Annotated in this window: 114 protein-coding genes (2 of these 114 cut by a window edge); 51 read left to right on the forward strand and 63 right to left on the reverse strand. The window is 64.9% G+C overall.

All coding sequences use genetic code 11. The annotated features are described in order from the left end of the window. Both AAFG16_RS05505 and AAFG16_RS05510 read right to left on the reverse strand, forming a co-directional pair. Window positions 1–476: the 5' portion of a pirin family protein gene (locus AAFG16_RS05505; RefSeq protein WP_283083866.1), read on the reverse strand. The gene continues 223 nt to the left of window position 1, outside the view; the window shows 476 of its 699 coding nt (coding positions 1–476); it begins with the start codon at window positions 474–476; the stop codon falls past the left edge of the window. Window positions 477–511: 35 nt separating this feature from the next. Further along, window positions 512–1,264 (reverse strand): SDR family oxidoreductase, encoded by a 753-nt coding sequence (locus tag AAFG16_RS05510; protein WP_342737889.1) that lies wholly within the window; start codon window positions 1,262–1,264, stop codon window positions 512–514. Window positions 1,265–1,382: 118 nt separating this feature from the next. On the opposite strand from AAFG16_RS05510, the gene AAFG16_RS05515 reads away from it, so the two are divergent. Then, entirely contained in the window at window positions 1,383–2,318 is a 936-nt protein-coding gene (locus tag AAFG16_RS05515; protein ID WP_283083868.1) for a LysR family transcriptional regulator, read from the forward strand. A gap of 266 nt (window positions 2,319–2,584) precedes the next feature. On the opposite strand, the gene AAFG16_RS05520 is transcribed toward AAFG16_RS05515, so the two are convergent. Continuing rightward, a complete protein-coding gene (locus tag AAFG16_RS05520; protein ID WP_283083869.1) occupies window positions 2,585–2,842 on the reverse strand; it encodes a hypothetical protein in 258 nt (85 codons plus the stop codon). 147 nt (window positions 2,843–2,989) lie between these two features. Between AAFG16_RS05520 and AAFG16_RS05525 the strand changes: the two genes are divergently transcribed. Further along, complete coding sequence (locus tag AAFG16_RS05525) at window positions 2,990–3,976, forward strand: tripartite tricarboxylate transporter substrate binding protein (protein WP_342737892.1); 987 nt, start codon at window positions 2,990–2,992, stop codon at window positions 3,974–3,976. A 95-nt stretch (window positions 3,977–4,071) separates the two neighbouring features. Beyond that, window positions 4,072–4,428 (forward strand): hypothetical protein, encoded by a 357-nt coding sequence (locus AAFG16_RS05530; protein WP_283083871.1) that lies wholly within the window; start codon window positions 4,072–4,074, stop codon window positions 4,426–4,428. 171 nt (window positions 4,429–4,599) lie between these two features. Here the strand turns inward: AAFG16_RS05530 and AAFG16_RS05535 are convergent, their stop codons facing one another. From AAFG16_RS05535 to AAFG16_RS05560, 6 genes are all read right to left on the reverse strand, one after another. Further along, window positions 4,600–5,430, reverse strand: a complete 831-nt coding sequence (locus AAFG16_RS05535) for an adenylate/guanylate cyclase domain-containing protein (RefSeq protein ID WP_342737894.1) — start codon at window positions 5,428–5,430, stop codon at window positions 4,600–4,602. A gap of 283 nt (window positions 5,431–5,713) precedes the next feature. Then, the gene (locus tag AAFG16_RS05540; protein ID WP_283083873.1) at window positions 5,714–6,793 is read right to left on the reverse strand and encodes a nitronate monooxygenase; all 1,080 of its coding nucleotides are present in this window, start codon (window positions 6,791–6,793) and stop codon (window positions 5,714–5,716) included. A 10-nt stretch (window positions 6,794–6,803) separates the two neighbouring features. Further along, the gene (locus tag AAFG16_RS05545; protein ID WP_283083874.1) at window positions 6,804–7,517 is read right to left on the reverse strand and encodes an SDR family oxidoreductase; all 714 of its coding nucleotides are present in this window, start codon (window positions 7,515–7,517) and stop codon (window positions 6,804–6,806) included. A gap of 136 nt (window positions 7,518–7,653) precedes the next feature. Beyond that, on the reverse strand, window positions 7,654–8,595 hold the full coding sequence (locus AAFG16_RS05550) for an AraC family transcriptional regulator (protein WP_342737897.1): 942 nt from the start codon (window positions 8,593–8,595) through the stop codon (window positions 7,654–7,656). A 153-nt stretch (window positions 8,596–8,748) separates the two neighbouring features. Next, window positions 8,749–9,216 carry a YbaK/EbsC family protein gene (locus AAFG16_RS05555; protein ID WP_283083876.1) on the reverse strand — a complete coding sequence of 156 codons (468 nt, stop codon included), beginning with the start codon at window positions 9,214–9,216 and terminating at the stop codon, window positions 8,749–8,751. 38 nt (window positions 9,217–9,254) lie between these two features. Further along, the gene (locus AAFG16_RS05560; RefSeq protein ID WP_342737899.1) at window positions 9,255–9,986 is read right to left on the reverse strand and encodes a haloacid dehalogenase type II; all 732 of its coding nucleotides are present in this window, start codon (window positions 9,984–9,986) and stop codon (window positions 9,255–9,257) included. A 419-nt stretch (window positions 9,987–10,405) separates the two neighbouring features. Here AAFG16_RS05560 and AAFG16_RS05565 point away from each other — a divergent pair, with 419 nt between their 5' ends. Then, on the forward strand, window positions 10,406–11,488 hold the full coding sequence (locus AAFG16_RS05565) for a transglycosylase SLT domain-containing protein (RefSeq protein WP_342737901.1): 1,083 nt from the start codon (window positions 10,406–10,408) through the stop codon (window positions 11,486–11,488). A 298-nt stretch (window positions 11,489–11,786) separates the two neighbouring features. Here AAFG16_RS05565 and AAFG16_RS05570 read toward each other — a convergent pair whose 3' ends face one another. Then, on the reverse strand, window positions 11,787–12,158 hold the full coding sequence (locus AAFG16_RS05570; protein ID WP_342740854.1) for a helix-turn-helix domain-containing protein: 372 nt from the start codon (window positions 12,156–12,158) through the stop codon (window positions 11,787–11,789). 161 nt (window positions 12,159–12,319) lie between these two features. Between AAFG16_RS05570 and AAFG16_RS05575 the strand changes: the two genes are divergently transcribed. Then, window positions 12,320–13,054: an SDR family oxidoreductase gene (locus AAFG16_RS05575; RefSeq protein ID WP_342737903.1), complete on the forward strand. Its 735-nt coding sequence runs from the start codon at window positions 12,320–12,322 to the stop codon at window positions 13,052–13,054. Window positions 13,055–13,261: 207 nt separating this feature from the next. On the opposite strand, the gene AAFG16_RS05580 is transcribed toward AAFG16_RS05575, so the two are convergent. Next, window positions 13,262–14,146, reverse strand: a complete 885-nt coding sequence (locus tag AAFG16_RS05580; protein ID WP_027563122.1) for an amidohydrolase family protein — start codon at window positions 14,144–14,146, stop codon at window positions 13,262–13,264. Between the two features lie 342 nt (window positions 14,147–14,488). On the opposite strand from AAFG16_RS05580, the gene ykgO reads away from it, so the two are divergent. From ykgO to AAFG16_RS05595, 3 genes are all read left to right on the forward strand, one after another. Further along, window positions 14,489–14,614 (forward strand): type B 50S ribosomal protein L36, encoded by a 126-nt coding sequence (gene ykgO / locus AAFG16_RS05585; RefSeq protein ID WP_006611362.1) that lies wholly within the window; start codon window positions 14,489–14,491, stop codon window positions 14,612–14,614. A gap of 120 nt (window positions 14,615–14,734) precedes the next feature. Continuing rightward, complete coding sequence (locus tag AAFG16_RS05590) at window positions 14,735–15,376, forward strand: tetratricopeptide repeat protein (protein WP_283083881.1); 642 nt, start codon at window positions 14,735–14,737, stop codon at window positions 15,374–15,376. 157 nt (window positions 15,377–15,533) lie between these two features. Continuing rightward, window positions 15,534–15,794, forward strand: coding sequence for a hypothetical protein (locus tag AAFG16_RS05595; protein WP_342737906.1), 261 nt, complete (start codon window positions 15,534–15,536; stop codon window positions 15,792–15,794). 12 nt (window positions 15,795–15,806) lie between these two features. Here AAFG16_RS05595 and AAFG16_RS05600 read toward each other — a convergent pair whose 3' ends face one another. Continuing rightward, window positions 15,807–15,989: a hypothetical protein gene (locus tag AAFG16_RS05600; protein WP_027563119.1), complete on the reverse strand. Its 183-nt coding sequence runs from the start codon at window positions 15,987–15,989 to the stop codon at window positions 15,807–15,809. A 330-nt stretch (window positions 15,990–16,319) separates the two neighbouring features. Here AAFG16_RS05600 and AAFG16_RS05605 point away from each other — a divergent pair, with 330 nt between their 5' ends. Continuing rightward, the gene (locus AAFG16_RS05605; RefSeq protein WP_342737909.1) at window positions 16,320–17,276 is read left to right on the forward strand and encodes an alpha/beta hydrolase; all 957 of its coding nucleotides are present in this window, start codon (window positions 16,320–16,322) and stop codon (window positions 17,274–17,276) included. Window positions 17,277–17,385: 109 nt separating this feature from the next. Here AAFG16_RS05605 and cycA read toward each other — a convergent pair whose 3' ends face one another. Beyond that, complete coding sequence (cycA, locus tag AAFG16_RS05610) at window positions 17,386–17,781, reverse strand: cytochrome c-550 CycA (RefSeq protein WP_283083884.1); 396 nt, start codon at window positions 17,779–17,781, stop codon at window positions 17,386–17,388. 280 nt (window positions 17,782–18,061) lie between these two features. Between cycA and AAFG16_RS05615 the strand changes: the two genes are divergently transcribed. After that, a complete protein-coding gene (locus AAFG16_RS05615; RefSeq protein ID WP_342737925.1) occupies window positions 18,062–19,555 on the forward strand; it encodes an FAD-linked oxidase C-terminal domain-containing protein in 1,494 nt (497 codons plus the stop codon). Between the two features lie 50 nt (window positions 19,556–19,605). Here AAFG16_RS05615 and AAFG16_RS05620 read toward each other — a convergent pair whose 3' ends face one another. Beyond that, window positions 19,606–19,941 (reverse strand): antibiotic biosynthesis monooxygenase family protein, encoded by a 336-nt coding sequence (locus AAFG16_RS05620; protein ID WP_342737927.1) that lies wholly within the window; start codon window positions 19,939–19,941, stop codon window positions 19,606–19,608. A gap of 231 nt (window positions 19,942–20,172) precedes the next feature. Here AAFG16_RS05620 and AAFG16_RS05625 point away from each other — a divergent pair, with 231 nt between their 5' ends. The 4 genes from AAFG16_RS05625 (at window position 20,173) to AAFG16_RS05640 (ending at window position 24,687) form a co-directional block, all read left to right on the forward strand. Then, window positions 20,173–21,411 carry an FAD-binding protein gene (locus tag AAFG16_RS05625; RefSeq protein WP_342737929.1) on the forward strand — a complete coding sequence of 413 codons (1,239 nt, stop codon included), beginning with the start codon at window positions 20,173–20,175 and terminating at the stop codon, window positions 21,409–21,411. Continuing rightward, window positions 21,408–22,730: a glycolate oxidase subunit GlcF gene (glcF, locus tag AAFG16_RS05630; protein ID WP_342737931.1), complete on the forward strand. Its 1,323-nt coding sequence runs from the start codon at window positions 21,408–21,410 to the stop codon at window positions 22,728–22,730. Before AAFG16_RS05625 ends, glcF begins: the two co-directional genes overlap by 4 nt. 85 nt (window positions 22,731–22,815) lie before the next feature. Next, window positions 22,816–23,190, forward strand: a complete 375-nt coding sequence (locus AAFG16_RS05635) for a histone (RefSeq protein WP_342737933.1) — start codon at window positions 22,816–22,818, stop codon at window positions 23,188–23,190. A gap of 465 nt (window positions 23,191–23,655) precedes the next feature. Next, the gene (locus AAFG16_RS05640) at window positions 23,656–24,687 is read left to right on the forward strand and encodes a TorF family putative porin (RefSeq protein WP_283083890.1); all 1,032 of its coding nucleotides are present in this window, start codon (window positions 23,656–23,658) and stop codon (window positions 24,685–24,687) included. Between the two features lie 265 nt (window positions 24,688–24,952). Here AAFG16_RS05640 and AAFG16_RS05645 read toward each other — a convergent pair whose 3' ends face one another. Next, window positions 24,953–26,704 carry an ABC transporter ATP-binding protein/permease gene (locus AAFG16_RS05645; RefSeq protein ID WP_342737935.1) on the reverse strand — a complete coding sequence of 584 codons (1,752 nt, stop codon included), beginning with the start codon at window positions 26,702–26,704 and terminating at the stop codon, window positions 24,953–24,955. A gap of 318 nt (window positions 26,705–27,022) precedes the next feature. On the opposite strand from AAFG16_RS05645, the gene AAFG16_RS05650 reads away from it, so the two are divergent. Beyond that, the gene (locus AAFG16_RS05650; RefSeq protein ID WP_283083892.1) at window positions 27,023–28,687 is read left to right on the forward strand and encodes an L-lactate permease; all 1,665 of its coding nucleotides are present in this window, start codon (window positions 27,023–27,025) and stop codon (window positions 28,685–28,687) included. Window positions 28,688–28,825: 138 nt separating this feature from the next. After that, the gene (locus AAFG16_RS05655) at window positions 28,826–29,224 is read left to right on the forward strand and encodes an META domain-containing protein (RefSeq protein WP_283083893.1); all 399 of its coding nucleotides are present in this window, start codon (window positions 28,826–28,828) and stop codon (window positions 29,222–29,224) included. A gap of 144 nt (window positions 29,225–29,368) precedes the next feature. Here AAFG16_RS05655 and AAFG16_RS05660 read toward each other — a convergent pair whose 3' ends face one another. The 3 genes from AAFG16_RS05660 to AAFG16_RS05670 all read right to left on the reverse strand — a co-directional run bounded on the left by AAFG16_RS05660 (window position 29,369) and on the right by AAFG16_RS05670 (window position 32,771). Next, window positions 29,369–30,580 carry a hypothetical protein gene (locus AAFG16_RS05660; protein WP_342737938.1) on the reverse strand — a complete coding sequence of 404 codons (1,212 nt, stop codon included), beginning with the start codon at window positions 30,578–30,580 and terminating at the stop codon, window positions 29,369–29,371. 145 nt (window positions 30,581–30,725) lie between these two features. After that, window positions 30,726–32,357 (reverse strand): chaperonin GroEL, encoded by a 1,632-nt coding sequence (gene groL, locus AAFG16_RS05665; RefSeq protein ID WP_283083895.1) that lies wholly within the window; start codon window positions 32,355–32,357, stop codon window positions 30,726–30,728. A 117-nt stretch (window positions 32,358–32,474) separates the two neighbouring features. Next, the gene (locus AAFG16_RS05670; protein ID WP_027546050.1) at window positions 32,475–32,771 is read right to left on the reverse strand and encodes a co-chaperone GroES; all 297 of its coding nucleotides are present in this window, start codon (window positions 32,769–32,771) and stop codon (window positions 32,475–32,477) included. A 313-nt stretch (window positions 32,772–33,084) separates the two neighbouring features. Here AAFG16_RS05670 and AAFG16_RS05675 point away from each other — a divergent pair, with 313 nt between their 5' ends. Beyond that, window positions 33,085–33,606, forward strand: coding sequence for a hypothetical protein (locus tag AAFG16_RS05675; RefSeq protein ID WP_283083896.1), 522 nt, complete (start codon window positions 33,085–33,087; stop codon window positions 33,604–33,606). 193 nt (window positions 33,607–33,799) lie between these two features. Here the strand turns inward: AAFG16_RS05675 and AAFG16_RS05680 are convergent, their stop codons facing one another. Further along, window positions 33,800–34,585 carry a protein phosphatase CheZ gene (locus AAFG16_RS05680; protein ID WP_283083897.1) on the reverse strand — a complete coding sequence of 262 codons (786 nt, stop codon included), beginning with the start codon at window positions 34,583–34,585 and terminating at the stop codon, window positions 33,800–33,802. A gap of 316 nt (window positions 34,586–34,901) precedes the next feature. Between AAFG16_RS05680 and AAFG16_RS05685 the strand changes: the two genes are divergently transcribed. Further along, window positions 34,902–35,714, forward strand: coding sequence for a L,D-transpeptidase (locus tag AAFG16_RS05685; RefSeq protein ID WP_283083898.1), 813 nt, complete (start codon window positions 34,902–34,904; stop codon window positions 35,712–35,714). 271 nt (window positions 35,715–35,985) lie between these two features. On the opposite strand, the gene AAFG16_RS05690 is transcribed toward AAFG16_RS05685, so the two are convergent. The 5 genes from AAFG16_RS05690 to AAFG16_RS05710 all read right to left on the reverse strand — a co-directional run bounded on the left by AAFG16_RS05690 (window position 35,986) and on the right by AAFG16_RS05710 (window position 41,038). After that, complete coding sequence (locus AAFG16_RS05690) at window positions 35,986–36,813, reverse strand: DUF2076 domain-containing protein (protein WP_342737943.1); 828 nt, start codon at window positions 36,811–36,813, stop codon at window positions 35,986–35,988. Between the two features lie 125 nt (window positions 36,814–36,938). Then, window positions 36,939–37,784 carry a ChbG/HpnK family deacetylase gene (locus AAFG16_RS05695; RefSeq protein ID WP_342737945.1) on the reverse strand — a complete coding sequence of 282 codons (846 nt, stop codon included), beginning with the start codon at window positions 37,782–37,784 and terminating at the stop codon, window positions 36,939–36,941. Further along, window positions 37,781–38,818: a glycosyltransferase family 2 protein gene (locus AAFG16_RS05700; protein WP_342737947.1), complete on the reverse strand. Its 1,038-nt coding sequence runs from the start codon at window positions 38,816–38,818 to the stop codon at window positions 37,781–37,783. Before AAFG16_RS05700 ends, AAFG16_RS05695 begins: the two co-directional genes overlap by 4 nt. An 87-nt stretch (window positions 38,819–38,905) precedes the next feature. Further along, window positions 38,906–39,883 carry an ATP phosphoribosyltransferase gene (hisG, locus tag AAFG16_RS05705; RefSeq protein ID WP_342737949.1) on the reverse strand — a complete coding sequence of 326 codons (978 nt, stop codon included), beginning with the start codon at window positions 39,881–39,883 and terminating at the stop codon, window positions 38,906–38,908. 3 nt (window positions 39,884–39,886) lie between these two features. After that, window positions 39,887–41,038 (reverse strand): ATP phosphoribosyltransferase regulatory subunit, encoded by a 1,152-nt coding sequence (locus tag AAFG16_RS05710; protein ID WP_342737950.1) that lies wholly within the window; start codon window positions 41,036–41,038, stop codon window positions 39,887–39,889. 564 nt (window positions 41,039–41,602) lie between these two features. Between AAFG16_RS05710 and AAFG16_RS05715 the strand changes: the two genes are divergently transcribed. Together AAFG16_RS05715 and AAFG16_RS05720 are read left to right on the forward strand one after the other, a co-directional pair. Further along, window positions 41,603–42,109 carry a hypothetical protein gene (locus AAFG16_RS05715; RefSeq protein ID WP_342737952.1) on the forward strand — a complete coding sequence of 169 codons (507 nt, stop codon included), beginning with the start codon at window positions 41,603–41,605 and terminating at the stop codon, window positions 42,107–42,109. Window positions 42,110–42,119: 10 nt separating this feature from the next. Then, window positions 42,120–43,127 carry a helix-turn-helix domain-containing protein gene (locus AAFG16_RS05720; RefSeq protein ID WP_342737954.1) on the forward strand — a complete coding sequence of 336 codons (1,008 nt, stop codon included), beginning with the start codon at window positions 42,120–42,122 and terminating at the stop codon, window positions 43,125–43,127. A 41-nt stretch (window positions 43,128–43,168) separates the two neighbouring features. On the opposite strand, the gene AAFG16_RS05725 is transcribed toward AAFG16_RS05720, so the two are convergent. Beyond that, entirely contained in the window at window positions 43,169–43,927 is a 759-nt protein-coding gene (locus AAFG16_RS05725; RefSeq protein WP_342737956.1) for a 16S rRNA (uracil(1498)-N(3))-methyltransferase, read from the reverse strand. A 211-nt stretch (window positions 43,928–44,138) separates the two neighbouring features. Here AAFG16_RS05725 and AAFG16_RS05730 point away from each other — a divergent pair, with 211 nt between their 5' ends. Further along, entirely contained in the window at window positions 44,139–44,801 is a 663-nt protein-coding gene (locus AAFG16_RS05730; RefSeq protein ID WP_283086814.1) for a hypothetical protein, read from the forward strand. Beyond that, complete coding sequence (gene ubiA, locus AAFG16_RS05735; protein ID WP_342737958.1) at window positions 44,798–45,730, forward strand: 4-hydroxybenzoate octaprenyltransferase; 933 nt, start codon at window positions 44,798–44,800, stop codon at window positions 45,728–45,730. Before AAFG16_RS05730 ends, ubiA begins: the two co-directional genes overlap by 4 nt. Window positions 45,731–45,843: 113 nt before the next feature. Here ubiA and AAFG16_RS05740 read toward each other — a convergent pair whose 3' ends face one another. Continuing rightward, the gene (locus AAFG16_RS05740) at window positions 45,844–46,362 is read right to left on the reverse strand and encodes a DUF6101 family protein (RefSeq protein WP_283083907.1); all 519 of its coding nucleotides are present in this window, start codon (window positions 46,360–46,362) and stop codon (window positions 45,844–45,846) included. A 279-nt stretch (window positions 46,363–46,641) separates the two neighbouring features. Between AAFG16_RS05740 and AAFG16_RS05745 the strand changes: the two genes are divergently transcribed. The 6 genes from AAFG16_RS05745 to lpxK all read left to right on the forward strand — a co-directional run bounded on the left by AAFG16_RS05745 (window position 46,642) and on the right by lpxK (window position 52,185). Next, window positions 46,642–48,057: a TldD/PmbA family protein gene (locus AAFG16_RS05745; protein WP_342737960.1), complete on the forward strand. Its 1,416-nt coding sequence runs from the start codon at window positions 46,642–46,644 to the stop codon at window positions 48,055–48,057. Then, complete coding sequence (locus AAFG16_RS05750) at window positions 48,044–48,859, forward strand: 3'(2'),5'-bisphosphate nucleotidase CysQ (RefSeq protein WP_342737962.1); 816 nt, start codon at window positions 48,044–48,046, stop codon at window positions 48,857–48,859. The genes AAFG16_RS05745 and AAFG16_RS05750 overlap by 14 nt, the downstream gene beginning before the upstream one ends. 61 nt (window positions 48,860–48,920) lie before the next feature. Next, entirely contained in the window at window positions 48,921–49,169 is a 249-nt protein-coding gene (locus AAFG16_RS05755) for a DUF4170 domain-containing protein (protein ID WP_283083910.1), read from the forward strand. Next, window positions 49,166–49,879, forward strand: a complete 714-nt coding sequence (locus AAFG16_RS05760; RefSeq protein ID WP_283083911.1) for a lysophospholipid acyltransferase family protein — start codon at window positions 49,166–49,168, stop codon at window positions 49,877–49,879. Before AAFG16_RS05755 ends, AAFG16_RS05760 begins: the two co-directional genes overlap by 4 nt. Beyond that, window positions 49,842–51,176: a 3-deoxy-D-manno-octulosonic acid transferase gene (locus AAFG16_RS05765; RefSeq protein ID WP_342737964.1), complete on the forward strand. Its 1,335-nt coding sequence runs from the start codon at window positions 49,842–49,844 to the stop codon at window positions 51,174–51,176. Before AAFG16_RS05760 ends, AAFG16_RS05765 begins: the two co-directional genes overlap by 38 nt. After that, window positions 51,169–52,185, forward strand: coding sequence for a tetraacyldisaccharide 4'-kinase (gene lpxK / locus AAFG16_RS05770; protein ID WP_342737966.1), 1,017 nt, complete (start codon window positions 51,169–51,171; stop codon window positions 52,183–52,185). The genes AAFG16_RS05765 and lpxK overlap by 8 nt, the downstream gene beginning before the upstream one ends. Before the next feature lie 338 nt (window positions 52,186–52,523). Here the strand turns inward: lpxK and AAFG16_RS05775 are convergent, their stop codons facing one another. After that, the gene (locus AAFG16_RS05775) at window positions 52,524–52,751 is read right to left on the reverse strand and encodes a hypothetical protein (protein WP_342737968.1); all 228 of its coding nucleotides are present in this window, start codon (window positions 52,749–52,751) and stop codon (window positions 52,524–52,526) included. Between the two features lie 464 nt (window positions 52,752–53,215). Here AAFG16_RS05775 and AAFG16_RS05780 point away from each other — a divergent pair, with 464 nt between their 5' ends. After that, the gene (locus AAFG16_RS05780; protein ID WP_342737970.1) at window positions 53,216–53,524 is read left to right on the forward strand and encodes a hypothetical protein; all 309 of its coding nucleotides are present in this window, start codon (window positions 53,216–53,218) and stop codon (window positions 53,522–53,524) included. Between the two features lie 169 nt (window positions 53,525–53,693). Here AAFG16_RS05780 and AAFG16_RS05785 read toward each other — a convergent pair whose 3' ends face one another. Next, the gene (locus tag AAFG16_RS05785) at window positions 53,694–53,918 is read right to left on the reverse strand and encodes a DUF2093 domain-containing protein (protein WP_027563082.1); all 225 of its coding nucleotides are present in this window, start codon (window positions 53,916–53,918) and stop codon (window positions 53,694–53,696) included. 176 nt (window positions 53,919–54,094) lie between these two features. Here AAFG16_RS05785 and AAFG16_RS05790 point away from each other — a divergent pair, with 176 nt between their 5' ends. Both AAFG16_RS05790 and AAFG16_RS05795 read left to right on the forward strand, forming a co-directional pair. After that, a complete protein-coding gene (locus tag AAFG16_RS05790; protein WP_283083915.1) occupies window positions 54,095–54,919 on the forward strand; it encodes a dienelactone hydrolase family protein in 825 nt (274 codons plus the stop codon). A gap of 163 nt (window positions 54,920–55,082) precedes the next feature. Next, entirely contained in the window at window positions 55,083–55,232 is a 150-nt protein-coding gene (locus AAFG16_RS05795; RefSeq protein WP_167336549.1) for a hypothetical protein, read from the forward strand. 303 nt (window positions 55,233–55,535) lie between these two features. Here the strand turns inward: AAFG16_RS05795 and xseA are convergent, their stop codons facing one another. Continuing rightward, a complete protein-coding gene (gene xseA / locus AAFG16_RS05800) occupies window positions 55,536–57,158 on the reverse strand; it encodes an exodeoxyribonuclease VII large subunit (RefSeq protein WP_342740855.1) in 1,623 nt (540 codons plus the stop codon). 136 nt (window positions 57,159–57,294) lie between these two features. On the opposite strand from xseA, the gene AAFG16_RS05805 reads away from it, so the two are divergent. Genes AAFG16_RS05805 through AAFG16_RS05815 form a run of 3 tightly spaced genes read left to right on the forward strand, consistent with a single transcriptional unit; the run spans window position 57,295 to window position 59,159 of the window. Then, window positions 57,295–58,305, forward strand: coding sequence for an alpha/beta hydrolase (locus AAFG16_RS05805; protein ID WP_342737973.1), 1,011 nt, complete (start codon window positions 57,295–57,297; stop codon window positions 58,303–58,305). Further along, window positions 58,302–58,856 carry a hypothetical protein gene (locus AAFG16_RS05810; protein WP_342737975.1) on the forward strand — a complete coding sequence of 185 codons (555 nt, stop codon included), beginning with the start codon at window positions 58,302–58,304 and terminating at the stop codon, window positions 58,854–58,856. Before AAFG16_RS05805 ends, AAFG16_RS05810 begins: the two co-directional genes overlap by 4 nt. A 3-nt stretch (window positions 58,857–58,859) precedes the next feature. Continuing rightward, a complete protein-coding gene (locus AAFG16_RS05815; RefSeq protein ID WP_211414241.1) occupies window positions 58,860–59,159 on the forward strand; it encodes a transcriptional regulator in 300 nt (99 codons plus the stop codon). A gap of 17 nt (window positions 59,160–59,176) precedes the next feature. Here the strand turns inward: AAFG16_RS05815 and AAFG16_RS05820 are convergent, their stop codons facing one another. Together AAFG16_RS05820 and AAFG16_RS05825 are read right to left on the reverse strand one after the other, a co-directional pair. After that, a complete protein-coding gene (locus AAFG16_RS05820; RefSeq protein WP_342737979.1) occupies window positions 59,177–60,979 on the reverse strand; it encodes an RNA-directed DNA polymerase in 1,803 nt (600 codons plus the stop codon). 132 nt (window positions 60,980–61,111) lie between these two features. Continuing rightward, entirely contained in the window at window positions 61,112–61,372 is a 261-nt protein-coding gene (locus AAFG16_RS05825) for a hypothetical protein (RefSeq protein WP_342737981.1), read from the reverse strand. Here AAFG16_RS05825 and purD point away from each other — a divergent pair. Further along, window positions 61,365–62,648: a phosphoribosylamine--glycine ligase gene (gene purD, locus AAFG16_RS05830; protein WP_283083922.1), complete on the forward strand. Its 1,284-nt coding sequence runs from the start codon at window positions 61,365–61,367 to the stop codon at window positions 62,646–62,648. The two genes, AAFG16_RS05825 and purD, sit on opposite strands and share 8 nt — an antisense overlap. A gap of 155 nt (window positions 62,649–62,803) precedes the next feature. Continuing rightward, on the forward strand, window positions 62,804–63,709 hold the full coding sequence (locus tag AAFG16_RS05835; protein ID WP_342737983.1) for an alpha/beta hydrolase: 906 nt from the start codon (window positions 62,804–62,806) through the stop codon (window positions 63,707–63,709). Here AAFG16_RS05835 and AAFG16_RS05840 read toward each other — a convergent pair. Beyond that, window positions 63,706–64,164, reverse strand: a complete 459-nt coding sequence (locus AAFG16_RS05840) for a nucleoside deaminase (protein ID WP_283083924.1) — start codon at window positions 64,162–64,164, stop codon at window positions 63,706–63,708. The two genes, AAFG16_RS05835 and AAFG16_RS05840, sit on opposite strands and share 4 nt — an antisense overlap. Window positions 64,165–64,284: 120 nt before the next feature. On the opposite strand from AAFG16_RS05840, the gene AAFG16_RS05845 reads away from it, so the two are divergent. Both AAFG16_RS05845 and rsmD read left to right on the forward strand, forming a co-directional pair. Then, window positions 64,285–66,279 (forward strand): pseudouridine synthase, encoded by a 1,995-nt coding sequence (locus AAFG16_RS05845; protein WP_283083925.1) that lies wholly within the window; start codon window positions 64,285–64,287, stop codon window positions 66,277–66,279. Window position 66,280: 1 nt separating this feature from the next. After that, window positions 66,281–66,835 carry a 16S rRNA (guanine(966)-N(2))-methyltransferase RsmD gene (gene rsmD / locus AAFG16_RS05850; RefSeq protein WP_283083926.1) on the forward strand — a complete coding sequence of 185 codons (555 nt, stop codon included), beginning with the start codon at window positions 66,281–66,283 and terminating at the stop codon, window positions 66,833–66,835. 120 nt (window positions 66,836–66,955) lie between these two features. Here rsmD and mutL read toward each other — a convergent pair whose 3' ends face one another. Continuing rightward, on the reverse strand, window positions 66,956–68,770 hold the full coding sequence (gene mutL, locus AAFG16_RS05855) for a DNA mismatch repair endonuclease MutL (RefSeq protein WP_283083927.1): 1,815 nt from the start codon (window positions 68,768–68,770) through the stop codon (window positions 66,956–66,958). Between the two features lie 252 nt (window positions 68,771–69,022). Here mutL and AAFG16_RS05860 point away from each other — a divergent pair, with 252 nt between their 5' ends. Further along, window positions 69,023–69,340, forward strand: a complete 318-nt coding sequence (locus AAFG16_RS05860) for a ribbon-helix-helix domain-containing protein (protein WP_283083928.1) — start codon at window positions 69,023–69,025, stop codon at window positions 69,338–69,340. 104 nt (window positions 69,341–69,444) lie between these two features. Here AAFG16_RS05860 and AAFG16_RS05865 read toward each other — a convergent pair whose 3' ends face one another. Genes AAFG16_RS05865 through AAFG16_RS05880 form a run of 4 tightly spaced genes read right to left on the reverse strand, consistent with a single transcriptional unit; the run spans window position 69,445 to window position 72,415 of the window. Further along, window positions 69,445–71,013 (reverse strand): GMC family oxidoreductase, encoded by a 1,569-nt coding sequence (locus AAFG16_RS05865; RefSeq protein ID WP_283083929.1) that lies wholly within the window; start codon window positions 71,011–71,013, stop codon window positions 69,445–69,447. Window positions 71,014–71,042: 29 nt separating this feature from the next. Beyond that, complete coding sequence (locus AAFG16_RS05870) at window positions 71,043–71,591, reverse strand: gluconate 2-dehydrogenase subunit 3 family protein (protein WP_283083930.1); 549 nt, start codon at window positions 71,589–71,591, stop codon at window positions 71,043–71,045. A 41-nt stretch (window positions 71,592–71,632) separates the two neighbouring features. Further along, complete coding sequence (locus AAFG16_RS05875) at window positions 71,633–72,028, reverse strand: VOC family protein (RefSeq protein ID WP_283083931.1); 396 nt, start codon at window positions 72,026–72,028, stop codon at window positions 71,633–71,635. Then, window positions 72,029–72,415 (reverse strand): c-type cytochrome, encoded by a 387-nt coding sequence (locus AAFG16_RS05880; protein WP_342740856.1) that lies wholly within the window; start codon window positions 72,413–72,415, stop codon window positions 72,029–72,031. A 189-nt stretch (window positions 72,416–72,604) separates the two neighbouring features. Between AAFG16_RS05880 and AAFG16_RS05885 the strand changes: the two genes are divergently transcribed. Continuing rightward, window positions 72,605–73,015 (forward strand): hypothetical protein, encoded by a 411-nt coding sequence (locus AAFG16_RS05885; protein ID WP_342737988.1) that lies wholly within the window; start codon window positions 72,605–72,607, stop codon window positions 73,013–73,015. A 63-nt stretch (window positions 73,016–73,078) separates the two neighbouring features. Here the strand turns inward: AAFG16_RS05885 and arfB are convergent, their stop codons facing one another. From arfB to AAFG16_RS05920, 7 genes are all read right to left on the reverse strand, one after another. Beyond that, entirely contained in the window at window positions 73,079–73,495 is a 417-nt protein-coding gene (gene arfB / locus AAFG16_RS05890) for an alternative ribosome rescue aminoacyl-tRNA hydrolase ArfB (RefSeq protein ID WP_283083933.1), read from the reverse strand. A 118-nt stretch (window positions 73,496–73,613) separates the two neighbouring features. After that, entirely contained in the window at window positions 73,614–74,969 is a 1,356-nt protein-coding gene (locus tag AAFG16_RS05895) for a pitrilysin family protein (protein WP_342737990.1), read from the reverse strand. Further along, complete coding sequence (locus AAFG16_RS05900) at window positions 74,966–76,354, reverse strand: pitrilysin family protein (RefSeq protein WP_342740857.1); 1,389 nt, start codon at window positions 76,352–76,354, stop codon at window positions 74,966–74,968. The genes AAFG16_RS05895 and AAFG16_RS05900 overlap by 4 nt, the downstream gene beginning before the upstream one ends. Window positions 76,355–76,559: 205 nt before the next feature. After that, on the reverse strand, window positions 76,560–77,285 hold the full coding sequence (locus AAFG16_RS05905) for a hypothetical protein (protein ID WP_283083935.1): 726 nt from the start codon (window positions 77,283–77,285) through the stop codon (window positions 76,560–76,562). A gap of 96 nt (window positions 77,286–77,381) precedes the next feature. Continuing rightward, window positions 77,382–77,876, reverse strand: a complete 495-nt coding sequence (gene lspA / locus AAFG16_RS05910) for a signal peptidase II (RefSeq protein ID WP_283083936.1) — start codon at window positions 77,874–77,876, stop codon at window positions 77,382–77,384. A gap of 10 nt (window positions 77,877–77,886) precedes the next feature. Next, window positions 77,887–80,895 (reverse strand): isoleucine--tRNA ligase, encoded by a 3,009-nt coding sequence (gene ileS, locus AAFG16_RS05915; protein WP_342737992.1) that lies wholly within the window; start codon window positions 80,893–80,895, stop codon window positions 77,887–77,889. Between the two features lie 203 nt (window positions 80,896–81,098). Continuing rightward, a complete protein-coding gene (locus tag AAFG16_RS05920) occupies window positions 81,099–82,070 on the reverse strand; it encodes a bifunctional riboflavin kinase/FAD synthetase (protein ID WP_342737994.1) in 972 nt (323 codons plus the stop codon). Between the two features lie 230 nt (window positions 82,071–82,300). Here AAFG16_RS05920 and AAFG16_RS05925 point away from each other — a divergent pair, with 230 nt between their 5' ends. After that, window positions 82,301–82,696 (forward strand): response regulator, encoded by a 396-nt coding sequence (locus AAFG16_RS05925; RefSeq protein WP_027551917.1) that lies wholly within the window; start codon window positions 82,301–82,303, stop codon window positions 82,694–82,696. Window positions 82,697–82,912: 216 nt separating this feature from the next. Here the strand turns inward: AAFG16_RS05925 and AAFG16_RS05930 are convergent, their stop codons facing one another. The 3 genes from AAFG16_RS05930 to AAFG16_RS05940 all read right to left on the reverse strand — a co-directional run bounded on the left by AAFG16_RS05930 (window position 82,913) and on the right by AAFG16_RS05940 (window position 86,987). Further along, on the reverse strand, window positions 82,913–83,767 hold the full coding sequence (locus AAFG16_RS05930; RefSeq protein WP_342738001.1) for a TIGR01459 family HAD-type hydrolase: 855 nt from the start codon (window positions 83,765–83,767) through the stop codon (window positions 82,913–82,915). 15 nt (window positions 83,768–83,782) lie between these two features. After that, entirely contained in the window at window positions 83,783–85,279 is a 1,497-nt protein-coding gene (locus AAFG16_RS05935; RefSeq protein ID WP_342738003.1) for an EAL domain-containing protein, read from the reverse strand. Window positions 85,280–85,424: 145 nt separating this feature from the next. After that, complete coding sequence (locus tag AAFG16_RS05940) at window positions 85,425–86,987, reverse strand: winged helix-turn-helix domain-containing protein (protein WP_283083941.1); 1,563 nt, start codon at window positions 86,985–86,987, stop codon at window positions 85,425–85,427. Between the two features lie 124 nt (window positions 86,988–87,111). Between AAFG16_RS05940 and AAFG16_RS05945 the strand changes: the two genes are divergently transcribed. After that, window positions 87,112–87,945, forward strand: a complete 834-nt coding sequence (locus tag AAFG16_RS05945) for a class I SAM-dependent methyltransferase (protein WP_283083942.1) — start codon at window positions 87,112–87,114, stop codon at window positions 87,943–87,945. A gap of 50 nt (window positions 87,946–87,995) precedes the next feature. Here AAFG16_RS05945 and AAFG16_RS05950 read toward each other — a convergent pair whose 3' ends face one another. The 7 genes from AAFG16_RS05950 to uvrC all read right to left on the reverse strand — a co-directional run bounded on the left by AAFG16_RS05950 (window position 87,996) and on the right by uvrC (window position 94,273). After that, a complete protein-coding gene (locus AAFG16_RS05950; protein ID WP_342738005.1) occupies window positions 87,996–89,126 on the reverse strand; it encodes a YihY/virulence factor BrkB family protein in 1,131 nt (376 codons plus the stop codon). Window position 89,127: 1 nt separating this feature from the next. After that, window positions 89,128–89,712: a phage holin family protein gene (locus tag AAFG16_RS05955; protein ID WP_342738007.1), complete on the reverse strand. Its 585-nt coding sequence runs from the start codon at window positions 89,710–89,712 to the stop codon at window positions 89,128–89,130. Window positions 89,713–89,801: 89 nt separating this feature from the next. Next, window positions 89,802–90,782 carry a 50S ribosomal protein L3 N(5)-glutamine methyltransferase gene (gene prmB, locus AAFG16_RS05960; RefSeq protein ID WP_342738009.1) on the reverse strand — a complete coding sequence of 327 codons (981 nt, stop codon included), beginning with the start codon at window positions 90,780–90,782 and terminating at the stop codon, window positions 89,802–89,804. Further along, complete coding sequence (locus AAFG16_RS05965) at window positions 90,782–91,249, reverse strand: molybdenum cofactor biosynthesis protein MoaE (protein ID WP_342738011.1); 468 nt, start codon at window positions 91,247–91,249, stop codon at window positions 90,782–90,784. The genes prmB and AAFG16_RS05965 overlap by 1 nt, the downstream gene beginning before the upstream one ends. 4 nt (window positions 91,250–91,253) lie before the next feature. Then, on the reverse strand, window positions 91,254–91,505 hold the full coding sequence (gene moaD, locus AAFG16_RS05970) for a molybdopterin converting factor subunit 1 (protein ID WP_007614873.1): 252 nt from the start codon (window positions 91,503–91,505) through the stop codon (window positions 91,254–91,256). Then, the gene (pgsA, locus tag AAFG16_RS05975) at window positions 91,502–92,119 is read right to left on the reverse strand and encodes a CDP-diacylglycerol--glycerol-3-phosphate 3-phosphatidyltransferase (RefSeq protein ID WP_200498028.1); all 618 of its coding nucleotides are present in this window, start codon (window positions 92,117–92,119) and stop codon (window positions 91,502–91,504) included. Before pgsA ends, moaD begins: the two co-directional genes overlap by 4 nt. 93 nt (window positions 92,120–92,212) lie before the next feature. Beyond that, window positions 92,213–94,273 carry an excinuclease ABC subunit UvrC gene (uvrC, locus tag AAFG16_RS05980; protein ID WP_342738016.1) on the reverse strand — a complete coding sequence of 687 codons (2,061 nt, stop codon included), beginning with the start codon at window positions 94,271–94,273 and terminating at the stop codon, window positions 92,213–92,215. Between the two features lie 245 nt (window positions 94,274–94,518). On the opposite strand from uvrC, the gene AAFG16_RS05985 reads away from it, so the two are divergent. Then, window positions 94,519–95,142, forward strand: coding sequence for an outer membrane protein (locus AAFG16_RS05985; RefSeq protein WP_342738018.1), 624 nt, complete (start codon window positions 94,519–94,521; stop codon window positions 95,140–95,142). A gap of 72 nt (window positions 95,143–95,214) precedes the next feature. On the opposite strand, the gene AAFG16_RS05990 is transcribed toward AAFG16_RS05985, so the two are convergent. From AAFG16_RS05990 to AAFG16_RS06005, 4 genes are all read right to left on the reverse strand, one after another. Continuing rightward, entirely contained in the window at window positions 95,215–95,430 is a 216-nt protein-coding gene (locus tag AAFG16_RS05990) for a cold-shock protein (protein ID WP_008544396.1), read from the reverse strand. 252 nt (window positions 95,431–95,682) lie between these two features. Continuing rightward, window positions 95,683–96,543: a 23S rRNA (adenine(2030)-N(6))-methyltransferase RlmJ gene (rlmJ, locus tag AAFG16_RS05995; RefSeq protein ID WP_342738020.1), complete on the reverse strand. Its 861-nt coding sequence runs from the start codon at window positions 96,541–96,543 to the stop codon at window positions 95,683–95,685. A gap of 135 nt (window positions 96,544–96,678) precedes the next feature. Then, window positions 96,679–97,371, reverse strand: a complete 693-nt coding sequence (locus AAFG16_RS06000) for a ribonuclease T2 (RefSeq protein ID WP_283083951.1) — start codon at window positions 97,369–97,371, stop codon at window positions 96,679–96,681. Between the two features lie 118 nt (window positions 97,372–97,489). Beyond that, on the reverse strand, window positions 97,490–97,951 hold the full coding sequence (locus AAFG16_RS06005) for a hypothetical protein (protein ID WP_283083952.1): 462 nt from the start codon (window positions 97,949–97,951) through the stop codon (window positions 97,490–97,492). A gap of 182 nt (window positions 97,952–98,133) precedes the next feature. On the opposite strand from AAFG16_RS06005, the gene AAFG16_RS06010 reads away from it, so the two are divergent. The 3 genes from AAFG16_RS06010 to AAFG16_RS06020 are packed head-to-tail and all read left to right on the forward strand — an operon-like array spanning window position 98,134 to window position 99,725. Continuing rightward, complete coding sequence (locus tag AAFG16_RS06010) at window positions 98,134–98,427, forward strand: hypothetical protein (RefSeq protein ID WP_283083953.1); 294 nt, start codon at window positions 98,134–98,136, stop codon at window positions 98,425–98,427. Window positions 98,428–98,468: 41 nt separating this feature from the next. After that, complete coding sequence (locus tag AAFG16_RS06015; RefSeq protein ID WP_342738025.1) at window positions 98,469–98,999, forward strand: DUF3617 family protein; 531 nt, start codon at window positions 98,469–98,471, stop codon at window positions 98,997–98,999. Between the two features lie 9 nt (window positions 99,000–99,008). Further along, window positions 99,009–99,725 (forward strand): haloacid dehalogenase type II, encoded by a 717-nt coding sequence (locus AAFG16_RS06020; RefSeq protein ID WP_342738027.1) that lies wholly within the window; start codon window positions 99,009–99,011, stop codon window positions 99,723–99,725. 103 nt (window positions 99,726–99,828) lie between these two features. Here AAFG16_RS06020 and AAFG16_RS06025 read toward each other — a convergent pair whose 3' ends face one another. From AAFG16_RS06025 to AAFG16_RS06035, 3 genes are read right to left on the reverse strand one after another with little or no spacing between them, the layout of a single operon-like run. Beyond that, complete coding sequence (locus tag AAFG16_RS06025) at window positions 99,829–101,217, reverse strand: ATP-binding protein (protein WP_283083956.1); 1,389 nt, start codon at window positions 101,215–101,217, stop codon at window positions 99,829–99,831. A gap of 18 nt (window positions 101,218–101,235) precedes the next feature. Continuing rightward, on the reverse strand, window positions 101,236–101,967 hold the full coding sequence (locus AAFG16_RS06030) for a response regulator transcription factor (protein ID WP_342738029.1): 732 nt from the start codon (window positions 101,965–101,967) through the stop codon (window positions 101,236–101,238). Then, window positions 101,964–102,506: a MarR family transcriptional regulator gene (locus AAFG16_RS06035; RefSeq protein ID WP_283083958.1), complete on the reverse strand. Its 543-nt coding sequence runs from the start codon at window positions 102,504–102,506 to the stop codon at window positions 101,964–101,966. The genes AAFG16_RS06030 and AAFG16_RS06035 overlap by 4 nt, the downstream gene beginning before the upstream one ends. Before the next feature lie 339 nt (window positions 102,507–102,845). On the opposite strand from AAFG16_RS06035, the gene AAFG16_RS06040 reads away from it, so the two are divergent. From AAFG16_RS06040 to AAFG16_RS06060, 5 genes are all read left to right on the forward strand, one after another. Further along, complete coding sequence (locus AAFG16_RS06040; protein WP_283083959.1) at window positions 102,846–103,928, forward strand: branched-chain amino acid aminotransferase; 1,083 nt, start codon at window positions 102,846–102,848, stop codon at window positions 103,926–103,928. A gap of 254 nt (window positions 103,929–104,182) precedes the next feature. Further along, window positions 104,183–104,707, forward strand: a complete 525-nt coding sequence (locus tag AAFG16_RS06045) for a DUF2314 domain-containing protein (protein ID WP_283083960.1) — start codon at window positions 104,183–104,185, stop codon at window positions 104,705–104,707. A gap of 210 nt (window positions 104,708–104,917) precedes the next feature. Beyond that, window positions 104,918–106,438 carry a histidine--tRNA ligase gene (hisS, locus tag AAFG16_RS06050; protein ID WP_342738032.1) on the forward strand — a complete coding sequence of 507 codons (1,521 nt, stop codon included), beginning with the start codon at window positions 104,918–104,920 and terminating at the stop codon, window positions 106,436–106,438. A gap of 115 nt (window positions 106,439–106,553) precedes the next feature. Beyond that, window positions 106,554–106,757 (forward strand): tautomerase family protein, encoded by a 204-nt coding sequence (locus AAFG16_RS06055; protein WP_008144861.1) that lies wholly within the window; start codon window positions 106,554–106,556, stop codon window positions 106,755–106,757. Between the two features lie 113 nt (window positions 106,758–106,870). Then, complete coding sequence (locus AAFG16_RS06060; RefSeq protein WP_342738034.1) at window positions 106,871–107,263, forward strand: hotdog domain-containing protein; 393 nt, start codon at window positions 106,871–106,873, stop codon at window positions 107,261–107,263. 124 nt (window positions 107,264–107,387) lie between these two features. On the opposite strand, the gene proC is transcribed toward AAFG16_RS06060, so the two are convergent. Continuing rightward, complete coding sequence (gene proC / locus AAFG16_RS06065; protein WP_342738036.1) at window positions 107,388–108,212, reverse strand: pyrroline-5-carboxylate reductase; 825 nt, start codon at window positions 108,210–108,212, stop codon at window positions 107,388–107,390. A 205-nt stretch (window positions 108,213–108,417) separates the two neighbouring features. Beyond that, window positions 108,418–108,612, reverse strand: partial view of a YbjN domain-containing protein gene (locus AAFG16_RS06070; RefSeq protein WP_283083964.1) — the final stretch only. It continues 306 nt past the right edge of the window; only the last 195 of its 501 coding nucleotides appear in the window; its start codon lies off the right edge, out of view; its stop codon occupies window positions 108,418–108,420.

Here is a 108,612-nt window from a genome sequence, read left to right on the forward strand (position 1 = left end):
ATCGGCAGCGCATCCGTGTCGCCTTCGATGCCGCTCGCGATGGTGACGAGCTTGCCGGAGCGATTCGCCTTCGGGAACGGCTTCGAGCCCCAGGTCGGCTGTCCCCCGCGCGCCGTCGGCTCGATCCAGATCTGGAAGATCCGGGTTTGCGTCGGCTCCAGATTGTACTCGGAGTGGCGGATGCCGCTGCCGGCGCTCATCACCTGCACGTCGCCGGCTTCAGTCCGCCCTTCGTTGCCGAGGTTGTCCTGATGGGTGATCGCGCCCTCGCGCACATAGGTGATGATCTCCATGTTGGCGTGAGGATGAGCCGGGAAGCCCGTGTTCGGCGCGATCTCGTCGTCGTTCCACACCCGTAAAGAGCCGTGACCCATGTTGTTCGGGTCGTAATGGCTGGCGAAGGAGAAATGATGCTTGGCCTTGAGCCAGCCGTGGTCGGCGCCGCCGAGCTTGTCGAAAGGTCTGAGTTCGATCATTTGCGTAGTCCTTGGTTTGAACGGGCGGGCGTTGATCAGGCGTTGAAACCGCCATCGACGTTGAGCACGGTGCCGGTGACGAAAGAGGCTTGCGGGCTTGCGAGGAACACGACGCCGGCGGCGACCTCCTCGGGGCGGCCGAAGCGCCGCAGCGCGTGCTGCTTGCGCTGGGTCTCGGCGAACTCGCCGCCGTCCTTCGGATTCATGTCGGTGTCGATCGAGCCGGGCTGCACCACGTTCACGGTGATGCCGCGCGGGCCGAGGTCGCGTGCCGCGCCCTTGGTGTAACCGACCACGGCCGCCTTGGTGGCGACGTAGTCGGCAAGGCCAGGGAACGAGGCGCGGTCGGCGAGCATCGATCCGACCGTCACGATGCGGCCGCCTTCACCCATCAATTGCGAGGCAGCGCGGATCGCCGCGATCACGCCGTGCACGTTGATGCCATCCTGGCGGGCGAACGCTTCGGTGTCGGCCTTGGCATCGTCGATCGCACCACCGGCAGCGACGCCGGCATTGTTGACGAGGATGTCGAGATGGCCGAACTCCTTGGCGACATCATTGACGAGCTGTGTCACGTCCTTGGCGGAAGCCTGGTCCGCCCTGAAGGCGCGGGCCTTCACGCCCTTGGCCTTCAATTCGGCGACGACCGCTTCAGCCTTGTCGGGCGAGGCGACATAGCTGATGGCGACATCCGCGCCTTCATCGGCTAGAGCGCGGGCCGAGGCCGCGCCGATCCCGCGCGAGCCGCCGGTGACGAGGGCAACCTTGCCTGAGAGCTTCTTGGTCATTGGATTTCTCCAGTTCCTGAATGTCTGATGACCCTTGGATAAGCCTCCGCCTGTGGTATAGAAATAGAAACTGTTGAAACGCATTGTTTCCTGAAATATCCCTGACGGACCGACGCCCATGGCAAAACTCCCCGATTTCGAGGCGCTCGCGATTTTCGCAAAAGTCGTGGAATTACGGTCGTTTGCGGGGGCGGCGAGCGAACTCACGATGTCCAAGGCGACGGTGTCCAAAGCGGTCACCCGGCTGGAGGAGCGGCTCGGCGCCCGCCTCTTCAACCGCACCTCGCGCCGGCTCGCGCTGACCGATGCCGGCCACAAGCTCGCCGACCGCGCCACGCGCCTGCTTGCCGACGGCGAGGCGGCCGAGAACGAGGCGCTGGCGCAATCGGTGGCGCCGCGCGGCCTGGTGCGGCTCGCGGTGCCCATGACGTTCGGCATCAAGGCGGTGGCGCCGCTGCTGCCGGAATTCTTCGAGACCTATCCGGAAGTCTCGGTCGATCTGCACTTGAGTGATGCGACCGTTGATCTCATCGGCGAGGGTTTTGACATGGCGGTGCGGATCGCGCGGCTGCCGGATTCTTCGCTGATTGCGCGGCGGCTCTTCACCATGCCGCGCTTCACCGTGGCCGCGCCGTCTTATCTCAGGAAGCATGGCCGGCCGACGCATCCGATGCATCTCGCCGAGCACAAATGCTTCAGCTACGCCTATCTCTCCACGCCCAATGTCTGGCACTACACCAATTCGGCCGGCGAGCAGGCGAGCGTGCGTCCGGGCGGCCCCCTCAGGGTCAACAATGGCGAAGCCGTGATGCCCTCGCTGCTCGCCGGCCTCGGCATCGCGGAGCTGCCGGAGTTCATCGTCGGCGACGCCATCTCCTCCGGCGCCCTCGAAGTCATCCTGAAGGACTGGAAGCAGGCCGAAGGCGCCGTGCACCTCGTGACCCCGCCCGGCGGCCCGCGCCCCGCGCGCGTCGAGGCGCTCGCAGATTTCCTCGCGGCGAAGCTCCCGGGCACCTGCAAGCGGCAGCCGAGGAAGGGCGGCAAAGCCGGATAGATTGGTGGGCACGGCGCTTTGCGCCTTTGCCCACCCTACGAGTCTATCGTCCGCGCAAGCTATCGTAGGGTGGGCAAAGCAAAGCGTGCCCACGTCTTTGCCTGAGGGATCGCAAGTGTGTCGATATCGACGCGCTCAGGGCAGGCCGTTCTTCTTCGGCGTTGTGCCGCAGGGATATGCGCGACATCGCGGGGCAATTCGGTGAGTGATGGTGGGCAAGGCGCTTTGCGCCTTTGCCCACCCTACGACACCTCGCTTCGGCCTGACTACGGCACCTTCACGCCGTCGATCGCGATGATGCGCAAGTTCGGCTTCAGCGTCTCGTCCAGCTGCGTCTTCAACTCGTGCACGCGCGGGTCGGTCGAACGCGCCGCGCACACCGCGTATTGATGGACCGATTGCGCCAAAGCGCGCCGCGCTTCCGGCGTTCGCGTCAGGTCGGGCTTCGAAAGCCGCAGGACGATCGCTGCGAGATTCACCAGCATCTCGTCCAGGGCGACGTCGATGGTAGCAAGATTACGCATGACCCACTCCTGGAAGGGCAACCGCCGCTCCAGGGATGCGTTCCGGGCCGGGCTGAACATGGTGAATGCCTGGTAAACGTCTTGTTCTTGCCGATCGCCACGCTAGGCTGGGGCCGAAACAAGAAAAGTCCAGGGAGGGGAGTTGCCATGGATCGACGCGATATCCTGCGCGCGGTTGCCGCATTGCCGTTGTTGCGAGCTGCATGGCCGGGGCCGGCCTTCGCGCAAGCCTATCCGGCGCGCAACATCACCCTGATCGTGCCGTTTCCGGCCGGCGGGCAGGCCGATCTTGCGGCGCGTCCCGTCGCGATGGCGCTGGAGCGGATCCTCGGCAAGCCCGTGATCGTCGACAACCGTGCCGGCGGTGGCGGCGGATCGGTCGGCAACGCCGCGGCGGCGCGCGCCGAGCCCGACGGCCACACGCTGCTGATGACGCTGTCCTCGCTCGCGGTGCTGCCCGAAGCCGACCGGCTGTTCGAACGGCCGGTCGCCTACGAAGTCTCGCAGTTCATGCCGATCGCGCGCGTGCTCGCCGATCCCACGCTGCTCGCGGTGCCGGCCTCGGCGCCATGGAAGACGGCGCAGGAGTTCGTCGAGGATGCAAAGAGACGGCCCGGTCAGATCACCTACGGCTCCTCCGGTCCCTACGGCACGCTGCATGTGGCGATGGAGATGTTCGCCGGCAGCGCCGATATCAAATTGCTGCACGTGCCGTTCCGCGGCGCGGGGCCGGCGCTGACCGCGCTGCTGAGCGGCACGGTGCAGGCCATCGCCGCGGCACCCGGCACGCTGAAGCCGCAGGTCGACGACGGCAAGCTGCGCGTGCTCGGCAATTGCGGCGCCCAGCGCATCGCGAGCTTTCCTGACGTGCCGACGTTCCAGGAGCTCGGCTACAAGGACGTCGAGATGTACATCTGGGCCGGCTTGTTCGCACAGAGCACGCTGCCCGCGCCGATCGCGACCCGCTTGCGCGAGGCGATGGCGCAGGTGATGTCGAGCCCCGACGTGCTCAAATCGTTCGAGGCTTCGGGCAGTCTCGTCGCCTATCAGGACGCGCCGGCCTTCTCCGAATTCGTCGCGGCCGACAGCACGCGCCTGATCGCGGCGGTGAAGAAGATCGGCAAGGTGGAGTAGGTTCCAGCCGCACTTTCACATTTTTTTGTTGGTTCAGAACCTGACCGCGTCTCATTGATTGAGGACAAATTGAGAGAAGCGAGAAGGATCTGGATATGCGAACAGAGCGGATTGCGCTGGGTGTGGCGCTCGCGATCGGCGGCATCGTCGCGCAGGGCGCCGCCTTCGCGCAGGAATATCGCGGCACCATGGAACAGCAGATGGCCTGCACGCCGGATGTGTGGCGGCTGTGCAGCGACCAGATTCCGGACGTGAACCGCATCGTGGCCTGCCTGCAACAGAACTCGCCGCAACTCTCCAGTGGCTGCCGCGCGGTGTTCCGGTCCAACAACCAGGTGCAGCCGCAGCAGCAGGTGCCGCGTGGTCGTGCCGCGCCGTCGCCGCGCTATAACAATGCGCCGCCGCCACCTCAGCAGGTGCAGCCGCGGCCCTACGACGATGACGACGATTAGCGCTGCCTAAAGCATGATCCGGAAAAGCGCGCAGCGGTTTTCCGAAAAGATCATGCGCAAACCACAAGCCAAAGCGCGATGAAGATTTCATCCTGATCTCATCGTGCTTTTGCGCATGATCGGAAAACCAGGCAGCAGTCGGCGCGAAAGATTGCGATCGTGCCGCCTGGTTCAGCGCTCTGGCTTGCTGTCCGATTGAGGTCGATGTCCAAGCGCCGTCCGCAAGGCCACGGCAAAGAGAATGGCTGCGACTGGCCAATGGAACCAGATCTTATGGCCAGTGAAGAGATTGATCAGAATCAGGAAGACCGACACCGTGAGTGCCGCTGCAACCGGCCGGGGCAGCTTTCTGAGCCAATCCGTGACGACATTCGTCGACGATGGTGGCGCGCGCCTGTCTTCCATTCGCGGAGCACGCGCTCTCTCCGAGGGCGTTGCGTTTCCCTTGATCGGGAAGCTCCCTTGCCCGGCGGTCCCGCCGCCAAGGGTCAGCCGATAGCTGGTCATGGGAGCAATGTTCTTCATGGGGCGCTGGCCGAGACAGTCGAAGCCAACGGATAATTTGTTGTGCACCTGATCGTAGACGGAGCTCGAGATCACGACGCCGCCGGGGTCAGCGAGTTCTTGCAGCCGCGATGCGATATTGACCCCGTCGCCATAGATGTCGGAACCATCGACCATCACGTCGCCGAGGTTGATGCCGATGCGAAACTGCATCGGGTTCGCCTGAGGCGCGTCCGAACCTTGACTGGAAATTTCCTGCTGAATCTCGACCGCGCATTGAACGGCCTCGACGACGCTGGCGAACTCGGCGATCACGGCATCGCCCCAGGTATTCACGATGCGGCCGTCATGACGCTCGACCAGTCGCGCAATGGCGGTGCGGTAGCGGCGGAGCGTCTCCAACGTTCCGGTCTCGTTCGCTTCCATGAGACGAGAATAGCCGTACACGTCAGCGCACAGCACGGTTGTCAGTCGTCGTTTCACCTTGTCGTCGGTCATCCTCAGTATGGTAGCCTTCCTGACGGACAAATGCATCAGGCATCGCATCCGGAGCCGCCTATCCCGAAACCGTCATAATCGTGCAACGTGGCACTCAGCCAAGGCCTAAAGCATGATCCGGAAAAGTGCGAAGCGGTTTTCCGGAAAGATCGTGCGCAAACAACAACCTAAAGCGCGATGACGATTCATCCGAATCTCATCGCGCTTTAGACACGAGCTTGGTCTGGGTCCGCCGTCGCCTCGATGGACGGTGCGAAACGTTTCGGCCCTCCGGCGGCGCCCATCAGCCGCCCCCAAACCTGGTGGCTTCCCGCACCAGGATGTCGATCAGCATTTTGGCAGGCATTTCCCGCACAAGCGCGGCTGCCTGCCCTGACCAGAGTGGCATGAAGTCGGCGCTCCCATTCGGCTCCGCCGCAGCACGCAGCGGCGGCAGCTCGCCCATCGGCAGTGGAAAGTCCGGTGCCGCGTCCGACCAGGGACCGATCTCGGCGGCAAGGCGATTGACAAGAACTCTCGCCGGTCGTCCGGAGAACACGTTTGTCACGACAGTCCGGTTTGCCCGCGCATTCCGCAGCGCCTCGCGATGGAGCGGGGGTGTCGCCGTCTCGGTACAAAGCAGAAATGCAGTCCCGATCTGCGCGCCGGCGGCTCCGAGCGCGAACGCCGCCGCGATCCCTCGCCCATCCGCGATTCCGCCTGCAGCGATCACGGGCACGCCGACGGCGTCGGCCACCTGGGGCACCAGGGCAAATGTACCGGCCTGCGAGGCGATCGCGCGCTTGCGATCGGAATCGAGGAATATGCCGCGATGCCCTCCGGCATCATATCCCTGCGCGATGATCGCATCAGCGCCATGCTTTTCGAGCCAGCATGCTTCGTCGACCGTCGTCGCGGATGAAATCACCTTGCAGCCTGCGGCCTTGACCCGATCGACCAGCCTGGGCTCGGGCAAGCCGAAATGAAAGCTCACCACCTCCGGCCTGACATCCTCGACCACGGCGCACGCCGCCTCGCCGAAGGGAGCGAGATCGAGGCGCGGTGTCACCGTTGCAGGGTCGATGCCGAGTTCGCGATAATAGGACGCAAGCTTCTCGTGCCAGGCTCGCTCGCGAGCGGCGTCCGCTTTCGCCGGATCGTGGCAGAAGAAATTGAGGTTGATCGGTTTCGTCGTCAGTCGTCGGAGCTCCGCGACATTCTTCAAAACGAGTTCCGGGGCCATGATCGCGCAACCGATCGAGCCGAGGCCGCCGGCATTGGACACCGCGGCCGCAAGTTCGACCGTGCAAAATCCGGCCATCGGCGCCAGCACGATGGGATGGTCGATCCCAAATAGTTCAACGACACGTCGGTCGGACCACATTGCACACCTCCTACCAGCGACCAGCGGACGCGCCGCCGTCGACATGCATGACCTCGCCGGTGACAAAGGCCGCTCGCTCCAGATACATCACGGCATCGACGACCTCCCGTGTTTCGCCCATGCGGCCCATTGGCTGCAGGCTCGCGAGGAAGCCAAGCGCTTCCGGCGCGTGCATCGGGGTCGCGATCGCACCCGGAGAAACGGCGTTCACGCGGATATTCCGGCTTGCGTACTCGATCGCGAGCGAGCGGGTGATCGCGTTGAGCCCGCCTTTGGTCAGTGCCGCGAGCGCCGCTGCCAGCGAGGCCATCGGCTGCTCGGCGATCGTGGCCGTGATGTTGACGATGTGACCCGAGCCCGCGAGCAGCATCCTCGCCGCCGCCCGCTGCGTCAGGTGGAAGAAGCCCGCGAGATTGACCCCGACCATCGTGGCAAAGTCGGCTTCGGAATACTCCGTAAAGGGTTTTGCAATGAAAAGGCCGGCGTTGTTGATGAGCGTATCGATCCGTCCGAAGCGTTCGATGGCCAGTCCCACGATGCGATCGGCGGTTCTTGCGCTGGTTATGTCGCCCTCGACCGCAAGAGTCGACGGATCTTCGCTCTTTGCAATCGAACGGGAGGTGGCAACGACGTGATAGCCGATGTCGCGATAGGCCCCGAGCAACGCCGCGCCAATGCCTCGCGATGCCCCGGTGATGACGGCAACTTTCCGTTCGGATGTCATATTCGCTCCTTCACGCAATCAGTGTGCGGATGAGCGAACAGTTACCTTGATCGAGGTCGCGCGCCTGTGCATCGCCTGCTCAGCTATTGTCATTTCCTGCTGTCGGCGGCAGCAGATCATTACATCCGTAACGAAGTCAGGCCAGCAGGCTGCGCCGATATTGCGCCGGCGTCTGGCCGGTGGCGCGCCGGAATGCACGGGTGAAATTGGCCTGACACGAAAACCTGAGCGTGAGCGCGATGTCGACCAGGGCCCGGTCGGCGTCGCAGAGCAGATCCTTGGCGCGTTCGAGGCGCCTTGCACTGACATGCCGATGCGGCGATTCGCCGAAGGCGGTCTTGAACGCGCGCGAGAAATGAAATTCGCTCAGGCAGGCAACCGAGGCCAGCCGCGCCACCGTCAGATCGCTTTCCAGATTGGCTTCGATATAGTCAAGCACGCGCGCCAGTCTGCGCCGGTCGAGCCCCTCCCTTGAAGCGGGGTTGGCCAGGTCGGACGGCGACGCACCGGCATGGTTCTGGATCAATCTTGCCACCAGACTCAACGCCAGGGTTTCGGCGAGCAGCCTGCCCGCGGAAGTCTCGTGTTCCAGTTCGGACATGATGGCGTAGGCGATCTCGGCAAGCAGCGGATCGTGGAAACCACCCTCGCGATGGAGTGACCTGATCGCCGTCGTGTTGAACCCGTCCCCAAAATGGTCCGACGAGAACCGACTGGGAGGAAGGTAGAGATGCAGTATCGCTGGCACCGGCTCGGACATGTCGATCAGGCCTTCCTGCACGCCGGCCGGACGCAGCCAGATCGTTCCGCGTTCGGACACGGTCGAATCGATGACCCCGTCCAGCCGTCGCGTGATGACGGACCGACTGCCGCGGACATCGATGCAGACCTCGGCATCCGGCTGCGGGTTGTTCCAGGTGACCGTACCGCTGTGGCTGCGAAGCTCCGCCGCGAGATTCGACCAACCCCGCGTGGCCGATGAGGCCAGCAGCCCGGCGACGCCGTATTTGTTGAAGCTGCGTTTGCCCGGCGGCGTCGGCTGAGGTGCCAATTCCTGATTTCCACCAGATGAATTCACGCGGATGCTACCCTGGAAACATGCCCTGCCAGCTCGATGGCATTGATGTGGTCGGCCGCGAGGCGGACCGCAATTCCCGCCGGCACCCCATCACGCATCTGCGATCAAGGCGGCGTGAGCCGCCAGGTTCCGCCGTCGCGCGTCGACGCCTCCCTAAGGCCTGACCTCGCAAACGTCGATCCACTCGGCGCCGACGAGCTCCGCCATGCGGTCCGGCGCGATGCGCACGGCGCTGTGGGTCGAGCCGGCGGCCGGCACCACGACATCGAACGCCTTCAGCGAGACGTCGCAATAGACCGGCAGCGGTGATTTCAGCCCGAACGGGCAGACGCCGCCGACCTCATGGCCGGTGATGTCGGCGACCTCTTCCAGCCCCAGCATCTTCGGCTTGCCGCCGAACTGCGTCTTGACCTTCTTGTTGTCCATCCGTGAGGTGCCGGCCGCGACGATCAGGATCACGCGTTCGCCGACGCGCAAGGACAGCGTCTTGGCGATCATACCCGGCTCGACACCATAGGCCTCGGCGGCCAGCGTCACGGTCGCGGAGCTGATCGGGGATTCGATGACGGAGATGTCGGGGGCTTTGTCGGCGAAGAAGGCGCGAACGGATTCCAGGCTCATTCCAGTCTCACGGGCGGAGGGTGATCTCTGGGCGATCCCTAGATGATCCCTGGCAGCTCGGAGAGCGCGCGGACGCGGTGGTCCGGTGCAAATCCAAGCTCGTCCATCTGGGTGCGGATCGCCTTGAACATCGTCAGCGGTGCCACGAGTTCGTTCTCGACGCAAGCCAGCGCCATCGTCTCGGGCGTGACGCGCTCGATCCAGGCGACGTTCAGTCCGAACGACTTTGCCCCGGCGACGTCCCAGGGATTGGAGGAGACGAACAGCACCTCGTTCGGGGCGGTGCCCAGCGCCTCACCGATCAGCTCATAGGCCTCAGGGCTCGGCTTGAAGACCTTCTTCGCATCGACACTGATGGTGGCATCGAGCAGGCGGTCGAGATTGGTGTTGCGCACCAGCGCGTTGAGCATGTCCGGACTGCCATTGGAGAGGATGGCGAGTTTTCGCGGCTTGAGCGCGGCGAGTGCTGCCGACGCATCCGGATAGAGATCGAGATGCAGGTAATTCTCGATCACGCGCTCGAATGCGTCGTTCTCGTAATCAAGCCCGAGCGCGCGCAGCGTATAGGCCAGCGAGTCGCGGGTGACGGCGGCAAAATCCTGGTAGCGCCGCATCAGCGAGCGCAGCCAGGAGTATTCAAGCTGCTTGATGCGCCAGACCTGCGTGATGATCTCGCCGTAGCCGGGAAACGCATCCTCGGTGATCTCCGCGACCGACTGGATGTCGTAGAGCGTTCCGTAAGCGTCGAACACGACGGCTTTGATGGTCATCGGCTGTCCTTCCCGGCAGTTGCGGTCACAAGAGGTCCGCTTGGGGGAGTGCGCATAATCGTGAGCCTACCAAAGCAGAACGGAAGTCTGCCACTGCAGGCGTGATCGGCAGCTAGCGCACCCCTGAGCAGACTCTGAGGACGCCGATACGGCGGAACCGCCATCACGATGATCGGTACTGTGGTGCGGATACGGCTTGCAGCTCAACTGACATGGCGTTCGCTTACAAAGCAAACAGACGGAAAGATCGGTTTCGAAGTTGGTCAGCATAGCTGTCCAGTGCGTCTTCGCCGCAACAGCCAGCGAGAAATGCGAGCCGTCCAGCCTCACGCCTTTGTTGTGGCGAATCCAAAAGATAAATCGATGCAGGATTGGGGCCGGGCTGAACACGATGTGTGGTTGGATCGATTGGGGGAACCGTGGCCGCGCGGCTGGCGACGTTGAAGATTTGGCAAGCAAGCTGTATCGCCGGCGCGCTGACAGCGACTTCGCTTGCCGCGCTTGGTCAACTTGCGGTACCGCGCCCAAGCACCGCAACGCCGAATGTAAGAGTGGCTGATGCATTCAGCGGCATCCCGCTGAATGTGACGACGGTCCTGACAAATGCCGGCGCCGCGTTTCCGGCCCCGGCCATCGAAACGAAATTTGATACAGGATTGTCGGCTAATGCGATTGTTGCGGCGGGATTCAGCGCCGCGGCGCGGGACTCGGTGCCGCCGTCCGATGTAACCACTTCTCCAGAGCCAAGGTTGCAGGTCGCCAGCCTTGAGGCAACGTCGCCCGAGAACTCGGCAAAGCTACAGCAGGACGGTCCGCCCGTTGCTTCGCCCAATCCGGCCGAAGGCAAACCGTCGTATCTCAAATACTACGTCTACTCGGAAATTCCGCCGCCGGAGAAACCCGCGAAGATCGCCTTGTCGGCGTTGCGCGACGTTCCGCTCGGAACGCCCGTCCAGGAGATCGAACGTGCGGCCGAAGCGTTCGGTGTCGATGTCAACTTCATGAAGGCGGTCGCCAAAATCGAATCCGATTTCAATCCCAGGCAACGCACCGGCTCCTATATCGGCCTGTTCCAGCTGAGCAAGTTTGAGTTCGGCAAATACGGATCGGGCGACATTCTCAATCCTCGCGACAATGCGATAAGTGCGGCCTACAAGTTTCTCAGCGAGGCTGCGCTATTCGAAATCATGACGCAGAAGAAGCCGACCCTTTCCGACCTCTACCTGATCCACCAGCAGGGCTGGGAAGGAGCCGCCCAACACATCAGCCGTCCGCAGCGGATTGCCTGGAAGTCGATGTGCGCAACCCGGGAGGGCTCGGAGAAGGGCGAGCGATGGTGCAAGCGCGCTATCTGGGGGAACACGCTGCCTGCGGTCAAACGCGAATGGAAGTCGGTCGATAGTCTCACCTCGGGTGCGTTCGTGGCGATGTGGCGGGACCGCGTCGACACGCTCTATGCCCGCTATCCTGTGCTAACTGCGGCGGCCGAACGCGCGAGATGAACAGCTGGCGACTGCCCACACGCACACCTCTGGGGCCACATTCGTTTCGTCGAGATGTTGTGTCGGCAGTCTAGTTTCCGTCGCCGGGCCAGTTTGCGCTCCGCTTCGCGACCGGGTGGTTGTTCGGCTCCGGCGGCCGGATTGACCCAACACCTCGACCAGTGCCGCTCCGCGGCCCGGACTCTTAGATTATTCACAGGCAATCACGCCCGCTTCTGGCCCGAGCCGGACTCAGCATGAGCTGCGCCAACGCGCTGCTGTCAGGGCGGAGCAGACCTCGGACGAAGAGCAGCGCGAGCTAGACGGTCGGTGGACGTCCTCGCCGCGTCCAGGTCGCCCGCTCGGCGAAGACCCGGCTGACCTCAGCCATGTGCTCCGTGCCCCACGTGCAGAGCGGCACCAGCGCCTCGGCCAGGCTGTGGCCCAGAGGCGTGAGACTGTAGTCCACCCGCGGCGGCACCTCCTTGTAGTCGGTCCGCTTCACGAGACCATCGGACTCCAGCTCCTTGAGCTGCTGGATCAGCATCTTGTCGCTGACGTCGCGCACGGATCGTCGAAGCTCGCCGTAGCGGGTCGGACCGCCCTGCGCGACGAAGTACAGGATCAGCGGCTTCCACTTGCCGGCGATGACCCGCAGGGTTGCGTCGAGGCCGCACGTGAAGCCGGGCAAGGTCGGCGTGCAACCCTGGACGGGTGATTGAGCCGGCGCGGGCGGCAAATTTTGCTTTGAATGATCTGACGACATTTTTTGGGTACTTACCAAAAGGTGCATACTTGTCGATAGGTGGGTAGGCCGCCAGCTCAGTGCAACCTCAATGAAGGGAGCACATCATGAGCAGACTACACGGCAAGACGGCAGTGGTGACCGGCGGCGGAACCGGCATCGGATTTGGAGCGGCGAAACGGTTCGTCGACGAAGGCGCGTTCGTCTATCTCTTCGGGCGGCGGCAGGAGCCGCTCGATGCCGCCGTTGCGCAGCTGGGGCCCTCGGCGCGCGCCGTCAGGGGCTCGGTGACCGATCTGTCCGATCTCGACAGGCTGTATGCGGCGGTGAAAGCCGAGCGGGGCGGGGTCGATATTCTGTTTGCCAATGCAGGGACGGGATCGTTCGCGCCGCTCGGCGAGATCACGGTCGAGCACTACGACCAGATCTTCGACGTCAACGTGAAGGGGCTGGTGTTCACGGTGCAGAAGGCCCTGCCGCTGATGACGAAGGGGGCGTCGATCATCCTCACCGGCTCGAGCACGGGGGTGATGGGGACGCCGCAGTTCAGCATCTACATTGCGACCAAGGCCGCGATCCGCAATCTGGCGCGCAGCTGGGCGCAGGACCTGCGCGGCACGGGCATCCGCGTCAATGTGCTGTCCCCGGGGCCGACCAAGACGGAGCTGGCGCTGGAGGTCGTAGGCGAGGAAGCGTTCGATGCGCTCGGAAACTCTACGCCGATCGGGCGTGTGGGCGATCCCTCCGAGACAGGGGCGGTGGCCGCTTTCCTCGCATCCTCGGACAGCAGCTTCATGACGGGCGGCGAGGTCTTCGTCGATGGTGGCCTGGCGCAGGTTTGAAGTCTCGTTCGCCTCTCCCGCTCATGTCCGCCGAAGCCTTTGGCGAAGGCGGATGCGGGAGAGGTCGGCGCGTCCCGGGCGATGCGAAGCATCGCCCGCGCGCCGGGTGAGGGCTTTCTCCTCTTGGTGATTGTGCCATTGCGGAAACACCCTCTCCCCGACCCTCTCCCGCAAGCGGGAGAGGGAGTGCGCCTCCGACGCTTTAGGCTAGATCCCCAGCAGCTTCCTTGCGTTCGCCTTCAACACCTTCGGCCGGATCTCGTCGCGGATCTCGATCTTGGCAAAATCCGACAGCCAGCGGTCCGGCGTGATCACCGGCCAGTCCGAGCCGAACAGCATCTTGTCCTGCAGGATCGAGTTGATGTAGCGCACCAGGATCGGCGGGAAATACTTCGGCGACCAGCCGGAGAGGTCGATGTAGACGTTCGGCTTGTGGGTCGCGACCGACAGCGCCTCTTCCTGCCAGGGGAAGGAAGGGTGCGCGAGGATGATCTTGAGGTCGGGGAAATCGGCCGCGACGTCGTCCATGTACATCGGGTTGGAATATTTCAGCCGCATGCCCATGCCGCCGGGCATGCCCGAACCGACGCCGGTCTGGCCGGTGTGGAACAGCGCGATCGCGCCGCCATTGTTGATCTCTTCGTAGAGCGGATAGGCCATGCGGTCGTTGGCGTAGAAGCCCTGCATGGTCGGGTGGAATTTGAAGCCGCGCACGCCGTATTCCTCGATCAGCTTGCGCGCCTCGCGCGCGCCGAGCTTGCCCTTGTGCGGGTCGATCGAGACGAAGGGGATGAGGACGTCGAGATGGTCGGAGGCGATCTCCAGCATCTCCTCGTTCTTGTAGCGGCGGAAGCCGGTCTCGCGCTCGGCATCGACCGGAAAGATCACCGCGGCGATGTTCTTGGAGCGGTAGTAGGCCGCGGTCTCCGGCACGGTCGGCGGATGCTTGTGCGGCGACTTGAAGTACTCCGCCATCTGCGCCTGGAAATCGTCATAGCCGTCGTCGGGATGGGTGCCGCAGGGCTCCTCGGCATGGGTGTGGATGTCGATGGCGACGACGTCGTCGATGTTTGGCAGCTTCAGCTTTGGCATTGGTGTCCTCCCGACGGGTTGTCAAATTGATTATATGATATAACGAATTTGGCAAGGCGTTGCCGGAGGCAAAAGCGCTGCCTGCAAAAGTCCTTGCTGTGCCTGGCCGCGAATGGACAAGATCGGGCCGATCCGGCCGTTTCTACTGTGCATGGGGTTGTTTTCAAGAATTTGCTGGCCCGGAACCGGGCAGTTAACATTGACATGACCTCCCGCCATGCCTTAAGAACCGCCCCGTCCCGGGCGGCTGGTCCGCCAGCGGGAAAAATCTCATTTTGCCACATTCGCGCGTGCCGAAACGGTAGTGCCGAACACGGCCTTTCGAACGTTCAGGATTCTGCCATGAAGGTCCGTAACTCCCTGAAGTCGCTGCGCGGTCGCCATCGCGCCAACCGCCTGGTCCGCCGCAAGGGCCGGGTCTATGTGATCAACAAGGTGCAGCGCCGCTTCAAGGCTCGGCAGGGCTGAGCTAAGCGGCTGATTGCCCTCGCGGTCGCCTTTCGCGCGCTCCCGCAAGACCACGGTCTCACACGAGTTTGACGCCGCCCCTGCTATGCAAGGGCGGCTTTGCGCGTTTAGACTTTGATCATGGCTGTGAGATTCCCTTTCGCGCGCACCCTGTGTCTAGCCCTCGTGCTGGGAACCGCCGGGCTGGCTCCCGCCCTGGCGCAGCAGGTCGAGCCGCCGCCCCCGCCCGGCAAGCAGAAGAAGCTCCCGGAGGCGCCTTCCAAGCTGCCGAAGGTCGATCGCAGCAAGAATCTCGATTTCCTGTTCGGCGCGCTGAAGGCTGCACCCGATGAGGTCAGCGCCAAGCATGTCGAGGCGCGGATCTGGGCGATCTGGATCCAGACCCCGAGCGACACCGCGGCGCTGCTGATGGCGCGGGCCAAGACCGCGGTCGAGGCCCAGAAGATCGACATCGCGATCAAGCTGCTGGACTCGGTCATCAAGCTCAGGCCCGACTATATCGAGGCCTGGAACCGGCGTGCCACGCTCTACTACATGCAGAACGATTATGGCCGCTCGCTCGCCGATATCCGTGAGGTGCTGATCCGCGAGCCCCGTCATTTTGGCGCGCTCGCAGGGCTCGGCATGATCATGCAGGAGGTCGGCGACGAGAAGCGCGCCCTCGAGGCCTACCGCAAGGCGCTTGCCGTGAATCCGCACCTCGAGAAGATCCCCGAGCAGGTCAAGGCGCTGACCGAGAAGGTCGAAGGCCGCGATATCTAGAGCACGGCTTTCCAGGAGGATCGTGCTCAAACAATACGGACAACTCGATCAGTTCTTGAGCCGGTGCGGCGGCGGTGGATTAACCACGATGAGACGCGCCGCGTTGCAAGGGGTACTGCCACGGCCGCAGGCTTACCTTCATGGCAGGAGCACAGCCATGAAGCGTTTGATCCTTGCAGTTACATTGCTGCTGGCGTCGGGGACGGTGAGTCTCGCCGACGGGTTGTTCTGGGTGGTCGGCAACCGCGCAACCGGCAAGTGCAACATCGTGACCAGCAATCCCGTGATCGACGGCGACATCTGGTTCGGCGATGGTCCCTACAAGTCCAGGGACGACGCCAAGCTTGCCCGCTCGACCATCCGTGCCTGCCCTGCCGTCACCCCTGACGAGGAAAAGGACGAGGACAGCACGAACTAGGCTGACTGCGTCCTAATGCAGGACGCTGCCGCCGCGCTCAGTCAGTCCGTGATCGGCTGCCGCGGCGTAGGCCCTTGCCAACTCCGCCTCGAGATGCTCGTTGATCAGGAGCAGCGCCCGCACGGCACCGCGCAGATCACCGTTGCAGCTCGCCACGATCTCGTCGATCGCAGTGTCGTTCGATCTGAAGCTCATCGAAAATTCTCCGGTTCAAACCAGGACATATCCTGCCGGCCGTTCCTCGCATCCCCTGAGGCTGCGAGGAGGATCGGCGCCCACCCGCGTCTAAATGGCGGAACCGACCATGGCGATTATATGGAAGCCGCGATGACGACTGCATGAAGCTGGTCCGAGGCTTGTGCGTCACGAGGGAATGGCGTTGATTTTACTCGGCTTTTTAGTTCGGCAATTATGCACATATCCACAGCCCCTCAATTGCGTTGGAAGCGCTGACGCTCTCCGGGCGAAACTAGCGCGTGCAAGACCCGTAATTACCCTGTGCCCTGGAACGTCCGGATTCTCCCCATGATCGTGATGTCAGTCGTGACGGCGCTGGTTCTGCTGGCGCTGGTCACGCAAGCCGGAATCCTGGCCGTGCAGCGCGCCTTTCCACCGCAGGGCCGGATGATCGAGGTCGAGGGCGCGACGCTCCACGCCGTCGACATCGGCCCCCGCGAGGCCGGTCTGCCGATCGTGATGCTGCACGGCGCGAGCTCCAATCTCGAAGCGATGCGGCGCCCGCTCGGCGACATGCTCGCGAGAGATCATCGCGTCATCCTGATCGACCGTCCCGGCCATGGCTGGAGCACACGCGCGCGGCGGCGGGATTCGACGCCGGAGATCCAGGCGCGGATGATCGACGAGGCGCTTGGCAAGCTCGGGATCGAACGCGCGGTGTTCGTCGTGCATTCCTGGAGCGGGGCGCTCGGCGCGCGGATCGCGCTCGATCATCCGTCCCGCGTCGCCGGCCTCGTGATGCTCGCGCCCGTCACCCATCCGTGGCGCGGCGGGGTCGGCCGCTACAACGAGATCATCGCAACGCCCGTGATCGGGCCGCTGCTCGCCTACACCATCACGCTGCCGCTCGGTTATTTTCTCGCCGAACCCGGCGCGCGCAACGTGTTCCTGCCGCAGATGATGCCGGATGGTTTCGTGCAGGACTCCGCAACGCCGCTGCTGCTGCGTCCGCGCGAGTTCATCGCCAATGCCTATGATCTGGTGACGCTGAAAGAGGCGGTGACGGCGCAAGCTCCGCGCTATGGCGAGATCAAGGTGCCGGTCACGATCATCGCGGGCGAGCCGGACAAGACGGTGAAAACCAGCATCCACGCGCGCCCGTTCGCCGCGACCGTGCCAAATGCGAAGCTGATCGTGCTGCCCGATCTCGGCCACATGGTGCAGAACGCCGTGCCGGATCTGGTGAAGACGGAGATCGAGGCGATGATCGGAAGAATAATTCCGGCGCAGGCGGTCGCCGACTAAAGCGCAGTCGAGCGAAGCGGATGCCGGTTCGCGTGAGAAAAACGCGTCAAAACAAGAGGCAAGAGCTTCGGTTCTGATTCAATCAGAACCGAAGCGGCCGCTTGCACGCTTACTGCTTGATCTTCCCGTCCTTGTCGAACTGCGAGACATAGGACCAGAGATTGTTGATCTCGTTCTCGTTCTTGATGCCGGCGAACGCCATCTTGGTGCCGGGGATCTTGGCCTTGGGGTCCTTGATGTATTCCTTGAAGGTGGCCTCGTCCCAGGTGATGCCGGAATTCTTGTTCGCGTCCGAATAACTGTAGTCCGGCGCGGTGCCGGACTTGCGGCCGTTGAGGCCGTTGAGCTCGGGGCCGACCTTGTTCTTGGCGCCTTCGCCGATCGCGTGGCAGGCCAGGCATTTGTTGAATGACGATTTGCCGGCCGCGACATCCTGCGCCATCGCGGCGGGTGCGGCGGCGGTCACGGTGAGGATCATCAGTGCGCCAAAAGTCAGTTTTGTCATCGGGTGCTCTTCGTCTCTTCCCTGGTGGGTTTGGCCTGTTCGGTCTCTTGCCTGGTCGGCAGTCGTCGAACCCACCGGTTGTGGCAGGCCCGCCCGGCTTGGACAAGCTTTGAAACCATGACAGGTTTCATGGCTGCCTACTTGTCCCAGAGCGAACTCGCAGGAGATCGCGGCTCCGACTTTCGGATGGCCTACCCAAACCCTCGCGGACGTGATTGATTTGGCGTGACAAATTGATCGTGCGGCGTGAGCCGGAAGGATTTGCCATAAGGGGTTTGATATGGCCATCATGATGCCTGCGAGCGACCAGGCGGTACTCGCGCGCCGCGCTGAGATCGTGGCTGCATTGCGCGCAATCGTGCCCGGCGAGGGCGTGATCGATACGCCTGCCGAGATGCGGGCCTATGAATCCGACGGGCTGACCGCCTACCGCCAGCCGCCGATGGTGGTGGTGCTACCGGATACGACCGAGCAGGTCTCGTTGATCCTGAAATATTGTGCCGGGCAGGGCATCAAGGTGGTGCCGCGCGGCTCGGGCACCTCGCTGTCAGGCGGCGCATTGCCGCTTGAGGACGGGGTGCTGCTGGGGCTCGGCAAGTTCAAGCGCATCCGCGAGATCGATTTCGACAACCGCGTGGTCGTCACCGAGCCCGGCGTCACTAATCTCGCGATCAGCCAGGCGGTCGCGCATGCCGGCTTCTATTACGCGCCCGATCCGTCCTCGCAGATCGCCTGTTCGATCGGCGGCAATGTCGCGGAGAATTCCGGCGGCGTGCACTGCCTGAAATACGGCATGACCACCAACAACGTGCTCGGCTGCGAGATCGTGCTGATGAGCGGCGAGATCCTGCGCATCGGCGGCAAGGGGTGCGAGAATTCCGGTTACGATCTGATGGGCGTCATCACCGGCTCCGAAGGCCTGCTCGGCGTCATCACTGAGATCACGGTGCGCATCCTGCAGAAGCCGGAGACGGCGCGCGCGCTGATGGTCGGCTTCGCGCAAGTCGAGGCGGCCGGCGAATGCGTCGCGCGCATCATCGGCGCCGGCATCATCCCCGGCGGCATGGAGATGATGGACAAGCCGGCGATCCACGCCGCGGAAGCCTTCGTCCATGCAGGCTATCCGCTCGATGTGGAGGCCCTCCTCATCATCGAGCTCGACGGTCCCAGGATCGAGGTCGACGAGCTGATCACGCGCGTCGAGGCCATTGCCAACGGTTGCGGCTCGACCACCTGCCAGATCTCGACCTCGGAGGCCGAGCGCAATTTGTTCTGGGCGGGTCGGAAAGCCGCGTTCCCCGCCGTGGGCCGCATCTCGCCGGACTATCTCTGCATGGACGGCACGATTCCGCGCGGCGCGCTGCCGAAGGCGCTGGCGCGCATTCGCGAGCTCGGTGAAAAGTACCAGCTCGGCTGCGCCAACGTGTTCCACGCCGGCGACGGCAATCTGCACCCGCTGATCCTCTACGATGCCAACAAGCCCGGCGAGATCGAGCGCGCCGAAGCCTTCGGCGCCGACATCCTGCGCGCCTGCGTCGAGTTCGGCGGCGTGCTCACAGGCGAGCACGGCGTCGGCATCGAGAAGCGCGACCTGATGCCGGACATGTTCACCGAGATCGACCTCAACCAGCAGCAGCGGCTGAAATGCGCCTTCGACGCGCAAGGCCTGCTCAACCCGGGAAAAGTGTTTCCGACCCTGCACCGCTGCGCCGAGCTCGGCCGCATGCATGTCCATGCGGGCAAGCTGGCCTTCCCGGACATTCCGCGGTTCTGAGCGATCGCGCGGAGGGAAGAGGCCCGTGAGCCCTTCCCTCCGCAAAACACTCACAGCAGCCCGTACTGCGCCCGCTCGCGCTTTGCCAGCAGCGGCAGCGCTTCGCCTGCGATGCAGGTCTTGAAATGGGCGCTCTCCTGGTGCGCCGTGAACGCGGCCTCGTCGCGGAACAGCTCGTAGAACAGGAACTGGGCCGGATTGTCCTTGCCGCGCGAGATCAGGAACAGCTTGACGCCGTCCTCGCGCTGCGCCTCGGGAAGGAAGCGGTCGAGGATCCCTGCGACCTTGTCGGCCTCGCCCGGCTTTGCCTCCCATTGCGCGACGACGAGCAGGCCGCCGCCATCGACGGCCTCGCTCAGGGATTTCTGCGTGGCATAGTGGTTCATGGCTCTCCTCCTTGCTGTTCGCCTTCAGTCTCGATTGCGACCGGTGTGAGCTTGTAGCGACGGCCCGAACCGGCTTGGTTCGCCGGTCATCGAAGTGTCGATGTCGTGAACGCTGCGGTTATGATCGCAGCGTTGCGGTGGGCCGCTGCAGGATCACGAGCGCGATGACAATGGTCGCCGGCGTCACGCCGCATTTGATTTTGACGGCGAATTTCGCTACCGCCTTTTCCCGTGGACACGCTCAGGGTCAGAGACGCCAAAGACGTCGAAGAGGTGGTGCGCGCGGCGATTGCCAATGAGCAGCCGCTCGAGATCATCGGTCATGGCAGCAAGCGCAGCATCGGCCACGCCATGGCGACCAATGCCGTGCTAGACGTCTCCGCGCTCAATGCCGTCACCTCCTACGAGCCGAACGAGCTGATCGTGACGCTCCAGGCCGGCGCGCCGCTGGCCGACGTGCTGTCGCTGATCGATGCCAAGAACCAGCAATTCGCCTTCGAGCCGATGAACACGGCGCCGCTGCTCGGCACGCCGGCGGTCGGGACCATCGGCGGGATGATCGCGGCGGGGCTCGCCGGCCCGCGCCGCATCAGGGCGGGCGGGGCGCGCGATCATCTGCTCGGGGCGCACGCCGTCTCCGGTTTCGGCGACAGCTTCAAGACCGGCGGCAAGGTGGTGAAGAACGTCACCGGCTACGACCTCTGCAAGCTGCTCGCGGGGTCCTGGGGCACGGTGTCGGTGATGACTGAAGTCACGCTGAAGGTGATGCCCAAGCCCGAGGCCGAGCGCACCCTGCTGCTGCGCGGGCTGGAGGATGCCGCCGCCAACAAGGCGATGACCGCGGCGCTCGGCTCGCCCTTCGACGTTTCAGCAGCCGCGCATCTGCCGAAATCGGCGTTCCGCGCCAAGACCGAGGGGCTCGGCGATATCGCCGGCCAGGGCGAGGCGCTGACCGTGCTGCGGCTCGAGGGCATCACGGCGTCCGCCGCCCACCGCGCCGGGTCCTTGCGCAACTTGCTGGCGCCGTTTGGAACCGCAACGCTGATCGAGGATGCGGCATCCGCCGCGCTGTGGGCCGCCATCCGCGACGTGCTGCCGTTCGCGGCCGGCGGCGCGCTCGGCGCCTGGCCGGTCTGGCGGATCGTCTGCCCGCCGGCATCGGGCGCGGCGCTCGGCACGCAATTGGCGCGCGAGACCGGCGGCGACGTGATCTATGACTGGGGCGGCGGCCTGATCTGGGCCGCGCTGCCGCCGAAGGGGGACGCGCATGCGCCGATCGTGCGCCAGCGCGCGGATGCTTTTGGTGGACACGCCACGCTGATCCGGGCGGCCGAGGACGTCAGGCGCGATGTCGACGTGTTCCATCCGCAGGCGCCTGGCGTTGCTGCGCTGAGCGAGCGGGTGCGCGCCAGTTTCGATCCGAAGGCCATCTTGAACCGGGGACGCCTGAGGCGGGGCGTTGCGGCATGAAGACCGAATTCTCATTGGCGCAGCTTGCCGACCCCGACATCGTGGAGGCCGACAAGATCCTGCGCGCCTGCGTCCATTGCGGCTTCTGCACCGCAACCTGCCCGACCTATGTGCTGCTCGGCGACGAGCTCGATAGCCCGCGCGGCCGCATCTACCTGATCAAGGAGATGCTGGAGAAGGATCAGGCGCCGACCGCCGAGGTGGTCAAGCATGTCGATCGCTGCCTGTCGTGCCTGGCCTGCATGACGACCTGTCCGTCGGGGGTGAACTACATGCACCTCGTCGACCAGGCCCGGGTCAGGATCGAGCAGCGCTATGAGCGCCCCCTGGCCGAGCGGCTGCTGCGCCAGGTGCTGGCCTTCGTGCTGCCGGACCCGCAGCGCTTCCGTATCAGCATGTGGCTGGCGCGGCTGGCCCGCCCGCTCGCCGTATTCCTGCCGACGCCGCGGCCCTCGGCGACACCCGGCCTGATCCAGCGCCTCAAGGCGATGCTGGCGCTGGCGCCGGACCGGCTGCCTGCGCCGGGGCCTGCCGCCGGCAGCGTGTTCGCAGCCCGCGGCAAGAAGCGTGGCCGCGTCGCGCTGCTCCAGGGCTGTGCCCAGCAGGTGCTGGCGCCACGCATCAACCAGGCCGCCATCAGCCTGCTCACCCGCCACGGCATCGAGGTCGTGCTGGTCCGGGACGAGCAGTGCTGCGGTGCGCTGACCCATCATCTCGGCAACGACCACGATGCGTTGGCGCGGGCCCGCGCCAACGTCACGGCGTGGCAAAAGGAAGCGGCCGGGGAGGGGCTCGACGCCATCCTGGTGACGACCTCCGGCTGCGGCACCGTGATCAAGGACTACGGCTATCTGCTGCGCGAGGACACGGCGTTCGCCGCCGATGCGGCCAAGGTGTCCGCGCTCGCCAAGGACATCACCGAATACATCGCCGGCCTCGGATTGGAATCGACTGCACGGCATGACGACATCGTCGTCGCTTATCACTCCGCATGTTCGTTGCAGCACGGGCAGAAAATCACGGGCCTTCCGAAAGAATTGCTTTCCAAGAATGGATTCGTGGTGAAAGATGTCCCGGAGAGCCATTTGTGTTGCGGCTCGGCGGGGACCTACAACATTCTCCAGCCCGAGCTTGCGGGCAGGTTGCGCGATCGCAAGGTCGCCAACATCGCAAGCGTCAAGCCGGACATGATTGCCGCGGGCAATATCGGCTGCATGGTGCAGATTGCCAGTGGCACGTCAGTTCCGGTCGTACACACGATTGAGCTTCTCGATTGGGCTACGGGCGGGTCGCGGCCGGCATTGAACGCGCGAGTTTGAGCTTTCAAGGGCTGGGCTTTCGTCCGCAGGTGACGGCAGAACGACGCCCGATCGACCATTGTTCGGCGGCAACAGGAGGACCACGATGGCGAAAGCGAAGAAGAAGAAAAGCAAGAAGGCCAAAAAGGCCAAGAAGGTTGTAGCGGCGAAGAAGACCGCGAGGAAAGCAGCCAAGAAGTCCGCGAAGAAGTCTGCCAAGAAAGCCAAGAAGTCGGCCAAGAAAGCTGCGAAGAAGGCCGCGCCGAAGAAGGCTGCGAAGTCGGCCAAGAAGGCTGTGAAGCAGGCTGCGCCGAAGAAGGCTGCGAAGAAAGCAGCACCGAAGAAAGCGAAGGCAGCTCCCGCGCCGAAGCCGTCAGCGCCGGTGGCGGCGCCGGCTCCGGCTCCCGAGCCCGCCGCCGAGACGAGCTGGGCGATGCCTTCGTCTTCTGCGGAGCCGACGCCGGCCGACGGGCAAGGCTAGACCAGCGAGGCTGGCCTTGGACTGGGTCTTGGACTGGGTCTTGGGCCGGGTCCCAAGGTTCGGCGAAAGGTTGGGGCCACCCCAACGGCAACGAGCGACAACAGCAAAGGCCGCGGCGGTGACGCTGCGGCCTTTTTGCATCGTCCTAATGGTCGGGGAGCGTCGGTTGTTTCTCACGCCAGCCCGATTCGTGGCGAGGGCACCACTGCAGCTCGGCTCTCCGTATTAACCCGGGCCGCCCGGTGCACTTTGGAATGCAAATAATGTGATCGAGAAGACACACAGCCCGACAACCTTTCGTGGAATCGCCAAAACGCCCAAAAAGTCGGCAGATGCTCGTGTTTTTTGCTTCACGGTTTCCCCGCCCCAATCCAAATTGCCGCAGTTACGAATTTTTGAAGTCAGTCGTCTGCCCCGGGGGGCTTCCGGGGGACTGGCTGGTGAGAACTGGTGATGGGGATCGAAATGAAGAAAGTAGCTTTGTTGGCAACGGCGCTGGCAATGGTGACGGGTTCGGCTTTCGCGGCAGACATGCCGGTCAAGGCATTGAAGGCTCCGCCGCCGCCCGCCTTCGACCCCTGGGACATCGCCTTCGGCGGCGGTATCATGAGCGACTACATCTTCCGCGGCGTGACCCAGTCCAACCACCAGCCGTCGGTCGCCGCTTATTTCGAGCCGCGCTACAACGTCAACAAGGACCTCCAGCTCTACGTTGGTACGTCCGCGGAGAGCATCTCGTTCCCGAACCGCGCTGCGGCTGAGGTCGACATCTACGGCGGTATCCGCCCGACCTTCGGTATGTTCGCCTTCGACTTCGGTATCTGGGGTTACCTCTATCCGGGCGGAAGCTGCTTTGGCTCGCAAGGCACCCTCGCTCAGGGCAATTGCGGCAGCAGCCTCGACAACTCGGTGGGCCCGATCGGCCTGCCGATCAACGGCAATTTCGCCAAGAAGGACGCGAGCTTCTACGAAGTCTATGCCAAGCTGAACATCACCCTGAACGATCAGTGGGCGGTCGGCTTCAACGAATACTACTCGCCGAACTTCCTGAACCTCGGCGCCTGGGGCAACTACGCTTCGATCACGGGCAAGTGGACCGCGCCCAGCACGACCTTCGGTGCCAGCGGCGTCGGCATGTATGTGTCGGGTGAATTCGGCCGTCAGTGGCTCGGCACCTCCGACATCTTCTACGGCATCGCGGGTGACCCGCGGTATGCCAACGGCATCAAGGAGCCCAGCTACAACACCTGGAACATCGGTGTCGGCTTCACCTACAAGGTGTTCACGCTCGATCTGCGCTACTATGACACCGACCTGTCGAAGGGCAATTGCAACGCCTTCACCAGCGACTTCTCGGCCACCAACTCCAGCCCCGGCTTCGTCACCCCGATCAACGGCGGTGCAAACGCAACCACGGCGTTCGGCTCCAACTGGTGTAGCGCTGCTGGCGTCGCCAAGCTCTCGGTCGACCTGACGGCGATGAGCAACCTGAAGTAAGGTTCTTCCCGAGACGACCTTACGAGGGCGGCAGGGCAACCTGCCGCCCTTTTGCTTTGGGAGGGCTGCCGGAGTTCGCTCCGGATGACCTGTGCGGTCAGGTTCGTTGCCGCTACAACGTCATGGCCGGGCTTGTCCCGGCCATCCAAGTTGCAGCCCGAGGCAACAAAGACGTGGATGCCCGGGCCTTCGCCCCGGGCATGACGAGTCGGTGGAAGCGGCTATCCAAAAACGCGCGTCCCGAACTGGCGCCGGTGTGCCCACCTCAGCGCGCCGCGGTCGTCTCCGCCTGGGCCGCCTCGCCCAGGGTGTGGATATCGCCGTCTTGCACCATCATCACCTTGCGGGTGTGGAAGGCATCCAGCGTCGAGCGGTGGCCGATCGAGACGATGGTGGCCTGCGGCAGCTTGTCCGCGAGCAGCCGGTACAGCCGGGCCTCGGAGGGCTCGTCCAGGGATGCCGTGGCCTCGTCCAGGAACAGATAGTCCGGCGTATGCAGCAGCGCGCGGGCGAGCCCCAGCCGCTGCTGCTCGCCGAGCGACAGGATCCGGTTCCAGTGACCGTCCTCGTCGAGCCGTTTGGCCAGCCGCGGCATGCCGACCGCGTTGAGCGCCTCCGCGATCTTCTCGGGCGCGACCGTGCCGTGCTCGGACGGATAGATCACGGCGTCGCCGAGCGGGCCGATCGGAAAATACGGCCGCTGCGGCAGCATCATCAGCCTGGCCTTTTCGGGAATGGCGATGCTCCCGGTGCCGAATGGCCAGATGCCGGCGATCGCCCGGAACAACGTCGACTTGCCGGAGCCGGATGGCCCGCTCACCAGCACCCGCTCCGCCGGCTCGACCGTGAAGGCATCGGCGCTGACCAGCGGCTCGCCGTTCGGCAGATCCACCAGCAACTGCGCAAGGGTGATTGCCTTGCCACTCGAGCGCGCAACGCCGATGGTCGGCTCGCGCGCGGCGAGGGTGGCGGCGGAGCTGACCGACATCTCGAAGCCGTCGAGACGGGCGACGATGGCGCGCCATTCGGCGAGCGAGCGGTAGGCCGTGACGAAGAAGGACAGCGCATCCTGCACGCTGCCGAAAGCCGAGCCGGTCTGCATCATGTCGCCGAGCTGGATGCGTTTGGCGAAGTAGGCCGGAGCGACCACGACGTAGGGAAAGATCGTTGCCGCCTGGCCATAGCTCGCCGTGAAGGCGGTGAGGCGCTTGGTCCGGCTCATGATCGCGTACCAGTTGGCGATGACGAAGCCGAAGCGGTGCAGCAGATGTCCTCGCTCCGCGCCCTCACCCTTCAACAGCGCGATCTGCTCGGAATTTTCGCGCACGCGGATCAGGTTGAAGCGGAAGTCGGCCTCGAAGCGCTGCTGCTCGAAATTGAGGTTGATGAGCGGAGCGCCGATCCAGTGCGTCAGCCCCGTGCCCAGGACCGCGTAGACCAGCGCGCACCAGACCAGAAAACCCGGGATGACGATATCGGTGCCGTAGATGTGCAGGGGGGCCTTGTTGGACAGGCCCCAGAGGATGACGACGAACGATGCCAGCGTCACGATCGACGACAGCAGACCAAGGCCAAGGACGAGCGTTTGCTCGACGAAGTTCTTGACGTCCTCGGTGATACGCTGGTCCGGGTTGTCGGCCGGGTCGCCCTTGAGCTGCATCCGGTAATGCGTGGCGCCTTCGAGCCATTCGCCGAGATAGTGTTGCGTCAGCCATCGCCGCCAGCGGATCTGGAGCCACTGGTTCAGGTAAAGCTTGTAGACGGCCACTGCGACGTAGGTGAAGGCAAGGCCGATGAAGATCCAGACCTCCATGACGAACTCGTTGAGATCGTAGGCCTGGAGCGCGCTGTAGAACCGGTTCTGCCATTGATTGAGCAGCACGTTGATCGCCACCAGCGTCAGCTCCATCGCGATGACGACGCCGAGCAGGCCGCGGCCGGCCCATTTGTCTTCCGATCGGAAATACGGACCGGCGATTCGCCAGACGACCGCGAGCGTGGCGCTGATGTTCTTCACAGAGCAGGATCTCCTCGAGGGGGGTGTGCACAAGTGCCGGGAGTCAAATGGCTGCGGCCATGCGGAATTTGGGTGCGCTTAGACTAAAGTCGCAAGTTCTGCAATTTGCGTTGGCTTGTCGCGGCTCGCAACCTTAGCATGGGCTTCGACGGCGCGGGGTGGGGGCCTCCAGGATTTCGCGAGCTTGTGAGCGGACGGGAACCGCCACAATTTGCAAGGAATTCGCGTCCAGCTCGGGGGTTATCTTCCCAGCGTCAAGCAGGCTTGGCCGTCCACGCAAGGCCGCCTGCCACAACACATGCGTGGGGGAGGAAGACCATGTGGAATCAAATCTATGATCCGCTGCACAGCCCCGTGCTGTCGACGATCGCCGCGGCGGTGCCCGTCGTCACGCTGCTGGTCCTGATCGCGAGCGGCCGCGTCCAGGCGCATATCGCAGCCGTCATCGCCGTGATCGTGACCAACCTGATCACGATCTTCGTCTTCACCATGCCGGCGAACATGTCGATCCGCGCCTCGATCCTCGGCATCGTGACCGGCTTTTTTCCGATCGGCTGGATCGTCCTCAACGTCATCTTCCTCTACCAGGTGACGGTCTCTACCGGGCGCTTCGAGCTGCTCAAGCGCGCAGTTGGCGGCGTCACCGAGGACCGGCGGCTGCAATTGCTGCTGATCGCATTCTCGTTCGGCGCCTTCTTCGAGGGCGCCTCGGGATTCGGCACCCCGGTCGCGATCACCGGCGCCGTCCTGATCGGCCTCGGCTTCTCGCCGCTCGCCGCATCCGGCCTGTCGCTGATCGCCAACACCGCGCCGGTGGCTTACGGCGCGCTCGGCACGCCGATCCAGGGCCTTGCCTCGGTGACCGGGCTCGATCCCTACATCCTCGGCGCGATGGTCGGCCGTCAACTGCCGTTCTTCTCGCTGATCGTGCCGTTCTGGGTGGTCTGGGCGTTCGCGGGCTGGAAGGGCATGAAGGACGTCTGGCCGGCGATCCTGGTCACCGGCGTGTCGTTCGCGATCCCGCAATTCGTGATCTCGAACTTCATCAATCCCTGGATCGTCGACATCGGCGCATCGCTGATCTCGATGGGCGCGCTGATCCTGTTCCTGCGCGTATGGCAGCCGCGGCAGCTCTGGCTGTCGCCGGCCCTGCGCGGCCATGATGAATCGGCCGCCACCATGGCGACGGCCAAGCCGCTCGACAAGACGCCGTTGACGCAAAGCGAGCTGTTCAGCGCGCTGCTGCCGTGGATCATCGTCTGCGTCGTGATGCTGATCTGGGGCAACGGTGCCTTCAAGACCTGGGCGAACGGGATCTTCGTCTGGAACTATCCAGTTCCCGAGCTGCACCAGATGATCAACAAGATGCCGCCGGTCGCGCCGGCGCCGACCAAGGAAGCGGCGGTGTTCGGCTTCACCTACCTGTCCTTCACGGGTACGGGCATGTTGATCGCGGCGATCATCTCCGGCTTCCTGATGGGCGTCGGTCCGGGCCGGCTGCTCGTTGAATACGGCCGCACCATCCGGCTCTGCGCGATCTCGCTGATCACGATCTCGGCGATGCTCGCGATCGGTACCTTGACGCGGCTCTCAGGCGTCGACGCGACGCTGGGTCTCGCCTTTGCCGCAACCGGCGTGCTCTATCCCTTCTTCGGCACGCTGCTCGGCTGGTTGGGCGTGGCGCTGACGGGATCGGATACGTCGTCGAACATCCTGTTCGGCAACCTCCAGAAGATCACGTCGCAGCAGCTCGGCCTCTCGCCGATCCTGATGGCGGCGGCGAACTCGTCCGGCGGCGTGATGGGCAAGATGATCGACGCGCAGTCGATCGTCGTCGCCTCCACCGCCACCAACTGGTACGGCCATGAGGGCACGATCCTGCGCTTCGTGTTCTGGCACTCGATCGTGCTGGCCTGCCTCGTCGGCGTGCTGGTGACGTTGCAGGCCTATGTCTGGCCGTTCACGGCAATGGTCCTGAAGTAGCTGTCGGCGTCCTGCTTCAACGCCAATCCCCGCGAGGCTCGCCCTCGCGGGGATTTTTGCATCGTGCGCAGGCGAACCTTCTCAACGGCGCCGCCGTCTTATAGAAGGTGCCGCAAATCGGGTCGGTCGAGAGGTGTCATGGTTTCGTTCAAGCTGGTGGTGTGTGCGGCGGTTGCAATGCTCGCGACGTCCGGCCTTGCTCGCGCCGAGGAGGGCTTTCCGTTCGGCACCGAGATGACGCTGGAGGCGCTGCCGCAAGCAGGCTCGAAGCGGATTCCCAACATCGAGATCGGCGACAATGGCGAGGTCGTGCTGGAGCTCTGGTGCAAGGGCGGCAAGGGCCAGTTCTCGGTCGCCGGCAACACCGTGATCTTCGTGCCCGGCCAGATACAGGATCGGTCCTGCCCGCCGGCGAGAGCCCAGGCCGACGACGACCTCGTCGCAGCGCTCGGCAGCATCGAAACCTGGAAGCGCCAGGGCGACGTGCTGACCCTGATCGGCCCGAAGCCGCTGCGCTTTCGCGTGAACGGGAATTAGCTCTCTCGCGTCCCGGACAAGGCGTAGCGCGCAAGCGCTACGACGCAGAGCCGGGACCCAGTTTCTTATCCGCGACTTCGCTTGTGACTTCTGGGACCCGGCTCCGCAGCGCTTTCGCGCTGCGTCCGGGGCACGAGAGTCACGTCACTTCCACACCGACTTGTCCGCGTCCCACCGCTGGCCCTTCAGCTCCTTGGCGAGCGCCTCGATTGAGCCGTTGTCGTCGGGCTGATCGCCTTCCTCGTCGGCCGAAGCGTCATCCGAGAGATTGAGCTTGGCGGCGCTGCTCTCGTCGGCGGTGCTGGTCGCGGGGCTGCCGATCCACAGCATCAGCTTGTCGGTGGTGCCCGGCTTGTCGGGCGAGATCAGGCCTGCGACCTCGATCGTGTCGGTGAGCTCGAGCGCTGGGAAATCCTGGTTCGGCCGCTTGAAGACCAGCTTGAGCTTGCCGGTGGCCGGGTTGAAATTGTGCGACACCGGCTTGGCTGCAAGCGTCCTGCTCAGCACGCCGGCGACGGCCGAAGCGAGCTTGTCGCGGTTGACCTTGTCGCCCTCGCGCCAGTCGGCGGCGGGAATGCGGATGGTGCGATCCATCTCGGTCATCCCCGCGGTCCAGCCGGCCGCGGTGACGCCGGTCATTGCCTTGAACTTGCCGAGCAGCGCGGCTGCACGCTCCGGATCGACCGACATGTTGATGGTCTGCTCGCCGGCGCGCAGCGCGTCGCAGCCGACCGAAAGGCTTGCCAGCGTCACCTCGACGTCCTGGCCCTTCAGGCTCTTCAGGAACTCGGTCGCAGCATCCAGCTTGATCTTGACCGCGATCGCCTCCGGCGAGACGTCGGTGAAATCCTTCGGCTGCGGCGTGATGCCGTCGTCGGAGGTCTGGTTGTCCAGAAACTCCTTTTCGCTGAGATCGGAATTGTCCGGCGAGGTCACCTCGGTCACGGCCTGGCCAATCGAAATCTGGCCTCGGAATTCGAACGTGTCTCCGGTCGGCTTGCGCAGCAGCTTGACGCTGACCGGCGATTTCTCGCCGAGGCTCTGCGTCGTGCCCGTCAGGTTCTGGCCGGCGACCTGGAGATTGACGACGAAGCGGTCCTTGCGCTCCGAATTCTTCGCGATGGGATAGCAGACGTCGAGCACGGCCGCTGTGACGGTCTTGCCCTGGCGCGTTTCCTTCAGCACCACGTCGGCATTGCCGTCCATCAGCCCGTCGATCGAGGTGAAATAGCGCGTCTCGGTTCCGCCCGGCGCGGCGGCCTTCGGCGACAATTTCATCTGGGCGGATGCGACCTCGGGCGAGGCGGCGAGCAGAGCGGCCAAAATCATCGTCGGGCAAACCAGGAGAGCGCGCATCGCCGAAATCCTCGAAGGAACAGAATCGGCCGCCACCGTAATTGGTTTTGGCCGTCGGTTGAATTGCAAAGCGTCAGGGAGAGGATCGGCAAAAAAGAAGGCCGCCCGGAGGCGGCCTTCGTAGGCGCTGTAATGAAGGATGGGCTTAGAAGCCGCCCATGCCACCGCCGGCGGGCATCGCGGGCGCGGCTTCCTTCTTCGGCATCTCGGCGACCATGGCCTCGGTCGTCACCAGCAGGCCGGCCACGGAGGAGGCGTCCTGCAGCGCGGTGCGAACCACCTTGGCGGGATCGATGATGCCCTTCTCGATCATGTCGACATAGTCCTCGGTCTGGGCGTCGAAGCCGAAGGTCTCGGACTTGTTTTCCAGGATCTTGCCGACCACGATCGAGCCCTCAACGCCGGCATTCTCCGAGATCTGGCGGATCGGAGCTTCCAGCGCCTTCAGCACGATGTTGATGCCGGCCTGGACGTCGGCATTGGCGTTGGTGAGACGGCCGACTGCCTTCTTGGCGCGCAGCAGCGTGACGCCGCCGCCGGGGACGATGCCTTCCTGCACCGCGGCGCGGGTGGCGTTGAGCGCGTCCTCGACGCGGTCCTTCTTCTCCTTGACCTCGATCTCGGTGGCGCCGCCGACGCGGATCACCGCGACGCCGCCGGCGAGCTTGGCAAGGCGCTCCTGGAGCTTCTCACGGTCGTAGTCCGAGGTGGTCTCCTCGATCTGGGCCTTGATCTGGCCGACGCGGGCCTCGATGTCGGGCTTCTTGCCGGCGCCGTTGACGATCGTGGTGTTCTCCTTGTCGATCACCACCTTCTTGGCGCGGCCGAGCATCTTCACCGTGACGTTCTCGAGCTTCATGCCGAGATCTTCGGAGATCAACTGACCACCGGTCAGGATTGCGAGGTCTTCAAGCATGGCCTTGCGGCGATCACCGAAGCCCGGCGCCTTGACGGCGGCAACCTTGAGGCCGCCACGCAGGCGGTTGACGACCAGGGTCGCCAGCGCCTCGCCCTCGACGTCCTCGGCGATGATGACGAGCGGCTTGCCCGACTGCACCACGGCTTCGAGCACAGGCAGCATGGCCTGCAGGCCGGACAGCTTCTTCTCGTGCAGGAGGATGTAGGCGTCCTCGAGCTCGGCGGTCATCTTCTCGGGGTTGGTGACGAAGTACGGGCTGAGATAGCCGCGGTCGAACTTCATGCCCTCGACGATGTCGACTTCGGTGTCGAGCGACTTGTTTTCCTCGACGGTGATGACACCCTCGTTGCCGACCTTCTGCATCGCCTGGGCGATCATCTTGCCGATGGCGGCATCGCCGTTGGCCGAGATGGTGCCAACCTGGGCGACCTCGGAGGAGGCGGCGACGGGCTTCGCGCGCTTCTCGATGTCCTTGACCACGGCCAGGACGGCGCTGTCGATGCCGCGCTTGAGGTCCATCGGGTTCATGCCGGCGGCAACCGCCTTGGCGCCTTCGCGCACGATGGCCTGGGCCAGCACGGTCGCGGTGGTGGTGCCGTCGCCGGCGAGGTCGTTGGTCTTGGAGGCGACCTCACGCACCATCTGGGCGCCCATGTTCTCGAACTTGTCCTCGAGCTCGATCTCCTTGGCGACGGTGACGCCGTCCTTGGTGATGCGCGGCGCGCCGAAGCTCTTCTCGATGACGACGTTGCGGCCCTTCGGGCCGAGCGTCACCTTGACGGCGTTGGCGAGAATGTCGACGCCGCGCAGCATGCGATCGCGCGCGTCTCCGGAGAATTTGACGTCCTTGGCAGCCATGGTCTGCAGTCCCTCGTGTTGCGTGATGTGTCTTGGTTCGTGCTGTGCGGCGGAATGATGGATGCCCGGATCGCGCGATCCGGGCATGACATTCAGCGGCCGTTCAGGCGGATGGCCTTAGGCCAGCACGCCCATGATGTCCGACTCCTTCATGATCAGGAGCTCTTCGTTGTCGATCTTGACCTCGGTGCCCGACCACTTGCCGAACAGGACGCGGTCGCCCGCCTTGAGGTCGATCGGAATCAGCTTGCCGGTCTCGTCGCGGCCGCCGGGGCCGACGGCAACGACCTCGCCCTGGGACGGCTTTTCCTTGGCGGTGTCCGGAATGATGATGCCGCCCTTGGTCTTTTCCTCGGCGTCGATACGTTTGACCACGACACGGTCATGCAGCGGACGAAATTTGGATTTAGCCATGACGTTTCCCTTTGGAGGCTCGCTTCGGAAGTAGTGAATTCGGTGGGGCGGCGCTACCGTTCCTCCTCTTCCCGAGGATCGAACGGCGCGCTTAGCAATCGGGCTTTCCGAGTGCTAAGAGTGGCCCGGGAATATGGCTTGGCCGCGATCCTGTCAAGCAAAGGTGGTTAAGCGATTGGTGAGGCGGATATAGGATGGTGGCATTAGAAACTTGGTCGGGGCGCCCGCGTATTAAAGGACGTCATTGCCCCGGCGGCAGTTTTGCGCTTGGCTGCGGGAGGGGTGCGGCCATGGTCTTGTTCGGGGGAATGCCATGATCAAATCAGCTCGCGCGCGCACGGTCGCCAATCTGGCCGCTGCCTCTGGCCTGGCGTTGCTGCTTGGCGCCTGCGGCGGCGGCATGAGCCTGCCGTCGTTCTCGTCCTCCCAGCCGGCACCCGAGGCCGAGCCCGGCGCCGGTCCTGAAATGCCGGCGAGCATCCGTGCCGACGAAATCGTCGGCCGCTGGGGTCTCGCCTCGTTCCAGAACCCGGCCGACCGCGCCCGCACCGAGGCTGCGGCGAGGGCCCAGTGCAAGAACCCCTACGTGATCACCGCCGGCTCCTCCGGTGGCGTGATCATGCATCTGGCCGACCAGGCCACCCCGCAGGAGCTGCGGCTGAAGGGCTCGCCCAGCGGCAAGAACTATATCGGACCGGCCGGCCCGACCCCCGGCGAGCAGGACCGCGAGATCGTCTCGTTCGACGGCCGCGTCCTGATCACCCGCTTCATCGACAAGGACGCCGCCACCCGCTACGGCAACATGGTCTACGTCCGCTGCGCGCCACGGGCGTAGTCTCTCTTCCTCTTCGTCATGCCCCGCGAAAGCGGGGCATCCAGTACGCCGCGGCCTCTCGATTCAATCACTGCCGTCTCTGGAATACTGGATCGCCCGGTCTTCGCCGGGCGATGACAGCGGGGGGGACGCCGCCAAAAACAAAAACGCCGGCCCCTGGGCCGGCGTTTTGCTTTGTCCGTGTCTCGCGCGCTCAGTCGAACAGCGCGTCGATGTCGTCCTGCGAGGCGTGGCCGACGTCGCCGGCGAGCTTCGGGCCGTTGAGGAGCTTCTCGTCGTCGCTGCGCTGATCGACCGGCGCCGGCACATGGGCCTTGATCGCGTCGACGCCGCCCCAGATGTCCATCATCGCATTGATGTGCTGCTCGATGAACTTCATCGTGGTCATGACCTTGCTGATGCGCTGGCCGGTCAGGTCCTGGAAGTTGCAGGCTTCGAAGATCGAGATGACGCGTTCCTGGATGTCGTCGGCGAGGCGCTTCTGCTGGTCGGCCGAGTCCACCTTGGACATCGCGCTGGCGGCCTGGTCGATCGACTCGGCGGCTTCGAGGATCTGCTGGGTCGCCTGCTCGGTGCCGCCGACGACCGCGCCGAGCTCGCCATTGACCTTGGCCATCTCGCCGCCGTCGAAGCTCTTGCCGTGCAGCGTCGCGATTTCGCGCTTGGTGCGGTCGATGGCGTCGTGGATCAGGTCGAGCTCGACCTTCAGCTTCTCGCACTGCTCGATCTGCGCCCGGTAGGTCTCGAGCATGGTGCGGGCTTCGGACAGTTCGTGGGCCGTGGACGCGTCGATCGCCGCCATGGCCGCGCTGCCGGACAGCGGGGCAGCCACAACGCCCTTCGCCATCTGTGCGCGGATCGCGCGCAACTCCGCCATGATCTCGCTATGCATCGGGCCTGCCTCTTCGGTTACGTCAAGAATCGGCATCTCGCCACCGACGATATCTTCGACGCGAAAACGTTTGCGGTGAACAGCCATCAGGATACTCCCCCCACCTCACTCACGCGTCTTTGTAGGCAGAAGCGATTTAACACGAAGTTCACAGCCGGAACTGTGTTTGCAGACGCGCGCGACGGCGCGCAAAGACGCGATTAACCATGCGTGCGCGGCATTCATCGAAAATAAACGCTGATCGCCAAATTGCAGCCCCGCGTGCGACGTGGTGAATCGAAACGCCCTTTCCGTTTACCAAACAAAACGGCTTTTGCTCTTTATTGACCACGTCGAGGGGCGCGATCAGCCATCAGCTCTCCATGACGCAAATGATCTAGACGAAACAGTACAGAGTACGTCGATGTTCAAGAAAATGTCTGTCGCGCTGCTCGGCAGCGCTTGCTCCTTCATGGCCGGCGCGAACAGCGCGAGCGCCTTCGACAACACGGTGCCGAACGACCCTCCTGCGGTGCTGTACGCCCCGCAGGTGCCCCCCGCGCCGGTGCGCGTTGCCTCCAATTCGAACATGGGCGGCGGCTTCATCGAGTTCCTGTTCGGCGATGGTCCTGGCCGCGGCCCGGCCTACGCGCCGCAAGCGCCGGTCTATCAGCAGCAGCCCGGCTATTACGACCAGCGCCGCCTGCCGCCGATGGGCGAGCCGCAGATGCAGGGCGGATATCAGCAGGGCGCGCTCCAGCAGGAAGCGATCGATCCGCGGCAGCGTCCGTTCGATCCGAGATTCGAGAAACAGATCGTTGACTATAGCGGCAAGGAAAGTGCCGGCACGATCGTGGTCGATACGCCGAACAAGTTCCTCTACCTCGTCGAGGGCAACGGCAAGGCGATGCGCTACGGCATCGGCGTCGGCCGTCCCGGCTTCACCTGGTCGGGCGTCAAGTCGATCACGGCAAAACGCGAATGGCCGGACTGGACGCCGCCGGCGGAAATGATCGCGCGCCGTCCGGATCTGCCCCGGCACATGGAAGGCGGCCCGGAAAACCCGCTCGGCGCCCGCGCGATGTATCTCGGCTCGACGCTCTACCGCATCCACGGCTCCAACGAGCCCTGGACCATCGGCACCAACGTCTCCTCCGGCTGCATCCGCATGCGCAACGAGGACGTCATCGACCTCTACGGCCGCGTCAATGTCGGCACCAGGGTCGTGGTGATGTGATCTCTCTTCCCTCTCCCCTTGTGGGAGAGGGTGGCTTCGCTGAAAGCGAAGCCGGGTGAGGGGTTCTCTCCTCACGAGCGGTTTCGCGAGCGGAGAGAACCCCTCATCCGGCGCCATAGCCGATGCGAAGCATCGGCGTTCTTAAGAACGGCGGCCGAAGGCCGCCTACGCCACCTTCTCCCGCAAGGGGAGAAGGAAGAGTCTCGGAACAAGACGCGAGAAAAAGGGCCGCCCATAGGGCGGCCCTTTGCATAGAGATACGTGTTGAGCCTTACGCGTAATCGCTGCCGCCGTCGTCACCGCCGCCGAAATCGCTGTCGTCGGCCATGTCCATGTTGCCGTTGTCGTGATCGTCGTCGTAGTTCTGGTCGTTGTTGTTGTCGCGATCGTTCGAGGCCTGGTCGGAGAAGCCCTGGCGGGAGTCGCGGTTCGAGCCGATGTCGCCGAGGCCGGCATCGCGCGCGAGCGAGCCGCCGGACTGATCGCCACTACCACCCCACGGACCGCCACCACCGCGTTCCTCGATGATGGTGGTGTCGCCGAAGGCCTGCTGGTGCCCTCCGCCCATCATGCCGCGGATGCTGGAGAGCAGCAGTGAGCCGCCGACGACGCCGGCCGCGGCTGCCGCCGCCGTGCCGAGGAACGAGCCGCCGCCACCGCCGATCGGCGGTGCGCCATAGGCCGGACCCTGACCTTGTCCGTAAGCCTGACCATAAGGCGGCTGGCCGTAGCCCGGCTGGGTCTGGGGCATCGCCTGGCCGGTGTTCCAGACCGGCCGCTGCTCACGCGGCGGCACGTTCGGAACCGAGCCGCGAGACTGGCTTCCGCCGAACAGCGTGTCGCGCATGGTGTCCAGGAAGCCGCCGGACTGCTGCTGCTCGGGCGCATGGGCCGCTTCCAGCTCCTGGATGCGGTTATGGGCGCGCTTCAGCGCTTCGTCCTGCAACAGCGTGGTCTGCACCAGGGCGTAGACCGCGCCGGGGGCCTTGCGCAGACCGTCGGAGATCGCGGTGATCGCGTCGGGATCGCGCGGTGCATTTTCCAGTTTCGAAAGCCGGTCGAAAAGCTCGTCAACGAGCTGGCGTTCCTGCGGCGTCATGATCAGTCTCCCTCGCGCAAACCAAGCGCGAGCAAGATGTAGGGTTCCATTGTGGCCCCAACAGTGCCGGCCATATTAAATTTCGTTATGCGACAAGCTGACCCGTGGCTTGTTTTGGCCGGGGTTCATCCCAGCGTGACGCCGCTGTCCGCCAGCAGGCGCGCAAAGGCATCGCCGGCAAGATACGCGTGCTCGCGCTCGCGAACGTCGGTCATCGGATCGAGGCCGGTGAGGACGTCATCGACGAAGCCGGGATGGCACATCACGAGGCCGCCGTCGGGCAGGCCCTGAAGGAATTGCCCCATCAACGCGCCGAAATCGGCGGCGCGCGTGAAATCATAGGCGCCGGCAAAACCCGGATTGAAGCTGAGGCCGGCGCTGGCGGCGCGGCGGCGGAATTGCGCGCTGAGGATGTCGAGCACCATGGCCTTTGGCGATGCGAGGCGCTGGACAAGCGGCAGGTCGCGGCCGCCCTGGCGCACCCAGGCGTTCGGCGCGCCCTCGCTGACGGCATCGACAAAGCCGTCGCGCACTTGCGGAAAGAGTTGCACATGCTGGTGGCCGTCGACGAAGTCCGGCGCGCGGCCGAACGCTTCCACGAAGGCCATCAGCTGCGCCTTCACCTCGTTGCGAAAGAATTCGCGGTCGAGCCGGCGCGCAAGGCCAGCTCGCAGCAGCTTTGGAAATGGCATGAACATGTCGCCGTCGAGCGGGCGGAAATGCATGGTCAGCGGCCGGAACGGCGCCGACAGCGTCACGTGCAGTCCGATCGCGCAGCGCGGGCTCGCCTTCACCGAGGCCTGGAGCGCCTCGACCTCGCCGCGCTCGATCGCGGGACCGACCATCATCACCGAGGTTGCGTTGAGACGGCCGCGTTCGATCAGGTCGCGGATGGCGCGGTTGACGCCGGGGCTGATGCCGTAATCGTCGGCGCAGAGCCAGATCCGCCGCAGGCTCGCGGCCGCGCTCATTCGGCCGCGGTCCTCTTGGCGGCTTCATCGGCCTCGAAATGCTTTTCGCTATGCTCGGCGACGAAGTAGATCGGGCGCGCCTTCAGCTCGGAGAGGATCTTGCCGATATATTCGCCGACGATGCCGATCATGATCAGCTGCACGCCGCCGATCGTCATCAGGCCGACCACGAGCGAGGGATAGCCGGGGACCTGCTTGCCCGTCGTGAACACCTCCCAGAGGATCGAGAGGCCAAACAGAAAGGCGATGCCGGCGAGGATGACGCCGAGCAGGCTGGCGAAGCGCAGCGGCGCCACCGAGAACGAGGTCAGGCCCTCGATGGAGAGACCGAGCAGTCGCGCGGCGTTGAAGGTGGTGACGCCATGGGCACGCGGCGCCGGCTCGTAATCGACGCGGATCTGGCGGAAGCCGATCCAGCTGGCGAGGCCCTTGAAGAAGCGGTTGCGCTCCGGCAGCTGCCGCAGCGCCGTGACCGCGCGCGGCGAGAGCAGGCGGAAGTCGCCGGCGTCCTCCGGGATCTTCTGGCGTGCGCCCCAGTTGATCAGCGCGTAGAAGCCATGCACGGCGAGCCGGCGCAGGAAGGTCTCGTTGTCGCGATGCGCCTTGGCGGTATAGACGACGTCGTAGCCGTCATCGATCCAGTGCCGCACCAGCTGCTCGACGAGAGCAGGGGGGTGCTGGCCGTCGCCGTCCATGAACATCACGGCGCCGAGCCGGGCGTGGTCGAGGCCGGCCATCAGCGCCGCCTCCTTGCCGAAATTGCGCGACAGCGACACCACCTGGATGTCGATCGCATCGGCCGGCAGGCTGCGTGCGATCGACAGCGTCGCATCCGCGCTGCCGTCGTCGACATAGACGACCTCGCAGGACAGGCGATAGCGCTGCCGCAGGGTCCTGGAGAGATCGCAGATGCGCTGGTGCAGGGCGGAAAGGCCCGCCGCCTCGTTATAGACGGGGACGACAATCGACAGCCCTTTTGCAGCGGCATTCGCTGCGGTGGTCGTCAGGGCGGAAACATCAGAGCCCAGCGTCATCGATCAAGGTTCCAGAGGCGTTCAAGGTCATCGGAGCAGCATATGGTAGCTGCCGTTTGCTGTCGCTACGCTGAACGGACCTGGGGCTCACTGCCGCAGGAACGCCTCGAGCCTGGCGAACAGCGGGTTTTCCCGGTCGAACACATAGTCGAGCGAGACCACCGAGACGGTCTCGGCGCCATGCTCGCGCAGGAAGCTCGCGAGCGCATAGAGCTGGCCCGGCGGGCAGTGCAGCGTCAGCATACCTGACGAGGTCGGGCCGCCGAACGGGGCTTCGACGCCGAACCGACTGTGGGCCTCGCCGAGCAGGGCGTCGTCGCACTGGCGGAAGCGGGTCCGAACCTCGCGGTATTTGTTGGCCCGCGCTCTTGCGGCGATGTGATCGAGGATGACGCGCGCGGTCTCGCGCGCCTGCGGCGACCAGTCGGCGTCTTTCGACGCCACAAGATTGGCCTGGCTGCGCAGGATCATGCCGTCATCGAGAACCCGCAAGCCGTTGGCGGCAAGCGTCGCGCCGGTGGTGGTGATGTCCACGATCAGTTCGGCGCTGCCCGCCGCCGGCGCGCCTTCGGTCGCGCCCGCGCTTTCGACGATGCGGTAGTCGGTGATGCCGTGGTTCTGGAAGAAGGCGCGGGTGAGGTTGATGAACTTGGTCGCAACCCGCATCCGCATGTGATGCTGCTCGCGGAAGCCGGTGGTGACGTCGTCGAGGTCGGCCATGGTGCGCACGTCGATCCACGCCTGCGGCACCGCGACGACGACGTCGGCATAGCCGAAGCCAAGCCCTTCGATCAGCGACACGCGCTTGTCGGCGTCCGCGATGTTCTCGCGTACCAGGTCCTCGCCGGTGACGCCGAGATGCGCGAAGCCGCGCGACAGCTGTGCGGCGATCTCGCTGGCCGAGAGGTAGGCGACCTCGACATTGTCGAGGCCCGCAATGGTGCCGCGATAATCGCGGGCGCCGCCGGCCTTCGACAGCTTGAGCCCGGCGCGGGCGAAGAACGCCTCGGTGTTTTCCTGCAGGCGGCCCTTGGAGGGAACGGCCAGAACGAACGGCGCGCTCATGACTTAAGCTCCCACCTTGCGGCCGATCCGGCTCAGCGCATCGATCCAGACCGAGAACCCGACCGCGGGGATCGGCTCGGCCGATCCAAGCTGGGTCATCAGCCCGTCATAGCGGCCGCCGGCGACCAGCGGCTCGGCGCCGTTGCCGCGGTGATGCAGCTCGAATTCGAAGCCGGTGTAATAGTCGAGGCCGCGCCCGAACGCGGTCGAGAAGCGTGTCTGCTTCACGTCGATGCCGCGCGCCGCCATGAAGCCGACCCGACTCTCGAACTGGTCGATTGCGGCAGCCAGATCGAGCTTCGCATCAAGCGTGAGCGCGCGCAGCGCGGCGATGGCGTCGTCCGGATTGCCTGATATCGACAGGAAGCGCTTGAGCACGGCGATCGCCTCGCGCGGCAGCGCGCCGCCCTTCAGCGTGGATTGCTCCAGGAAACGGTCGGCGATCTCCGCCGTGGTGCGGCCGCCGACATTGGTGGTGCCGGCGATCGACATCAGATCGGTGACGAAGGCCAGCGCCGCCTTGCGGTCGGAGCCGGCGAGTGCGGCGAGCACGCCCTCATATTCGCTGCGGGTCGCGGTGGCCGCGGCCGCCAGCTTCTCCAGATCTTTCTCCAGACTGATCTTGCGGTTGAAATCCTTGACCAGGCGGCGGCGCCAGACCGGAAAAAGATTCAGCGCGTCGAGCAGCGCATTGAACAGCGCGACGTCGCCGGTGCGGATCTCGACGTCGCGGACGCCGAAGGCGCTGGTCGCTTCCAGCGCCAGCGCCAGCATCTCGGCATCGGCCGCGGCGCGGTCCTGGCGGCCGAATGATTCGATGCCGGCCTGGAGGAATTCGCTGGCCTGGCCGCTGCGGTAGCGGAACACCGGACCGAGATAGCTGAATCCGGCCGGCTGGCCGGCGCGGCTAGATGCGAGGTAGTCGCGGGCGACCGGAATGGTGAGGTCCGGGCGCAGGCAGAGCTCCTCGCCGGAGAGGTCCGTGGTCAGGTACAGGCTCTTGCGGATGTCCTCGCCGGACAGATCCAGGAACGGCTCGGCCGGTTGCAGGATCGCCGGCTCGGCCCTGACATAGCCGGCCTGCGCGAACGACAAGAGCAGCGTATCCGCCCAGGCGGCGGAGCCGGCAGCATTTGAGGTGGCAGTCGCGGTCATCTCAGGGTCCATCGTCCCGGTAGAACCGGGCAGGGCAAGGGGAGGCGAATTGGCGCAGCCCTTAGCATGGCCCGAAAGCGGTTTCGACCTCCAATGGATCAATCCCTTAACGGCTTTGGAGCGGGGAGGCCGCAATCTCGCGGAAAGTGCTTCAGGTATTTTAATACCTCGGAAGCGCGAGGTGTGGCTTTCACTTGGTTTGGCCAGGGACGTCTATGCACACGTCATCGGTGGAAGCGAAGCCAAGTACTGCTGCTTCGAGCGCAGCGTGATCTGCGAACTGCTCGGTCAGCTTGAGAATTCTGCGCCTTTTGGCCCGGGTCCCTTATGCCGAGAAACCCCTTGATGAGTCGGAGTTCCTCGCGCCGCCGCACCCGAGCGACAGTCTCATTGCTGGTCGCTGATTTCGTCCGCCGCAAGCGACTCCCTGCAGCAACCGCAGGGCTCGACGTCACATTGAGAACTTGAGCGCGGTGGGCAAGTCGTCGCATACTCATTTTGGGTATGACGGGTCAACCGTTTGCTGCCGCCTTCGTTTACAGTGTGAACATTGGTTTCCGATTCATGCGCAATGCTCCAGATGTTATCCGGGCGGTCTCGCGGCATACGTTGGCCTATATGCTGTTCTCGATCAGCGAGATGTTCCGGCATTACGACGAGTTCGATCCGCTGGACCTTCTGATCGTTCATGCAATTCTCAACGCGAACGTCATCAATGTGATGAACGACCCGTCGCTGGACGAGAGCTTCTCCAGCATTCATGCGGTCGAGCCTGATGCGATCAAGCAAGGTGTGTCGCGGGCGGCGCTCTCTCGCTTCCTCAGCCTGCCGCTCGAGACAGTTCGCCGTCGCGTGACAGGACTTAAGAGGCGAAAGATTCTCGCCGAGACCAAGGCCGGGCTCATCGTGACCGAGCAGAACGCTTTCAGGTTTGGAAACAATCACGAACTGCAGAAGACCAATATGTTGTTCCTGACCAAGCTGCTTCGCGATCTCAAGCGCGCCGGCATCAACGGGCCGGACGATCTGCGCGTCCGCAAGGGCGCTGCATCCACGAGGAAGGCGAAATAAGCGGTAGGATATGGATCGAAGCCGTCTCAACATCGCTCGCGACGGAGCGCAAAAAGTAGCGGCGAACGGGGTGCTGTCGTTCCAGGGGCTGCGGCCATCCTCAGCCCTCGAGCTTCAATCGTACGACTTCGATCATTTCGGCGAAACCGAGCGATATGCCGGCGCATCCAGCATGCCGTTGTCTGCCGGGACAAGTGCCATCATGCGCGCCAGGCTCAGCCTGCCAAACATGACCCTCTCGCTGGTGAGGACCTTCCCGCGGATCATTCGCGGTTATGACCTGGCCCATGCCGTCGCCGTGGTGGTTCCGATGGATCATGTGACCGCGACTCGGATCAACGGGCAGACGATTGGCAGCTCGATCGTGATTCTAAAGGGGGTGTCCGACTGCCTGGTCTATGAGCCCGCGGGGCGCCTGATAGGTGTTGCGTATTTCAGTCCGCCCGGGCGCGAATCTTGGGCACAACTAAGCGACGGCTATCACCTGCTGAATACGGCACCTTGCATGCTCGCCGCTCTGCGCGGCTTGATCTCCGCGACGCTTGAAACCGCAGCCTATGATCCAGATTTCCCGGACGAGCCAGCCTCGCGAGGCGTCGTCGAGCAATCGCTATTCGGCGCCATCGATGCCGCAATCCGGACCGGCGTGAACAGTGCGCCTGTCCCATCCTTGACGAATCGCTATCGGCGGATCGTCGTGGACATGGAAGAGTCGATCCGGCGCAATCTGATGATCTGGCCCAAGACCACCGAACTGGCAGAGCAGATGGGCGTGTCTGTGCGGACTCTCCAGAGTGCGACGCTGGCCATCTGCGGCATGAGCCCGAATCGCTACAGCCGGGTCTTGCGCCTTTGGTCGGTGCGCAAGCAGCTGCGTGTCGGCCCGGCAGCGCGCAGTGTGAAGTCCTGCGCGATTGCGCATGGTTTCTGGCATCTCAGCGAGTTCGCGGCGAGCTACAGGGCAGCATTCGGAGAACTGCCGTCCGAGACCCTGCACCGGTCGCTGCGAGGGGAATAGGCTGGCGGCCGCAACTCACTTCGACTTCAGCGCATCAGGTGCTAGTCCCCGCCGCCGCCCCAATCGCCCAGCACCGCCTGCACCAGCGCCAGCGCCGCCACGGCGGCGGTGTCCGCCCGCATGATCCGGGGGCCCAGGGCCAGCCGGAGGATCTTGGGCTGCCGCAGCAGCAATGCCCGCTCTTCCTCGGCAAAGCCGCCTTCGGGGCCGATCAGCACGTCGATCCCCTGGCCCGCGGCCTCCCGCGCGTTTTGCAGGCTCTGGACGGAATTTTGGACATCTGCCGCCTCGTCGCAAAAGATCAGCAGCCGGTCGGCGGGGCGCTGGCTCAGGTAGCGCTCCAGCGGCACCGGCTCGGCGACGGTGGCGATGCTGAGGATGCCGCATTGCTCGGCCGCCTCGACGACATTGGCGTGCATCCGCTCGGTATTGACCCGGGAGGCCTGGCTGAACCGGGTCAGGACCGGTTGCAGCGTCGCGGCCCCCATCTCGATGGCCTTCTGGACCATGTAGTCGAGCCGGGCATGCTTGAGCGGGGCGAAGACGTAAGCGAGGTCGGCCAGCCGGTCCTGGGGTCGGGTCTGCTGTAAGATCACCAGCCCATCCGGCCGCTTGCGGCCCTCGATGGCGGCCTGCCACTCGCCGTCGCGGCCGTTGAAGGCCAAAACCTCGGCCCCGGCGGCCAGCCGCAGCACATTGCCGAGGTAATTGCTCTGGTCGCGGTCGAGCGCGACCTTGGCGTCCTGGGCGAGGGGAGCGTCGACGAACAGGCGGGGGGCGCGGAAATCGTGGGAGGGCATGGTCCAAAGGTCCGATTTGCCGGCGTTCTTAACCGAAAGCAGCACTTTCGGGGGTAAATATCGCCAAATTGGTGCGTCCCGACGCCGCGCTCTTGCCCTATTCGACGGGTTGTTAAGGGCCGGCGGGAATCGTAAAAACGCGAGCACGCTGGTTGCGCTTCAATTGGGAAGACGCCGAACCCCGTAAGCTCCTGCCGGAGAGACTATCTTGATGATCCGTCATTTGATGGTTCCGATCACTGCCGCCATGGTCAGCCTGGGCGCCGCGGGCGCCTATGCGCAAAGCGCCTTCCCGGCGCCGCTGCCGAACCAGGCCGCCAGCAGCTCGGCCTTTCCGCCCGTGAATGGCTCGGCCCCGACCGCCTCTGTCGGCGCGGCACCGCAATCCTCGTTTCCCGTGAATGGCGCTGCGCCCGTCGGCGGCGCCGGCGCCTTCAGCGCCGCTCCGCCGACGCAGGCCGGTCCCGGCGAGGACTGCATGAAGGCCTTCATTCCTCTGCGCGAGGAGGCCGAGAAGCGCGGCAAGTTGATCAAGGCCGCGAGCGACCGTCACGCTCAGCCGGACGAGGCCTGCAAGCTGATTCGCAATTTCAGCCAGGCCGAAACGAAGATGATCAAGTACATCGAGACCAACGCGGCGAAGTGCGGAATCCCGCCGCAGGTCGGCGCGCAGATGAAGGATGGCCACAAGAACACCGAGGCCATGGCGACGAAGGTCTGTAACGTTGCGCAGCAGATGCAGAACCAGCCGCGCGGTCCGGCCGGCCCGTCGCTGAGCGAGGTGCTGGGGTCGGGCTCGGCGCCTGAAGCCAATGCCGGCAAGAAGGGCGGCAGCACCTTCGACACGCTCAACGGCAACGTCCTCACCCGATGAGCGACACATCCGCCCGTGTTGCCGATTCCACCGGCAACTGGGTCGATACGCTCGCGCCGCAATGGGCGCGGCCTTACTTGCGCCTGTCCCGCTTCGATCGTCCGATCGGCTCCTGGCTCTTGTTGATGCCGTGCTGGTGGTCGGCGGCGCTCGCGAGCGGCATGGCGCACGACATCCGCCGCCTGCCGCTCACCATTGTGCTGTTCTTCATTGGCGCCTTTGCGATGCGCGGGGCAGGCTGCGCCTGGAACGACATCACCGATCGCGACCTCGACGCCAGGGTCGAGCGCACCCGCTCGCGGCCGCTGCCCGCGGGACAAATCACCGTGAAGCAGGCGCTGGCCTTCCTGGTCGCGCTGGCGCTGGTCGGCCTCGTCGTGCTGCTCCAGTTCAACCGCTTTGCCGTCGTGACCGGCATCGCCTCGCTCGTGGTCGTCGCCGTCTATCCCTTCATGAAGCGCGTCACCTGGTGGCCGCAGGTCTTTCTCGGGCTCGCCTTCTCCTGGGGCGCGCTGATGGGCTTTGCCGTCACCTTCGGACGCATCGATGTCACCGCGCTGGTGCTCTATGCCGGGTCGATCGCCTGGGTGATCGGCTACGACACGATCTATGCGCATCAGGATGCCGAGGACGACGCGCTGATCGGCGTCAAATCCACTGCGCGACTGTTCGGCGCGCACACCCACCAGGCCTTGATCCTGTTCTACGGTCTCGCGGTGGTGCTGATCGGTGTCGCACTGGCATCAGGCGATGTGCGCTGGCCGGCATGGCTCGGGCTTATGGCCTTTGCGGCGCATCTCGCCTTTCAGATCGCGCGGCTGAATATCCACGATCCGGCGCTGTGCCTACGCCTGTTCAAGTCGAACCGCGATGCGGGCCTGCTGCTGTTCGCGGGATTGCTGGCCGACGCCGTCATGAGGGCGGCGTAGGTCTCGTAGGGTGGGCAAAGGCGCCCTTGCGCCGTGCCCACGATCTTTCTCAATTCGATGGAAGAGGTGGGCACGCTTTCGCTTTGCCCACCTACGGCACCTGTGATGGCCGTTCAATTCCGCGCGATGATCTCGCGTTCGCCGTGATGAACCGGCAGTTCGCGCGCGATACCGGTACGGCGACGCATCAAAAATTTCGGACGGCGGGTGCGGATCGCGTTGGCGCGGCGACGGCGGGCTGCGGGCTTGCGCGCGCCTTCGTCTAGCTGCGGCAGCGCGAAGAGCTCGCTCCAGATCGCCCAGGCCTCGTTGAGTTCTTCGCCATCGGCGCTGACCAGCAGCGGAACGGAGAGCGAGGGATCGCGATGCACGAGGACGAGCGCCTGCGCCTCGTCATTGCCGCGCAGCGCGACGCCCACGAAGTCGCTGACGCGCACGTTGATCGCCATCTGCATGCCGCGGACGGCACGGCGCAGCACGACTCGTTCGCGATGAAGCTCGATCTGCCTGGTGTGTCCGTCGGCGCGCGGATCGTGCGCATCGAAGCGGACCGGAAGGGAAAGAGGGTCGAGCCGCAAGGAGCGGCTCGACCCGGCGGGAGCGACCCCGCATGTTGCTGTTTGACGCCTCACGGCTTTCATTCTCCCCGCCGGGATTATGTTCCCGGTCGATGCGAGGACCTTAGCGCGGCCATTTCCGAAACCGCTTAAAAAGGCTGGTTAATCCAACCTCACCGCCGCGCATGATTGACAAGACCTTGGCGCGCATGATTGACGAGACGTTGCTTTGGCCGTGCGAATCTGAGCCTTTTGCAGGCTGAAAGTGCTTGAAGTCCGCACCATTTGGGCACATCTGGTGGTCAGGGCGCCGGTCGCCCCGAAACCTCCCGCGCCCCCAACAGGATTTCGTTTGTGAACCCTTCACCAAGCTCGACGCTTTCGCCCCAGGGCTCTTCACAAGGCTCTTCAAAAGCCAATCGCGATCTGTTCGACCAGTCCGCGCTGTCCGATCTCGCACAGCGGCTGGTGGAGGCGGCGAGGCGCGCCGGCGCGGATGCGGCCGATGCGGTCGCGGTGCGCGGCGTCTCGCAGGGCGTCGAGGTGCGCGACGGCCGCGTCGAGGAATCCGAGCGGTCCGAGGGCGACGATGTCGGGCTGCGCGTCCTTGTCGGCCAGCGCCAGGCGGTGGTCTCGACCAACGACGTCAGCGGCGACGCCGTGACCAAGCTCGCGGAACGCGCGGTCGCGATGGCGAAGGTCGCACCATCGGACAAATATGTCGGTCTCGCCGATCCCGCGCTGCTTGCGCGCGATTTCCCCGAGCTCGATCTGCTCGATCCCGATGTGCCCGCAACCTCGGAGCTCGAGCGCCGCGCGCTCGCGGCTGAAGCCGCTGCGCTCGCCGTGAAGGGCGTGACCAAGTCGGGCGGTGCCTCGGCCTCCGCAGGCATGGGCGGCATGGTGCTCGTCACCTCGACCGGCTTCCACGGCTCTTATTTGCGCTCCAGCCAGGGCATCTCGGCCACCGCCATATCAGGCGAAGGCACCGGCATGGAGCGCGACTACGACTTCACCTCGGCGCCGCATGCCTCGGATCTGTTGTCCCCGGAGGTCGTCGGCCGTTCCGCCGGCGAGCGCACGGTGGCGCGCTTCAATCCGCGCAAGGTCGAGACCTGCAAGGTGCCCGTCGTGTTCGACCCGCGCGTTGCGGGCTCGCTGGTCGGCCATCTCGTCGGCGCCATCAACGGCGCCTCGATCGCGCGCAAGACCAGCTTCCTGAAGGACAAGCTCGGCCAGCAGCTGTTCGCAAAGAACATCCGCATTGTCGACGATCCCCTGCGCAAGCGCGGCCTGCGCTCGCAGAGCTTCGATGCCGAAGGCGTCGCAGTGAAGCGGACCGCGCTGGTCGACGAGGGCGTGCTGACGACCTGGCTGCTCGACTGCGCCACCGCGCGCGAGCTCGGCCTTACCACCACCGGCCATGCCCATCGCGGCGTGTCATCCTCGCCCTCGCCGGGGCCGTACAATCTGCATCTCGAACCCGGCACGCCGAGCCCGGCCGAGCTGATCGCCGACATCAAGCAGGGCTTCTACGTCACCGATTTGATCGGCTCGGGCGTCAACGGCGTCACCGGCGATTACAGCCGCGGCGCCTCCGGCTTCTGGATCGAGAACGGCGAGATCACCTATCCCGTCAGCGAGGTCACGATCGCGGGCCACCTGTTCGAGATCTTCAAGTCGATGCAGCCGGCCAACAATCTGGAGTTCCGCTACGGTATCAATGCGCCGACGGTGCGCATCGAGGGTTTGACGCTTGGCGGACGTTGACGCGCACTCCCTCGAAACCATCCTGACGCGTGATGCGGCGCTGCTGAAAGACACGGTGCGGGAGGCGGGCAGCCTTGCGCATTCGATGTTCCGCACCGAGCTGAAGAAGTGGATCAAGGGCGCGTCCTCGCCGGTCTCGGAAGCCGACATCGCCGTCAACGACCTGCTTGAGGCGCGCCTGCGCTCAGCGACTCCCGGCTACGGCTGGCTGTCGGAGGAGAGTGCCGACGATTCCACGCGGCTGTCGCGGCGGCTGACCTGGGTGGTCGATCCCATCGACGGCACCCGCAACTATCTCAACGGCCATGACGAATGGTGCGTCAGCGTTGCGCTGGTCGAGGATGCCGCACCGGTGCTGGCCGCGGTGTACGCGCCGGCCAGCGACGAGTTCTTCTTCGCGGCCCGCGGCCAAGGCACCACGCTCAACGGCAAGACCGTTCGGGCAGCGGGCGGATCGGCGCTCGACTTCTCCCGCGTCGCCGGCCCGAAGCCGATGGTCGAGCGACTCAATACCGACGGCGGCGACATCAGGCTGCATCCGCGAATCGGCTCGCTCGCGCTACGCCTGTGCCGGGTCGCCGACGGCGCGCTGGATGCGGCTTTTGCGGGGGGCAACAGCCATGATTGGGACCTTGCGGCGGCCGATTTGATCGTGCAGGAAGCGGATGGTAGGATGAGCGACCTCTCCGGAGATCCCATCCTCTATAACCGCCGGGAAGTGGCGCACGGGGTGCTGGTGGCAGCGGGTCGCGATCGTCATGCGAGCATTGTCGCGCATTTTCGAAACCGCCCCTTAGCCTGAAGCGCTTTCGTCGTGCTTGTCGGTCACTGCTTTGCCGGGCAGCCCGTTAGGAACAGAACCCATGCCAGATAGTGCCCCGCAACAATTGCTGCATCTCGTCATCGGCGGAGAGCTCGTCGATCTCGAGCACAACACCTTCAAGAACCTGGACGACGTCGAGATCGTCGGCCTCTATCCGAACTACGCGACTGCCCACGCCGCCTGGCGGGCCAAGGCGCAGAGCACGGTCGACAATGCGCAGATGCGCTATTTCATCGTCCATCTCCACCGGCTGCTCGACCCTACCCAAGAATCGAAGCCGGCGCGTTGAAGAAACTGCTTCGCAATACGCTGCGAAGCAGCTGGTTTCAGCGTGCCGTCGGGATCCTGGCGGCCGAATATCTGCGCTTTGTCTGGCGGACCAACACGTTCACGTTCGAGCCGCCCGACGTCTATGACATCGTCGAGCCGCAGATCCCGGCGATCTTCGCGTTCTGGCACGGCCAGCATTTCCTCACCCCGTTCATCAAGAACAAGGACTCCTACAAGGCCAGGGTCCTGATCTCGCGGCACCGCGACGGCGAGTACAACGCGATCGCCGCCGAACGGCTCGGCATCGGCACGATCAGGGGGTCCGGCGACCATGGCGGCGCCTTCCACCGCAAGGGCGGCGTCGGCGCCTTCAAGGAAATGGTGCGCACGCTTGAGGACGGTTGTAATGTCGCGCTGACCGCCGATGTCCCCAAGCGCGCGCGCGTGGCCGGGCTCGGCATCATCATGCTGGCACGGGAATCGGGGCGGCCGATCATGCCTTTCGCGATGGCGACCAGCCGATTCATCCGGCTCAAGAACTGGGACCGCAGCACCATCAATTTGCCATTCGGGCGGGGCGCATTGGTCGGCATCAAGGAAATCCACGTTCCGCCGGACGCCGACGCGGCCATGATGGAAACTCTGCGGCTCGAGCTGGAAGAAACCCTGAACGAGGCGACCCGCCGCGCCTATGCGCAGCTCGGCCGTCCGGGACCCGCAGATGGCTAGTTCGCTTCCGATGACGCTGCGGATGTATCAGCACCTGGCGAGCGGCCTGGTGCCGCTGGCGCCTGCGCTGATCAAGCGGCGGCTGAAGCAGGGCAAGGAGGATCCCGCCCGCGTCGGCGAGCGGCGGGGTCTGTCCCAGGACGTCCGTCCGCATGGCCCGCTGGTCTGGATCCATGGCGCCAGTGTCGGCGAGGTCCTGGCCGCGGCGGCGCTGATCGAGCGCCTGCGCGACCTCAACCTGCGCATCCTGCTCACCTCGGGCACCGTGACCTCTGCGGCCGTCGTCGCAAAGCGCTTTCCGCCCGACGTCATCCATCAATACGTGCCCTATGATTCGCCGCGCTACGTCGCGCGCTTCCTCGACCACTGGAAGCCGTCGCTGGCGCTGTTCATCGAATCCGATCTGTGGCCGAACCTGATCCTGGCGGGGGCGGCGCGCCGGGTGCCGATGGTGCTGATCAACGGGCGGATGTCGCCGCGCTCCTTCCCGCGCTGGCGGCGGATGCACGGCACCATCTCGGCGCTGCTGTCGCGCTTCGACATTTGTCTCGCGCAGTCGAGGACCGATGCCGAGCGTTTCTCCGCGCTCGGCGGCCGCGACGTCGTCACAACAGGCAATCTCAAGCTCGACGTTCCCGCGCCGCCGGCCGATCCCGCGAGGCTGGAGCGGCTGATGGCGATGACGCGCGGGCGTCCCATCATCGTTGCGGCCTCGACCCATCCGGGCGAGGACGACATGCTGGTCGCGGCCCATCGCAGCCTTGTCGGTTTCTTTCCGCAACTTCTCACCGTGATCGTGCCGCGCCATCCGGATCGCGGCTCCTCGATCGCGGGGGTGATCACGGCATCCGGTCTGAAGCCCGCCTTGCGCTCGCGCGAGGAACTGCCGACCGCCGCGACCGACGTCTATGTCGCCGACACCATGGGCGAGCTCGGCCTGTTCTACCGGCTCTCGCCGATCGTCTTCATGGGCGGATCGCTGATCCGCCATGGCGGCCAGAATCCGATCGAGGCGATCAAGCTGGGAGCCGCGATCGTTCATGGCCCGCACGTCTTCAACTTCGCCGACGTCTACGAGGCGCTCGATGCGAGCGGTGGCGCGCGCCAGACCGACACGCAGGAAGCACTGGTCAAGCAGCTCGGCCAGCTCCTCGCCGATCCCACCGTGCGCGACAAGATGCAGCGCGCCGGCAGCGGCGTGGTGGATCAGCTCGGCGGCGCGCTCGACCGCACCATGAGCGCGCTCGAGCCCTATCTGCTGCAGCTGCGGATCGAGATGGGAGCCGCCAATGCGTGAGCCGGCCTTCTGGTACCGGCCACGTTCCCCGAAGTCGCATCTCTTAAGTCCATTGGGCGCGCTCTACGGCGCCATCACCGCACGCCGCATGGCGCGCAAGGGCTTTGACGCCGGCATCCCCGTGATCTGCGTCGGCAATTACCATGTCGGCGGCGCCGGCAAGACGCCGACCGTGCTGGCGCTGACGAAGCTGCTGCGCGAGCTCGGCGAAACGCCGGTGGTGCTGAGCCGCGGCTATGGCGGGCGTTTGACGGGCCCGGTGATGGTCGATCGCGCGCATCACACGGCCGCCGACATCGGCGACGAGCCGCTGATGATGGTGCGCGACGTCCCCGTCGCGGTCGCGCGCCGCCGTCTCGACGGCGTCGCGCTGGCGAAGTCGCAAGGCGCCACCGTGATCCTGATGGATGACGGCTTCCAGAACCCGCATCTGAAGAAGGATGCGTCGTTGATCGTGATCGACAGCGAGCGCGGCCTCGGCAACGGCAAGGTGTTCCCGGCCGGCCCCTTGCGCGCGCCGCTCAAGGCGCAGCTCGCGCGTACCGATGCGCTGGTGCTGATCGGCGACGGCCATGCCGCGGACGATGTCGCGGCCGAGCTCGAACGGCGCGGCAAGCCGAGGCTGCGCGCACGCTTGACGCCGGATACGGCCTCGGTCGCGCAGCTGTCCGGCAAGTCCGTTTTCGCCTTCGCCGGCATCGGCGATCCCGAGCGCTTCTTCCGCAGCTTGCGCGCCAGCGGCATCGATGTCGCGCGCACGCGCCCGTTTGCCGATCACCACAGGTTTTCGCACGACGAGCTCGTCCTGCTTGCGGCGGACGCCCGGCGCGAGCAGCTCACGCTGGTGACGACGGAAAAGGACCTCGCGCGCCTGCGCGGCCGCAGCGATGTGCCAGGCGGCATCGTGCCGTTCGCCGTGCAGCTCACCTTCGACGATCCGGCAACGCTGCGGCAGCTGATCAGCGATCACCTCTACAAGGCGCGCGAGCGGCTGTTTTCCAGGCGATGATATTGTAGATCGCGTAGTCTCGTAGGGTGGGCAAAGCGCAGCGTGCCCACCATCATCAGAACCATCCGGGTTGAAAGTGAGAGTCGTGGGCACGCTTCGCTTTGCCCACCCTACAGCCGTTACGGCTGCCATCGCGGTAAAGCACTCGGTCGTGCTCACCACGCCCCAACGGCTATCATTCCGATAATGGTCAGGCACGAGGCGCAGGCCACCATGAAGGTATAGCATTCGGGTGTATTCATCGCTTCCTCCCAAACTGCAGCCAATTGCTTGGCCATTGCTACGCGGGAGAGATCGCCGGTCTTGTCGGCGGTCTTGTCGGCGGTCTTGGAGCCGCTTCAATGCGGCGTACTGCGGCCGGTCTTGCGGTGCGCCTTCGTCCCATCCTCGTCAGCCTGATCCGCAGGAAGACAATTCGCTTCGAGAGCTTCGAAGCGTTCGGTTGCGATCAGAAGCTGCTTGCGCATCTCAGCGAGACGGGCGCGGCAATATTCACGATAGAGCAGGTCCAATATGGTGGGCATGATCACCCCCATCGGGCGATATTCGATTGACTGATATTCCACCTGCAAATTTTCGAGGTGATCCTAGCCCGTCAGATGGCTCTTCGATATGAGCCCGTTCACAGACTGCGCCAATTCCAATGCTCAACGGCTTTTGGTTGACTTGATTGTCTGCGCGATAAAAGCAACAGGGCCAATTACCTAACACGCATGTTAGCAGCACTGTGTTTCACCAAGACTTCGTCAAACAACTTAAGCGCGCCGAATTGCAACAAAGAATCCAACTACAGCGCGAAATGACTCACCATTGAGTGCACGCGCCGTTCGATGCAACGCAGACCGGCATGATGAGGTCATTTGTCTGTGAGACGGGCGGTTCGAGCGCTCGCGAATACCGTCGGGACGCCGGTACTTTCATCGCCATGCCTCGAGATCGCGCCTTCGCTTTGTCCATCCCGCGGCAGCCGGCCATTCAGGTGACATTCATCGCACGGCGCCTATCGATGTCGGACGATCGGGAGAATTCGATGAGATTGCCGTCCGCAGCCGTTGCCGCGAGCCTTGTGTGTCTGATCATTGCGCCGGTGCTGGCGCAAGCGCCGGCGCCTGCGCCGAGTCCGACCGCCACCGTGCCGGTTCCCGCTACCAAGCGCGTGACCTGTCTTGCGACGACGCAAAATTTTAAGGGGCAGGAGAAGCGCGACCAGATGCAGCTCTGCATGGCGCAGGCGCGGCTCGATTGCCTGAAGCAGGCGATCGATCAGAAGATCGTCGGCGAAGCACGGAAGAGTGCGATTAAGACTTGCGTGGGCATGGATGGTCCCGAGCCGCAATAACCGAACGATGCCACGATCTCGATATCGTAGGGTGGGCAAAGCGGCTTGTCCGCCGAAGCTCGGAGAGCGAAGGCGGAAGCGTGCCCACGTTGCTCGTCGTGATCTTGAAGAGATGGTGGGCACGGCGCTACGCGCCTTTGCCCACCCTACGAGATCTATGAAATCACGCTCACGGCTGCTTCAGCGCGCCCGGAAAGTGCCGCTGCAAGACGGCAGCGGGCGTGGCGTAGGCTTCCTGCAAATCGACGCTCCAGTATTTCAGCTCGTCGAGCGGAATGCGCGTGTCGGTGATGGCGCAGCGCACGAAGGTCCCCGGCGAGATCACGCGGAAATCGCCGTCGAGATACTGCACCTGCGCTTCGCCATGGCCCGAGGGGCCGAACTTGTTCAGCACGGTCGAAAGTCTCCGTGGAGGGGGCCGCTCCGGGGAAAACCCGGGAGGGCGATGTGTTGGACGGGATGTAGCATAGATAGGGCGGCTTGTCCGCCCGTTAAACCCACCGGTTTGTGATGTTTTGCCGCCGTTTCCGCGTGATAGTGCTGGGCCGAAGGATAGTGACGCAGACACCCATGCGCCTTCGACTGACCGCCCTGTTCCTGATGCTGCTGATCCCGGCCGCTCATGCGTCGCCGGCGCCGCAGCAGGTCGACATTCCGCTGTCGTCGGGCGTGCTTCATGCGCAGCTCTACAAGCCCGAAGGCGAGGGGCCGTTCCCGACCGTGATCGCGCTGCATGGCTGCGGCGGCCTCGGCAACCATTCAGAGCCGGTGCTGCCGCGCTATCGCGACTGGGCCGAGCACCTGCTCAAGGCTGGCAATGCCGTGCTCCTGCCCGACAGCTATGGCTCGCGCGAGCTCGGCCCGCAATGCCGCGTCAAGGAGATGCACGTCAAGGCGCGGCGCGAGCGAGTCGCCGACATCGCGGCCTCACGCGCCTGGCTGATGAAGCAGACCTGGGTGGCGCGCAGCCGCGTCAGCCTGATCGGCTGGGCCAACGGTGCCAGCGCGCTGCTCTGGGCGGTGCGGCCGCAGGGCGGCGCGCGCGACGCGAGCCCGGATTTCCGCGCCGCCATCGCGTTCTATCCCGATTGCCGGATTTCCGCCGGTCTGGGGTGGAGCACGCGGGTGCCGACCCTGGTGCTGATCGGCGGCAATGACGATGTGTCCTCGCCGCCGGCCTGCCGCCAGATGGTGGACGGCGCGCACGGGCGCAGCGCGCTCGCGCGCATCGTGGTCTATCCCGGCGCCTATCACGATTTCGACCGCGCCAACACGCCGCTGCACGCGGCCGCTGCTAGCGGCGACGCCGCCGCACCCGAGCATGGCCATCTCGGCACGGATTCCGAGGCGCGCGCGGAGTCGCAGAAGGAAGTCGCGGAGTGGCTGGCGCGGTAAGCGGGGCCGCCCGAGGAACAAGGTGAGGCGGACAGCCCCGCATCGACCACCGCCCTGCACGGAGCCTGATGGCCGACCGGGAATCTACGGATCGCGCGCGGTACGAGTTTCAACAGGTGACGGCGCCATCATTCGACCACGATGTCGATTAAACGCAATCCTCATGCGCAATCGCATCACTCTCTTCGCCTCCGCCCTGATCGTCTTCACCGTCGCGGTCTTCCTGTTCGAAGCCCACGCCGGCGCCCCCATGCGCGCGCCGGACCATTGCGGCTTCTGGACCACGATCGACGCGGGATTGTCCTGCCGCTGAAGCTCAGCCTGCTAGTCCCGTCACCCTGAGGTGCTCGCCTCTTCGGCGAGCCTCGAAGGGCGACGGCCCGGCTGCATCTCGGCCGTACATCCTTCGAGGCTCGCTACGCGACACCTCAGGATGAGGGTCTGACATGACGGGGCTGAATGGGCTACGCACTGCCTCCACATCGTCATTGCGAGCGTAGCGAAGCAATCCAGAGTCCCTCCGCGGAACGATTCTGGATTGCTTCGTCGCAAGGGCTCCTCGCAATGACGAGGATGAGAGCGCTCGCCAAGCCACCTCAAAGCCGCCCCTCGCACCTCAGAACAAGCTGCCCTGATCCACCGGCTTGCCGACGCGCTTCGGCGCGGGCTTAGTGTCCTGCGCGGCCGGCTTTGCTTGCGACGGCGCGCGCTTTGCCGTCGGGACGGTGCGATCCGCATCCGCGGTCGCGCCGACGCGGCCGTCCGCAAACTCGATCTCGACACGTGCGCCGGGACCGATCGAATCAGCCGCATGCACGGGATGGCCGGCCTCATCGCGCACCAGCGCAAAGCCGCGCGCGAGCACGCCGCGATAGGACAGGGCCGAGAGCAGCTTGCCGCTGTTCTCGACGCGGGTATCGAGCCGGTGCAGCAGCGTTGCCAGCGCGCGCTGTGCGCGCTCGGCGAGGCGATGCGTGCGCTCGCGCTGGCGCGCAATCGCGTTGCGCTGCGCCTGTGCATTCGACAGCTTTGAAGCGCGCAGGCGCACCTCGAGCCCGGCAAAGCGGTCGCGCCGCTGCCGCAGCAGCGAGCGTGCGGACAGGCCGAGGCGCTCGCCGCACACGGTGAGGCGGTGATCGGCCTGCGAGATCTGGCCGTGCAGGACGCGCAGCGTCAATTTGGAACTTGCTGCGGTAAACCTGCGGAAATGCGCATGCGTGTTGGCCTTGAGACAGCGGGGCAGGGACGCGCCTGCCGAATCCAGCCGCTGCCGTGGGATCGCCAGGAGATCACCTGCGGCCGGCAGCGCACGCGCGGCGGCACGCAATTCGCTGCGACGGCTCTCCTGGGCGCGCTGCCAATAGGCGCGGGTGCGGCGACCGAGATCGGCGACCTCGACGAACAACTCGCTGCGCACCGGCACGGCCATCTCGGCCGCCGCCGTCGGCGTCGGCGCGCGCTTGTCGGCGACGAAATCGATCAGCGTGATGTCGGTCTCGTGGCCGACCGCGGAGATCAGCGGGATCATGCTCTCGGCCGCCGCGCGCACCACGATCTCCTCGTTGAACGACCAGAGGTCCTCCAGCGAGCCGCCGCCGCGCGCCACGATCAACACGTCGGGGCGCGGGATCCTGCCACCCTCGGGGAGCGCATTGAAGCCGCGGATCGCGGCCGCGACCTGCTCGGCCGAGCCTTCGCCCTGCACCTTGACCGGCCACACCAGCACGCGGCGGGGGAAGCGGTCCTCGAGCCGATGCAGGATGTCGCGGATCACGGCGCCGGTCGGCGAGGTCACGACGCCGATCACCTCTGGCAGCCAGGGCAAGAGCTGTTTTCGCGCCTCGTCGAACAGGCCCTCGGCGGCGAGCTTCTTCTTGCGCTCCTCCATCAGCGCCATCAGCGCGCCGATGCCGGCCGGCTCCAGCGCCTCGATCACGATCTGGTATTTCGAGGAGCCCGGATAGGTCGTGAGCTTGCCTGTCGCGATGACCTCGAGCCCCTCCTGGGGCTTGAAGCGCATGCGGCCGTGCACGCCCTTCCAGATCACCGCCTCGATCTTGGCGCTCTCGTCCTTGAGCGCGAAATAGCAATGGCCGGAGGAGTGCGCGCCGCGAAAACCGGAGATCTCGCCGCGGACCCGGACATGGCCATAGGTGTCCTCCACCGTCCGCTTCAGGGACTGTGAGAGCTCGGAGACGGTGAATTCGGGCGCGTTGTGAAGTTGTTCCGCAGGCGGCATCGGCAATCGATTCGGCATTTTGGGGTCAGACCCGACGTTAAGGATTTTCGCCGCGCAGTGCCAATCCGGGGATTGATCGAAAGAGTACTCTGTAATATAGAGTTCTCTATTGTTGATGAATTTAAGGAGGTGAGCCATGGCGATCCGGTTGCTGCGAGGCGTTTTGAACGGGCTGAAATGGGTTCTCTGCGCGGTCGGCGGCGTGACGCTGATCCTCGCCGCCATGATCGCAACGCCGCTGGCGCGGCCTCCCGAACTGCGGTCGGTCTCCGACTCCAGCAAGGGGATCGACTGGTCCACGCTGCCTCCGCTCGAGCGCTTTCAGGCCCGCGACGGCACCTGGATCGGCTTTCGCCACTACGCGCCGAACGGCCCTGCGACCGATCGCGGCGCGATCTTCATCCACGGCTCGTCCGGCTCCAGCGGCACCGTCAACCACGCGCTGACCCATGCCATCGCGGCGCGCGGGGTGGAGACCTGGGCGCTCGACATCCGCGGGCACGGCGGCTCCGGCACGCGCGGCGATATCGGCTATGTCGGCCAGCTCGAGGACGACCTCGTCGATTTCGTCGCGCATGTCCGCAAGAGCGCGCCGGATCTGCCGCTCACCCTGGTCGGCCACTCCGCGGGTGGCGGTTTCTCGCTGCGCGTTGCCGCCACTCCGATCATGCAGGACATGTTCGTGCGCACCGTGCTGCTCGCGCCCTATCTCGGCTACGACGCGCCGACCAACAAGCCGCATTCCGGCGGCTGGGCCAATGCCGACGTGCCGCGCGTCCTGGGTCTCGCCGCCTTGCGCAAGCTCGGTATCGACTGCTGCTCGCAGCTGTCGGTGCTGGCCTTTGCGGTACGGCCGGACTTCGAGAAGATCCTCGTTTCCACCTATTCCGACCGCCTGATGCGCAATTTCGCCACGCGCGGCTATCGCGTCGATCTACCCGCTGCGACACACCCGATCACGATCTTCGGTGGCGCGGAGGACGAGATGATGATCTCCGACAAATATGCGGAGACCGTGCAGGCGATCAAACCGTCGGTTGACGTCAAGGTGCTCGACGGCATCAACCACATGGGTATCGTCACCAATTCGAAGGCGATCTCGGTCATCGCCGACGACGTCGCAACGCGCGGGGCAGGGCAGTCATGATCGACAGCAAGGAAGCGTCCGCAGCGCTGGCCGACATCGACGACATCGTCCAGCGCGTGAAGCAATCGCAGCTCTACGAGCTGGCAAGCCTCGCGGCGGTCTGGTGGGGCGTGCTGGTGTTCGCGGGCAATCTCGTGACCTGGCTCTGGCCGGTCTACGCCGCCTACGCCTGGGTCGCGGTGGACGTCCTGGGCGTCGGCGGCCTCGTTGCGCTCCGCCTGCTCAATCCGCCGCATCATCCCCATGGCGGAGCTTTCGACGTCAGGCTGGTGCTGGTGTTCGTGCTGTTCTTCGCCTTCGGCTATCTCTGCACCAGCGTGATCGGCCATTTCGGCCCGCGCCAGCTCGGTGCGTTCTGGCCGCTCTATTTCATGCTGTTCTATACGCTGGCCGGTCTCTGGTTCGGCTCTGCCTTCGTGGCGATCGGTCTTTGCATCGCCGCGCTGACGCTGATCGGTTTCTTCTACATCGGCGAGGCATTTCCGCTGTGGATGGCCTTCGTCAATGGTGGCGGCCTGATCCTCGGCGGGCTCTGGATGCGGCGGATCTAGCGGATGGCCGAGCTCGACGACATCATCCATCAGCCGCTGCGATTGAAGATCATGGCGGCTTTGAACGCCCTGCCTGCGACGGCAGGGCTGGAATTCGCGCGGCTGAAGAAGCTCACCGGCGCCACCGACGGCAATCTCGGCGCCCATATCGAGACCCTGGCCAAGGCCGGCTACGTCTCGGTCGACAAGGCCTTCGTCGGCAAGAAGCCGCAAACCACCGTCACCGCCACCGCCGCCGGTCGCGGCGCCTTCGCGCGCCATGTCGCGACCTTGCAGGAGATCATCGCGGGGAAGCAAGTGTAGCCCATTGGCAGGACTGCTTACGGTGCAAGGTGAGCGTAAAATGGGTCCGTTAGAGCGACTGCGTGGATGGTTTTCAATTGGGTTACTGCCACCGGCGCAATGCCCGCGTTCCGAAGGAGCGAGAGGAGCATCAAAAATTTTGCGTGCGAAATGCGATTTGGAAGTGAAGTGTTGTGAGCAACGATGAATTTTCTGATGGCCGTGAAGCCGGCAACGGTATTAGCAAGCTCGTGGTGAAACTGCGTTACACTTGAGGCAGCAAAGCCGCCTGCCTTGCGAAGTATTGCCTCAAACTTTGGTTGAAGCGGACAGCCAACAAATCTGGAAAACATTCCAGCGACTAACCGGGTGAGATGCTCGTTGCTTCCCCACATGGAGGCCTTTGTCTCAATAATTGCCATGAGTTCATCGTTCGATGAGTACTTCGAAGCAACCCAGATTTGGGCGTACAAGCTCCATATAGACGAAGAACCGAGACCACTTAGCGTTTGTTTGATGTGTCCACGTACCCAACTATTGTCTGGCAAACGTGCCGCCACAATGGCACTGGCGATTTCGACAAGGGACGCGTCATCTACAAGATGGCCATCTTGAAGGATTTGGGTAAGCAAGTTGAGCTTGAGAGCAGGAGATGTATGTGCCTGCCACCACTGTAGTAGTGCATGTCTCAACGACGGCCAGTTCGCCAGAATGAGCGAAAAATCTTCGTCGGAGATTTGGGCCGATGTGTCGCGAGCCAAGTTGAGAAGGCGCTTAAGCACCTTGTCCCCGTTGCCCGACGAGAAAGCGCCGCGCTTTAGGCCAACTCGAATACCGATCTCAATCTTTCGGCGCTCGTTGAATATCGAACTCTTCGTCTTTCTTTTGGCTGCAATACGGTCAGATAAGGCGCTTAACCACTCATTTTCTCTGATCTTGAAGTGTTTACGCGCTTCAATCTCCGTCAAAATTCTGGTCTTGCCCGAGTTCAATCGAAGCTGACGAGTTTGTAGCGCGAGGTCCAGATTTCTTATGATCTCACGGGCCTCTGAGATCGTGTCTACTCCGATATCAATATCATCCATAAATCTTGCGAAGTCCGCATTCGGAATGCTTTCTAGCAGCTTATCAACTTCAAACAGAAAACAGTGCGCTAACAGACGCGGAGCATCAAGGTTCATCTGGGGCAAACCAATAGGAACGCGTGGCATATAGTCCGGTTGCCAAAGCATGCTCGAGAGAGTGTAAATCAGCAAATCGAGCGCATGCTCTTTCACCACCGAAAGGCTCGCCAGTACGTTCCTTAGATGCTCGTACGAGATGAAGTCGTAGTAGTTTGCTATGTCAGTAACTACCAAAAATTTCTTGGTCTCGGTGAAACCAAAAATCGTCTGCTGAAAAGCTAGCCACGCTGATAGTGAGCCGTATTCTGCGGTTTGCCCCTTGATGATTTTCGAGAAGCTGTGGTCGGCTGGTGCATAGAAGGACTTCTTGCTTGGCGCCTGCAGCTTGACTTCGTTCCAGATAGCGTTTGATAAAGCCTGAAGAACCAAGGCGTCCTTCGCAGTCGGCACAACAAGCTGCCGACAAAGCCCCTTCGACTTCTCAGCTAAGAAACGCAAAGGCTGACGCGGAGCGTATGAGGCCGAACAAATTTCAGCTTCTATTGCCGCGCAGTTTGCATCTAGTCGGACGTGAAAGTCGAGATTTTCGAGCGGATCGGGAATTGGTTGCTTCCGCATTGCGTCCCGGACCTGCGCCTTCCAAACTATCTTTAGCTGCGTTGCGCCGATTACTTTGCGGAGATCGGCTATCTTTAGAGGAAACTTCGGCGAGTACATATCGGTTAAGCCGTCTCGTGAGAGCTGGGGGCAGGCTCTACTAACACGCGTAAGGCAGCTGTCCTACACCTCGGCGAGCCGGTCAATACCGCGGCGGCAATACCTGGTACTTAGTGCGCGTTGGGAGGGGAACTACTCCTGAGCTGGATCGAAGATCACCTCGGCGCCTTTCAGCCGGAATTCGTAGTCGCCGTCCTGCTGATTGGGATGGATGACGAGGTTGGTCGCCCTCGCAGACGCATATTGGGGATCGTCCCCATGAATTTCGGGCTCGCGCCTCAGCGACGTGCGCTGGAATGACGGGGAGTGCGGGGCCAGCCCCCTTGAGACCCGCCGCGATTCGTGCGACCTCCGCCCCAGTAAAACCCCTTTTTCTGGGCCTTCGATGCACATTCTCCTGCTCGGTTCCGGCGGCCGCGAACATGCCCTGGCGTGGAAGATCGCAGCCTCTCCCCTCGTGACCAAATTCTGGTGCGCGCCCGGCAATGCCGGCATGGCGCGCGAGGCGGAGTGCGTTGCGCTCGACATCGCCGACCATGCCGCGGTGATCGAGTTCTGCAAGAAGAATGCGGTCGAGCTCGTTGTGGTCGGCCCGGAGACGCCGCTCGCCGCCGGCATCGTCGATGATCTCTCGGCCGCCGGCATCAAGGCATTCGGGCCGAGCGGCGCGGCCGCGCAGCTCGAAAGCTCCAAGGGGTTCACCAAGGCGCTCTGCACCGAATTCGGCATTCCGACCGGCGCCTACAAGCGCTTCACCAAGCCTGAGGATGCGCGCGACTACGTCAACAGCCAGGGTGCGCCGATCGTCGTCAAGGCCGACGGCCTTGCCGCCGGCAAGGGCGTCGTCGTCGCCAAGACCGTGCGCGAGGCCGAGGACGCCATCGCCATGATGTTCGAGGGCGCCTTTGGCGAGGCGGGGGCCGAGGTCGTGATCGAGGAATTCCTGCCCGGCCGCGAGATCAGCTTCTTCGCGCTCTGCGACGGCGAGACCGCCATCCCGCTCGCCTCGGCGCAGGACCACAAGCGCGTGTTCGACCATGATGTCGGCCCGAACACCGGCGGCATGGGTGCCTATTCGCCGACGCCGCTGGTGACGCCCGCGATCCACGATGCGATCATGGCGAAGATCATCCTGCCGACGGTCGCTGGCATGAAGCAGCGCGGCACGCCGTTCCGCGGCATTCTCTACGCCGGCATCATGCTGACGACGCAGGGGCCAAAGCTGTTCGAGTTCAACGTCCGCTTCGGCGATCCCGAGTGCCAGGTGCTGATGCTGCGCATGATGTCGGACATCGTGCCGGCGTTCCTCGCCGCCTGCGACGGGGAGCTCAAGCATTTCGACCTGCGCTGGCATCCGGAATCCGCGCTGACCGTGGTGATGGCGGCGAAGGGCTATCCCGGCGATTACCAGAAGGGCACGCGCATCGAGGGGCTCGATGACGCCGCCAAGGTCGATACCGTCGAGATCTTCCACGCCGGCACGGTCGAGAAGGACGGTGCGATCCTCGCCAATGGCGGCCGCGTGCTCAATGTCTGCGCGCTCGGCAAGACCGTGACGGAGGCGCAGAGCCGCGCCTATCAGGCTGTCGACCGGATCAACTGGCCGGACGGCTTCTGCCGCCGCGACATCGGCTGGCAGGCGGTGGAAGCGGAGAAGGCCAAGGGCTGAAGGCTTTTTGCCGCCCCCGGTGCGCGATTTATGTCCGCGCCCGTCGGCACTCCAAAAATGCACAGGCAGGCCTTGAACTTAGCTACTGTGCATGGGGTTGTTTTCGACTTTCATGTCGAGGCGCCCCGCGACTGACCAGACAAGGATGCAGAAAGATGTCCGATCTCGCCGACCTCTATCCCGGCTTCGCCTCGGAATGGATCAACACCTCCTTCGGCCGCATCTTTGCCCGTGTCGGCGGCAAGGGGCCGCCGCTGCTGCTATTGCACGGCTTCTCCGAGACGCATGTGATGTGGCACCGCGTGGCGCCTGAGCTTGCCGACAGGTTCACGCTGATCATCGCCGACCTGCCCGGCTATGGCTGGTCCGACATGCCCGAGAGCGATGCGCTGCACATCCCCTACAGCAAGCGCGCGATGGCGAAGGCCATGGTCGAGGCGATGGAGCGGCTCGGCCACGTGCACTTCGCGCTCGCCGGCCACGACCGCGGCGGCCGCGTCTCGTATCGCTTGGCGCTCGATCATCCCGGCCGGCTGTCGAAGCTCGCGGTGCTCGATATCCTGCCGACCTATAATTACTGGGAGCGGATGAACCGCGCTTATGCCCTGAAGATCTATCACTGGACTTTTCTGGCCCAGCCCGCGCCGCTGCCGGAGACGCTGATATCTGGCAATGGCGAGTTCTTCCTGCGCTTCAAGATGGCGAGCCAGACCAAGTCCAAGACGCTGGATGCGATCGACAAGCGCGCGCTCGAGCACTACCTCGCCCCGTTCCGCGACCCCGCCCGCGTGCACGCGATGTGTGAGGACTACCGTGCCGGCGCCTATTTCGACTACGACCTCGACAAGGCCGATTTCGAGGCCGGCAAGAAGATCACCGTGCCGATGCTCGCGCTGTGGGGCAATGCCGGCATCGCGCAGGCCGCCGCGACGCCGCTCGACACCTGGAAGCAATGGGCGACCAACGTGGACGGCATGCCGGTGGATTCGGGGCACTTCCTCACCGAGGAGAACCCTGACGTGACCGCGAAGGCGCTGCGCGAGTTCTTCCTCGCGCCTTAGCGCCGCTCCCGAAAGAACTCCTTGAGCAGCCGCGCCGCCTCGCTCTCGCCGACGCCGGAATAGACATCCGGCGCGTGGTGGCAGGTCGGCGAGGCAAAGAACCGCACGCCAGACTCGACCGCGCCGCCCTTGGGGTCGGCGGCGCCGTAATAGAGCCGGCGGACCCTTGCAAAGGAGATCGCGCCCGCACACATGGTGCAGGGCTCCAGCGTCACGTAGAGGTCGCAGTCGACGAGACGCTCGCTGCCGATCTTCCTGGCCGCCTCGCGCAGCGCGATGATCTCGGCATGGCCGGTGGGGTCATGGTCGGTCAGCGTCCGGTTGGCGGCGGTGGCGATGACCTCGTAATTGCGGACCACCACGCATCCGATCGGAACCTCGCCCGATTTTCCGGCGTTTTCGGCCGTCCTGAGCGCCAAATCCATGAAAGAAGGGGCTTTCATGCCTCGTATCATCGCCAGAAACCTGCTAGTAGCTCCGCCTTCAGCAAGAGTGAATACCGGTTTTGCCTGAGCATGCGGCTCGGAACGAGCGCGCGCACTGCTCCCGCGCCGCCCCCTTAAGTGAGATTATTCATGCCTCGCGACAGCGACAAAGACAACGATTCCCGCGGCCGGCGAGGCCCGGCCAAAGGCGGCCGCAGCGGCAAGCCGCGCGGTCCCGAGAAGAAGTTCGCCAAGCGCGGCTTTGAGGGCAAAAGCGAGCGTAGGGACGACCGCGACAGCCGTCCGCCCCGCGGCGACCGCGACAGCCGCCCGTACCGCCGCCGCGAGGAGGGCGATGCCCCGCGCCGCGATTTCTCCGACCGCCCGCGCTTCAAACGCGACGACCGCGGCGGCGAGGGCCGCGGCGAGCGCAGCTTCAAGCCGCGGGGGGACCGTCCCTTTTCTGATCGCGGAGCGCGCGATGGCGAGAAGCGCTCCTTCAAGCCGCGCGGTGATCGCCCCTCCCATGGCCGCGACGACCGTCCGCAGCGCAGCCGGGATCGCGATGATGCGCGTCCAGCCGGTCGCTTCGGCGACAAGAAGTTCGGCGACAAGCGGCCGTATGCGCCGCGCGGCGAGCGTCCGGAGCGCAAGTTCGACGGCGAGCGAAAGTTCTCGCGCGATCGTGGCGAGCGGAGCGATTCAAAGCCGTGGCAGAAGCGCGAGGATCGTCCGCGCAGCGATCGCCCCCGCAAGAGCTTCGACAAGGATTTCGGCGGCCGCGATCGCGGCGAGGAAAAGCCCTGGCGTCAGCGCGATGATCGCCGCGAGGGCGGCCGTGGCGGCGAGGACCGTCCGCGCTTCTCGCGCTCGCGCGATGATCGGGCGTCAGGTGATCGTCCGTTCCGCGATCGGCCGAAATTCGATCGGCCGCGTGACCGCGACAGCGAACGTGGTGACCGCCCGAAATTCGATCGCCCGCGCCAGCGGCCTGAAGGCCGGATGGACTGGCAGGAGCATCCGCGCAGCGAGGGCCGCTTCCGTGATCGCCCGCGCCGCGACAACGAGGACGACAGCAGGATCTTCGAGAAGCGTCCGGCCTTCGGCGGGCGCGGCGCCTATCGCGAGCGCGACCGCGATTTCGAAGGGCGGCCGCGCCGCGACGAGGCGCCGAAGCCGAAGAAGACCGGTGAGCGCATCGCCAAGGCGCTGGCCCGTGCGGGCCTCGCCTCGCGCCGCGATGCCGAGGAAATGGTCACGCAGGGTCGCGTCACCGTCAACGGCCGTGTCATCAACTCGCCGGCGCTCGACATCACGCAGAACGACGTCGTCCTGGTCGACGGCAAGCCGTTGCCGCCGCGCGAGCGCACCCGACTGTTTCTCTATCACAAGCCGCGCGGGCTGATGACGACACATGACGATCCCGAGGGGCGTCCGACCGTGTTCGACAATCTGCCCGAAGGCCTGCCGCGGCTGATCAGCGTCGGCCGGCTCGACTTCAACACCGAAGGCCTGTTGCTGCTCACCAATGACGGCGGGCTCGCGCGCACGCTCGAGCTGCCGGACACCGGCTGGCTGCGCCGCTACCGCGTTCGCGCCCATGGCGACGTGACGCAGGCGCAGCTCGATCAGCTCAAGAGCGGCATCGAGGTCGAGGGCGTCAAATACGGTCCGATCGAGGCGACGCTGGAGCGCGACCAGGGCGCCAATGTCTGGCTGGTGTTCGCGATCCGCGAAGGCAAGAACCGCGAGGTGCGCAACGTCTGCGCCCATCTCGGGCTCGAGGTGAACCGGCTGATCCGGGTGTCCTACGGCCCTTTCCAGCTCGGCGAGATTCCCGAAGGCCAGGTCGACGAGATCAAGTCGCGCGTGCTGCGCGAGCAGCTCGGCGACAAGGTGATCGAGAAGTCGGGCGCCGAGTTCGACGTGCCCGCGAAATCCGCCGGTCGCGGTGACGAAGCGCCGAAGAAGCCGATGAAGCGCGCCGTGATCGCCGACCGCAAGGGCCGCCGCGTGCTGGTGCAGCGCACCGGCAGCGAGGAGGCGCGCGAGCGCAACGAGATGGAGGCGAACGGCTACGGCCCGCCGCGCCGTCCCAAGCGCGGCTATCACGGCAAGCGCGACCTGACGCCGCGGGAGGACTAGCTTGCGCGTCGTCGGCGGAAGGTTGAAGGGGCGCAATCTCGCCTCACCGTCCTCGCGCGACATCCGCCCGACCGCGGATCGCTTGCGCGAGTCCGTGTTCAACATCCTCGTGCACGCTTATGACGATCCGATCGAGGATGCGCGCGTGCTCGATCTCTTCGCCGGCACCGGCGCGCTCGGCATCGAGGCGTCGTCACGCGGCGCGAAGTTCACGCTGTTCGTCGACAACGGCGCGGAGGCGCGGGCGCTGCTGCGCAACAATGTGGAATCGCTGGGCCTCGGCGGCGTGACAAAAGTCTATCGCCGCGATGCCACCGATCTCGGCCCCGCCCATCCCGTCGAGCCGTTCTCGCTGGTGTTCCTCGATCCGCCCTATGGCAAGGGCTTTGCGGAGAAGGCGCTTGTGTCCCTGCGCGATGGCGGCTGGCTGACGCCGGGCGCGCTGCTGGTGGTGGAAGAGGCCAAGGCCGCGCAGTTCGTGACGCCGGAAGGGTATGAGGAATTGGAGCGCCGGGCGTACGACGACACGGAGTTTGTGTTTTTGAAGAAGCCGTAGCGCCGCTGCCGTAGGGTGGGCAGAGCGAAGCGTGCCCACCACCTGTCTCGATCATGCAGAGGTCGTGGGCACGGCGCTCTGCGCCTTTGCCCACCCTACGGCAGCGCGATTACGGCACCGTCACCTTCTCCCGAACAGCTTCTCGACATCAGCGAGCTTCAACTCGACATAGGTCGGCCGGCCGTGATTGCACTGGCCGGAGTTCGGCGTCTCCTCCATCTCGCGGAGCAGGGCGTTCATCTCCTCGGGCCGCAGCCTACGGCCGGCGCGGACCGAACCGTGGCAGGCCATGGTGGCGGCGACGTGCATCAGGCGGCGTTCGAGAGGAAGCGCCTCGTCCCATTCGGCCATGTGCTCGGAGAGATCGCGCAGCAGCCCGCCGGCATTGGTCTTGCCCAGCAGTGACGGCGTCTCGCGGACCGCGACCGCGCCCGGGCCGAAGGATTCGATCGCGAGGCCAAACGAGGCCAGCTCCTCGCTGCGCTCCAGCAGGCGCTCCACCGTGGCCTCGTCCATCTCGACGATCTCGGGGATCAGGAGGATCTGCCGCTGCACGCCGTTCGCGGCCAGCGAGGCCTTGAGCCGCTCATAGACGATGCGCTCATGCGCGGCGTGCTGGTCGACGATGATGAGGCCGTCCCGGGTCTGCGAGACGATATAGGTCTCGTGGATCTGCGTGCGCGCCGCGCCGAGCGGGCGATCGACGAGGTCCGCTACCGGCTGTGTTTCGATCCTGATGTCAGCGCTCGGGGCGCCGACATCGAACGTAGCCTGTGCGCGCTCCGCGAAGACGGGCGCGGCGGAGCCTTCGAATGACGGCATCGGCGCGACCGGAGCGGATGGCGAGGCGCGCCAGTCCCAGCCTGCCGGGCGCTGCGGCGCGAAGGCGGGCCGGAACGAGGCCAAGGCGCTCTCGCCGCTGTTGGCGGCGGTGCGGCGGCCCTCGCGCGCGAGCCCTTCCTTCAGTCCGTGCACGATCAGCGCGCGGACGAGGCCGGCATTGCGGAAGCGCACCTCGGTCTTGGCCGGATGCACGTTGGCATCGACCTCGCGCGGATCGAGCGTGACGAACAGCGCCAGCACCGGATGCCGGTCGCGCGGCAGGTAGTCGGCATAGGCCCCGCGCACCGCCCCGAGGATCAGCTTGTCGCGGACCGGGCGGCCATTGACGAAGAGATATTGCCCGAGCGCGTTGGCCTTGGTCAGCGCGGGCGCCGCTGCATAGCCGGCAACGACGACGCCCTCGCGCTCGGCGTGGACCTCGAAGGCATGGCTGCGGAACTCCGCGCCCAGGATGTCGCCGAGCCGCGTCAGGCGGCCGGCTGCGCCCGGCAACGCTGCGGCCCAGGTCACCGGCGCGCGCTCTTCGCCCGCCAGTGTGAAGGCGACGTCGGGCCGTGCCATCGCAAGTCGCCGCACCACCTCGCGGATCGCTTCCGCCTCGGTGCGGTCGGTCTTCAAGAACTTCAGCCGCGCCGGCGTCGCATAGAAGAGATCGTTGACCTCGACGCGGGTGCCGTGGGCCAGTGCCGCCGGCATGATCTCGGACTTCTCGCCGCCCTCGACCGTCAGCGCCCAGGCGTGCGGCTCGCTGGCATGCCGCGTGGTGATGGACAGCCGCGCCACCGAACCGATCGAGGGCAACGCTTCGCCGCGGAACCCGAGCGTGCGGATCTGGAGCAGATCCTCGTCGTCGAGTTTTGACGTGGCATGGCGCTCGACCGCGAGCGCGAGGTCTTTTGCGGTCATGCCGCTGCCGTCGTCGGTGATGCCGATTCGCCGGCGGCCGCCGCCATCGGTGAAGACGTCGATCCGGCTCGCGCCGGCGTCGATGGCGTTCTCGACCAGTTCCTTGACCACGCTCGCCGGACGCTCGACCACCTCGCCGGCGGCGATGCGGTTGACGACCTGTTCTGGCAATTGGCGGACGGGCATGGGCTCTGGGCTTAGGCTTGCGATCTGGATTCGCTGACGGCGCTATCTTAAGCCGTGTTGCGTCAAAAGCATGTGTTGGGCAACAGCCGTGTGGCGGGCTGGGGAAGAGGGCTGCCTATCACATTGAAGACATTGGGCGTTCGAGAAAATCGCGCAAGCCGGATCAAGCGACGTCCAGCGACCGTCCTGATTGTGGGGGGCCGGGCCGCGGTGTAGCATCGTGAAAAAATGGTAACAGGACGGGAGGACGCCATGTGCCATCTCTTCGCGCACCAGCCCCAACGTGACTACGAATCCCAGACCCGCTCTTTAAGGATCGGCGGGCACTGCACCTCGATCCGGCTCGAGATGGCATTCTGGGACACGCTGGAGGAGATCGCGGCCAAGGAGAGCATGAGCCTCGGCAAGTTCCTGACCACGCTCTACAACGAGGTTCTCGACCACCACGGCGAGGTCAACAATTTCGCCTCGCTGCTGCGGTGCTCGTGTTTGATCTACCGCTCGAAGACGATGGCGCCGGTGCAGGCGTTCAAGCCCACGGTGGCGCAAATCCTAGACGCGGCAGAGTAGTTCCACCGTCATCGCGAGCAAAGCGAAGCAATCCAGAGCCTTTCCGTTGAGGCAGTCTGGATTGCTTCGTCGCGCAACGACGGGGAGAGAGCGGTGTGCCGGCCTCAAATTTCCTTCTTCTGCATCGCGCCCGCAATGTAGTCCGCCTGCCGGATCGCCAGCGCGACGATGGTCAGCGTCGGGTTGCAGGCCGCGCCGCTGGTGAACTGGCTGCCGTCCGAGACGAACAGGTTCTTGACGTCGTGGCTCTGCCCGAACTTGTTGACCACGCCATCTCTGGGCTTCTCGCTCATCCGGTTGGTGCCGAGATTGTGCGTGCTCGGATAGGGCGGGGTCGGATAGGTCACGGTGGCGCCGACGGCATCATAGACCGCGGCGCCCTGCTTGTAGGCATGGGCGCGCATCGCGACGTCGTTGGGGTGGTCGTCGAAGTGCACGCTCGCAACCGCCTGCCCATGCTTGTCCTTGACGACGGGATCGAGCGTGATGCGGTTGGTCTCCTGTGGCATGTCCTCGCCGACCAGCCACATGCCGGCCATCCTGGGATAGCCGTCGAGCGCCGACGTGAACGATCGACCCCAGGCGCCGGGGTTGAGGAACGCTGCCATGAAGGGCAGGCCGATCGACAACGTCTCCATCTCGTAGCCGCCGACGAAGCCACGCTTCGGATCATTGACGGATTCATCGCGGATGATCCCGGCCATGGTGGTGCCGCGATACATGTGCACCGACTTCTCGAACACGGCATAGACGCTGCCGGTCATGTGCCGCATGTAGTTGCGGCCGACCTGGCCCGACGAGTTGGCAAGCCCGTCGGGGAACATGGTCGAGGCGCTGTTGAGCAAGAGCCGCGGGCTCTCGATCGAATTGCCGGCGACCGCGACGATGCGTGCTTTCTGACGCTGCATCGCCCCGCTCTCATCGGCATAGACGACGCCGGTGACCTTGCCGCTGGCATCGTGCTCGATCTTGACCACCATGCTGCTTGGGCGAACTTCAAGGTTGCCGGTCGCCTCTCCCTTGGGAATCTCGGTGTAGAGCGTCGACCATTTTGCGCCGGACTTGCAGCCCTGGAAGCAGAAGCCGATCTGCTGGCAGGAGCCGCGGCCGTCGCGCGGCTGGCTGTTGATGGCCATGTTGCCGGTGTGCACGGTCTTGTAGCCGAGCTTCTTGGCGCCAGCCTCCAGCACCTTGAAGTTATTGTTGCCGGGAAGTCCGGGAATGCCGTTGGTGCGGGTCACGCCCATCTTGTTCTCGGCCTTGGCGTACCATGGCTCCATCTCGGCCAGTGTGACCGGCCAGTCCAGAAGATTGGCGCCGGGAATGTTGCCATAGGTGCTCTTCACCTTGAACTCGTGCTCGTCGAAGCGCAGCGAGGCGCCGGCCCAATGTGTCGTGGAGCCGCCGACCGCCTTGACGATCCATGCGGGCAGGCCTGAGAAGTCTTTGGCGACGCGCCAAGTGCCGGACGTGGTGCGCGCATCGGTCCAGGCGAGCTGGGAAAAACTCTCCCACTCGTCGTTGACGAAGTCCTGGTTCTCGATGCGGGGGCCGGCCTCGAGGATGACGACCTTGACGCCCTTCTGCGCGAGCTCGTTGCCCAGCGTGCCGCCGCCGGCACCGGAGCCGACGATCACCACAACGCCGCTGTCGTTCAGATCGAATTTTGCCATATGCGTTCTCCTGAACCGTTGGGGTGCGATTAAGCCTTCGGCAGCCAGTCGATGTCGGCGAAGCCGCGGTTGATGTAGCCGCCGTGCTCGGCGGAAGAGCCCTCGTAGCCGAAGCGAGGCCAGACCTCTTTCTGGTTGTAGAGGGAGACGACGAGGTCGCCGCGCACCTTCTGGAAGAAGTCGCTTCCCTCGATCTCCTTCAGCAGCACCACGCGATCGGCCTCCCAGGGCACCTCGGCATAGGGCGCCTTGTGACGATCCTTCGCGTTCTGATCGAGCCTTGCGATGCCGTCGCTGATGAGAGCCTTGACGGCGGGATCCTTGGCGGCCTTGCCGTCCCACGGCTTGATCGCGATGATGTAATAGCTGTCGCCCAGCACATCGTGCGGATAGATGTCACGCGCGACCTTCAGCAGCGTCTTCATCGTCGCAGGCGAGAGCGCGGTGGCATCATCGGCCCAGGCGTCCTCGATGCTGACGGCGACGCTGGTCGCGACAGCCACGACCGGCACGGCGGTCGCCGCGCCCTTGAGAAAGACGCGGCGGCTGTGCTTGCTTCGACGATCGACTTCTCTCATGGCATTCCTCCGTGGATTTTTGTGATTTGGATTTTCTGTGATCAGCCGAAGCGTCCGCCCCGCTGGATCACCTCGATCTTGTAGCCGTCGGGATCGCTGACGAAGAAAAAGCGCGCCAGCGTCCTGCCGTCGTGCTTGAAATCGCGTAACGGGCCCGGTGCGAGCTTCTCGCGCTCGAAGCGGGCATGTTCGGCATCGAGATCCTCGACCACCACGGCGAGATGGCCGTAGCCATCGCCGAGCGCATAGGGCTCCTTGCGATCGAAATTGACCGTCAGCTCGACCTCGAAAGGTGAGGAGGGGTGACGCAGATAGATCAGGGCGAAGTCCGCGAATTTCAGGTGGTCGGCGACTTCGAGACAGAAGGCACGCCTGTAGAAGTCGAGCGAGCGCGCCTCATCCAGCACGCGGATCATGGAATGAACGGGCTTTGCCATTCAGTTCTGCTCCTTGAGGTAAGCAATGATGGCGGCGCGCGTCTCCTGCTTGGCCTGCCGGTACTCCATGGTCACGCCGGGAATGACGGCTTGCGGATTGGTCAGCCATGCATCGAGCCTGGTCTCGTCCCAGGCGAAGTCCGCCTTCGCGAGGGCTTCCGAGTATTTGAAACCGTCGACCTTGCCGGCTGGGCGGCCGACGATCTTCACCAGTGGTGGGCCTTGCCGCGTCGGCTCCGACGAACTCGTGGTGTGGCACACCGCGCATTGCTGCTTGAACAGCGCCGCGCCATCCGGCGGCTTTGCGACCGGCAATGGCATTTGCGCATCGGCGATCCGCACCACCAGCACCATCGCGGTGCACAACCCCAGCACGACTGCGCGCATCGTCAAGGCTCGCCCGTCCACATCAAATCCAGTGTGCGCAAACTCTAGGCGTCGCCAAAGATGCGGTGGTAGTAGCGGGCTATTTTCGCTGCGCGCGGCATGTGGTGTTCCGCGCTGCCTTATATGCGGAGCACAATTCCGCGAAAGCGCCGTCAAATCCCTAAACGATCACCACACCATGCGCATTGCATGACAGCCGCGCCGCTCGAACTCTCTACGCGATGCGATGGCCCGGTGCAGACGAGCGGCGTGGGGAGCCGCCGAGCCACTGATCGCGAAAAAATCCAGGAGAAATGGATGAAGTTGGTGAAGACCTCGATGATCGCATGCGCCCTGTCGGCTCTCATTGCGACGCCCGTTCTCGCGCAAGGCGCCCCGCCCGCCAAGACAGGCGGCACCGTGCAAAGCAAGCCCATGCAAGGCACGATGGGCAGTGGCGATGAGGAGATGAACGCTCAGCCCGGCGCGGCGGGTGAGAAGACCGGCATGAAGCCGAGCAAAGGCACCCGAGGCACGGTCGGCACCACGGGCAGCGCTGCGCACAAGGGGACCGCCGACGATCCCACGGCGGGCGGCGCCGCCCCATCCAAGCGTTACTAATCCCGCCGGGTGACACTGAAAACTCCGGTCGCGTTGCGGCCGGAGTTTTTTTACCTGTGCCTGCTAATCGTCGAAGCGGCCGCCTCGGCCGGCCTTGACGTCGCTGCGGCGCTTCTTGCCGTCGAGCCGGCGCTGCTTGGAGGCGAAGGTCGGCCGCGTCGCGCGGCGCGGCGTCGGGCGCACCATGGCTTCCTTGAGGATCTCGACGAGGCGGTCGATGGCGTCCTGGCGGTTGCGCTCCTGGGTGCGGAAACGCTGCGCGTGGATCACGATCACGCCGTCCTTGGTCATGCGCTGGCCGGCGATGCGGGTGAGCCGGATGGCTGCGTCCTCCGGGATCGCCAGCTTGCTTGTGTCAAAACGCAACTGGGCCGAGGTCGCGACCTTGTTGACGTTCTGACCGCCCGGGCCGGAGGCGCGGACAAAGCCGATCTCGATGTCGTCCTCGTCGATGACGAGATCGCGGGATATCCGCAGCATGATGGCACCATTCGTGATGCCCGGACATATCGCGGACGTCCACGTTCGGCAATGGCGCTCATGCAAACGCAAATGGCCGGGACGAGCCCGGCCATCTGAGAAGCGTATAGAGAAGGGGTCAGTTCGACTTCGTCGCCGGTTGCGCCGCGGCCTGCGGGGTGCGGCCGACCACGACGGTCAGCAGGCCCTGGCCCCAGAGGCGCTTGGCGGCGGCCTTGGCGTCGTCCAGCGTCACCGCGTCGACGATGGCGTTGCGCTTCTCGATATAGTCGATCGGCAGCTTGTCCTGCTGGTACTGCAGCAGCGCCTGGGCGAGCTTGGAGGAGGTGTCGAGCGCCAGCATCTGCGAGCCCTTGAGGTAGGACTTGGCCTCGTCGAGCTCCTTCTGCGTCGGGCCCTCCTCGGCGATGCGGCGCACCTCCTTCTCGATGGCATCGATGGTGTCGCCGGCGCGGTCGGCGCGCGTGCCGGTGTTGCCGATGAAGACCGCCGAATGCTCCATCCAGAGCAGCGATTCGAATACCGAATAGGCGAGGCCACGCTTCTCGCGCACCTCGCGATAGAGCCGCGAGGACAGTCCGCCGCCGCCGAGGATGTGGTTGACGACATAGGCCGCCATGAAGTTGGGATCGCTGCGCTTCACGCCGGGGCCGCCGAAGGTGATCACGGTCTGCGGGACGTCGAGCGTCACGAAGGCGCGCTGCGGCGGCTTGGCCGCCTCGATGTCGGGAACCGGCGTGAGGTTGGCCTTGGCGGGAAGGCTGCCGAAGGTGTGGTCGAGCAGCTTGCCGAGGGTCTCGGGATCGACGTCGCCGACCACCGCGATCTTCAGCCCATCCTTGGCGAGGACGCGGCCGACATAATCTTTCAGGTCGGCGACCGTGATGGTCGGCACGCTCTCCAGCGTGCCGTTGGTCTGCCGGCCGTAGGGATGATCGCCGAAGGCGACCTCGAGGAATTTGCGGCTCGCCAGCGAGGTCGGGTTGGTGGTCTCGCGGCGCAGGCCGGAGATCACCTGCGAGCGGATGCGCTCGACATCGGCGGTGTCGAAATGCGGCGAGGTCAGCGCGCTCCTGAGCAGGTCGAAGGCTTCGTCCTTGTTGTCGCGCAGCATGCGCAGGCTGCCGCGGAACGTATCGCGGGTGGCGCTGAAGGAGAGCTCGATGGCGCGGCGATCGAGCCGCTCATGGAAGGTCTTGGAATCGAGATCGCCGGAGCCCTCGTCGAGCAGGTCGCCGACGAGATTGGCGACGCCCGACTTGTCCTTGGGATCCTGCGCCGAGCCGCCGGCAAAGGAATATTCCATGGCGATCAGCGGCACGGTCGCGTCCTGGACGAACCAAGCCTCGATGCCGCCGGGCGAGACCAGGCGCTGGATCTTTGCGGCCGCTTGCGACGGCGAAACGGTCGCGAGCGCAAGCGCCGCGCCGGCGGCAAGGGAGAAGGCAACGCGTCGAAGGAAGGGATAGGTCACGAACGCTTCTCCTCGCGCTTGGCGGTGGCGGTGTCCTTGATCAGATAGCCGGTCACCGAGCGCTTCTTCTCGAGCCATTTCTGCGCGACAGCGCGCACCTGCTCGGCGGTGACCGCCCGGATGCGGTCAGGCCAGCTCCTGATATCCTCGATCGACAGGCCCGTGGTCAGGGCGCCGCCGTACCAGCGCGCCAGCACCGCCTGGTTGTCCTGGGCGTAGATCGCCTCGGCAATGAGCTGGGTCTTCACCCGCTCGAGGTCCTCGGCGCGGATCGGATTCTGCGCGATGTCGGCGATGACGCCGTCGATCACCTGCTCGACCTCGGTGAAGCTGACGCCGGGCTTCGGCGCGGCCGAGATCGCGAACTGGGTCGGGTCGAGCGAGATGCTCGAATAGCTGGCGCTGGCTGAGACCGCGAGCGGCTTGTCGACGACGAGAGCGCGGTAGAGATAGGAATTGCTGCCGCTGCCCATCAGCTGCGCCAGCACGTCGAGCGCTGCGCTTTCGCCGGCCGCGGCGGTCGTCGCCGACGGCACCAGATAATAGCGCCGCAGGTTCGGCTGCTCGACGCGCGGGTCCGCCAATGTGACGGTGCGCGGCGCCGCCGGCTCCGGCTCCTGCGGCCGGACGCGACGCGCCGGGATCGCGGGCTGGGCCGGGATCGCGCCGAAATTGCGCTCGACCAGCGGGCGGATGTCGGCGGCCTCGACGTCGCCGGCGATCACCAGGATCGCGTTGTTCGGCGCGTAGAAGCGGCGGTAGAAGGCGAGCGCATCTTCGCGATCGAGCTTCTCGATCTCCTGGTGCCAGCCGATCACCGGCCGGCCGTAGGGATGGTTGAGATAGAGCGCGGCCATGATCTGCTCGTTGAGCCGCGCATCCGGATTGTTGGCGACGCGCATGTTGTACTCTTCGAGCACGACGTCGCGCTCCGGCAGCACGTTCTCGTCCTTGAGGATCAGGCCGGTCATGCGGTCGGCCTCGAACTCCATCATGGTCGGCAGCTGCTCTTTCGGAACACGCTGGTAGTAGTTGGTGTAGTCGACCGACGTCGAGGCGTTCTCGTTGCCGCCGACGCGGAGCACGGTCTGGGAGAATTCGCCGACCGGATGCTTCGAGGTGCCCTTGAACATCAGATGCTCGAGGAAGTGCGCGAGGCCGGACTTGCCCGGCGTCTCGTCGGCCGAGCCGACCTTGTACCAGATCATCTCGGTGACTACGGGCGTGCGGTGATCCGGGATCACCACGACCTGCATGCCGTTGTCGAGCGTGAAGCTGGCAGGCGGAGCCGATGTCACAGTGGTCTGGGCGAGGGCGCTGGCTGAGAGGACACTCGTCGAAAGCAGCGCGGCAAGGAGGCAGGCGGCCGATCGGTAAGAGGACATCATGATCCCTGGTGAGAGGCCGAGGTCCGGATCTCCGGCTCGGTGGCGCGGTATGCTACGCCGCGCGGCTGAGGCTTCGCGTCACGAAGCAGCAAACTCAACGCGCAGGCAAGTTACTGATAGGCAATTTATCGATCGCGGCCGGCGTGCAGGGGCCGCCGGCGCCAGGTCCGCTTGTGTCAGTATGTCGCGTTGGGACGGAACGTTATTGTTCCTTGTCCTTGCCCGACATGATGTCGAAGTAGGTCTTCTTCGTGTTGTCCTTGCCGGCGCCGTAGGTGTAGTTCGGCGAGGGCGTCTGGTAGCCCGGCGGCGGCTCGACCAGCGACTGGCGCGGCGGCTCGCTGGTGAATTGCTTCTCTTCGGGGGTGCCGCCCTTCAGCATGCCCCACAGGCCGCCGCTGAAACCGAGCTGGGCGGGACTGAGCGACGGATTGGAGTTGGTGCCCGGCTGAATCGGATCATTGCTGGTACGCTCGGGCGCCGCGGTCCTGCCGACTTCCATCTCGGCCGGTGAAAGGGTGCGGCCCGCCTGCCAGTTCTCGGTCGCCTTGACCGCCTTCTTCCGCGCGGCAATGGCCTCCTTGCGGCGCTTCTCGTCGGGGTCCTTCGGCCAGTTCGGCGCATTCTTGGCCTGGGCGCCGGCCGGCGGCGGCAGGTCGAGCTTGGGCGGCACGACCAGCGGCGAGCGCTCGCGGTATTCGATGCCGGGCTTTTCCATGCTCTTGGCGCCGATGCCGGACATCAGATTGTCGATGAGCCTCTCTTCGAAGGTCATCCCGTCATCTTCATCTTCGTCATCACCGGCGCGGGCGGCGCCCGTCGCCATGACGAGACCGATGCCGAGCGCGACAGCGGACACTTTCAACGCCCGCCAGACCCCGCCTTGGGGATCTCGAACCATTGAACCGCTGGTTTTCGAGCTGCGCATCGCTGTACCTGTTCCATATTGTGGCAGATTGCCGCTCGCGCGCGGCCTAACCTTCGCAAAAGCAGGGTTCCACCTGTCGGTCCGTATCGGCCGGGATCAGGGCGCTTTTGCGGCGGGTACCCCCAGGAAGGAATCATACAATAGCGCCGCCACCCCAGCAACGATGGCCACGTCGGCGAGGTTAAACACGTACCAATTATAGGTATTTCCGGCGATCTCGATGTGGAGCAGGGCGAAATCGACCACCGCGCCATAGGCGAGGCGGTCGATGCCGTTGCCGATCGCGCCCCCGATGATCAGGCCGAGCGCGACCGTCGCCAGCAGGGTGTGCGAGCGGGCCATCCAGATCGCCAGCGCCACCACGGCGATGGCCTTGACCGCCATCAGCGCGATCTGCGCCGCCTGGCCGTCGTTCTGGAGCCAGCCGAAGCTGATGCCGATGTTCCAGGCCAGCACCAGGTCGAAGAACGGCGTCACCCGCACCGCGCCGCGATGGGCGAGGTCGAACACGTTCAGCAGCCAGAGTTTCGAGGCCTGGTCGAGGATGACCGTGACCACGGCCGAGAGGATGCCGGCGCGGAGCGGGGTCATGGCTGGCCGATCAGACGCTCACGCCCAACGCCTTCCATTCGCGCAGTGCCTGAGCATCGCGCGGGGTGACGTCGGGATATTCGGCGTCCTCGCCGACGCTCGGCGAGATCTTCCAGGAGCGGGCGCATTTGGTGCCGACCGCCTTCTCGATCGCGACCGCGACGCCGGGGACGGCATCGAGGCGGAACGCGCTCGCCGGCGCCTCGCCCTCGCGCACCTCGTAGTTCGAGGTGATGCAGACTTCGGCGAGATCGACGTCGAACAGCGTCATCATCATCTCCCTGTCGGCGACATAGATCACCGGTGAGGCCTCAAGCGAGGAGCCGATGTTCTTGGCGGCGCGTTCGAGCTCGAGCGCGCCGGTGACGACGCGGCGGACGTTGCGGATCGTCTCCCACTTCGCGGCGAGCCTGTCGTCGCGCAGGCTTTCAATATCCGTGGGGAACAAGGTCAAATGGACCGACGGCTCCGCCTTGGGACGGAACATCCGCCAGGCCTCATCCGTGGTGAAGCTCAGGATAGGCGCGAGCCACTTCAAGAGGGCATCGCACAAAAGCTCGATCGCGGTGAGCGCGGCCTTGCGCGCCACCGAGGACGGCGGATCGCAATACAGCGTGTCCTTGCGAATATCGAAGTAGAACGCCGACAGCTCGGAGTTCATGAAAGCCGACAGGCTTGCGACCACGGTCTTGTAGTCGAACGCGGCATAGGCCTTGCGGATGGTTTCGGCATGCCCGGCCAGTTCGTGCAGCATCAGCCGCTCGAGCTCGGGCATCTCGGCATAGGCGATCTTCTCGCTCGCCTTGAAGTGATGCAGCGTGCCGAGCATCCACCGGAGCGAGTTGCGCAGCTTGCGGTACGTCTCGATGGTGTTCTTCAGGATCTCCGGGCCGATGCGCTGGTCGTCAGCATAGTCGGTGGCGCAGACCCACAGGCGCAGGATGTCCGCGCCGGAATCCTTGATCACTTTCTGCGGCTCGACGGTGTTGCCGAGCGACTTCGACATCTTGCGGCCGTTCTCGTCGAGCGTGAAGCCGTGGGTCAGCACGATGTCGTAAGGCGCGCGGCCGCGCGTGCCCGAGCTCTCCAGCAGCGAGGAATGGAACCAGCCGCGATGCTGGTCGCTGCCTTCGAGATACATCACGGTGTCGTCGCCGCCGTCGACTTTGCGAACGATGTTGCCGAGCTGCGGGAAGTTCTGGCGATCTTCCAGCACGAAGGCGTGCGTGGAGCCTGAATCGAACCAGACGTCGCAGATGTCGTCGACCTTCTTCCAGTCTTCGCTCGCGCGGGAGCCGAGGAAGCGCTCGCGGGCGCCGTCCATGTACCAGGCGTCGGCGCCTTCCTCCATGAAGGCTTCGGTGATGCGCTGGTTGACGATCTCGTCCTGGAGGATCTCGGCCGAGCCATCGGCCTTCTCGCGCACGAACACGGCGATCGGCACGCCCCAGGCGCGCTGGCGCGAGATCACCCAGTCGGGGCGGTTGGCGATCATGCCGTTGATGCGGTTCTCGCCGGACGGCGGCACCCATTGCGTGACCGAGATCGCATGCAGCGCGCGGGCGCGCAGCGTGTCGCCCTTCTTCGCATGGCCGTTCTCGCTGACGTCCTTGTCCATCGCGATGAACCATTGCGGCGTGTTGCGGAAGATCACCGGCTTCTTCGAGCGCCAGGAATGCGGATATTGGTGCTTGAGGCGCCCGCGCGCCAGCAGCTTGCCGCCCTCGATCAGCGCCTTGATCACGGCCTCGTTGGCATCACCCTTCTCGCCCTTGTCGTTGAGCACGCGCTTGCCGGTGAAGCCGGGGGCCTGTGCGGTGTAGGCGCCGTTCTCGTCGACGGTGTAGGGGATCGCGGTCGAGATGCCGCGCGCATCGAGCTCGCGGGTGTTGGCCGTCCAGACGTCGAAGTCCTCGCGGCCGTGGCTCGGCGCGGTGTGGACGAAGCCGGTACCGGTATCGTCGGTGACATGCTCGCCGGCGAGCAGCGGCACGATGAACTCGTAACCGCCGCCGAGACCGCGCAGGGGATGGGCGCATTCGACGGCATCCAGCGTGTCGCCGGGAATGTCGCGCACCTTCTCGTAGGACGTGACGCGCGCCTGCTTGAACACCTCTGCGGCCAGCGCATCGGCCAGGATCAGGAGATCGCCGGTCTTGGCCCGATTGTCCGCCGGCGCATCCGTCACCTTATAAAGGCCATAGGCGATCCTCGGCGAGAACGAGATGGCGCGGTTGCCCGGGAGCGTCCAGGGCGTGGTGGTCCAGATCACGACCGAGGCATTGGCGAGCGCACCATGCGCGGGCGAGGTGACGGGAAACTTCACCCACACCATGTCGGAGGTGTAGTCCTCGTATTCGACCTCGGCTTCCGCCAGCGCGGTCTTCTCGACCACACTCCACATCACCGGCTTGGAGCCGCGATAGAGCGTGCCGTTGGCGGCGAACTTCATCAGCTCGCGCGCGATCTGCGCTTCGGCCGGATAGCTCATGGTCTGATAGGGATGATCCCAGTCGCCGATGATGCCGAGCCGCTTGAACTCTTCGCGCTGCACGTTGATCCAGTGCGTCGCATAGGCGCGGCATTCTTTCCGGAACGCCACCATCGCGGCGGAGTCGCGGAAATCCGGCTTCTGCTTGCCCTTCTTGCGGTAGTTCTCCTCCTCGATCTTCCATTCGATCGGCAGGCCGTGGCAGTCCCAGCCCGGCACGTAGTTGGAGTCGAAGCCGAGCATCTGCTGGCTCTTGGTTACGACGTCCTTGAGGATCTTGTTCAGCGCGTGCCCGATATGGATGTTGCCGTTGGCGTAGGGCGGGCCGTCATGCAGCACGAACTTGGCGCGGCCTTCGGCGTCCTTGCGCAGCTTGTCGTAGAGACCGATGTCGTTCCAATATTTCAGGATCTCCGGCTCGCGCTGCGGCAGGCCGGCGCGCATCGGGAATTCTGTCTGCGGAAGGAACAGGGTCTTCGAATAGTCTTTGGCTTCAGACTTTTGGGACTTTTGCGGCTTTTCGGACATGAGGCTGACTGGCTCGGAAGGGCGCGGGAACGGATGGCGACAGGGAATCGCGGGGTGAAACGTCAAAATCCCGGTCTTGCGCCGAGCCTTCAGGCTCAGGCGGAAGCCGGGCCGCTAATCCCTATGATGCGCCGCGCAAACATGGGCCCTCCATAGCAGCCGGGCGGGGCAAGCGCAAAGGTTCGGCGGGTCGGATTCGGGCCTCAATCGATCACGCCAAGCCGCGGAAACGCGTCCGGGGCGGCGGCCAGGATAGTGCGGGCGCGGGCGGAATCGTCGTCCATCTGGCGGATCAGGGCCTCCAAACTGTCGAATTTCAGCTCCTCGCGGATGAAGCCGACGAAGGCGCAGTCGAGCGTTTGGCCGTAGAGGTCGCCCTTGAAGTCGAACAGGAAGATTTCCAGGAGCGGGGCGCCATTATCAAAGGTCGGGCGGCGGCCGAAGCTCGCGACCCCTTCCACCCGCTCGGGCCCGCGGCCGACCCGCACCGCATAGATGCCGTGCTTGAGCCCGCAATTGGCATCCAGGCGGATATTGGCAGTGGGGTAGCCGAGGTCGCGGCCGCGCTTCTCGCCGTGGATCACCTCGCCGGTGATGAACCAAGGCGCGCCCAGCATGGTGGTGGCATCATTCAGCAGCCCTTCGGCAAGCGCGATCCGGATCGCGCTGGAGGAGACCGGCCGCTCGTCGATATCGACATGCGGCTGCACGTCGACCTCGATGCCGAGCCGGGGTGCCTCGTTGACCAGCAGGCCCGGCGAGCCGACGCGGCCTTTGCCGAAATGGAAGTCGTAGCCGACCGCGATCCCGCTGACGCCGAGGCGCCCGATCAGGTCATGGTGAATGAAGTCTTGCGCGCTGGTGCCGGCGCGCGCCTTGTCGAAGGTCATGACCACGGCGCCGGCAAGCCCGGTGCCGGCCAGAAGCCGCAATTTGGCCCGTTCGTCCGTCAGGCGGAATTGCGGGGTGTTGGGGCTGAAAAACCGCCGCGGATGCGGCTCAAAGGTCAACGCCAGTGCAGGACGGCCATGCGCCCGGCCCATTTCCAAGGCCGCAGCGATCACGGCCCGATGGCCGAGATGAACACCGTCGAAATTGCCCATGGCGACCACGGCGCCCCGGGGAATGGCGGAATCCGGCGTGCTGTCGCGGATAACGGTAAAAGGCGGAGCCATCAGGGGAATTCTCGGATCCGGCGGGACCGGCCGGGACCGTGGCGCGACCGGCCAGATGAAGTCAAGCGGTTGGGTGGGACCGGATTGAACACGATTTCAATTCTTCGAAGGCCTCCCCAGTTAACGGGCTGTTTAACGCCTTGATGCTAGTCCTTGAGCGTGGAACCGCCGGGCTCCGGTCTGGCAGGTCCGATCGTAATATTCCTGGGTTATGCGTTGGGGGAGTCGAGATGGCGGTTGATTTGTCGATGCCGGTTCTGGTGGTGGATGACTATAGCACCATGATCCGTATCATCCGGAATCTGCTGAAGCAGCTTGGCTTCGATAATATCGATGATGCCAGCGACGGTTCGGCGGCGCTGAACAAGATGCGCGGCAAGAAGTACGGGCTCGTGATTTCCGACTGGAACATGGAGCCGATGACGGGCTACGACCTGCTGCGCGAGGTGCGCGCGGATCCCAATCTCGCCACCACGCCCTTCATCATGATCACGGCGGAATCGAAGACCGAGAACGTGATCGCGGCCAAGAAGGCCGGCGTGAACAATTACATCGTCAAGCCGTTCAACGCGGCGACGCTGAAGACCAAGATCGAGGCGGTCTTCCCGGACATGGCGAGCGCGTAAGCGCGGCCTGACCACAAAAGAGCTATCTATAGAGATCGTCATGCCCGGGCTTGTCCCGGGCATCCACGTTCTTGGATGCAAAAAGCGAAGGCGGGGATGGCCGGGGCGTAGGCGAGCGGAAGCGGACGCCGTCCTTCGGACGGCTATGCCCGGCCATGACGACGTCTGGCACTTAGCAATTGGTCTAAGTTGGCGTCGCTTCGGATCGCCGCGCCACTACCACGTCAATTCGCGCATCAGCGCCTTCGGCGGATGGCCGAACAATTCCATCACCGAGTTCGGGTCGAGCTGGTCGAGGCCCTCGAACTCCTCGGCATGGATGCCGCGGGTGACGAACAGGCAGTCGATGCCGAACTCACGCGCGCCGGTCAGGTCGGTGCGGACGGAATCGCCGATCGCCAACACCTTCTTCCGGTCGATCATGTGGCCCTGGCGTTCGCCGGCGAGCCGCATTGCGCGCTCGTAGATCGGCCGGTGCGGTTTGCCGTAGAAGATCACCTCGCCGCCGAGCTCCCGATACAGCTCCGCGATCGCGCCGGCGCAATAGATCAGCCGGTCGCCGCGCTCGACCACGATGTCGGGGTTGGCGCAGACCAGCGTCAGATTGCGCTCGCGCGCCTTCAGCATCATGCCGCGATAATCTTCCGCCGTTTCGGTCTCGTCGTCATAGAGGCCGGTGCAGACGATGTAGTCGGCCTCTTCCAGCGGCGCGGTGGTCGCATCGAGGCCGCGGTAGATCGAATTGTCGCGCTCGGGGCCGAGCCAGAACATCTTGCTTTCGGGATGTTTGGCGACATAGAGCCGGGTCAAATCGCCCGATGACACGATGGCGTCATAGGTCTCGTCGGCGACGCCGAGCTTGCGCAATTGCCGCTGCACGGAGTCGGCCGGGCGGGGCGCGTTGGTGATCAGGATCACCGTACCGCCGCGGCTGCGATAGGTGTGCAGCGCCTCGCAGGCTTCGGGGAAGGATTCGAGGCCGTTATGGACCACGCCCCAGATGTCGCTGAGCACGACCTCGACGCCGCCCACGAGCTCGCGCAGGCCTTGGGCGAAATGCAGCGTGGTCATGACGTGCGCGGCCGATCAGATGCGGCGCGCGAGCGCGGCGTTACCGGTGATGCGTTGTGTCGGAGCTGCGGCTGACGTCGCGCTTGATGTTGAGCCTGGGCTGGGGGAAGCGGAGCCATTGGATCCCTGAATGTCCTGCGCCTGGTTCGGCGCGGCCCCGCCGGTAGCAGATGCCCCCTCCGGCCGCAATGGCCGCGGCGGCGCGAACAGGAAGCCCTGGCCGAACCGCACGTCATAGTCGAGCAGATCGACCACGGCCCGCTCGCCCTCGATCCGCTCGGCGATCAGGTCGATGCCGAAGCGGCCCAGCAGGTCGGAAAGGTCGGACGGGTGGATGTCAGAGGTCGACGCCTGCCTGGGGTCGAGCAGCAGCGTCGCCGGCACCTTGATGAAGCGCACGCCGCGATCGGCGAGCTCGCGCGGCTCGATCCTGAGATCGGTGACATGGTCGATCGAGAAGCGGAAGCCGCGCTGGGCCAGCGCGGCGAGATTCTCGGTCTCGGCCGGGCCGAGATTGCGGAAGGTCGATTGCTTGAACTCCAGCACCAGCGAGGGCGCCAGCGCCCGGTTGGCTTCGAGGAAGTCGAGGCATTGCGCGAAGGTGGTGGAATTGCCGAGCGTGGAGGCCGCGACGTTGCAGAACACGCCGACATCCTTGTTGCGCACCATCAGGCGCCGCAGCACCTGCACGCAGCGCAGCATCACCATGTTGTCGATGCGCCCGATCAGCCCGGAGGCCTCGGCGATGCTGATGAACTCCTCGGCCGCGATCAGCTGGTCGCGCTCGTCGCGGACCCGCGTCACGGCCTCGTAGAACCGCACCTTGCGCTGCGGCAGCGTCACCATCGGCTGGAGGAAGATGTCGATGCGGTTCTCGTCGACCGCGTTGCGCAGCGTCGCCAGCAATTGGGTCTGGTTGCGGCCGCTGGCGGCGTGAGCCTGATTGGCGGTCTGGGTCTGGAACGCCGGTGCGGCGGGGCGTGATGGCGGTGCGGCAAGCGGGGGAGGGGCCACCGGCTTCTGATCGAACGGTGCAAGCAGGTCGATTGGCGCCTCCGACTCCGGCCTCGCGACGGGAGCGGGAGAGGGAGAGGGCCCTGGCGCCGCGCCGGCCAGGAGATCCTCATGCGCCGACACCGTGGTGGCGAGCTGCTTGACCAGCCCGCCAAGCTCGTTGATCTCGCCGACCACCGACTGGATGCGGTCGGAGTTGGTCGAATTGGACGAGGCGATGCGGCCCTCGATCGCAGCTAAGCGGCGGCCGAACTCGGCGACCTGGCGGGCGAGATCGGCGGTGCCGCGCGAGAGGTCTGCGATCTGGCCGCCGACATCGCTGCGGTCGCGCAGCCGCATCGACACCGCATTGTAGAGGATCAGGAAGGTGAGCGCGGTCAGCGCCACGATCGCGGATTCGGTTCCGCTGATGCCGGCGACCGAGTAGAGCACCAGCCCGAGCGAGGCGGCGACCAGAACCATGCAGATGGCGATGAAGATCGTCGAAATGCGAATCATGCCGCGCGTTACGCCTCAAAGAGCTGACTGCCTCACCCCGGGAAAACACGGGTCGCGGTCCGAACCCCGTCACGCCTCATGCTCCCCCAAGCCGCACGAGCTTAACATCATTGTTGATTCGAGGGGATAGCAGCCTCGTTGCGGCTTATTTCAAGCCGGCCCGGCGAAAGCCCTCGAGGTAGTGCTCGCGGTCGGCGGCGAGCTTGATCGGCATGAACTCGGCGATCCAGGCCAGCGACACGTTCGGCTGGGTGCGACGGAGTTCCTCCAGGGCGGCATGGGCGATCCCGGTTTGACCGGCCATGCCCGCGGCCGCGGTCAGCACCCGGTGTGCGCCGACGAAGTCGCTGCGCTGGCGCAGGGATTCCTGGGCGAGGCGGATGGCTTCCTGATAGTCGCGGCCGAGGAAGCGGGCATAGGCGGCGATGCCGAAATAGACGGGGGCATAGGGATCGCGCGGGCTGAGGCGGATCGCCCTGCGTGCCGCCTCGTCGGCCTCCTGCCAACGGCCGCAATAGCCCAAGGCCAGACCATAATAGCCCTGTGCCAGCGCAAAATTCGGATTGAGCCGCAGCGCGGTCTCGAATTCGGCGAGCGAGTCGTCGAACCGCCGCGCGAACAGGTTGACGTGGCCGAGCGCATTATGCGCCCAGGCATCCTCGTCGTCGGCCCGGATCGCGGCCCGCGCCGCGCGCTCGGCAGCGGTGATGGCCCTCGCCATCTCCATCCAGCCCATATGCGCAGTGAACATGTAGCTGGTGCCGAGCAGGCCGAGCGCCTTGCCGTAGTTCGGGTCGAGCGCGATGGCCTTTTCGAGCAGCGCCTGCGCCACCACATGGTCCTGCCGCGTCACGCGCCAGTAATGCGACAGTGCGCGCATCACGAGGTCCCAGGCGTCCATGCTGTCGGGCGGCTTGCGCTCGGCGCGAAAATTTTCGGCGGCGTAAAGCTGCGGCTCGATCGCGGCGACGATGGCTTCGGTGATCTCGTCCTGCACGGCGAAGACGTCGGCGAGCTCGCGGTCGTAGCGCTCGGCCCAGAGATGGCTGCCGGTGGCGACGTCGTTGAGCTGCGCGGTGATGCGGACGCGGTCGCCGCCCCTGCGGACGCTGCCTTCGACGACATAGCGCACGCCTAACTCTTCGGCGACCTGCCGCAGATGCACCGTGCGGCCCTTGTAGATGAAGGAGGAGTTGCGCGCGATGACGAAGAACCAGCGCAGCTTCGACAGCGCGGTGATGATGTCCTCGCTGATGCCGTCGGAGAAATAATCCTGCTCGGGCTCGCCGCTCATGTTGGTGAAGGGCAGGACGGCGATCGCGGGACGATCGGGCAGCGGCAGTCCGGTCGGCGCTGCGGTCGTGGGCGCCGCCAAGGCCGCCGGCTTCGCTGCGTCCGAGTGCTCGGTCACCGCGCCGACGAAGCGCACGCCCTTGCGTGCGATGGTGCGGATCAGCCGCTGCTCCTCGCCGTTGTCATTGACCGCGCGCCTTGCCGCGTTGATGCGGCTGGTCAGCGTCGATTCCGAGACGACGCGGCCGTTCCAGACTGCGTCGAGCAGATTGTCCCGCGTCACCACGCGCTCGCGGTTGCGGACGAGATAAATGAGGAGATCGAACACCTGAGGCTCGAGCGCGATGAGCGCGTTCGCCCGCCGCAATTCGCGGCGCTCGGGATCGAGCACGAAATCCTCGAACTGAAACGTCACAATCCCTCCTCGGCTCCCGCGCGGAAATCAAGGCGGCCTCAGCGTAAAATAACGCCGCTCTCAAGGCCAGCGATGCGCATGCGCCCTATCGTCCCGGCGTTTTTCAACCCGCAGGAGTTTGCTCATGTCGACATCCGCCGCACTCAAGCCAGCCACACCCGATCTTGCCGCCGTCAAGCATCGCCAGCACGGCGCCTGGTCGTCCGGCGACTATGCCGTCGTCGGCACCACCTTGCAGATCGTCGGCGAGCAGCTCTGTGAGGCACTCGACATACGCGCCGGCAGCAAGGTGCTGGACGTCGCCGCCGGCAACGGCAATGCGACATTGGCCGCGGCGCGGCGCTGGTGCGACGTCACGTCCACGGACTACGTGCCGGCGCTGCTCAAGCGCGGGCAGGAGCGCGCGGCGGCGGACCATCTGACGGTCGAATTCCGCGAGGCGGATGCCGAGGCGCTGCCGTTTGCGGACAACAGCTACGACGTCGTGCTCTCGACCTTCGGCGTGATGTTCACGCCGGACCAGGACAAGGCGGCTTCCGAGCTCGCGCGGGTCTGCAAGTCAGGCGGCAAGATTGGCCTCGCCAACTGGACGCCGCAAGGGTTCATCGGCCAGCTGTTCAAGACCATCGGCAAGCATGTCGCTCCGCCCGCCGGCGTGAAGTCCCCGGCCCTGTGGGGCACCCCAGCGCGGCTCGAGGAGATGTTCGGCAGCAAGGCTTCCGAGATCGTGGCCGAGCCGCGCATGTTCGTGTTCCGCTACCGCTCGCCGGACCACTGGCTCGATGTCTTCAAGTCCTTCTACGGGCCGATGCTGAAGGCGTTCGCCGCGCTCGACGAGAGCGGCCAGGCCGCGCTGAAGCGCGATCTCTTGGCGCTGCTCGGCGAGTTCAACCATGCTGACGATGGTACGATCGTCGTGCACAGCGAATATCTGGAAGCGGTCATCACCAAGCGGTGAAATCCGGCGCGATCAGGCCGGATCAATTCCGGCCTGATCGTCGTCGTTGGTTAGAAGGGTGCGGTGGCGCCGACCGTGTCCGCCGAGACCGCCTCGCGGCTGCCGAGCGGCTTGGGGCGACCGGTCGTCGTGTCGCGCAGGGTCTGCCGCTCGATCTCCGAGTTCAGCTCGGCGCCGAACATGATGACGATCGCCGACATCCACATCCACATCATCAAGCCGATTGCCGCGCCAAGCGAGCCGTAGGTCGCGTTGTAATTGGCGAAGGATGAGAGATACCAGGACAGCAGCGACGAGCCCGCGATCCAGAGAATGGCGGCGATCAGCGCGCCGGGGCTCAGCCATTGCCAGCGCGGCGCATCGCGGCTTGGCGCGAAGCGGTAGAGGATGGCGAGCGCGACCATGAGAATCAGGAAGAGCAGCGGCCAGCGTGCCAGCGCGACGATCAGCTTGCTCTCGGGGGCGATGCCGAGATGATCGAGGGCGAGCGGGAAGGCGACGACGGTGCCGACCATCACCAGGAGCGCGACAATGCCGCCGACCGTGAAGGCCAGCGACACCATGTTCAGCTTGATGAAGCTGCGCTTCTCGCGCTCCTCATAGGCGACGTTGAGCGCGTCGAAGATCGCCTTGACCCCGGCATTGGCGCTCCAGATCGCGAGCAGGAGGCCGAACAGGAAGGTGGCGCCGAGCGCCGTGTTGCCCTTCGACACCACGCGCCCGACCTGCTCCTCGACGATCTCAAACGTGCCCTGGGGCAACATCATTGCCAGCTTCTGGAGGTTGTCGCTGATGGTGGCGGGATCGGCGAACAGTCCGTAGGACGAGACTAGTGCGGTGACGGCCGGAAAGATCGCGAGCAGCCCGAAGAACACGACGCCGCCGGCGGTGGCGAGCAGGCGATCGTCGTCGATGCGCTGATAGGTGCGCCAGAAGATGTCCTTCCAGCCGGCCCAGGGGATCGCGAACGGGCTTTTCGAGCGGCGGCCGTGGCCGGGCTGCGCCGCCGCGCCGGCCGGGCTGGTTTCCGGCGAGTTCGCCTCGCTATTGCGATGGTCCGGCGGAGGTCCGGCCCGGCCAAGGCCGGAGTCCTGGAAATAGCGTTCGGCGGTCAGCACGAACACGGCCGTGGCGGCGATCAGCAGCCAGGAATCGAGCTGTTCCGTGCGCCGCACCTGCATCTCAAGCGTCCAGTCTGGGACGGTTGCGCCTGCGGCGTGCAGCCGTGACGCCCAGCAGACCGATTGCTGCGAGCATCAGGCCAACCTGCACGGGGCGGTTGGCGCCTGCCGGCCGACGGCCGCCATGGCCGCGCTCGCCCGGCGCGAGCGGCGCCAGGGGAATCGTCGTGGCCACCTCCTTCACTGCCTGCTTGACCGTTCCGCGCGGGATGCGCGGCGTCGCGATCGCAACCCGCAGCCGGCTCGCAAGCGGCACGATCGGCTTGGCCTTGCGCTTCATCTGAGCCATCGCGATCCCGGCACAGACTGCGGCGAGCACCAGCAGCACGGCGCCGACGGCACCAAAGCCCCAGAATTGCCCGTAGGTGATCGCGACCCAGCGGTAGAGGGCGACCAGACCGACGAAAAATGCCGCGACCACGAACAGGCCCGCGACCGCGAACAGCCCGCCGGCCACCGCGTAGGATGTCACCTTGCCGGTTGCGTGGCTGGTCTGGTCACGCAGATAGGATTGAGCAGCGCGTTTGACGTGATTGAGCTTCAGCGCCATGCCGGCGCGCAGCAGTTCACCCGATGGCGCGAGCATGCGGACATCCTCCGAGAGCGAGAAATTCGTCGGGGGGTGAACGTGGCGGAATTTGACTTGTTCCGTTGGACGGTGATCGCCGCGACGGATCAGCCGAGGTCGGCGGCCGAAATCCAGAACACCTCGCCCTCGGATTCCTCGGTGTCGAGCCAGAGCAGCGGCAGTTCCGGAAACGCCTCGTCGACCAGCTCGCGGCCGCGGCCGATCTCGCAGATCAGGCCGCCATTCGCCGTGAGATGATCGGGCGCGTCTTGCAGGATCCGGCGCACCACGTCGAGACCGTCGGCGCCGCCGTCGAAGGCCAGTTTCGGCTCGGCCCGGCATTCCGGCGGCAATGCCGCCATGCCTTCGGCATCCACGTAAGGCGGATTGGTGATGATGAGGTCATACCTGGCATCGCCGAGCGGGGCGAACAGATCGCCGCGGTGGAGCGTGATGCGGTCATCGAAACCGTGCTCGCTGACATTGCGCGCGGCGACCTCGAGCGCGCCCTTGGAGACGTCGACGGCATCGACCGTGGCATTCGGGAAATGATGCGCGGCGAGGATCGCTAGACAGCCTGAGCCGGTGCAGAGATCGAGCACGCGCTCGACCCCCGTGGGGTCGTCGATCAGCGAGCCGGGCTCGCCGTCGCCGCCGAAATGCGAATCCAGGAGCTCGCCGATGAAGGAGCGCGGAACGATGACGCGCTCGTCGACATAGAACGGCAGGCCGCGCATGTAGATCTTGTTGACGAGATAAGCCGTCGGCTTGCGTGTGGTGATGCGCTTGTGGATGAGATCGAGCAGCATCTTGCCTTCCGCCGCGGTGACGCAGGCATGGCCAAAGATCTCGAACTGGTCGGGATGCAGATGCAGCGCCTCGCAGACCAGGAACACGGCCTCGGCGACCGGATCGGTCGTGCCGTGTGCGAAGGCCAGCTTGGCCTCGGTGAAGCGGCTCACCGCATAGCGGACGAAATCGATCAGCGTGAGCAACTCGCCGCGGCCGACCTTCGCGAGCTTGGGTGCCGCTTTCGCAAGCTTCGGTGCGGCGCGGCCGCGCGTGGTCTTCTTGGATGCTCTTGCCATCAGGATTTCGTCCAGCGTGCGGCAGCCTCGTCGTCGCGGGCGTGGGCCTCGACCCAGCCGGTCCCGGTGGCGCTCTCTTCCTTCTTCCAGAACGGCGCGCTGGTCTTCAGGTAATCCATCAGGAACTCGGCCGCTTCGAACGCCGCCCGGCGGTGTTGCGAGGCGGTGAGCACCAGCACGATGTTCTGGCCCGGCATGAACCGCCCGACGCGGTGGATGACCGTGACGCCGTTGAGCGGCCAGCGCGAGATGGCTTCGTCGACGTGGCGCTGGATCTCTTCCTCCGCCATGCCCGGATAATGCTCGAGCGTGAGCGCCGAGATCTTCGAACTGTCCTCATCGGCGCGGCAGATGCCGGAGAAGCTCACGACCGCGCCGATGTCGGTGCGGCTCCTGGTCAGGACCGCGATCTCGCGCGCGATGTCGAAATCGTCTTCCTGGATGCGGATGGTGACGGGGCAGGTCATGAGCCTAGCCGCCGGTCATCGGCGGGAAGAATGCGATCTCGCGCGCGCCGGCGATCGCGGCATCCGACTTGACGTGGGCGTGGTCGATCGCGGCGCGGATCACTTTCGGCTTCTCGAAGGCGTAGGCATAGGCCTCGCTTTGACCGGACAGCCAGGCGATCAGCTCCTCGACCGTGCGCACGGTCGCGGGCGGCTCGATGGTCTCCTCGGCCTTGCCAATGCGCTCGCGCACCCAGGCAAAGTACTTCACCTTCATGCCTCATCCTCCTTGATGAGGTGATGGATGCCGGCGCGGAAATAGTCGTAGCCGGTGTACATGGTCAGCAGCGCCGAGGCCCACAGCAGGACGAGGCCGATCAGCGAGACCACCGGAACGACCTCGTCACCGGCCGGGCCTGCGAGCAGGAAGCCGATGGCGACGAGCTGAACGGTGGTCTTCCACTTGGCGAGCTTGGTTACGGGCACGCTGACGCGGAGCGCGGCGAGATATTCGCGCAGGCCCGACACCAGGATCTCGCGGCACAGGATCACGATGGCGGCCCACAGCGACCAGCCGTGGATGATGCCGTCGGCGGCCAGCATCAGCAGGCAGGAGGCGACCAGCAGCTTGTCGGCGATCGGGTCGAGCATCCGGCCGAACGCCGATTGCTGATTCCAGATCCGCGCGTAATAGCCGTCGAGATAGTCCGTTACCGCGGCGCCGATGAAGATGGCGACCGCGACCCAGCGCAGCCACAGCGGATAGTCCATGATCGACTGCGCATAGATGCATCCGACCACGACCGGGATCGCGGCGATCCGGCCGTAGGTGAGGATGTTGGGGAGGGACATCGCGCGGCTGGTCGTCCCTCGTGTCGTGGCGATGTTCATCCGTCCTACCAATACCGCTGATGGCCTGAGGTCAACCGTCCCTCCCACATGGGGTACGGGATGCGACGACCATATGACTCTGTCCCCTTTAGTTCATCCCGGCTGGGGATGGAAATACTCGAAAATCCGGCGGGCGCTCTCGGCGCTGACCCCCGGAACCTTGCCGAGATCGGCGATCGAGGCCCGTTCGATCTCCTTCAAGGTTCCGAAATGATGCAGCAAGGCACGTTTGCGCGACGGGCCGATGCCCGGAATTTCTTGCAAACCGGCCTCGCGGATGTCCTTCTTGCGCAGCTTGCGGTGCGAGCCGATGACGAAGCGGTGGGCCTCGTCCCGCAGCCGCTGGATGAAATAGAGCACGGGATCGCGCGGCTCGAGCTTGATCGCCTCGCGTTCCGGCATGAACAGGGTCTCGCGGCCGGCATCCCGGTCCGGCCCCTTGGCGACCGACATCAGCGACACCTGGGTCAGGCCGAGATTGGCGAAGATCTCCCGGACGGCGTTGAGTTGGCCCCGGCCGCCGTCGATGATGACGAGGTCGGGCCATTGCGGGAAGTCGTCGTCTTTCGCCTTGCCGGCGGCGTCCTCGGGCGGATTGATCAGGCGCTTGAAGCGGCGCTCCAGCACCTCGCGCATCATGGCGTAGTCGTCGCCCGGCGTGAGCCCTTCCGACTTGATGTTGAACTTGCGGTACTGGTTCTTCACGAAGCCGTCGGGCCCAGCGACGATCATGGCGCCGACCGCGTTGGTGCCCTGGATGTGGCTGTTGTCGTAGACCTCGATGCGTTTGGGCGCATGCGGCAGGCTCAGCGTGGTCGCCATCGCGTCGAGCAGGCGGCTTTGCGTGGCAGTATCCGCGAGCTTGCGGCCGAGCGCCTCGCGCGCATTGGTCAGCGCGTGGGCGACGAGCTCCTTCTTCTCGCCGCGCTTGGGTGCGGTGACCTCGACCTTGTGCCCGGCCTTGATCGCCAGCGCGTTGGCGAGCAACTCGCTCTCCTCGATCTCGTGCGAGAGCAGGATGTTCTTCGGCGGCGGCTTGTCGTCGTAGAACTGGGCGAGGAAGGAGCCCAGCACTTCCTCCGGCGTGAAGGTCTTCTCCGCGCGAGGGAAATAGGCGCGGTTGCCCCAGTTCTGGCCGGTGCGGAAGAAGAACACCTCGACGCAGGAGAAGCCGCCCTCCTGGTGGATGGCGAACACGTCGGCTTCCTCCACGGTGCGCGGATTGATGCCCTGCTGCGACTGGATCGCCGACAGCGCGGCGAGGCGGTCGCGGTAGAGCGCCGCGCGCTCGAATTCGAGCTCGCTGGCCGCCTTCTCCATCTCGCCGGCAAGCTCCTGCTTCACCGCATGGCTCTTGCCGGAGAGGAAGTCGGTCGCCTCGCGCACCAGCGTCGTATAGCCGCCGAAGTCGATCTCGCGGGTGCAGGGACCGGCGCAGCGGCGGATCTGGTAGAGCAGGCAGGGCCGGGTGCGGCTCTCGAAGAAGGAGTCCGTGCAGGAGCGGATCAGGAACGCGCGCTGAAGCGCGGTGATGGTGCGGTTGACGGCGCCCGCGGAGGCGAACGGGCCGAAATAGCGCCCGGGCCGGGTCTGCGCGCCGCGATGCTTGAGGATCTGCGGCGCCCAATGGTCGCCGGTGATCAGGATGTAGGGAAACGATTTGTCGTCGCGCAGCTGCACGTTGAAGCGTGGCCGCAGCTGCTTGATCAGGTTGGCTTCCAGCAGCAGCGCCTCGGTCTCGGTGTTGGTCGAGACGATCTCCACGGTCACCGTGGCCGCGATCATGCGCAGGATGCGGGCCGGCTGCGGCGCGCTCTGGCGCGCGTAGTTCGACAGGCGTTTTTTGACGTTCTTGGCCTTGCCGACATAGAGCACGTCGGCGTTGGCATTTAGCATGCGGTAGACACCGGGCGAGGTCGGTGCGAGCCGGACCGCGCGCTCGATGGCCTCATGGCCGGTCGCTAGCGGACCTTCGCCGACCGCGCCGCTCTCTTCGAGGATGTCAGGCAGCAGCGCATCGTCCTCGTCCTCGCCGCCCGTGGTGGCGGGATCGAGGTCCGGCGGCGCCAGGCTCTCCGGCGGCGCGTCGGTTGCGGCAAGGCGGGGCGGTTTGCGCGCGCGCTCGTCCGGATTGTCGGGGGAATCGTGAACCATGGAGCGAATTTAGGTGCTGGGGGTACCGATTTGAAGTTCCGGCCATGCCGTACGCACAGGCTGGCGGCGCAGTTCCGGTAACGCTTGCTTAAGCCTGTTAACAGCGCGGTAACCCGGCTTAACAGGCCTTTAACTTAAAACTCTCGATAAATCCTACGCGAAAAAGTCTTGGTTCCGTAACCATGCGGTGGTCTCGCGCGGCGGCGCGGCATCGCGGGGGACGGCAGTTGCGTTGGAGAGTACCGATGAAGAGGTTCGTCGTGGGCGCAGCCGCGTTGGTTGCAGCCGGCTGGACAGCTTCGGCAGAGGCCGCCGATTTCAATTACGGGCAGCATGCGCCCTATACCGTCAATCAACCGCTCAATGCGTATAGCTGGGCCGGTCCCTATCTCGGCGGCAACATCGGTTACGAATGGGGTTCGGTCGACAACAATCCGGCAAAGCCGTCCGGCTTCGTCGGCGGCGTGCAGGCCGGCTACAATTTCCAGAACGGCCCGTGGGTGTTCGGCGTCGAGGGCGACATCCAGGCCGCCGGCGCCGACGACACGTTCGCGCCGTGGAAGTTCTCCAATCCGTGGTTCGGCACCCTGCGCGGCCGCGCCGGCTATGCGTTCAGCAACGTGCTGTTCTACGGCACCGCCGGCCTCGCCTTCGGCGAGCTGCGCGCGCAGACCTTCGGTTGGACGGAGTCGCACACCAGCGCCGGCTGGACCATCGGCGCCGGCGCCGAAGTCGGCCTCGCGCCGAACTGGAGCGCCAAGCTCGAATATCTCTACATCAATCTGTCGACGAGCCAGTTCGCCATTACAGGCGTGTCAAACGGCTATAGCGCCAGCGTTGTGCGCGCGGGCGTGAACTATCACTTCTGATAGCTGAAGAAGAAAATACCGGACACAACCTCCCGGCCGCTCGCGGTCGGGATTTTTTTTAAGTCAGGCGCGCTAGGAGAGGATGACCAAGTTGACCGCCTTCGGTCCCTTCCCCTTCTTGTCCGGTTCGACTTCGAAAGTAATGCGCTGTCCTTCGGCAAGGTCCTTCAATCCCGCCCGCTCAACAGCGGTGATGTGAACGAAGACATCGCGACCGCCGTCGTCCGGCTTGATGAAACCGTAGCCGCGCTCGCCGTTGAAGAACTTGACCGTCCCCGTCATGGCCATCGGGAAACTCCCCCTCATTGCTCCTCCGTCGCGACGCAGACTCACGTCACGACATGACCGGACCTTACGAAGCCCGGGAGCTGGCCATCCTTTGGCGGACCTCATCGGTCCGGTCGGATCTTTCTTAGGGCCTTCACTCCGCCGCAACCATTCGCGGAAGCGGAACGTAAAGCCAGTCACGCAAACAGCATAATACGGTTCGTTGCAGATTGACTACCGCTCCTGCATCTTTTTCCCAAGAATGCCGGAGTGTTACGGTCGAGGTACCTCTAATCGGAATCTGGCAGCGCCGCCCTGGCCGAGCGGCACTTCCAGCTCGGGCAGGATGGTCTTGAGCTCGCCGTGTAGCGTGTAGGGGGGATTGACAATCAGGAGTCCCGTGGAGGTGAGCGCTGCGCCATCAAGCTGCGGCGCGACACTGAATTCGAGCCGCAGACATTTTCCCGGAGGCTTTGCTGCGGCTGCGAGCCGCGCCACCGATTGCGCCAGCGTGTCGGTGGCGCGGCGGTTCTTGGCCGGATACCAGATTACATAGATACCGGTCGGCCATTTCGCGAAGGCCGTTGCGAAGGCTTCGCCGAGTTTTTCGAACTCGTCCTTGGCCTCGAACGGCGGATCGATCAGCACGAGGCCGCGCCGTTCCTTCGGTGGAACGAAGGCCGGCAATGCAACCCAGCCGTCGAGATCGACCACGCGGGCCTGCTCGTCACGGCGCAGCACGTCGATCAGCGCCTTGCGCGCTTTCGGCTCGAGCTCGCAGGCGACGAGCCGGTCCTGCGGCCGCAGCAGGCCGCGCGCGATCAGCGGCGAGCCCGGATAAGCCTTGAGCTCACCCTTCGGATTGAAGGCGCGGACGATGTCGAGATAGGGCTTCGTCAGCGCCGCGGTCTCGTTCGACAGGCGCGCCTGCATCAGCCGCGCGATGCCGGTCAGCCACTCGCCGCTGCGCCGCGCCTCGTCGCCTTCGAGATCGTAGAGTCCGGCGCCGGCATGGGTGTCGATGACGCGGAACGCCCCCGGCTTGTCCTGCAGATAGGTGAGAATGCGCGCGAGCGCGATGTGCTTGATGACATCGGCGAAGTTGCCGGCGTGGAAGGCGTGGCGGTAGTTCATGGCGGACAGTTACGACATCGCGCGATGAAAGTAACTGCTGTCATTCCGGGGCACGCGAAGCGTGAAGCCGGAATCTCGAGATTCCGGGTCTGGTGCTAACGCACCATCCCGGAATGACGACGAGAGCGTTGTGCCTCAACCACCCCTGATCGGCGGCATCGTCACCTGGTCGCGGCGGCAGGCGCGGCGGTCGGTTTCCTCGCAGGCGCGGAACTGCAGATCCTTGCTGAGGCAGATGCGCACTTCGGACAGCCGTGTCCGGTTGCAGGTAACCGAGATGGCGGCATTGCTCAGGCCTGGATTGGCCTTGATGAAGGCCTCCTCGACCTCCGTCGGCGCCACGGTCTTGGCCTGCGACAAGTCGAGATATTCGGCCGGAATCTTGATCGCGGCGCGCGCCTTGCGGATCGTCTCGAAATAGCTGCGGCCTTCGAGGCCCGAGCAGGTGCCGTGCTTGTCCCACTCGTTGAAGATCAGGCCCGGCGCCGGCATCAGATCGAGCATAGAGGAGACGATGTTGCGGTTCAGCCGCGGCGCCGGCCGCTGGCAATATTCGGGGAAGCCGCTCTCATATTGCGGCCACAGCCCGTGCACCACGAAAGAGTAGGGCCGGCCGCTGCACTGGATCTGGGAGCGCCCGCCGCGCTCCGCCGCCTCTTCGCAGAACGAAGGCGACCATGACAGCGATAGCACATAGAAATCGAATTCGCCGGGCGCGTTCTGCCGCTTGTCCTGCGCCTTGGCGCCGCCGGCCAGCGTGACCAGCCCGGCAGCCAGGGTCAGCGAGATCATCAGGCGGGAGAATGAATGCAATCTGGAATGAAACATGGCGACGCCCCTCAACTAGACTGTGCAGTCAGCCTAGCAGGCGATGGGAACATTTCAAGAACAAAATGGACGCGAGACGCATTCGGCCGCTTGATCGGGCCGAATCGGGCTTCTCGAATTACTGCCTGGCGGCGCGGCAGGCCGGATTGTAGGCCCAGTTGCGGTCGAGCCCGACCACGCACCATTCGACGCCGTTGCCGTAGCTGGCAAAGCCGCCGTCCTCAATGATCGAGAAATGCACCTTGCGCACCTTGCCATCGTTGAGCAAGGCATCGCCGGTGCAGTAGCGGCGCGGAATGTTGTCGGACTGCCAGGGCCGGAACGCGACCTCGTGAACGGCGGCGAAGCCCGTGATCTTCAACGGAGAATTCCAGAACGAGCTTTCCTTCTCCCAGAACTGGCTGGCGATCGTCGGCAGCGCCCTGTCGCAATCGGCGACGGCGCCGTCATAGCGCGGCCCGCTCAGCCAGAAGTTCAGCTCGAGCGGATTGGCGGCCCTGGCCTCGCCGAGCGACAGCGCTCCGAACATGAGGCCGAGCACGGCGGCGAAGCGGAGCGATTTCAGGGGGAGGGCGCGCATGGGCAATCCGGACAGCTGGTCTTGCGAAGGTCGGACGGTGCCGCGAAGGCCGGGCGGGGTCAAGTGCAGCACGGCAACACTTGGCGAGGAGTTGACCGTAAGGGCGCGCCCGGCAGGGCTTCGGTTCTTTTCACTTCCATCCCGGCACCGTAAACTGGCGCCAACCAATTGGAGTAACGGGAATGCGAATCATTGCGGCCGCGGGCCTTCTCGCCCTGGGGATGATGGCGAGCCAGTCGGCGCGTGCTGACCTCCTTCCAGTGCCACCTTTCAAGGGCAACGACACCGGTGGGATCATCGCCTATTCGATGGCGACCCAGGTCGATGCCCGTCAGGTCGCGGTCGATCACTGCGCGCGCTACGGCAAGGTCGTGAAATTCCTCGCGGTGCAGGCCTATGAGGGCGGCTACATCTCGTTCTCCTGCCGCTGGGTGCCCTATGGCGCCGCCGAACGGCCGATCCGCACGCTGTACTGAGGCGTCGTAACGCCGCCTCTCTCAAGCCGGGAGCCTCCAACATGACGCGCAAACTCGCTTTGCTCGGCTCAAGCCTTTGCCTCGTCTTGTCGGCCGGCGTGGCCAGTGCCGACGACCTGCCGGTGCGCAAGGCCGGCCTTTGGGAAATGAAGATGGTCAGGAGCGGCTCGGCGATGCCGGAAATGACCATGCAGCACTGCACCGACGAGACCGTCGACAAGGAGATGAGCAACAACGTCTCCCCGATGGCCAAGCAGATCTGCTCCAGGCAGGACATCAAGAAGACCGCAACCGGCTATGTCAGCGATTCCGAGTGCAACGTCGCCGGCATCAGCACGACCTCGCATGCCGAGATCACGGGCGATTTCAATTCGGCCTACACGGTGAAGACCTCCTCACACGCGCAAGGCGGCGCTGCCGGCCCCGCGGGCCGCGATACCTCCATGACGCTCGAAGCGAAGTGGCTGGGCGCCTGCAAGCCCGACCAGAAGCCCGGCGACATCGTGATGCCCGGCGGTTTCAAGATGAACGTGCGCGACGTCGATAAATTGAAGGCGCTGCTGCCGAAATAGGTGGGCGTAATGGCGCTGACCGGGATCAAGGCGATCGCGTTCGACGTTCAGGGGACCTGCGTTGATTTTTTCCAGCCGCTGCTGCGCGCCGGAGCCGCGATCAATGCGGCCAAGGGGCTCGACATCGATTGGGCGGCCCTGTCGGCGGAGTGGCGCGAGCTCTATCGCGCTTCGATGGATGCCGTGATCGCCGGCCGCCGCGACTGGTTGCGGGTCGATCGCATCTATCGCGAGGCACTGGACAAGCTCGTCGAGACGCGCGGCCTGTCTGATCGTTTTGACGGGGCCGAGCGTGACGCGCTCAACGAGGTCTGGACCAAGCTCGATGCCTGGCCGGACACGATCGAGGGCCTGACCCGGCTTCGCCGGAGATTTTGTACGGCGACCTTGTCCAACGCCGGTATGGCCAGTGTGATCGCGCTGGTGAAGCACGCCGATTTGCCGTTCGACGCGATCCTGACGGCGGAGCTCGCGACCAGCTACAAGCCTGCGCCGGCAGTCTATCAACTCGCCGTCGACTATCTCGGCTATGGGCCGGATCAGATCCTGATGGTTGCCTGCCACAAATATGATCTGAAGGCGGCGCGCGCATTCGGAATGAAGACGGCCTTCGTGCCTCGCCCATTGGAGTTCGGGCCCGACGCTGCGCCCGATGTCTCGCCCGAGAGCTGGTTCGACGTCTATGCGACGAGCTTTGTGGATCTGGCAGATCGTTTGGCGGCGTGAATGTAGAAAGCTGAAGATCGCGATGCCTGAATAGGTGAGATCGTAGCCCGGAAGCCGGTGCGCTCCCTCGCCCCGTTCTTACGGGGAGAGGTGAAAAAGCCAGCTACACCGGTATTCTCACACTCGCCCTCAATCCCCCCATCGGGCTGTCGCCGAGCGTGATGTCGCCGCCATGCGAGCGGGCGATGTCGCGGGCGATGGCGAGGCCAAGGCCCGTGCCGCCTTCGTCCTGGTTGCGGGCGTTGTCCAGCCGCAGGAACGGCTTGAACACTTCTTCGCGCAAGTGAACGGGAATGCCGGGGCCGTCGTCGTCGACGGTGACGGTGAGATAGCGGTGATCGCGCTGGCCGGTGATGGCGATGGCCTTGCCGTAGCGCGCGGCGTTGGTGACGAGGTTGGCGAGGCAGCGCTTGAACGAGGCCGGCTTCACCGTCACCACCGGCAGGCCGTGGAACGCCACCGTCGCGGCGTGGCCGTGGCGCTCGGCGTCGCTGCGCAGCTCTTCCAGCGCCTGCGCCATGTCGGTTGGCTGCGACTGTTCGCCGGAATCGCCGCGGGCAAAGGCGAGGTAATCCTCCAGCATCATTGACATCTCGTCGACGTCCTTGCGCATGCCCTCGAGCTCGGGATTGTCGCCGATCAGCGCCAGCTCGAGCTTGAAGCGGGTCAGGATTGTGCGCAGGTCATGGCTGACGCCGGCGAGCATCGCGGTGCGCTGCTCCATGGTGCGCTCGATGCGCGACTTCATCTCGATGAAGGCGACCGCCGCGCGCCGCACCTCGCGCGCGCCTCTGGGTCTGAAGTTCGGCGCCTCGCGGCCCTTGCCGAAACTTTCGGCAGCGTCGGCGAGGCGCAGGATCGGCTTGATCTGGTTGCGCAGGAACAGCACCGCGACGATCAGGAGGATCGAGGACGTGCCGACCATCCAGAACAGGAAGATCTCCGAGTTCGAGGCATAGGCGGCGCTGCGCTGCGCGAACACGCGCATCACGGCATCGTCGAGCTGGATGCGGATCTCGACCAGGTTGGAGCGACCGACCGTGTCGATCCAGAACGAGCGTCCGATCTGGCGGCCGAGCTGCACCGACAGGGTCTGGTCGAGCAGCGAGAAGAACGGCTTTGGTCCCGGCGGCGGCATGTCGCCGGCGGGCAGGAAATCGACCACGAGGCCGAGGCGCTGCTGCGCGATGCGGCGGATCTGGTCGCGGTCCTTGTCCTGCGGATAGCCCTTGTAGACGTCGATCAGCGCGGCGATGTCCTGCACCACCGCGGCCGACAGGCGGCGCGTCACCGTGTTCCAGTGCCGCTCCATGAACACGAAGGCGACGACCGATTGCAGGATCACCATCGGCACGATCATGATCAGCAGCGCACGGGCATACAGGCCGGTCGGCATCCAGCCCTTGAACGCATTGCCCATCCAGCCATTGGCGGCCGAGACGCGGCCGGCGGCGCTCTTCAGCAGCGTCAGGCCGGTATCGATCGTGCTCATCGCGCGCGCTTCACTGATTTATGGCGAGGCCACCAGGCGGTAGCCGATGCCGCGCACCGCCTGGAGGAACAGCGGATTGGCGGGATCGGTCTCGATCTTGCGCCGGAGGCGGTTGATCTGCACGTCGACGGCGCGTTCGTTGACGCTGCCATTGCCGGTCAGCGCGCTGCGCGGCACGGTCTCGCCCGGCGTTTCCGACAGAATCCGCAGCATCTCGCGCTCGCGGTCGGTGAGGTGAATGACCTCTTCGCCCTGGCGGAGTTCGCCGCGATCGAGATGATAGACATAGGGGCCGAACGCGATCTTCTCGACCGCCCCGGTTTGCGGCGGCGGGGCTGCGCGCTTGAGGATGTTGTTGATGCGCAGCGCCAGCTCGCGCGGCTCGAACGGTTTTGCCACGTAGTCGTCGGCGCCGATCTGCAGGCCCTCGATGCGGGCTTCCGCCTCGTGCCGCGCCGTCAGCATCACGATCGGCACCGAGGAGGAAGTCCGGATGAAGCGGGCGAGATCGAAGCCGGTTTCGCCGGGCATCATGACGTCGAGGATCAGCAGGTCGAAATGCAGGCCCATCAGCTTCGAACGCGCGTCGCCGGCGCTGGCGGCGGTCGAGACGCGGTAGCCTTCTGCGGCGAGGAAGCGCGAGAGCAGATCGCGGATGCGGCGGTCGTCATCGACCAGCAGGAGATGCGGGGCGTCGTCGGCCGGTTGCACCGGCGGTCGTGCGAGCGTGGCAGCGAGCGGCACGGTCACTCCTTGCTGTCTTGATTGACGGAAGCGAAGATCGTCTCCAGCACCTTGTCCGGATCGTCGCGGTCGATCATCGCGCGCAGGAAGCGCTTGACGGTCTCGGCATCCTGCGGCGCCATCTCGGCGAGCGCTTTCGTGATCCGCGTGGTCTGGAGCCCGGCGAGCTTCTGCACCAGCGCCTCGCCCTTCGGCGTCGCGTAGAGCAGGCGCTGGCGTCGGTCATTGTCGCCGGTCTTCTGCACGATATAGCCCTCGTCCAGCAGCTGCTTGAGCACGCGGCCGAGCGACTGTTTTGTGATCCTGAGGACGTCGAGCAGGTCGGCAACCTTCAGCCCGGGATAGCGGTAGACGAAATGCATGACCCGGTGATGGGCCCGGCCGAAGCCGAAGGCCTCAAGTTCCTGGTCGGGATCGCCGACGAAATCGCGGTAGGCGAAGAACAGCAGCTCGATGATATCCCAGCGCAAATTGCCTCCGTCGCCTGCGGCCGGCCGTGGCTCGGCAGCGTCTTGGGGGGGAGTCGCGAAATTTATGTCAGGCATATTGACGTATCTTGGGTTCAATGTTACAAAACCGTCGACCCGCACGAAATTTTAGATCGCTTCGCGTCGGGTGGCATCGTAGCAGGGCGGCCGGAGTGAGCCGGACAGGCGGCGACGGCCGGAGCAGATCTACCGTGCGATTGTCGAGCGGCATTTCGGCAAAACATACTGGACTTCCGCCTTCCGCAAAAGCATGTCCTCGGCGACATGCTGGCCACGGAAACCGGCCGTAACATGGCTGGCGGCGGTCCGGCCAGGAACCAATCAAGCCAGCCGGGCCCGGAAGCGGGCAGGCGGGCGCGAGAAACCGCGCCGCGACCGGCAGCGGGAGGCAAGGACATGAGCATGACATTCGACATCCAGCCCGCATCCAATCCCACGTCCGAGAAGGATCGCACCGCCAAGCTGGTGGACCCAGGCTTCGGGCGGGTCTTCACCGACCACATGGCGATCGTCCGCTACAACCAGGCCAAGGGCGGCTGGTACGAGGCGAAGATCGAGGCGCGCGCCAGTTTCCAGCTCGATCCGGCCGGCGCCGTGCTGCACTACGCCCAGGAAATTTTTGAAGGCCTCAAGGCCTACAAGCGCGACGATGGGGGCGTGAACCTCTTCCGCCCCGACGCCAATGCGCGGCGCTTCAAGGATTCCGCCGACCGCATGGCGATGGCGCAGCTGCCCGAGGACGTCTTCATCGAGGCGGTCGAGCAGGTCGTGCGCATCGACCGCGCCTGGATGCCGGGCGGCGAGGGCAGCCTTTACCTCCGCCCCTTCATGATCGCGAGCGAAACCTTCCTCGGCGTCAAGCCGTCGTCCGAATACATCTTCGCGGTGATCGCTTCGCCTGTTGGATCCTACTTCAAGGGCGGACCTGCGCCGGTCTCGATCTGGGTCTCGGAGAATTATACGCGCGCTGCCATTGGCGGCACTGGCGCGGTGAAGTGCGGCGGCAATTATGCCGCGAGCCTGCGCGCCCAGGCCGAAGCGATCCAGCACGGTTGCGATCAGGTCGTGTTCCTCGACGCGGTCGAGCGCCGCTACATCGAGGAGCTCGGCGGCATGAACGTGTTCTTCGTGTTCGACGACGGCTCGCTCTCGACGCCGCCGCTGGGCACCATCCTGCCCGGCATCACCCGCGACTCCATCATCAAGCTCGCCCGCGATGCCGGCAAGACCGTGCGCGAGGAGCCGTACTCGCTCGACCAGTGGCGCAAGGATGCGGCCTCGGGCCGCCTGAAGGAAGCGTTTGCCTGCGGCACCGCCGCCGTGATCTCGCCGATCGGCCAGGTGCGCTCGGTGAGCGGCGACTTCGAGATCTCGGGCGGCGCCGCCGGCCCCGTCGCCATGGGCCTGCGCAAGCAGCTCATCGACATCCAGTACGGCCGCACCAACGATCCCCACAACTGGATCCGCAAGGTGTTTTGAAACTCTTCTTCCTTCTCCCCTTGCGGGAGAAGGTGGCGCGAAGCGCCGGATGAGGGGTTTGTCTCCGCGAATTCAAATGTGAGTTCGACTCGCGGATAGAACCCCTCACCCGTCTCGCCGCTTTGCGGCGAGCCACCCTCTCCCGCAAGGGGAGAGGGCAGAAGCGCAAGGTTTGTGGCTTATTGCGCACTGAACGTGCTGCTGCCGCCGAGCGACAAAGCCAGGACACAACAAGCATCCTGGACATCGCGATCATGGCAACAAAGCTCTCCCAGCCGCTGAAGTGGATCGTTCTCGCCGCCATCACCGGCGTCAGCGTTTTCGGCATTCTGACCATCGGTCCTGTGCCGGAAGTCGTCGCGCAAGACCGCTCGCCGATCGTCGACGTGCGCACCACCGACCCCGAGATGAACGCCGCGATCGCCCGCGCCCGCGGCACACTCCCCACCTTCTGGGCTTCTTACGAATCGCCCAAGTCGTCGGAGACCGGTCATTCCCTAAAAGTGCGCTTTTCGACCCGCAAGGGCGGCGAGCACATCTGGATCGCCGAGGTGAAGAAGCTGCCGAACGGGTCTTATTCCGGTTTCTTTGCCAACGAGCCGCGTGACCTGCCCGGCAAGCACGCAGGCGACGCGGTCAAGTTCAGCGAAGCCGACATCTCGGACTGGATGTTCATGCGCAACGGCAAGATCGTCGGCGGCGAAACCATCAAGCCGACGCTGAAGTCGCTGCCGAAGGCGGATGCGGACGCGCTGAGGGCGCGGATGGAGCAGCCGTAAGAGGTTTTCTTCCCTTCTCCCCTTGTGGGAGAAGGTGGCGCGAAGCGCCGGATGAGGGGTTGTTTCCCCGGGGGCTCTCTCGCGATCGTGCTCGGGGATAGAGACCCCTCACCCGTCTCGCCGCTTCGCCGGCGATCCACCCTCTCCCACAAGGGGAGAGGGGAAAAGGCCCCGGTTGCCGCATCGCGCCCCGGCTGGTAAACGCCGCGCATGGCCGAGAAACCCAAAAAACCCCAGAAACTGAAGGCGCGCCTGCCGCGCGGGCTCGAGGATCGCGACCCCTCAGCGATCCGGGCGACGCGCGAGATGGTCGAGAAGATTCGCGCCGTCTACGAGCTCTACGGTTTCGAGCCGGTGGAGACGCCGGCGATGGAATACACCGACGCGCTCGGCAAGTTCCTCCCCGACCAGGACCGGCCGAACGAGGGCGTGTTTTCCTTCCAGGATGACGACGAGCAGTGGATCAGCCTGCGCTACGATCTGACCGCGCCGCTCGCGCGCTATGTCGGCGAGCGCTACGGCACCGACGGTCTGGTCCTGCCCTATCGCAGCTACCGCGTCGGCTACGTCTTCCGCAACGAGAAGCCCGGCCCCGGCCGCTTCCGCCAGTTCATGCAATTCGATGCAGACACCGTCGGCTCGGCGACGCCGGCCGCGGATGCCGAGATCTGCATGATGGCCGCTGATACGATGGAGGCGCTCGGCATTGCGCGCGGCTCCTATGTCGTCAAGGTAAACAACCGCAAAGTGCTCGACGGCGTCCTCGAAGCCATCGGCCTCGGCGGCGACGAGAATGCCGCACGCCGGCTGACCGTGCTGCGCGCGATCGACAAGCTCGACAAATTCTCCGCCGACGAAGTGCGCAAGCTGCTCGGTCCCGGACGATGGGATGGCGGCGAGGAAGGCAAGGGCGACTTCACCACGGGCGCCAACCTGAGTGAGGCTGAAGCCGACGTCGTTCTCGCCATCACCAGGCCGCGCGACGACTGGAAAGAGGCGATTGCCGCGGCGGAAACCTACCTCGCCAAGAGCCAAGTCGGACAGGCCGGCGTCAGCGAGTTGGAAGAGATTGCGAAGCTCGTGACGGCGTCGGGGTACGGCGCCGACCGCATCAAGATCGATCCCTCCGTCGTGCGCGGCCTCGAATATTACACCGGCCCCGTCTACGAGGTCGAACTGCTGCTGGAGACCAAGGACGAGAAGGGCCGCCCGGTGCGGTTCGGCTCGGTCGGCGGCGGCGGGCGTTATGATGGTCTCGTCTCGCGCTTCCGCGGCGAGCCGGTGCCGGCGACCGGCTTCTCGATCGGCGTCTCGCGCCTGCAGGCCGCGCTGACCTTGCTCGGCAAGCTCGACACGCGGCCCGAGTTCGGTCCCGTCGTCGTCACCGTGTTCGATCGTGATCGCGTCGCCGACTACCAGAAGATGGTCGCGAGCCTGCGTACTGCCGGCATCCGCGCCGAGCTCTATCTCGGCAATCCCAAGAACATGGGCAACCAGCTCAAATATGCCGACCGCCGCAACTCGCCTTGCGTGATCATCCAGGGCTCGGACGAAAAGGCGCGTGGCGAGCTGCAGATCAAGGATCTGATCGAAGGCGCGAAAGCGGCCGCCGCGATCGCCTCCAACCAGGAATGGCGCGAGACGCGCCCGGCGCAGTTCTCGTGCAGCGAAGCCGATCTCGTTTCAAAAGTGCGCGAGGTCTTGGGCCGCCATGACGTAAAGTGGGGATAGCCATTCCGGCAGGCCGTCATGCCCGGGCTTGTCCCGGGCATCCACGTCTTGTTTGATGGAAGGGAACGTGGATGGCCGGGACAAGCCTGGCCATGACGAAAGCAGGGAGACAACGATGCCTGAGATCACCGTCAGCATGGCCGAGGGCCGCACCGACGAGCAGAAGGCCGGCATGATGCGCGACATCACCCAGGCGCTGGTGAAGAATCTCGGAGTTGACGCCGATGCCGTCGTCATCCAGATCAACGAGGCCCCGCTCCGCCACAAGATGAAGGGCGGCAAGACCTTCGTGGAGCGCGCGGCGGCGGCGAAGAAGTGACGCGTTCGCGTCATTCCGGGGCAGCCCGCCAGGGCTGAACCCGGACTCTCGCACCGTAAACTTCTGGATTCCGGGTTCGCGCTTCGCGCGCCCCGGAATGACGAGCAAGCACCATGGACGCACGCGACTTCATCAAGGTCGGCATGAGCGCCGAGCGCACGCTGGTGGTGCCGGTGGAGCGCACGGTCGGGCATTTCGTGCCCGGCATGCCCATGGTCTATGCGACGCCGATGATGATCCTGGAAATGGAGGTGACGTCGGGCGATGCGATCCGCGCAGCGCTCCAGCCGGGCTGGGTCACCGTCGGCACCGAGGTCGACATCCGCCATCTCGCAGCAGCGCTCGTCGGCGCGACGGTGCGGACCACGGCGAAAGTGGTCGCGGTCGAGCGCCGCGTCATCCGCTTTGAGGTCGAGGCATTCGAGGGAACGCGCAAGCTCGGCGAGGGCCGCCATGCGCGCGGGCTCGTCAATGTCGAGATGTTCAACAAGCGGCTGGGGGCGTAGCGGCAGGGCACGGTCCCGTAATGCCGTAGGGTGGGCAAAGCGAAGCGTGCCCACGACCTTCGTCGCCATTTGAGAAATTTGCTGGGCACGGCGCTTTGCGCCTTTGCCCACCCTACGACACCGTCTACTTCGCCAATTCCCTCGACCGTTGCGTCGCCGCCGCGATGGCGCGGATCATCAGCTCGCGCAGGCCTAGCTCACCCATCAGCACGCCGAGGGCCGCGGCGGTGGTGCCGCCGGGCGAGGTCACGTTCTGGCGCAGCGTCGCGGACGGGAGCTCCGACTGGTGCAGCAGCTCGCCGGAGCCGGCGACCGTCTCGCGCGCGAGCTTGGTCGCCAGCGCCTCGGGCAATCCCGCCTCGACGCCGGCGCGTGCGAGTTCCTCGGCGAGCAGGAACACATAGGCCGGACCCGAGCCGGACACCGCGGTCACCGCGTCCATCAGCCCTTCGTCCTCGACCCATTCGACCGAGCCGGTGGCGCGCAGCAGCGCGTCGGCCACGGCGCGCTGCGTGGCGCTGACATTCTTCGCCGCGACCGCCACCGTGATGCCGCGGCCGATCGCCGCCGGCGTGTTCGGCATCGCGCGCACCACGGTGCCGCCGATGACCTCTTGAAGCGAGGCAATCGTGGTTCCCGCCATAATCGAGACCACGGAGGTCTTGGCGGAGACGAACGCCTTCAGCTTGGCGCCGGCCTCGCGGAACATCTGCGGCTTCACCGCGACGACCATGGTCTCGACAGTGCCTGCCGACGTCACATCGGGATTGAGCGCGACGCCTTTGGCGGCCAGCGCGGTGATCTCGGGCGAGATGAACGGATCGACCACCGCGACGCGGCGCGGGTCGAGCCCGCCGGCCAGCCATCCGGTCAGCATCGCGCCGCCCATCTTGCCGGCGCCGGCGAGCAGGATGGTGCCGGTGATGTTTTGAAGAGTGCTGTTTGCCATCGCTGCCGCCACACGTTCGCCGTCGTCCCCGCGAAGGCGGGGACCCATAACCACAACTGGTTCTAGTGGATGGAGGTGTTGGCAACAAGCCGCGTGCCACAAGCGAAATCACGCGGTATGGATCCCGGATCTGCGCGCGCTTTGGGCGCGCTTGTCCGGGATGACGTGGGGAGGGAGCGTCGGCTCTCCTACGTCGTGAGGCGCCCTATGCCTCGCCCACCGTGTCGAACATCGCGGCGTCCATGGCCTGCGCGGTGGTCTTGCCGGCCCACACCACGAACTGGAACGCCGGGAAGTAGCGCTCGCAGGCGTGGATGGCGCCGGCGAGCATGGCCTCGCATTGCGCGGTCGAGGCGGTGAGGCCGCCCGGCAGCACCAGCGCCTGGCGATGCATGATCAT

Source organism: Bradyrhizobium sp. B117 (assembly GCF_038969555.1).
GTDB lineage: Bacteria > Pseudomonadota > Alphaproteobacteria > Rhizobiales > Xanthobacteraceae > Bradyrhizobium.

Excerpts from the sequence above, each read along its gene's own strand:
- AAFG16_RS05685 (WP_283083898.1), top strand. The coding sequence starts at position 34,902 with ATGTTCAAGAAAATGTCTGTCGCGCTGCTCGGCAGCGCTTGCTCCTTC.
- AAFG16_RS05520 (WP_283083869.1), bottom strand. The coding sequence starts at position 2,842 with ATGCGTAATCTTGCTACCATCGACGTCGCCCTGGACGAGATGCTGGTG.
- cycA (WP_283083884.1), bottom strand. The coding sequence starts at position 17,781 with ATGACAAAACTGACTTTTGGCGCACTGATGATCCTCACCGTGACCGCC.
- AAFG16_RS05580 (WP_027563122.1), bottom strand. The coding sequence starts at position 14,146 with ATGCCAAAGCTGAAGCTGCCAAACATCGACGACGTCGTCGCCATCGAC.
- AAFG16_RS06055 (WP_008144861.1), top strand. The coding sequence starts at position 106,554 with ATGCCTGAGATCACCGTCAGCATGGCCGAGGGCCGCACCGACGAGCAG.
- AAFG16_RS06010 (WP_283083953.1), top strand. The coding sequence starts at position 98,134 with ATGCGAATCATTGCGGCCGCGGGCCTTCTCGCCCTGGGGATGATGGCG.
- AAFG16_RS05840 (WP_283083924.1), bottom strand. The coding sequence starts at position 64,164 with ATGATACGAGGCATGAAAGCCCCTTCTTTCATGGATTTGGCGCTCAGG.
- xseA (WP_342740855.1), bottom strand. The coding sequence starts at position 57,158 with ATGCCGCCTGCGGAACAACTTCACAACGCGCCCGAATTCACCGTCTCC.
- AAFG16_RS05765 (WP_342737964.1), top strand. The coding sequence starts at position 49,842 with ATGCGCAGCTCGGCCGTCCGGGACCCGCAGATGGCTAGTTCGCTTCCG.
- AAFG16_RS05875 (WP_283083931.1), bottom strand. The coding sequence starts at position 72,028 with ATGGCAAAGCCCGTTCATTCCATGATCCGCGTGCTGGATGAGGCGCGC.
- AAFG16_RS05950 (WP_342738005.1), bottom strand. The coding sequence starts at position 89,126 with ATGCAGGTGCGGCGCACGGAACAGCTCGATTCCTGGCTGCTGATCGCC.
- AAFG16_RS05965 (WP_342738011.1), bottom strand. The coding sequence starts at position 91,249 with ATGACCTGCCCCGTCACCATCCGCATCCAGGAAGACGATTTCGACATC.
- AAFG16_RS05525 (WP_342737892.1), top strand. The coding sequence starts at position 2,990 with ATGGATCGACGCGATATCCTGCGCGCGGTTGCCGCATTGCCGTTGTTG.
- AAFG16_RS05660 (WP_342737938.1), bottom strand. The coding sequence starts at position 30,580 with ATGCGCGCTCTCCTGGTTTGCCCGACGATGATTTTGGCCGCTCTGCTC.
- pgsA (WP_200498028.1), bottom strand. The coding sequence starts at position 92,119 with ATGAACATCGCCACGACACGAGGGACGACCAGCCGCGCGATGTCCCTC.
- AAFG16_RS05820 (WP_342737979.1), bottom strand. The coding sequence starts at position 60,979 with ATGTACTCGCCGAAGTTTCCTCTAAAGATAGCCGATCTCCGCAAAGTA.
- AAFG16_RS05530 (WP_283083871.1), top strand. The coding sequence starts at position 4,072 with ATGCGAACAGAGCGGATTGCGCTGGGTGTGGCGCTCGCGATCGGCGGC.
- AAFG16_RS05795 (WP_167336549.1), top strand. The coding sequence starts at position 55,083 with ATGCGCAATCGCATCACTCTCTTCGCCTCCGCCCTGATCGTCTTCACC.
- AAFG16_RS05860 (WP_283083928.1), top strand. The coding sequence starts at position 69,023 with ATGTGCCATCTCTTCGCGCACCAGCCCCAACGTGACTACGAATCCCAG.
- AAFG16_RS06025 (WP_283083956.1), bottom strand. The coding sequence starts at position 101,217 with ATGAGCACGATCGATACCGGCCTGACGCTGCTGAAGAGCGCCGCCGGC.
- AAFG16_RS05955 (WP_342738007.1), bottom strand. The coding sequence starts at position 89,712 with ATGCTCGCGCCATCGGGTGAACTGCTGCGCGCCGGCATGGCGCTGAAG.
- AAFG16_RS05605 (WP_342737909.1), top strand. The coding sequence starts at position 16,320 with ATGATCGTGATGTCAGTCGTGACGGCGCTGGTTCTGCTGGCGCTGGTC.
- AAFG16_RS05600 (WP_027563119.1), bottom strand. The coding sequence starts at position 15,989 with ATGAGCTTCAGATCGAACGACACTGCGATCGACGAGATCGTGGCGAGC.
- AAFG16_RS05710 (WP_342737950.1), bottom strand. The coding sequence starts at position 41,038 with ATGACCGCGACTGCCACCTCAAATGCTGCCGGCTCCGCCGCCTGGGCG.
- AAFG16_RS05560 (WP_342737899.1), bottom strand. The coding sequence starts at position 9,986 with ATGACCATCAAAGCCGTCGTGTTCGACGCTTACGGAACGCTCTACGAC.
- AAFG16_RS05595 (WP_342737906.1), top strand. The coding sequence starts at position 15,534 with ATGAAGCGTTTGATCCTTGCAGTTACATTGCTGCTGGCGTCGGGGACG.
- groL (WP_283083895.1), bottom strand. The coding sequence starts at position 32,357 with ATGGCTGCCAAGGACGTCAAATTCTCCGGAGACGCGCGCGATCGCATG.
- AAFG16_RS05905 (WP_283083935.1), bottom strand. The coding sequence starts at position 77,285 with ATGCGCAGCTCGAAAACCAGCGGTTCAATGGTTCGAGATCCCCAAGGC.
- AAFG16_RS05700 (WP_342737947.1), bottom strand. The coding sequence starts at position 38,818 with ATGACGCTGGGCTCTGATGTTTCCGCCCTGACGACCACCGCAGCGAAT.
- AAFG16_RS05540 (WP_283083873.1), bottom strand. The coding sequence starts at position 6,793 with ATGTGGTCCGACCGACGTGTCGTTGAACTATTTGGGATCGACCATCCC.
- AAFG16_RS05935 (WP_342738003.1), bottom strand. The coding sequence starts at position 85,279 with ATGATTCGCATTTCGACGATCTTCATCGCCATCTGCATGGTTCTGGTC.
- AAFG16_RS05885 (WP_342737988.1), top strand. The coding sequence starts at position 72,605 with ATGACAGCCGCGCCGCTCGAACTCTCTACGCGATGCGATGGCCCGGTG.
- AAFG16_RS05930 (WP_342738001.1), bottom strand. The coding sequence starts at position 83,767 with ATGACCACGCTGCATTTCGCCCAAGGCCTGCGCGAGCTCGTGGGCGGC.
- AAFG16_RS05640 (WP_283083890.1), top strand. The coding sequence starts at position 23,656 with ATGAAGAAAGTAGCTTTGTTGGCAACGGCGCTGGCAATGGTGACGGGT.
- AAFG16_RS05720 (WP_342737954.1), top strand. The coding sequence starts at position 42,120 with ATGGATCGAAGCCGTCTCAACATCGCTCGCGACGGAGCGCAAAAAGTA.
- AAFG16_RS06000 (WP_283083951.1), bottom strand. The coding sequence starts at position 97,371 with ATGTTTCATTCCAGATTGCATTCATTCTCCCGCCTGATGATCTCGCTG.
- proC (WP_342738036.1), bottom strand. The coding sequence starts at position 108,212 with ATGGCAAACAGCACTCTTCAAAACATCACCGGCACCATCCTGCTCGCC.
- AAFG16_RS06040 (WP_283083959.1), top strand. The coding sequence starts at position 102,846 with ATGAGCATGACATTCGACATCCAGCCCGCATCCAATCCCACGTCCGAG.
- AAFG16_RS05680 (WP_283083897.1), bottom strand. The coding sequence starts at position 34,585 with ATGGCTGTTCACCGCAAACGTTTTCGCGTCGAAGATATCGTCGGTGGC.
- hisG (WP_342737949.1), bottom strand. The coding sequence starts at position 39,883 with ATGAGCGCGCCGTTCGTTCTGGCCGTTCCCTCCAAGGGCCGCCTGCAG.
- ykgO (WP_006611362.1), top strand. The coding sequence starts at position 14,489 with ATGAAGGTCCGTAACTCCCTGAAGTCGCTGCGCGGTCGCCATCGCGCC.
- AAFG16_RS05920 (WP_342737994.1), bottom strand. The coding sequence starts at position 82,070 with ATGGCTCCGCCTTTTACCGTTATCCGCGACAGCACGCCGGATTCCGCC.
- AAFG16_RS05555 (WP_283083876.1), bottom strand. The coding sequence starts at position 9,216 with ATGAGCCTGGAATCCGTTCGCGCCTTCTTCGCCGACAAAGCCCCCGAC.
- AAFG16_RS05880 (WP_342740856.1), bottom strand. The coding sequence starts at position 72,415 with ATGCGCGCAGTCGTGCTGGGGTTGTGCACCGCGATGGTGCTGGTGGTG.
- AAFG16_RS05870 (WP_283083930.1), bottom strand. The coding sequence starts at position 71,591 with ATGAGAGAAGTCGATCGTCGAAGCAAGCACAGCCGCCGCGTCTTTCTC.
- AAFG16_RS05590 (WP_283083881.1), top strand. The coding sequence starts at position 14,735 with ATGGCTGTGAGATTCCCTTTCGCGCGCACCCTGTGTCTAGCCCTCGTG.
- hisS (WP_342738032.1), top strand. The coding sequence starts at position 104,918 with ATGGCCGAGAAACCCAAAAAACCCCAGAAACTGAAGGCGCGCCTGCCG.
- AAFG16_RS05990 (WP_008544396.1), bottom strand. The coding sequence starts at position 95,430 with ATGGCCATGACGGGGACGGTCAAGTTCTTCAACGGCGAGCGCGGCTAC.
- AAFG16_RS05670 (WP_027546050.1), bottom strand. The coding sequence starts at position 32,771 with ATGGCTAAATCCAAATTTCGTCCGCTGCATGACCGTGTCGTGGTCAAA.
- AAFG16_RS05900 (WP_342740857.1), bottom strand. The coding sequence starts at position 76,354 with ATGTCCTCTTACCGATCGGCCGCCTGCCTCCTTGCCGCGCTGCTTTCG.
- AAFG16_RS05945 (WP_283083942.1), top strand. The coding sequence starts at position 87,112 with ATGTCGACATCCGCCGCACTCAAGCCAGCCACACCCGATCTTGCCGCC.
- AAFG16_RS06035 (WP_283083958.1), bottom strand. The coding sequence starts at position 102,506 with ATGCCTGACATAAATTTCGCGACTCCCCCCCAAGACGCTGCCGAGCCA.
- lspA (WP_283083936.1), bottom strand. The coding sequence starts at position 77,876 with ATGACCCCGCTCCGCGCCGGCATCCTCTCGGCCGTGGTCACGGTCATC.
- AAFG16_RS05825 (WP_342737981.1), bottom strand. The coding sequence starts at position 61,372 with ATGTGCATCGAAGGCCCAGAAAAAGGGGTTTTACTGGGGCGGAGGTCG.
- AAFG16_RS05715 (WP_342737952.1), top strand. The coding sequence starts at position 41,603 with ATGCGCAATGCTCCAGATGTTATCCGGGCGGTCTCGCGGCATACGTTG.
- AAFG16_RS06020 (WP_342738027.1), top strand. The coding sequence starts at position 99,009 with ATGGCGCTGACCGGGATCAAGGCGATCGCGTTCGACGTTCAGGGGACC.
- AAFG16_RS05690 (WP_342737943.1), bottom strand. The coding sequence starts at position 36,813 with ATGACGCCGCAGGAACGCCAGCTCGTTGACGAGCTTTTCGACCGGCTT.
- arfB (WP_283083933.1), bottom strand. The coding sequence starts at position 73,495 with ATGCTGCGGATATCCCGCGATCTCGTCATCGACGAGGACGACATCGAG.
- AAFG16_RS06060 (WP_342738034.1), top strand. The coding sequence starts at position 106,871 with ATGGACGCACGCGACTTCATCAAGGTCGGCATGAGCGCCGAGCGCACG.
- AAFG16_RS05845 (WP_283083925.1), top strand. The coding sequence starts at position 64,285 with ATGCCTCGCGACAGCGACAAAGACAACGATTCCCGCGGCCGGCGAGGC.
- AAFG16_RS06005 (WP_283083952.1), bottom strand. The coding sequence starts at position 97,951 with ATGCGCGCCCTCCCCCTGAAATCGCTCCGCTTCGCCGCCGTGCTCGGC.
- ileS (WP_342737992.1), bottom strand. The coding sequence starts at position 80,895 with ATGTCCGAAAAGCCGCAAAAGTCCCAAAAGTCTGAAGCCAAAGACTAT.
- purD (WP_283083922.1), top strand. The coding sequence starts at position 61,365 with ATGCACATTCTCCTGCTCGGTTCCGGCGGCCGCGAACATGCCCTGGCG.
- lpxK (WP_342737966.1), top strand. The coding sequence starts at position 51,169 with ATGCGTGAGCCGGCCTTCTGGTACCGGCCACGTTCCCCGAAGTCGCAT.
- AAFG16_RS05985 (WP_342738018.1), top strand. The coding sequence starts at position 94,519 with ATGAAGAGGTTCGTCGTGGGCGCAGCCGCGTTGGTTGCAGCCGGCTGG.
- moaD (WP_007614873.1), bottom strand. The coding sequence starts at position 91,505 with ATGAAGGTGAAGTACTTTGCCTGGGTGCGCGAGCGCATTGGCAAGGCC.
- AAFG16_RS05615 (WP_342737925.1), top strand. The coding sequence starts at position 18,062 with ATGGCCATCATGATGCCTGCGAGCGACCAGGCGGTACTCGCGCGCCGC.
- AAFG16_RS05790 (WP_283083915.1), top strand. The coding sequence starts at position 54,095 with ATGCGCCTTCGACTGACCGCCCTGTTCCTGATGCTGCTGATCCCGGCC.
- mutL (WP_283083927.1), bottom strand. The coding sequence starts at position 68,770 with ATGCCCGTCCGCCAATTGCCAGAACAGGTCGTCAACCGCATCGCCGCC.
- AAFG16_RS05675 (WP_283083896.1), top strand. The coding sequence starts at position 33,085 with ATGATCAAATCAGCTCGCGCGCGCACGGTCGCCAATCTGGCCGCTGCC.
- AAFG16_RS05650 (WP_283083892.1), top strand. The coding sequence starts at position 27,023 with ATGTGGAATCAAATCTATGATCCGCTGCACAGCCCCGTGCTGTCGACG.
- AAFG16_RS05635 (WP_342737933.1), top strand. The coding sequence starts at position 22,816 with ATGGCGAAAGCGAAGAAGAAGAAAAGCAAGAAGGCCAAAAAGGCCAAG.
- AAFG16_RS05925 (WP_027551917.1), top strand. The coding sequence starts at position 82,301 with ATGGCGGTTGATTTGTCGATGCCGGTTCTGGTGGTGGATGACTATAGC.
- rlmJ (WP_342738020.1), bottom strand. The coding sequence starts at position 96,543 with ATGAACTACCGCCACGCCTTCCACGCCGGCAACTTCGCCGATGTCATC.
- AAFG16_RS05780 (WP_342737970.1), top strand. The coding sequence starts at position 53,216 with ATGAGATTGCCGTCCGCAGCCGTTGCCGCGAGCCTTGTGTGTCTGATC.
- AAFG16_RS05805 (WP_342737973.1), top strand. The coding sequence starts at position 57,295 with ATGGCGATCCGGTTGCTGCGAGGCGTTTTGAACGGGCTGAAATGGGTT.
- AAFG16_RS05655 (WP_283083893.1), top strand. The coding sequence starts at position 28,826 with ATGGTTTCGTTCAAGCTGGTGGTGTGTGCGGCGGTTGCAATGCTCGCG.
- AAFG16_RS05865 (WP_283083929.1), bottom strand. The coding sequence starts at position 71,013 with ATGGCAAAATTCGATCTGAACGACAGCGGCGTTGTGGTGATCGTCGGC.
- AAFG16_RS05695 (WP_342737945.1), bottom strand. The coding sequence starts at position 37,784 with ATGAGCGCGGCCGCGAGCCTGCGGCGGATCTGGCTCTGCGCCGACGAT.
- AAFG16_RS05815 (WP_211414241.1), top strand. The coding sequence starts at position 58,860 with ATGGCCGAGCTCGACGACATCATCCATCAGCCGCTGCGATTGAAGATC.
- AAFG16_RS05510 (WP_342737889.1), bottom strand. The coding sequence starts at position 1,264 with ATGACCAAGAAGCTCTCAGGCAAGGTTGCCCTCGTCACCGGCGGCTCG.
- uvrC (WP_342738016.1), bottom strand. The coding sequence starts at position 94,273 with ATGGTTCACGATTCCCCCGACAATCCGGACGAGCGCGCGCGCAAACCG.
- AAFG16_RS05515 (WP_283083868.1), top strand. The coding sequence starts at position 1,383 with ATGGCAAAACTCCCCGATTTCGAGGCGCTCGCGATTTTCGCAAAAGTC.
- ubiA (WP_342737958.1), top strand. The coding sequence starts at position 44,798 with ATGAGCGACACATCCGCCCGTGTTGCCGATTCCACCGGCAACTGGGTC.
- glcF (WP_342737931.1), top strand. The coding sequence starts at position 21,408 with ATGAAGACCGAATTCTCATTGGCGCAGCTTGCCGACCCCGACATCGTG.
- AAFG16_RS05835 (WP_342737983.1), top strand. The coding sequence starts at position 62,804 with ATGTCCGATCTCGCCGACCTCTATCCCGGCTTCGCCTCGGAATGGATC.
- AAFG16_RS05535 (WP_342737894.1), bottom strand. The coding sequence starts at position 5,430 with ATGACCGACGACAAGGTGAAACGACGACTGACAACCGTGCTGTGCGCT.
- AAFG16_RS05810 (WP_342737975.1), top strand. The coding sequence starts at position 58,302 with ATGATCGACAGCAAGGAAGCGTCCGCAGCGCTGGCCGACATCGACGAC.
- AAFG16_RS06045 (WP_283083960.1), top strand. The coding sequence starts at position 104,183 with ATGGCAACAAAGCTCTCCCAGCCGCTGAAGTGGATCGTTCTCGCCGCC.
- AAFG16_RS05755 (WP_283083910.1), top strand. The coding sequence starts at position 48,921 with ATGCCAGATAGTGCCCCGCAACAATTGCTGCATCTCGTCATCGGCGGA.
- AAFG16_RS05575 (WP_342737903.1), top strand. The coding sequence starts at position 12,320 with ATGAGCAGACTACACGGCAAGACGGCAGTGGTGACCGGCGGCGGAACC.
- prmB (WP_342738009.1), bottom strand. The coding sequence starts at position 90,782 with ATGGCAAGAGCATCCAAGAAGACCACGCGCGGCCGCGCCGCACCGAAG.
- AAFG16_RS05620 (WP_342737927.1), bottom strand. The coding sequence starts at position 19,941 with ATGAACCACTATGCCACGCAGAAATCCCTGAGCGAGGCCGTCGATGGC.
- AAFG16_RS06015 (WP_342738025.1), top strand. The coding sequence starts at position 98,469 with ATGACGCGCAAACTCGCTTTGCTCGGCTCAAGCCTTTGCCTCGTCTTG.
- AAFG16_RS05730 (WP_283086814.1), top strand. The coding sequence starts at position 44,139 with ATGATCCGTCATTTGATGGTTCCGATCACTGCCGCCATGGTCAGCCTG.
- AAFG16_RS05545 (WP_283083874.1), bottom strand. The coding sequence starts at position 7,517 with ATGACATCCGAACGGAAAGTTGCCGTCATCACCGGGGCATCGCGAGGC.
- AAFG16_RS05725 (WP_342737956.1), bottom strand. The coding sequence starts at position 43,927 with ATGCCCTCCCACGATTTCCGCGCCCCCCGCCTGTTCGTCGACGCTCCC.